The organism is Ruminococcus flavefaciens MA2007, from assembly GCF_000621845.1.
Classification (GTDB): domain Bacteria; phylum Bacillota; class Clostridia; order Oscillospirales; family Ruminococcaceae; genus Ruminococcus; species Ruminococcus flavefaciens_E.
On the sequence record NZ_JHXF01000014.1, the window covers coordinates 1 to 109826 of the forward strand.

The following is a 109826-nucleotide window of genomic DNA, read 5'->3' on the forward strand; positions in this document are numbered from 1 at the left end:
TCAAATGGTTCCCGTCAACGGAATGCACCCTTGTGGCAAACGGTATGCTCGACAGCGACCTGATAATAAAGGCGCTCATCGGCTTTGTCATCGAAGCGGCGCTGATGTACTGGCTCGCCTATACATCATATAAGAAAAAGTGGTACGTAAGGACTACCATCGGCGGTCACGTATAATAATATGAACTAAAAAGGAGGTACACGCTATGAAAATTCTGCTCGGAACAATCTGTGTGTGCCTTCTTGTCATTTTGTGTGTCCTGTTATGGAAATATATCTCGCTGAAACGCAATATCCGTCACTTTTCGCAGGAACTTGACAAGCTGAAAAGCACCGATTACAGACAGCCTATGAAAGTAACTGATTTTGATAAGGATTTAGATGAACTTGCAGTCAAGGTCAACGAGCATACCGACATACAGCGGCAGCTCGGCGTGGAATATGAGCAGCGTAAACAACAGCTCGGCACGGTCATTTCGGGCATCTCCCACGATTTCCGCACTCCGCTGACGGCTTCGCTTGGATACTTGCAAATGATAGAAAAGAGCGGCGAACTGTCGGAGAAAAATGCGGAATACCTCACTGTTGCCATGCAGAAAAACAAGTACCTTAAAGAGCTCTCAGACGAGTTTTTTGAGGTCACTAAGACCGAAAACAGTAATGAAAATCTCAGCCTTGAAGATATCAATCTCAGCAATGTTCTCACAGAAGCATTGCTTGAACAGCATGGCTGGATATCCGAAAGGAACATCACCGCGAACTTTGATGTTCCCGACGGTATCATAGTGCAGGCTGACATGCACTGCCTGTCGAGGATACTCAGCAATCTCATGTCCAATGCGCAAAAGTACACCGCGGACAGCTTCGGAGTTTCGCTGAAGCGCGATGATAAACGAATTACATTATCCGTATCCAACACTCTTGCAGATAGCTCAAATGTAGATATCAGCAGAGTTTTCGAGCCATTCTACCGCATGGATTCAAGAACAGCATGCGGCTCGGGACTTGGGCTCTACGTTGTGAAGCTCCTCTGCGACAGGCTCGGTTGGTCGGTCAAGGCTGATTTGAATGATAATGTCTTTACTGTTTCGATATTTACATGATAAAACCCAAACTAATGAAAAATGATGCAGAAAGTCCCCGCGAGGGGACTTCTTCGTTCAGATATGTTTTCTTGACTTTTAGCGACAGTGCAGTGTATAATATGGATAGTAAGCAGGTTACTAGGATAAATCGGAATTTACCGGAGGTATGATGTTATGCACAGACTTATAATAGTGGAAGGCTTGCCCTGCTCAGGCAAAAGCACAACTTCAAAATATATTGCAGACAGTATCGGGGCAAAATTCTATGATGAAGGTAGTGGAAATCACCCTGCTGATTATGAATTTCATTCGTTTATAAAAATCAAGGAATTATGCAGCTTTTCACCGGAAGAACAAGTACTTATAAAACAGAATGCTGTTTCCAAAGCTGATGGATATATTATTTCTCTGAGCTTATTCAGCGGAGAATTGTTTGACAAACTTTTACAGCATAAGATCTATGATTTTCTGCGGTGGGAAACTGAGAGTCCCATAATGCTTGACAAATGGAAAGAATTTATTAGTGCGGTTAAACCGAATGAACGATATGTGTTTAACTGCGTATTATTGCAAAACCCAATGTGTGAAACCATGATGCGTTTCGGATTTGATATTCAAAAGTCGTCAGAGTATATCAACAGCATCTGTGAAATCATAAGACCACTGGATCCGTTTATTGTCTATCTTCATAATGACAATATAAGAGATTCAATAGAAAATACTGTTTCTGAACGTGGAACGGATTGGCTGAACAGTGTGATAGACTATCATTGCAATGGGGCTTACGGCAAAGCTGAAAAACTGATCGGTCTTGATGGCTATATAAAAGCACTGGAAGAACGTCAGCGCAGAGAAACAGAAATACTGCGTGGCTTGAATGTACAATATATGATTATCAATAATCCCAATGAAAACTGGAACAAAACATACTCAAGAATTATTCAGGAACTAAACACAACAACGTAAATTATGATTTGTCTTAGTACCTGATAGAGCAACAACTTATGAAATAATTATGCAGAAAGTCCCCGCAAGGGGACTTCTTCGTTCATATATGCATTCTTGACTTTGGGCTATATTGCGGTGTATAATATGGATAGTAAGTAGGTTACTATGATAAATCGGAATTTACAGAGGAGAATGCTTGTATGTACCATAAATCAATCATCGTGTTAGCTGGCTTGCTGACGGCTGCTATTTTGTTAAGCAGCTGCGGAGAGCCAAATGTGAATACAAGTGATACTGTTGTAGAAACATACACAACTGATTCAACTACATCTTCCATTAACGCAGAAGTGTCAGTTTCGGTTATAGAAATTGGTGTTTCAGGCGAATTTCTGACATTCCCGTTCAAATATGAAGAACTTGAGAAACTGCTTGATCTATCTGATTGTCAGAATGTATATTTTGAAGAAAAAGGGTTCTCAGTATGTAACGTCTATCAGGGAATGAATCGTATCTGCACTCTTTTTGTTACCGGAAATGTTTCTGAACATACAGCGGAAACCCTTGTAACGCAAATCACCATTGACGATCCGTCGAACGAAATATTCACTCTGAACGGTTTAAAAGATGACAATCCTGAAGATTTCAAATCAATATTCGGGGAATCTGAAACAAAATCGGAGTATCTTTATGATCACACCTGGGGAAATATCGTACTGAGTGTTCTGTTTGATAATGAAACGGGGAAAGCAGATAGCATCCAGTTGTTGGACATGGATTATCCCTACTCCCTATAAATTCTGATTTAGCTTAGTTCCGTGATAGATTCAAAATTTATGAAAAATGATACAGAGAGTCCAAGCGAGGGGACTTCTTCGTTCATATGATGGTGCAAAGCTATGAAAGATGACGATCAATTATGAACTATACAGTCAGTACGATTGACTTTTTCTCCTATCTGTGGTATAATTGCAACTAACATAAATCGGAATTTATAAAGGTGATAATATGTTTGAGTATAGGAATATAGACGGCATAGACATTCTTAAGGAGAAGATTCCGTCAGAGCTTCAATATTGGTGGCAATTCGGAACTATATTGGAGCTAAATTATAACTCAAAAGCAATTGATGAATATTATTGTGATTATACCAATATGATTACTTTACTGCTTACAGATTATGACCAGCAGTACAAAATTGAGCTCTCATTATACAACATAAGAGGAAATTTGAATATTGATATGGCGAACGGATTTTTCAGCGGTTTTACAATAGATGAATATTTAGATTCAGGAAGCGATAATAATTTCCATCTCTATTCTATTGAACAAGATATTGAGTTCGATTTATACTGCGAAAAAATAAGAGCTGTTCTTGTGCAATGAGTAACCATATAAATTCTGATTTATCTTAGTAACATAATAAACATAATGCCCCTGAGCTCTTTGTAACACTCAGGGGCAAAAATTCTATATGGGGATATGTCTTTGTGGAGAAGGAGCTTCTTGTTACTTTGCCTCTTCCTTGCCATTGTCATGATGAAAGGGATTGAGTTTTCCGTCTATCACATCTGAGGCTACTTCATCAGCTGACTGTATTGCATGGACATATATCTTGCTCGTTGTAGTTATAGAAGAATGTCCAAGACGTCTTGAAACAGTGGGTATAGATACTCCTTCAGCAATGAGAAGAGTAGCGTGTGTGTGTCTGAGCGAATGAGGAGTAAAATGGGGCAGCTTATTACGTTTTACAAAATTACTTGTCCAGTCAGTCAGACTGTCGGGGTTCATAGGTGTAGTATCATCCTTTATGAATAGTCTGTCGTTTCTGACTGTCTGTGTACTTCCGTCTGCAAGAGTAATTGTGATGAAGTGCTCCCAGCGATCGAGCATATCGTTACGCAATTTATTCCAGTAGGCCTGATACTCACGAAGAAGATCAAATACAAACTCCGGAAGCTTAACGGTGCGATATGAAGTGGCGTTCTTGGGGGATTTTGTAATAATGCCCATGTGCTGAACGTACTGACTGGTTCTCTTGATATGTATAATTCGTTTATCGAAGTCAATATCTTGCCACTCAAGTCCGAGAAGCTCACCACGACGCACACCGCTGAACATCAGCAGGTACATAGCTGTTTTCCATTTGAGCGGTTCGTCATTGAGCAGTTCTAAAACGTGTCTTGCCTGCTCTTCATCAAGAAAAGCAGCTTCTGATTGTTCCAGCTTAGGTGCTTTCATATAGTTGTGATCTGCTATATTGAACGGAACGAGCCTGTCCCGTGTAGCTTGTGCAAGAATTGAACTTATGAGCCTATGATAATGAAGAATAGTTTTGGCTGAGAGTCCCGTTGTCTCTGAGTGGATTTCAAAGAGCTTTTCAACCTGCCTATCAAACGCAGTTGCTATCTTCTTTGCTGATTCTATGCTAATGTGCTCTGATCTACAGGCAGCAGAGACAGTTGCAGCAGAAAGCCCTGATTTTTGGGCTGCCGCCTTTATTGTAAGTCCCTTTTCTGAGATCAGCGGTCTAAGTTTGTCAGAAAAGGCATATGCACCAGTCTGCTTGGTTCCGTTCTCTCTTAGATTGTTATAGAACTCTTGTAAGTGATGTGACTGGAGCTTTGTCAGTGGCATATCACCGATCGCTATATTTATATCATTCAATAGCGCTCTGTATCGCTCAATCGTCTTGGGTGCGAACATATACTTGTTGTTTTCAAGCAGGTTTTCAGAATACTCCCTGAAGCTGGTCTTACTATCAAAGCAAGTCCCATTCTTCACGGTCTCCTCAAACTTTATAGCTTGCCGTAATGCTTCACGGTCAGCTGCCCTCTCAGACATTGTATCAGGTGGTCTCCAAGTTGTGGAGTGCTCGATCTGCTTGCCGTTACGGTCATACCCGGCATAGACACGGAATTGATAAGATATTTTTCCATTCTTGGAAACACGCTTCTTCGGTTTAGGCATATTTTAGACTCCTTTCTATGAGTATGGGGCGTTCTGTAAAACGCCCCATGGTTGACTCTTAAGCAGTGATTTTTCTGATTCTTGTCACAGGCTCGTCCTGAGTAAGCGTATGCGTATCAAGATACTTCATAAGTGCTTCCCAGTTAACAAGTATTGAACGTCCAGCTTTAACAGATGGAATCTCTCCGCTGTTTACGAGAGTCAGCAATAATCTGCGACTGATACCGATATTGTGCTCGTTACAGAGCTTAAAGGTCTCGTTGATGCTGTTCATTTTTTTCATAATTTTTCCTCCTTTCTGGGCAAAAGTTTGTTCAGCTCTGTTAATGTCATAGGTAATTAATGCGGACTCCTAATTTTGAGTATCAACATTTAATTTAATCTTGTTTTAAGTGAGTACCAAAACTAGCTTTGAGTTCAACTATCTCGTCAAAGCTCAATTCCTCAATAGTGTTAAATGCACACTTAATCTCATAATCAAATATTTTGTTAAAATCGTTGTCACTGCAACGAGGATAACGTTCGATATTTCTGCAGTATTTGTGATACCTGCAATTCAAGAAGTCGTTAAACGGCATAACAGCAACATATGTTTCGCCACCGTATACGGTATAAACCAGCTTGACAATTTCCAGAATTTCATTTGGATCAATATAGCGAATAACTTTCTTAACCCAAAACTCTTTCGTTAACTTCCTAATTATTTTTTCCCCACTCTTCAAGTAGAAACCAGTATCAAGTGTTATTGTGCCATCCTGTATTAAATAACGACTAATCTCTACTGGTGGATTCAACTTAATCATATTGCCTTTTTCATATTTGTTGATTTTCTTACATTTTAATTCTGACATTTTTTTCTCCTTCCGCTTGACCTGACAGGTCATTTAGCCTATAATTATTTTATAGGGAGCCCCCCGAAGGGGGGGCACCTCATTTTGAATATTAATCATCGTGCATACAGGTCCAGCCTATGATAACAAAGTGCTTGTTTTTTTCAGCTTTTTTACTATAAAGCAAGCCAGAGACAATGCACTGTCCCTGCTGAAGGCTAGCAAGTGTTGACGCATCCACACCTATATGCTTCGCAATATCCTTTATATTTGCTTCTTTCGGACGAAAGATTACATGGGTAGCACAGTTTCCGATAAGCTTTCCGAGCTTATCTTTTTCAACAGAGTATTCCTGTGTAGCAAGCATCATTGAAAGATGATGCTTTGCGCCCTTCCTCAGTATAGTACTGATAGGGCCATCTTTCTCGAGACAAAGGTCTTCAATCTCGTCAAGTACAATGGTATATCTCGGGCTTCTATCATGCTGCTTGTACTCATATAAGCTAGCCAGAAGCATGTCAACAAGAGGGCTACTCTTGCGGATACCGTCAGCTGATGTTGATATAACAACTATTCCGTTCTGAGAATCAATGAATTGTCCCCAGTTCTGCTTATATGTATTCAAGCCTTCAAGTTCACAGAAGACCTCTTCAAGTCTCTCCTTGATTATTGCTTCTTCAGGAGCGTCCTCATCGAAAAACCTTAACGTCTCAGGCAAGGAATGGATTGTTCCTGCATCTATTGCTCTCGCTATAGCTGGAAGTATTTTCTTTAAAGTTTTTCCCTGTATCTCTCCGGTAACACTTGCGGCTACCGAGAAGATACTGAACAACTTATTCTTTTTTTCAGGGAGTGTAGAGCAATTTTCAAGCGATAATAAATCAACCGGAAGCCCATACTTCCCGATATCCCAATGAACAAACATGTTTTTGTCTACCCCGTGCTTTTCAAGCTCTTCGGGAGAGAACGATCCTGTCTGGTCGAAGATCACAACTTTTTTGCCTGAGTTGTACCTTATAACCGCCTGCTCCACAAGGAAGCGAGTCTTTCCGCTACGTGATATCCCCGACACATCCAAGCTTTCGTCCTCGTCAGTAGATTCATTAATTACACAGCCACACATTTTGTCGCTGCCATTAAGTTTTATTATGGGTATGAAGCCTGAAGGTTCCTGTCCTTTAGCAAACAAAAACTCATCATACGCAAGTGTATCTATTTTTAATCTACTCTCAACATCGAGGATATCCTTCGTAAAGGAATAAACACTAAATGATTCAGATATTCCAGACGAGGTTTCAATATCAATGTTGCGTTTGAAGTGGTTGTTGGAATAAAGCTTCCCACAGACTTTTAAAGCCGAAAGCAGCTTATTTCTCCTCTTTGTTGTTTTCATAACGGGCAAGACCTTTTCATTGAGAGTTTTTGCCAAAATATTGATATACGCATCATCAACATAGACCATATTCTTATTAAGATTAAAGAATATTGAGCTCTCTGCAGTAGCAACTTCAATATCACCATTTCCTATTTTTTTCGAAAGGATTCTTCTGAACTCATTTGCTATAGTTTGTTCAGTGCCAGGCATTTCGTTGCTGTGGTCTCTGAGATATAAGAGGAGTTTACTCATGTCATCACCTGAAATTACTTTATAATCACAAAGAAGCTCAGATGTTGCCCATAACATCCTTAAGGTAGTATAGTAATCCTCATTATCAGCATTTTTCTTCAAAAACTCTGTAGTTTTCAGCTTGTGCGTTATAAGATTATCCGTAACATCAGAATTGCTGAGAAGCTTTACCAATGCAGATATAAATTCGCCGATATTCTCTGATATTTCTTCGTTATTCTTGACATCTGGGCAATCATCCAAACTAATGAAATACGCCGGTATCTCAGAAGATATATTATTGAGATTATCCTCAATAACAACAGAAAGATTTCTATTTACAGCATTGCTCCTCGACTGTTCAAGAAGAGAGTTTAACAAGGTATCCAGTCCCACATCGCGGCGTTTTTTCTCCTCAGAGTAAGATGAATCACGATATAAAGCTATACCATCGTTCATAAGAGCAAGCTCATGCTGAATAGCAGTTTTACAATCAGTCAAGCGGCATATTGGTCTTTGGGAGTTATTGAGAATAGCCGAAGCGGTGTGTGCATTTGATTCGCTCTTAGGTTCAATTACAAACATCTGATCAGGTATCAATCCCGTCAGTCTGTATAAGTACAAGAGTACTGAGGTAACACGCAATGCTACCAACAGCTTATATTTCCAATGTGCTGGCAACGCCTTAGCCAATGCCTCACCGGCTTCTGTAAGCGTTTTTTCTGTGTGGAGCATCTTACGTTCAAGGATGTCGTCTGAGTAATACATCCTGAGCTTAGGTATGACTATCTCTGCGGATGCAAAGGTTGTTTTGCCGTCCTGTGCCTTCTGCCAGCCGGAATGCTGTGGAAGCTGAAGGAATTTTATATCATCGCCGTTCAATATCTCGTGATAGAAAGCCATAACAATGTACTTATCAGGACAATCCGCATTACGCCTAAAGAACGGAATGTGCGACAGAATATTACGCTTTACGAAATCCTTATAAGGAATAGAGATATCTATAACCTCATTATCTTCGCATTCAACCGCGCAGTAGAATGCATCGAATGTACCGTCTGAATGCTGGTTAACAATGAACTTGTCTTTCACTTTCAACCTTCCGACTTTAACCTCGCGTCCGTTGCGTTCAGTCATATAGTACGTACCGTCATTCTTACGCAATTTTTTCGCCTCAAATGTCTTCTCTGTCTCAGCATAGATGTTATAAATAACATTACTAGGACGATACAAGCAACTGTTCATCCAAAGCTGATCATATGTGTAAGACTGATAAAGCGGATTCAGTGAATAACCGTATCCTGTACTCGGCATACAGCCGTTGCTGTATGCACCATTATAATTCAGCAAATTATCCATTTTTAAAAACCTCCTTGAATTAGTATAAGGCATTTGCTGAGTACATTTTATCAGTTTTACGATTTGAGCGAAATTGCTTGTTTTAGGTAGAGAAAACAGCATTCAAGGACATAATTTCATGAAAAACAACAGTATTTTTTAAAAGCCTATAAAATTTGGGTAAGGGAGTATAACGATGAGAAGAATTGACACTTTCAAGGAATTCCTCATAACTATTTTCGGTTCAACAACAGTGAAAGCAACAGGTGGAAAGATATATAGAAGCGGTAATTTATTCAGCACATGTGACTATGGAGATAAAGCACTTGAAGAATATGTAAACTTGCTTAAAATCGCCTATTCAAATAGAGACTCCAAAATTCAACGTCCTAATTATCCACCTGAAGCCTTTCATAGAACTGAAAGCATTCAACGCTTTTTTGCTTATTTGAAAGCATATAACAGTACACTAACTCTTCCTGATGTAAATGATTCATATGCAAACATATTTGCATTCAAAGCAGCTATCACGATTCTTGATGCTATATTTTCAAAGTCAGATAGTACGAACAAATTCAAAGTTGAAAATGAAGATATAAGTGGAATATTCAGAAAAGCATTAGATTATATAAAGGCTAACTCGGTTGCAAGAGATATCAAGGCTGTTTCTAATGCGGTTGACGTAGCTAAGTCTAAGAATTACTTTTACGATACAGATTACTCAAATGACAATAGTCAGTATAATTATAGCATTCATGTTGTGGAATTTAGTGTTATTCCCAAAGTATCAAGGATTATATATCCGATATCATTAGGAATATACATAGATCCAAGCAAAAGATATGATGATAATAGTCAATACTTTTTTAATCTTACAACATCCTCATTTGCTCCTTTTAACAAGGGTAATGCACAAATGGTGACTACCGACGAATTCTTGTTAAGCAAGCCTTTGTCGTTAGTGGGTATTAGATACTTTCCGCTATTATTCGATTATGTAACCCATCTTGATGATGCTACAATTTTAAACAATTATAAGTGTGCAAATAAATATGTTCTGAATCAGTTTGTCATTGAAAAAGCTGTAAAACAGTATACCGATTATATGGCACCTTCAATAGCTGAATATGAAAAAAGCCTTGTGGATTACATGGAAGACTTGATAAGGCGAGTATTGAGCTTAGACCTGAAGTGGCTGTATAATAATTCTGAAAAGAAGATTGAGAAGTGCAGAGAAGAGATAGAGATAGTACTCATAGGCTATCCGGAAGTGTATTCATATATTGACGGCTGCTCTGACAAAATTATACGGAAACAACTACTGACCATTCTCCATCATGCTATAGTAGAAATAACCCAGTTTATTAACAATAATGGCAAGGATATTTCCAAGTATGCTATTACTCACAATTGCGAAAACCACATAAAATATGTAAAAGGCAGAGTATACGGAAAGAGTTTCAAAGAGTTAAATGAGTTATCTGAAAAGCTAAAAGAGACTCCTACAGAAGGCCCTCACAGTCTCTACGAATGTTATTACTATACTTCAAGTAATGAACTTGCTGATCTGCTGAGCAGCATAAGTAACTACAAAAATCTATTTAAAAAATCCAAAAAATCTTCGTGATTACGTTTTTTGAAAATGATGGGCACTAAAAAGATGCTTATAAAGTCATTTTTACTCATTTTAGAGAGAGATGTTTTTTTGAAAAACGTAATTGAAAAATATTTTTTGTTTTTTTGTAATACTTAGTCTAGAGCATGGCATTAACAAGTCTTTAGTTGAAATTAAAATTTGTTATACAGCTGGTAGTAACTAAGCGGACTATTCCAAGCTCCTGAAAAGCTTCTATAGTAATTAACTTCCGTATTGAGCTTCTTACAGTATATAATTCCATTTCTATTGAAAAATTGAGTAAGGTTGGTAAAATACTATTTCATTTGACTGTAGCCTATTGACACATCGAAAAACTGTGTCATATAAGTCGTTTTGGGGCTTTTGAAATATTGCAAACAAAAACAACACCTTATTGAAATATGATTGGAGCCGGGGAACCGGCTCCGTCTCATTTATATATACTTCTCTTCGTACTCTCTGATGCGGCGATAGAATGTGTTGGCCCTGAGTCCCATTTCTTTCTGAAACCATACTGCCGTAATATTCCCAGACTGCCATTGTTCATACAGCTGCCCGAACTTTACCCAGTCTATATCGATAGGCTGCCGACCTTTGTATTTTCCCTGCGTCTTGGCAATAGCGATACCCTCGCGTTGACGCTGCAATGTCTGCTCACGCTCCAGTTCAGACAGCGCTGCGAATATTGACAGAACGAAGCGCCCCTGGGGAGTATTGGTGTCGATATTCTCCTTGTTGCTGACAAGGGTAACGCCTTTCTTTTGGAGTACGTCTATTATATTGAGCAGGTCTCTGGTGGATCTTCCGAGTCTGCTTATACTCTCAATGTATAGTGTATCGCCCTCACGAACATATTCAAGCATAGCTTTCAGTTCGGGACGGTTAGCGTTCTTACCTGACATCTTCTCAGCAAATACCCGCTCAACCTGATACTGCTGCATGATTGCTTCCTGACGAGCAGTCTCCTGATGCTCTGTCGATACACGGATATATCCTATCTTGCCCATCAGAATGCACCTCCGTAGCACCCTTCATAAATGTCCGCGCCGTACATATACTTCACATCACGTAGTGCATCACGGAGCAGGCTATGGTCTACAAGCATCTCTTCAACCTCATCGCAGGTATAACCATAGTCTAGTAAAAGCTCCACATCAGACGAGTCCACTCCATAGCAGCCGCAATATGCGAGAAGAATTTCTTCTTGAGCGCTATAGTATGGAAAGTCATCGGTATACCAACTACTGTATTTCGAACGATATATCTTAGGCTCAAACTGAGAACGTGTGATTTTACCGTTCCTGTCAATACGCAGAATATCACCCTCCTCAGTATCTACACGTTTACTCTCGAACTTATGAAGTCCCAGCTGTTTCAGTGCCTTTCGCATAATAGTTTCTGTTGAAGCGTAGACATATAAGCCTATGGTCTCAAAGTGGAGCAGGTACATGGGATTACTTCCTTTTATAATATATAAGCTGTTATATTGATCCAGTATGGTGAAGCAGAAGTTACCCTCAACAGTCTCGGCCATGTATTGTAAGCTTTCAAAGTCTAGCTTTCCCTGTTTCTCAATAAGCTGTACGCCTATGTAGCTGTCAGTATCAATATAGGTAGCCGGAATAGTTCCATCCTTCCGTAACTCTCTATCGTTCCAAAGAACTCCGTTATGTGCGAAAGCGAATTCCTTATCAGCATGACCTGCAAAGGGATGGTTGTTGTAATTCTGCTTTCTGTCACCCTGTGTAGCCAGTCGCGTATGTCCCATAATCGCCTTTGTACCGTCAGGAGCATTGAAGTGTATCTTGTGAGCAGGCTTAGGACGTTTGAAGATAGTAACTTTGCCATCTTTTACGTAGCTGATACCTGCTGCATCCGTGCCTCTTTCTTCAGCAGCATTAGCCAAAGCCTGGGTAAGCTTCTTAAGTACCCTATATGGCACTATACCTTTATAATCTAACCAACCGAATAAAGCGCACATGATTATTCCTCCTTCTTGTCATCATCACAGCCAATAACCCCGCCTGCAATCAGGATTGTTGCAATCGTTCCAACCGTCTTAAGAACATCTTTTATGTCCTGCTCTGTGTCAGGTTCAATATCAAATATATCTGCTAAAATTCCCATATTACATATCCTCCTCAGTGTTGATATTCTCGTTGATATACAATCTTCGTTCCTTCAGATACTGTATCAGCTCTGGTTCGGTTATTGTATCTACGAACTCCGACCAAGACATCTTCGATATTCCCTCATCTGATAGATTGATAGCAAGATCACATATAGCATCAACAAGCTCCAGAGCTGCGATGAAAGTATTGTACTTGAGCGTACCTCTGAACAGTCTGAACTCGATGGTCATATAGTTCATGAGATTAACTGCTGCATATCTGCCCAAGTTGCCTTTCTTAGCCTTGTCCAATATCTCACGTCCGGTCTTCTCAAAGCCATAACGAGCTGCCCACCGGTTCATTGCATACTCTGAACGACGAGAGAATTTCAGCATCTCGTTCCAATGATGCTCCACAAAGTAGAGGATCCTGCCAATAACATCGTCCTGAGTATCTCTGTCTTCACCAAAACAGTTTCTATTGACATGAATGTGTAAACCGCAGGTGCTTGTCTGATGACTTCTGTATCCTAGGTATATAGCCTTTTTCATGATATCATCCCAACAATAGTTCTTGTGATATTCAAGGGACATTGGATGAGTTACGATTTCCATACCATCGTCTAAGCTGCCGTCGCCTTTGATGTATACATGTTCTTCATCCTTATTGGCGACAGCAAGTATCTCGTCTGCGTTATCACTGTCTTTACCTGCTCCGTCTATCTCCAATTCAACACCGAAATATCGGGAACTATCACCATAGAAGATAGGCTCGGGTTTATAGCCGTAGTCATGGATACTTCGGTTCTTGTCTACCTCGTCATGGTAGCAGTCTGAGCAGTAATCATATCCGTCGATGTGGTATGCATCGTCCTCGTGGAGTAGGGTGTCGCAGCATGAACAACGAGTGTAGTGATTATGATAGCAGCTACTGCAAAGCGTAGTGTAATCATCACCATAGGACTCACTGGTCCAGATTATCCGTCCACACCTGTCACAGGTAGTAGTATGATTCTCAATACAGTCAGTGCAGACTATATCTCCATCAACAGTTTCGTAGTCTTCGTCTTCATCAATGATTGCTCCACAGTGGGAGCAATAGAGCACATTATCCTTGTTTTCTTCCATTGTTTATAACCTCCGTAAAATGAGAAGAGCCAGCCCCGAAGGGCTGGCATTAATTTTAATATTCACTTGAAAGCAGCATGGTGCTGTGATCACCATCGTCGATGATATACAGCTTTTCAGTAATAGGTGCATCTGACGGTATCATGTATACCTGTCGATATTCGGGTTCTTCTGAGCTATGGACAATCGACTGCATAGAACCCGATGGACTCAGCTCAAAAACCTGTAAGTAGTCCTTCGGAGCAGGCATATGCTCTACGCATTCCCATAGAAACAGCTGCAGTTCCAATGGGATAGTGCTGTCTACACCACAAGTGAGATATCGGCTGTTGTCGAACACGGCTTCAGTTCCTCCTTCCCTTGAAAATATAGTGATTGTAACGTCATCTCAGTTACTTTCACCCTAATAATATACATTTGAAATTCAAGAAAAATAGAAAAAACGAGTCTCAATGTACCATGTATGCTTTACTTGCTACAGCATAAAGTCATAGTCTTGACACCAGCATGGATTTATGATAAACTGATAATGTTGAAATAGCGAAATCGTATTGGCTTTTCCACTAATGCTGCAATCAGTCATGTTAAGAAGACAGAAATCTTAGAAGATTATAGATACCATAACCGGATATTGTATAAAAGCTATTGATTCTGTGAATTGATTTCAGCTTCTGCCAACTTAAGCAGAGTAGTTATTTAGTGGAAAGAAGAGATTACGTTGTTCTATTTGGTATTATTGGTCCTTTTGATAGTTGCTGCTGTCATTGGTCTTGTCATGTATCTTGATAATTCCGGTAGCAATAACAGGCACGACTATTCAGAAGATCACAAATCTCCGGGATTATTTGAATGGATGATGACTCCGGAGTATAAACGAGTTGGTATTCGTGGTGAAATAAAAGCTTCGAACGCTATTTCATCTGTTATGCGTCCTGATGATCGCTTATTTACGAATGTAAGTATCAATTACGACGGAAGACCAGCAGAGCTTGATAATGTGATCGTAAATAAATACGGAGTTTTTGTTATCGAGGTCAAAAATTACGCTGGAGCTATTTACGGTAATGAAGATGATTTTGAGTGGCAGAAATACAAAACCACTGATGCTGGGAATACGTACGTTAAAACTGTAAAAAATCCCATAAAACAGGTAAAAAGACAATGCTATCTACTTGCCCGTTATCTAGAATACTATGGAACAAAAGTCTGGGTTAACGGGTATGCAATACTTATTCAGGGAAACAGTCCGGTTGTAAGTGATTATATACTAAATAACATCTATGATATTGAGCATGTTATCCATACTCCAGGGAGGAAAATGCTTTCGCCCCAAACAATTGATGATATTTCTAGGCTTCTTTCAAGATGATAGAAGCTACAGGATGTGAATATAAGCTCAATGATGCAAAAAATAAGCCAGTTCTTCGGAACTGGCTTTTGTAATGTCGATATTGGGTATTGGTTCAGCGGGAGTGTTAGTTGTTACGGAGAAAAAGTAACAACAATTATTGTTACACAATAATTATATATATTTACAAAATCAAAATAATAGGAATTTTGGTATCATGAAGGGATTGTTGTGAGAGCTAATTTGCCTATAGTACCTAGTGTTATTCCAAAGATGCTTGAAAACACTTGCTTCCTTGACTTTGGGCTACTGTGCAGTGTATAATATGGATAGTAAGCAGGTTAATATGATAAACATGGGATTTATCAGCTATCTGCTAAAGGAAGGATGCGGTAGTGACTATGATCGAGATTTCCTATCTACAGATGTTTATTTTTATAACTCTCATTTGGATACTTGTGCGATTCATAATTGCGATCAGATTCAAGAAGTTTTCAGTAAAACGCGAACTTCAGATGCTTCTTGTATACATATGCCTTGTAGTTATTGCAAGATTTGTATACTTCCCGTTACATTTTGTTGACGGGAAAATAGGTACTCTAACGATTGAATTTTCAACTACATTGTCTGACATGATAAGTTTAATCCCGTTCTTTTTTCTCTTTGACAGATATGATGGATGGCTTATCAATATTATAGGGAACATAGCAATGTTTATACCAGTAGGAATAGTATGGCCTATCTGTTTTAGAAAGCTCGATAGTATCAAAAAAACTGTGTTTGCCGGTATTTTTTTTATTATCTTTATTGAGCTTTCCCAGTTGTTATGTACAGAAAGGCATACAGATATTGATGACGTGATACTAAATACAAGCGGTGTTTTGATCGGAGCGTGTATTCTATTTGCTATACGAAAAAGTCGTAATGATGTGCCTTAGTGTAAAATATCTGAATGCCGCCCTGATGAAGGGCGGCCCTCTATTTACCTTACATTGTAATGAACTCCATCGGAGATCGGCTCTACGGCAACGATTATTTACATAGACGAAATGTACAATGTTTTCATATCATGGTCGGACGGGAAGCTGTCCTCGTTCTCGGATAAACAGGTCTTGAAAGGCTTTGAAAAAACAGGAGCATAAAAAAGCGCAGATGGCTAAAATTGGTCATCTGCGCTTCTGTTATATGATCTCAAAATGGTTCTTCCTGCATCGTATCAGTCCGTCCCTCTGCATCTTGCTCAATTCATTTGATAGCACAGAGCGTTCCACATTGAGGTAGTCCGCAAGCTGCTGACGGTCAAAGGGTATATCAAACGCACGGGAATGCTTTTGAACCGATACGGTATTAAGATACGCCATAATACGTCCACGCACCTGTCTTGGAGCAGTATGAAAGCTCCGGCTCGATAGATGCAGATTTTTTCTTGTGGTGATAGTGAGAAGATTTGCAAGAAGTCTCGCCCTTATCGTATCGTTGAGGTCAGCGAGCGACTTCATGCTCAGAAAAACAACAGTGCAATCCTCAGCGGCGCAGACATCGACCAGCATAGGCACATCAGGCAGGAGTGCATAGCTCTCCGCAAAGAACTGCCCTTCGCCCACAAGGTTGAGAATCGTGCGGTTTCCCCACATATCGTTGCTCTCCACGGTAACGCTACCTGCCGTGACAAAGCAGAGCTTATCGGTGATCTCTCCCGATGAAAATATCATCTCACCTTTATTGTATTTCTTTTCGGCTACATTAAGGGCTTTCAGAAGCTCAGATATTTCGGTATCATCAAAGCCCTTGAACAGTATCGAATTATGCAAAACTGAAATATCCATATTTTTCTCCCAAAATGTTGTAATTACAACATACTTTCTTCTCTGATTATACTATAATGGATACAGAAAGTCAAGGAGGTATGGCTATGATACGGAAAATAATTGAGATAAACGAAGAAAAATGCAACGGCTGCGGTCTGTGTGCAAAGGCTTGTCATGAGGGTGCGATCGCTATCGTGAACGGCAAGGCAAAGCTCATGCGTGACGATTTCTGTGACGGCTTCGGGGACTGTCTCCCAGCCTGTCCTATGGACGCTATTCACTTTACCGAGCGTGAAGCGGCGGCTTATGATGAAAAGGCGGTGAAAGAAAACAAGCAGAAAAAGTCTGCGTGCAGCGGTTTCACCTGTCCGGGCTCGGCTTTGCAGAGCTTCACACCGAAAGAAACTGACAGCAATGTTAGTGTTTCAAGCTGTCTGAGACAATTCCCGATACAGATAAAGCTCCTGCCTACAAATGCACCATACTTCAACGGTGCTGATCTGCTTATCGCTGCCGATTGCACAGCTTACGCCTACGGGAACTTCCACCATGATTTTATCCGTGGGAAGATTACGCTCATCGGCTGTCCGAAGCTCGATGCTGTTGATTACTCCGAAAAGCTGACGGAGATATTCAGAAATAACGATATAAAGAGTATTACCCTCACAAGAATGACCGTACCATGCTGTGGAGGTATGGAGTATGCGATAAAACGTGCGATAGAAGCAAGCGGTAAGGATATTCCGCTTGAAGTTGCAGTCATTTCGCCGGACGGCAGTATCGTTGAGATAAGAAAATAATGGAGGAATATATCATGGAACAGAAAATGTTTTGCTATCAGTGTCAGGAAACAGCAGGCTGTAAGGGTTGTACCGCTTGCGGTGTCTGCGGTAAACAGCCTGAAGTCGCAGCAATGCAGGACTTGCTTGTGTACGTTACAAAGGGGCTGTCTGCGTTGACAACTCAGCTCCGTGCAGAGGGAAAGACTGTCGATAAGACTGTTAATCATCTTATCAGCGTGAACCTGTTTATCACGATCACCAATGCCAATTTCGATCTTGACAGCATTACCACTAAGGTTACTGAAACACTTGCAGTCAAAGAAGAATTGCTCGGACAGGTGCAGAATAAAGAATCCCTTCCCGAAGCAGCTCTTTGGAACGGTTCGGACCATGCCGAGAAAGCAAAGACTGTCGGCGTACTTGCAACAGAGAATGAGGATATACGCTCTCTGCGTGAGTTGATAACCTACGGTCTGAAAGGTCTTGCGGCATATACAAAACACGCAAACGCTCTGCTGAATGATGATGAGGAGCTTGATGCTTTCTTACAGTCGGCTCTTGCTAAAACACTTGATGACAGTCTGTCGGTCGATGACCTTGTGGCTCTCACGCTGGAAGTCGGCAAGTACGGCGTTCAGGGTATGGCTGACCTTGATGCTGCAAATACTACAGCATACGGCAATCCTGAGATCACGACAGTTGATATCGGTGTCCGCAAAAATCCTGCAATACTGATCTCAGGTCACGACCTGAAAGACCTTGAAATGCTCCTTGAGCAGACAAAGGATACGGGAGTTGATGTTTATACGCACTCGGAAATGCTACCTGCGCATTATTATCCGTTCTTCAAAAAGTATCCGCATTTCGCAGGAAACTACGGCAATGCGTGGTGGAAGCAGAAAGAGGAATTTGAGAGCTTTAACGGTCCGGTGCTGATGACCACAAACTGCATCGTTCCGCCGAAGGACAGCTACAAGGACAGGCTTTGGACAACAGGTGCCGCCGGCTATCCGGGCTGTAAGCATATTGACGTACCCTACGGCGAAGTAAAGGATTTCTCGCCGATCATCGAACAGGCTAAGAAATGTCCTCCGCCTACCGAGATCGAAACAGGCTCTGTTATCGGCGGCTTTGCCCATGAACAGGTATTTTCACTTGCCGATACAGTTGTAGAAGCTGTAAAATCGGGGGCTATCCGCAAATTCGTAGTCATGGCAGGCTGTGACGGCAGAGCGAAGTCCAGAAGCTACTATCAGGAATTTGCTGAGAAGCTGCCAAAAGATACAGTTATTCTCACCGCAGGCTGTGCGAAGTACAAGTATAACAAGCTCGACTTAGGCGACATCGGCGGTATTCCGAGAGTTCTCGATGCAGGACAGTGTAATGATTCTTATTCTCTGGCGTTGATTGCTCTGAAGCTGAAAGAGGTATTCGGGCTTGATGATGTAAATGATCTGCCTATTGTTTATAATATCGCTTGGTATGAGCAGAAAGCAGTCATCGTTCTCCTTGCGCTGCTGTATCTCGGAGTGAAGAATATTCACCTCGGACCGACACTGCCTGCGTTCCTGTCTCCGAATGTGGCAAAGGTTCTTGTAGACAGCTTCGGCATTGCAGGAATTACAACCGTTGACGAGGATATGAGGATTTTCGGCTTATGAGAAGAAAAGACCGTGAAGTGACCGATCTCAGCGAGATCATAGAGATCATGAAAAACTGCGATGGATGCAGACTGGCTCTGAATGATGACGGCTTTCCGTACATTCTGCCGCTGAATTTCGGTATGGCGGTGAACGGAGATAAGATCACTCTCTATTTTCATAGTGCTTTGGAGGGCTACAAGGTCGGGCTTATCCGGAAGGATAATAGAGCATCATTTGAAATGGACTGCAAGCATGAGCTGCAATACTTTGAGGATAAGGGCTACTGCACGATGGCATACGAAAGTGTGATCGGCAGAGGGCATATCCGTATCCTGTCGGAAGAAGAAAAACTGCCTGCGCTGAAACTGCTCATGGCACATTATCATGACGGAAAAGATATGCCGTTCAGCACGGCGGCGATACCGAGAACGCTTGTATATGCCCTTGAGGTCGAAAGCATAACAGGTAAAAGAAAGCCTGTAAAATAATTCTGACTTTGAATCCAATGGGTTCAAAGTAGATGATAGAAAAGCTCTCAGCAATGAGGGCTTTTCTTTTCCTGCCGATTGACCTTTCGCCCGTGGTATGGTATAATTATCCTGAGAGCCACTGCAAGAGGAGTAATGTGAAATGGCAGTCTATATCGTGTTTGACGTTGAAACACCTAATCATGTGAACGACCGTATGAGTGCGATAGGAATAACAGCGATAAAGGATAACAAGATCGTTGCGAACTACTTTTCGCTTGTTGATCCCGAAACGCATTTCGATAGCTTCAATACACAGCTCACGGGTATAGATGCTGATAAGGTCAAAGGTGCTCCGAACTTTGCGGAGCTTTGGAAGAAGATAGAGCCAATTATGAGCAAGGGTATCCTCGTTGCCCATAACGCTGTCTTTGATATGAGTGTCCTGCGCTCCTGCCTGCGGAACTACGGTATTACATGGAAACCGAGTGCGGAATACCTTTGTACAGTCCAGATCGGCAGGCGCATCCTTCCCGATATAAAGCATAACCTCAATGTGATGTGCGATCACTACGGCATCGCCCTCGACCATCACAAGGCGGACAGCGATGCTCACGCTTGTGCGGAGATTCTGCTCAGGTACATGGAAAGCGGTGTCGATGTGAGTGGGTATGTAAAGAAGTTCGTTCTGTCACCATAAACAAGTATACAGAGCTGTTGCTGACATAGCAATGGCTCTTTTTCTTTTTGAAACGATGCAGAAATGAATTTTTGAATATCTGTTATGAAATAATAAAATTTTGGTTTTCTGAGCAGAAGTGAAAGTTTGGCGTTCTGATTTGATATAATAATAGTTTAGGTGGGGGCAAACGCCCCACCATTATCTATAATCAGTTCTCACGCTACTGTTGATATCCAACCATACCCCTGAACAGCCATATCAACAAAATGAAAACCGCCCGTGAAGGGCGGCAATGAATTGAAGTTTTAAGACATAGTATTTTTGCTGTCAGCTTGGAAGCACTTTGGTATTTCTATTGACAAATCCTTAAGCTGAATGTTATAATACCTACAACGATAAATCGAAATTTGTGAGGATGGTTATGAGAATTATGTTATGCGAGAATGCAAATTGGCTGCGGTCAGAAGAAGCGTTCGCGATCTATGCTTCCTGTATGTATCGTCCGAAATACGAGGACTATAAAGCACAGATGGAAGACTATTTGCTCGATTCATCAGTGAAAGTATTTGTATGTGAGAATCGCGGCATGAAAATGGGCATGATGGTCCTAATGCTTTTAGAAGATACTGCTGAAATCATCGGAATAGCCGTATCCGATAACGCACGCCGTAAAGGAATTGGAAAACAACTGATACAATGTGTAATGAAATCGGAGAATCTGGAAAGCGTCAAAGCTCAAACGGATGACGATTCAATCGGTTTCTACCGAAAATGCGGCTTTTCAGATGAGAGAATCGTCGTTGAATACCCCGATGGGGCAGCTGTTCGATATAACTGCGTTCTGCATAAATAGATATATTCTGATTTACAGGAGATGACAATGAAAAAACTGGGCGAAGAAAAAAGATATAAGCATAAATTGAATATGCTGGAGCCGGGTACAAAGATGCTTAAATGCATTGGCATCCTGAGCCTTATAGGCATACTGTTATACGTCTTTCAGTTTAGGATAATAGCTTTTTGCGTATGGGCGGTATCAGGAATTATTTTTGCCATCCTACTGATTTTATTAGCCATAGAAGCACATCAGGACAATGTAATGAATGAAATCACTATGAAAGAAAATAAGAAAAACGGAGAAAACTGATTCGAGTATTCTTAAACGGACGGTCTCCAAGTCTGATAATTCAGCTGTTGCGCCTTTTGATGATATATCGCTTAATACTTGTAATGATCAGTAATATGAACAATACATCGAGAAACAGTCCCATAACGACAGCCGACTGACCGCCCCATGCCCAGACCTTTTGATATCCAAACCCAGGATATCCCATCACGGCACCAAGGATATATGGCAGTGATACTGAAAGGGAAAGCAGAGGTATCAATAATACAAGCCTTGCACAAAGCAGGGCTTTTTCCTTTTTCGGAGAACTTGTTTTCTTCATTAGCCGCTTTTTCTGCGTAAGAAGCATTATCAGCACAAAGAGTATTATTAAGGAAACTGCGATTGAGATAACAGAGGCAATGATGTCGATTATCAACATATCGCACTTCACTATTTCGGTATATTCGTTGTGACCGGTAAGCTTTCCAAAGCAGCTTCTCATTGCATACCATTGAGTATTTGCCGTAGAATTGCAATCTGTAAAAACGGCTGTTTCTTTGGCTGGATCTATTATTACCTGAGCCTTATAAGTCGGATTCCAGCCTCCGTGTTCAATTATCCCGTCATCTGAGATATACCAGCCGTTGAAATAACTGCTGTCAGATGAGTCACTTCTTATTCCGTCACTTGGATAATGCGCTTCGATTATTTCGTGAGATGCAGCAATAGCGTTTGCCAGCTTATCGGGAAGATCAAGCTTTCCCATCTGCGCCTTCAGCCATAAAGCCATGTCTGAAGCAGTTGTTACTGCATACCCTTCGCCTTCAATACCTTTTGCATGAGGATCATTGTAAGGTTTAAGTGTATTCCAGAAGTATAAATATCCCTGTGCTACGGGCAGATCATAACCGCTGTGTGTCATACCTATAGGCTGCATTATCTCTTTTACAACATATTCGTCAAATGAAATGCCGCTTACAGTTTCAACAAGATACGCAAGGATGCAATAACCAAGATTACAATATTCAAAAGTTTCCCCGGGAGCATACTTCAGTTCAAGGTTTTCAGCAATATGAGCTATTTCTTCTTCATCTGCATCAGTCCTGATAGGATATTCAGCCATTGTCGCTGCATTAGGTATGCCTGAACAATGATTCAAAAGGTGCCATATCTTTATATCCGCATCTTTTCCCTTATATGTAACGTGCCACCAGGGGATATACTCAGAAACACTATCATCTATAGAGAGTTTTCCTTCTTCTTGTAATAGCAGTACAGCCAATGCCGTAAACGCTTTTGAACATGAGCCGATATGTACGAGAGTATCTTCGGTCATGGGAGTTTTATCCTTAATATTGGCATATCCCCAGGTCTTGAATCCTACATCTGATCCTTTGACTGCTACAACGGAGAGTCCGGGAGTTTTATCTATTTCAATGGAACGCTCAACGTAAGAAGTCCATTCGGCGTCATTCAGAACTGAGTCTACATCTGCTGCATATGCAGTGACCGATGTGCCTATGGTAAGCGACAGTACTGTTACTACAATGACTGCCTTTTGCAACATTTTCAATATTAGCTTCATATTTTCCTCTATTCAACATCCAAAAATTTCTCGACAACAGTCATTATCTTCTCAAGGCGCTTACCACCGATACCTTTGATCTTACTGAGTTCAGCCTCAAGAGCCGGGAGATCAATGGTTTTGCCTTGTTCTCCGAGAAGCTCGTCTCCATACTGAAGAATGAATTTTGTAAGCTCCTCTCGGTTCATTTTCTTGATTTTCTTATACGTGTCTCTGTCAATAATCTCTTGATTTGCCATATGTAACTCCTTTATCATTTCTCTTATCACCAATTATAGCACATCGCAGGTAATATGTAAATACATATAGCAGAACCGCAACAATGGGCAGCATACCTTGCTTGTTTAAATGATTACTTAATTCAGCGGATATCTATTGCCTTTTCTGTTGAAATAAGCTATAATATACATATATGATATCTTCCGAAAGGTGGTATAGTTATGCTCCCAGAAGAGAAAGCTCGTGTTAAAATAGACGATAAGCTCAACAGAGCCGGCTGGTATGTTGTTGACAGGGACGAGTATGTCCCACAGACTACTTCTGCTATCAGAGAAGCATTGACTCAGGGCAATAAAGAGAGCGACTATCTGCTTTTCGTAGATAATAAGGCAATTGCCGTTCTGGAGGCAAAAAGAGCTGATAATCCTCTCGGAGAAGATGTTGAATCACAGGCAGAGAACTACGCCCGTACTCCACTCTCATGGTATGGCTTATGGGAGAATGGTTTTATTCCGCTTGTATATATGTCAAACGGTGAGAAGATACTGTTCAAGAACCTGCTATCTGAGGATGAGGACTACGTTGAAATTGATACGATGCATACTCCCAAGGAGATGCTACGCCTGATTAAGCGTTCTTCTGAGTATGGAGCTTTGCCAAAACTTGAGAAGCAATCTCTCAGAGATTGCCAGTATAACGCAGAACTTAACTTTGAGAAGTCCATTAAGAACGGAAAGAAAAAGAACCTGGCAGTATTAGCTACAGGTAGTGGCAAGACCTACCTTGCCTGTCTCGCAAGCTATCGTCTGCTGAACTATACTTCCACAAAGCGTATACTGTTCCTTGTTGATAGAAATAACCTCGCAAGGCAGACCGAGAGTGAGTTCAGTCAGTTCAATATGACTGAGAATAAAAAGGAAATGAACGTCCTTTATGATATAAAGCGCCTTAAACGCGAAGGGGATCTAAAGGGCGATATTGTCATATCTACAATTCAAAAGCTCTTTGCTATTATGACAGGACAAGCTGTCAGCGACGACAGTGAGGATGCTGAGGATGAGCGTATCACCGAGAGTGAGGAAAAGAACGACGATACTGTTATCCAGCTCGGAGACGACCTTACTATTCCTCCAGACTATTTCCAGTTCATAATAGTCGACGAGTGCCATCGCTCAATATATGGAAAGTGGAAGGCTGTGCTTGATTACTTCAAGGGAGCCAATATACTTGGTCTTACAGCTACTCCTACGTCGGAAGCATACGCTTATTTCAATAATAATATCATTGAAAACTACACCTATGAACACTCGGTAGTTGACGGCGTAAACGTACCCGCTCGTGTATACCGTATCATGACGGAGGTTACCGAGTACGGTGGTTCTCTTGATAAAGGCACATCAGTAACTGAAAAAGCCAGAAGAACAGGCGCTGATACAACCTATATCATTGATAAGGATAAAGAATATGAAAACAACCTGCTGGACAGGTCCATTGTAAACCGCCAGCAGATACGCGAAGTACTGGAAGTTTTCAAGAAGTCTATATATGAAGATCTTTACCCTGAGCGTGAAAAGTCATGGGAATATATCCCCAAGACTCTTATCTTCGCCAAGAACGATAATCATGCAACGGAGATAGTAGAGGCTGTCAAGGACGTATTCAAGCGTGAATTCCCTGACAATGAAGTACCTGAGCATTTTGTTCAGAAGATCACTTATTCATCCGATGATTCAAACGGACTTATCCGTGATCTGCGTAATGAGAAGGACTTCCGTATTGCAGTAACAGTAACTCTTGTAGCTACAGGTACTGACGTAAAACCTCTTGAGATAGTACTCTTCATGAAGGACGTTATGTCTGAGGTACTTTATACACAGATGAAAGGCCGCGGCTGCCGTGTTATCAATGAAGATAAACTACGTGAAGTAACGCCCAATGCTGATGTCAAAGAATGCTACTACATTGTCGATGCTATCGGCGTAACAGAACATGAAAAGGATATGCCGGGGCCAGGCCCCGGTCCAGGTCCTGTTATACGAAGATTAACGCTTGAACAGCTGCTTGAGCGTCTGTCACATAATGAACTAAGTGACGATAACCTGTTCCTGCTCCGTGACTATTGTGCTATGATAAACAGGCGTTATGAGGATAACCGCTTCTTCGGACATCATTTGCAATACTTCATTGACAACTATGGCTACTCCCCGAAAGACCTTGCAGCTTCTATACAGGAAGCTTTTGACGACGGACAGCTTCCGCCTTATGTAAGTCCTTCGGATGACAACCATATCCGTATGACTCTAATCGACAGGCTCATCAGCAATATACCTGCAAGGAAGAAGCTCCTTGAAATGAGACAGGGATATATCCTCACAACTGACGAGGATCCCGATACGCTTATAAGCGCAGGATTCTCCAAGGAGACTGCCAAGACATATACCGAGAACTTTGAGAAATACATAAACGACAACAAGGACAGTATCGAGGCTCTGCGTATCATATACAACTCGGAAGATACGCTGATAACACACTCTATGCTTATAGACCTAAGAGACAGGCTTCTGTCTGAGAGCAGTCATTTCAGTGCTCCGCAGCTGTGGAAGTACTATAAGACACTCGATCCGGGCAGCGTTGACGACCTTGATACAAGAGCTAATGTAAAGGCACTCACTAACCTGATACAGCTTGTCAGGTACGCATATAACAAGAACCTCAAGCTGACAAGCCTTATGAACGGCTTTGTTCAGCGTTTCAACCTGTACTGCGGTCAGACGCAGCGTGATCTTACTCCTGACCAGATCGATGTTATGAAGCAGATAGCTGAATTCATCGTCAATGACGGAGCTATCACCGTTACTGACCTCAACGAGATCAACACTGACCTATGGAGACAGGGTATCCGTACATTCGGACAGGTTCCGAAGTTCAGTGAAGAGATCACTGCATTATCAAGAATATTACTAAAGGCGGCTTAATTTATGGCAAATCAGAAAACCGAATCTGCACTTCTGAAAAAAGTATGGGATATAGCAAATGTACTGTCAGCGGCAGGCGTTGGCTTTACGGACTATATCACCCAGCTCACATATATCCTGTTCCTGAAAATGGACGATGAAAAGGAAGAATTCGGTCTCGGCAGTTCTATTCCCGAGGACTGCAAGTGGAAGGCTCTTATCAAGGAGAACGGCGACGATCTCGTTAAGAAGTATGAGGAGATACTGAAAATTCTCTCCGATGAGAAAGGTCTTATCGGTACTATCTTCACAAGAGCTACAAACAAGATAGACCGTCCCGTTATGCTCAAAAAGGTGCTTGATATGGTATCTGAGGAGAACTGGTACCTTATGGACGGCGACTTCAAGGGAGCTATCTATGAGGGCATACTTGAAAAGAACGGACAGGACAAGAAGAGCGGAGCAGGTCAGTACTTCACGCCAAGAGCGCTTATCTCCGCTATTGTGGACGTTGTTGATCCGAAGATAACCGAGACTGTTGCCGATCCGTGCTGTGGTACGGGCGGATTCCTGCTGGCAGCTTATGACCATATGAAGAAGCAGAGCAAGGACTCCGAAAAGCAGAAGTTCCTCAAGAATGACGCTCTTTTCGGTGCGGATAATACCTCTCTCGTTGTGACGTTAGCTTCGATGAACCTGTATCTGCACGATATAGGCACAAAGAAAAGTCCGATAGTATATCAGGACTCCCTGCTTGATACCTCGGACAAGCTTTATGACGTTATCATCACTAATCCGCCTTTCGGAACCCGTCCTCAGGGCAGTGTTGCCATTGACTTCGACGGACGTGGATTCATAGAGACTTCCGATAATCAGGTAAACTTCTTACAGCACATCATGTCTATCGTAAAGACAGGCGGACGTGTTGGCGTTGTTCTGCCTGACAGCGTTCTCACGGACGGTGGCGCTACGAAGAAGGTCCGTGACAAGCTGATGAAGAATTACAACCTGCATACTATCCTGAGACTTCCCACAGGCATATTCTACGCAAACGGCGTAAAGACAAACGTGCTGTTCTTTGAAAAAGGCAAGCCTACGCAGGATATATGGGTATACGACTACCGCACAGATGTCAAGCACACTATGGCTACAAAGCCTATGACAAGGGCTCACCTTGATGAATTTGTAGAGTGCTACTGTGCAGGTCATATGCAGGACAGAAAGCCTACCTGCTCCGAGGAGAATCCCAACGGCAGGTGGAGACGTTTCAGCGCTGAGGAAGTAAGTCAGCGTGAGGACCTGAACTTCAAGTGGATAGACTTTACCGAGGAGGACGAGCGCTCTGTTGACGAGATAATCGGCGATATGCAGGCGCAGGCTGATGTTATCAATGACGCTCTGGCTTCTCTGAGGGAGATACTTGGAGGGATAAGCCTGTGATAGATACAAAAGCACTGAGAAGCCGTATCCTTGACCTCGCCATTCAGGGCAAGCTGACAGAGCAGCTTCCGAGTGACGGCACTGCGGAGGAATTATATCAGCAGATACAGGCTGAAAAGCAGGCTCTTATCAATGAGGGCAAGATAAAAAAGGAAAAGCCTTTGCCAGAAATATCGGCGGATGAAATACCTTTTGAGATTCCGAGCAATTGGAAATTGGTTAATTTTGGCGATATTATGTGGAATCGTGATTCAGAACGTATTCCTGTATCAGTTGCAGATAGAAAGAAACTTAAAAAAGTCTATGATTACTATGGAGCATCGGGAATAATTGATAAAGTTGAAGATTATCTTTTTGACAAAAGATTGTTGCTTATTGGTGAGGACGGAGCCAACTTATTAAGTAGGAGCACTCCTATAGCTTTTATGGCTGAAGGCAAATATTGGGTAAATAATCATGCTCATGTTTTAGACTGTTATATTGAGAACTATTTGGATTTTGTATTGTATTACATAAATGCAATTAGCCTTGTTCCCTATGTAACTGGGTCTGCACAGCCTAAGCTAAATCAAGATAGAATGAACAAAATCCCTGTCCCACTCCCGCCCCTCGCCGAACAAAAGCGTATAGTTGAGCGGGTTGAGGAGATATTCCGTTTACTCGATACCATTGACAAGGCACAGGAGAAATACTCCGCAGATTCGCAGATACTCAAAGCCAAACTCATTACCGCAGGCATTCAGGGCAAGCTCACAAAACAGCTCCCCTCCGACGGAACTGCCGAGGAACTCTATCAGCAGATACAGGCGGAGAAACAAAAGCTCATCAAGGAAGGCAAGCTCAAAAAGGAAAAGCCCCTGCCGCCTGTCTCACCTGAGGAAGTGCCTTTCGAGATTCCGGAGAATTGGATGTGGGTTCGTTGGGGCAATTTATCAGAGTCTATACAGTATGGCTATAACGCCCCCGCAAAACAAAGTGGAAGAATTAAAATGGTGAGAATAACCGATATTCAAGACAATAAGGTGCAGTGGAATAGTGTACCATATTGCGATATTGATGAAGAGAGTATCAATAATTACATTCTTAAAAACAATGATATTCTGTTTGCAAGAACAGGAGGAACAGTAGGAAAATCGTTCATAGTTGATAATATCTCTGAAGAAGCAGTATATGCAGGATACTTGATTAGAACGAGATACAGTTCTAATCTATGCGGAAAATACTTAAAACTATTTATGGAAAGCGATTTTTATTGGAAGCAGTTGCGTCAAGGAACAACTGCAACCGCACAGCCTAACTGTAACGGTCAAACACTCTCTAAAATGATAATCCCACTCCCACCACTCGCCGAGCAGAAACGTATTGCTGATGTGCTGGAGAGGGCGTTGGGGGCGCTGGATTAAAGGAGGCATTATGACTGATATTGAAAAGCTCAAGGAAATAATCGATGAGATTGATGTGCTTATTGAGCATAAAGTAAAAGACAGTACTCCTGAGTTTAAAGCTTGGCATAACAAAGCTAAAAGCTTTATGTATCATCATTTCGGTTCTGATAGCCCTGAATATGATGATTTTTGTAGCATTCGTTTTTCATTTCGCGGAAATCTAATGAAGCATACTCCGGATAGTATATATATTGAGAGTTGCAAGAAAGGTCTTGATACGGCAAAACTAGGCCTGCAAAACTACCTTACTGAGTTATCTGATAGTGAATCAGATACATTTGATTCTGAAAAGGAAATAGAGCGTATCTTTACACGTTTTAAGGAAGTTGCTTTGCAACTGACAAGAAGACATGCCAAACGTGAGACTTTAATAATTAATGATGAATACGATGTACAGGATTTGTTACATAGCCTTTTGAAGATGTATTTTGATGATGTGCGTGATGAAGAACCTGTACCTTCATATGCAGGCGGTTCATCCCGTACAGACTTCTATATTCCCGATATAAAAACATTTATCGAAGTGAAAAAGACACGTTCGGGATTGAAGGATAAAGAGTTAAGGGATCAGCTTATTATTGATATTGAACAGTATCAGAAGCATCAAGGCTGTGAGAAAATATACTGCTTTGTGTATGATCCTGATAGAAAACTAAGAAATCCTGCTGGAATAAAGAAAGACCTTGAGGAAAAACATCAAGGTCTTGTAAGGGTGTTTATTGAGTCATAGGTATATGATATGAATAAGCAGGAAAGAGAAAAGAAGGAACGAGAATCAAAATGCTTAAACACAGCAATCAATAATCTCCTGTCTCAAAAGGGTGATAGTAAGCGTATTGGCAAACTGATGTCAGGTATTGATGTTGAACGCGACTCAGGAGAAAGACCTGACTTTATACGTTATTTAGTTCCTAAAAGCCCAAATGAAAGAGGTATTGTAGTTGGTATTGAGCAGTTCAGAGTTGATCATATCTCGAACTTGACAAAGAATGACAGGTATCAATCCCTGGGAATAATACATCAAAAACGCACGGAAGCTTACTATAATAAGTGGCGTGAAACAATTCTCAATTCCGAAGGAATTCCCGAAGAATCAATATCTGAAATGTGCGATGTATTAAGCCATCATTCTAACAATGCTGCTTATGCAACGATACATACCTTCATTTCGAGCTTCAAACAGGATATAGATACGCACATGGAAAGTATTGATGAATATGAAAGTGCTATTAGATTTGAAGCAGATAAAAGGAATGCTGACCACATGCTTATCATTCTCATTGAAGTGCATTCTGCGTTTCAGAACCTTTTCTTTCATCACAATAGAAAGATACATTATGAGAATACGCCTGTAATGCTTGTACTTGACGAGTTCATTCAGCTCCTTGAAAAAGCTGACAAGAGAGTAGACTATTATGTTTTAAGCTTCAGCGATACTCTTAATATCAATACAAAAACCATAACTGTCAACGCAAGAGATATACGCGGTTCACTAAAAAAGCAGCATATACCTATCTATCATTACTGCGGTGCTGATTTGTTTCTGTCTGAAAACGAGGCTTTTATAAAAGACTATCACATGGATATGAAGCACGAAGAGCAGGGAGAAAAAATTACTTTTAACGCATCACCATCTATGAGAATGATGCGACCTGAATACAAGCTAAAGTATACATATAATGCTTTAATGATGGTTTACTACTACTACGCTAAAAAAGAGCCAGTTGTATTGGACTTTGATGTTGAAGCAATGTGTGAAGTGTTATTCCCATATATCGTGAACTGGCGAAAAAGTCCAGATGATGACGGAGGTTATGAGCCTGTATTTTGGATAGCACCTACGGAGGAATATGTAAAAAGCGCTTACAAAGAATTTTACAAGCGTTGGAATCTTGATGAGATTCTTAATCAGGATATTTCAACAATATTGGATTCATTAGAATAATACATAGCAAACGCCTTCGTGTACAGAGGGCGTTTTTCATGTTCACGTATAGTTGGTCACAGCAGCAGTTCATTTCAGGATATTGACATTTCCATTGACCGTAAACAGCATCAAACAGCGATCTCCCCTTGCGGGGAGACCATAATATACATAAGTACAGCTGTTTGATAATGTGCATGTTTGGATTTTCTGTCTTAAGCATAATTGAGGGGATTATAAGCGTTTAATACAATGCTTTGTTATCGAATTCAAAAGTACACTTCTGACCAGTAACTTCAGAAACATATTCATTGAAGAAATACATTTCTTCATATCCGGTTGTTATCATCTTACCGTTGAGGTAGCTGACGGAGTTAATGACTAAATGAGCATGCATACTACCACAATGAGTGTCTTTCATGTGAGTACAGTATAAGACTTGATACATTGAGGAAAAATAAGACGCACACTTTTGGGTATATTCCGCAGCAGTTTCAAGGTCTTTCACTTCATCGTTAAAAGCAATCACTATATGCACAAGTGGATTGCCGCTGGTTTTTCCAAAGTATTCTCTAACTATAAGCATCTGGTCATATGCCTGTTTGTAGTTATAAGGGTTAACACCGAAACCACGACGGTAGAGAGCGCGTGCGTCAGATACATATTCCAGAGCATTAAGCAAGTATTCGGTTCCACCGTATGTGTTACGAATTATGATAATTTTTGCCATATTTCATTCATTCCTTCCTGCATAGTCACAACTTCGTCAATAGCAGTTAATTCAACCAGAGAGCATACAAAGTTAGTATGATTCTGAAGGAAAACTAACAACGCCGGTGTAAGAGCGTTTCTACGGTTAACACCCATCATTACCAGATAGCTGTTTACAGACATTCCAGCCTCTTTTGCATTCTCCTTGATCTTTTTACCTTCAGCATCCGAATAGCGTATAGCGGAGACATTATCTCTGCGCTCGGATTCATCGCGGGTATGTGCTTTCTTCTTGTGTTTGTAATAGCTCATATTACTAACTCCTTTGTAATAGTTTATAAGAACGAAGCAACTTGTGTATGATAGTGGGAATATCATCAGACTCAGTATCGTCAGTATGACTCAAGTGGTATTGACGGGGAATAGTAGTGTAATAGATTGAATGATACTAGATGGTCAGATCCTTGATAGTACCGTATACCTTTACTACCTAACCATGTAACATTATCAGTGATTCCACATTGTCGGTATACCAGATTACTTTCTAAATTAGCAAGCCGCTGCGCTCCCATTATACTGTAGTACAAAATTTAACAAAATATACTCCCACAGATGTGGGGGTAACATAGTTGCTTCTTCATTACAAGACAAATACATGACATATACAGAAAACCGCCCCATGTGGGCGGTTCTTAATCCATATTGACTTTTCAGATCATCTGTGTTATAATCATAACAGAACATATATTCTGCTGTTGTGTTGATGGGAGGTGGTCTTCATGTGTATGTCCTTACGAATCGAGCCGAGAGAAATGGCTGAAGTACTCATAAAGCTAAGGAAAATGGCTTTAGCCCAAGATATGTCCATTAAGCTCGGTAAGAGCCTTATCATGTCCGGTGACTTATATCCAGCAGATATAGCTCCTGTTCTTGCACCGAACAAGTATGGGAATATGGCAATATTCCCTATGGCATGGGGATTTACACATCAAGCTACTACCAAGCCTCTTGCAAATTGCCGTATAGAGACTGCTGACAGCAAGCCTCTGTGGAAAGATTCATGGTACAGGAGAAGGTGTGTTATTCCTGCATCATGGTATTATGAATGGGGATATCCAGTATATGAGGACGATAACCGTAGCATGATTGAGCACCGCAATACTAAGAAGATTAAGTTTGCCATACAGACGGAAGGCTCGGATATCACATATATCGCAGGAATTTATCGATATGAGGAGCATGATGGCATGCAGATACCTATGTTTTCAATACTGACGCGAGAAGCAGCAGGCACTGTTAGAGATATTCATGACAGAATGCCGCTAATACTGGATAAAGATAACATAATTGTCTCAATGTGGAGTACGCCGTGAAGCGTGAGCCTGTTGCAGGTACTTCTAAAACTAGATGGGTTCTATCTGAACCGAAAACGGCTGCATCAAAGGCGCTTGTGCCTATACCTGAATCTTTATATCGGGAGATACAGGTCTCTATGAAGGCTCAGACAGAGCAGGCTAAGAAATGCCCGGTGTACATAAATGACCCTTTCATCTGCGGAGATCCGGATACAGGTGATATGATCAGTCCCGACAGGTATCGTGCCTTCTGGGCAAAGCTCAGGGAGCAAGCAGGTTTACCGAAGGATGTAGTCCTGCACTGTTTGAGACACTATGCGGCAAGTTCGCTAATAAGAAGCGGAGCATCTCCAGTAGCAACAGCTCGTATACTCCGGCACGCTCAGAATTCTACGACATTGAATATGTATGCTCATGAGAATCTCTCTGGGGCGTATGAAGCTGTGAAGCTTCTCGATAATACAATTAATTGATACAGTACCCGTAGGCGGCTTTGTGCCGCCTAACGAAAAAAACTTACTGGGCTCTTGAAAATGAGGTACAAAAGCGGTATCTCGGAAGAGGATATGCCCCACATCTGGGAGCGCTACTACAAGGGCAAGCAATCCGAAACAGGCACGGGACTAGGCTTGTTTATCTGCAAGTTCATAATCGAGTCCCACGGTGGAAAAATATGGGCTGAAAGCGAAGTGGGCAAGGGAACATCGTTTATGTTCACGCTGCCTGTTGAATAACAGAAACATAATGCCTACGTACTATGTTTTAAAATGGCATGGAAAATCTGCCAGAGGAATGCATAGTATGTGGGCATCATTTTTGTAAAGATAATGCAAAAACAGAAAAATTGATGTGTTATACTGAAAGAATAGTCGACAAACGCCAAAAAATCTGGTAGAATATAAAAGATAAAACCAGACCAGACCTGCAAATGAGGCAGTTAAAACTTCTTTTACTCTCACCCGACAGTTGGATAGGACATGGTTTGTTTAGAAATAATATTGATCAATGTTTTTATGAGCAATGAAGTGATATAAAGGTGGTTTAACAGCAAAAATAATTAAAATTTTTGCAAAGGTGGTCTGAGGTTGAACATCTTGAATTGCCTTTTTTACAACTTTGGTAATCTGCGATAAAAAGGAATTGATATTTTGGTGGGAGTATGTTACAAAAAAATGTAACGCTTTTCATTTTCAGGGTACTAATATACAGAAGCTTCTGAAATCAATGAAAGGAGGACGGCGGATGAATAAAGAGATTGAAGACTATTATCAGAAATACGGGCAGAAGGTGTATGCATATCTTATAAGTATATGCCGTGAACCTGATACAGCACAGGACTTGACGCAAGAAACATTTCTTCAGGCTTTGCGCTCCCTTAACAAGTTCGACAACAAATGTTCGGTCTGTACTTGGCTTTGCCAGATTGCAAAGTTTCTCTGGCTCAAGGAGCTGAAAAGACGAAAATATCATCCGTCTGTATCAAAGGAACCTGATATTGAGGAACTAGATATCAGCATAATACCACCTGACGACCAGACAGAGAGTACTGATACCAAGATGTACATACTCAGGCAGATACACGAACTGCCCGAACGTGAAAAAGAAATACTGCTTCTCAGAGCAACAGGGGCTATGTCATTTGAGGAGATAGGTCAGCTTTTCGGAAAGAATGCAAGCTGGGCAAGAGTAACGTACTATCGTGCCAAGCAAAAACTCAGAAAGGAGTAATATTATGAGATGTGAAATTATAAGAGATCTGCTTCCTCTATACTGTGACGATGCACTATCTGAAGTCAGCAAGGAAGAAGTTGAAAAACACATTGCTGAATGCAGTGAATGCAGAAAGGAGTATGAGGATATGGAAAAAGGTGATATAAAAATAAATCCGGATCAAAAAAATATCGAGCCAATGAAAAAGGTTAAGAAAAAAATGCGGCTTACAAAAATACTGTTCGGGATAATACTTGCTTTCGCAATACTTCTCGGAACAGCCTATGAGCTTCTTTGCGTACATCCGAGACTTGCAAAGTCCGACCAGATATCATTTATACCTGAAGTAACGAATAAAGGTGTACAATATCAATATCCCAATCCCGATGAAGATGAAAAGCACCCATTTATTGTTCCGATAAGCAACAAGGAAGAAAAAGATATCAAAATAGATAAAGAAAACAACTGTGTATACGTAGACGATGAAAAACTGCTTGACGAAAACGGCAAGCCTGTTCCCGCAAACGGAAAAGTTGTCCCATGGGGTAAAATACGTGTCGGAGTTCATGTTGATACTCCATTCAACGCTGTAAAGGCAAAAATAACAAGTGAAAGCGCTTATTCATTAAATTATGAAGTTGAATTTCGTCCTTGTCTGCCGTTCAGACAGGATATACAACAGGTGATACAGCGTGAGGACAAAACTATGGACTTTGATTATCCGCTTGAAGATATTACTATGGATACAACGCTTATAATACACTGCCGGGATAGAGATGTAGTATTCAGACCATATGAGTTTAGTGGACTCATAATTGAAGAATAATGGTAAGCGTCAAATAAGATATAAAAATATCCTCGCCTATGGCGAGGATAAACTTTATCAATTATTCCACGGTAGAAGTATCGTACCTGACGTGGTTGAAAACAGGTCAGTCAGATACTTTTCAACGTCCATACCGTTAGCCTGTGCTGTTGAAATTATCGAATACAAAAGTGCACTGCATTTTGCACCGCGCTCTGTATTATTGAACAGCCAGTTCTTACGACCTACTGTGAAAGGTCTGATAGCATTTTCTGCTCTGTTGTTGTCGATAGGAACATCGCCGTCTTCAATGAACGTATACAGATATTTCTTTTCATTGAGAGTATATCTGACTGCGTCAACAAGCTTGTTCTTACCACTGAGCTGAAGCTCTTCAGCCCATGCAAAAAAAGCATCAAGTAAAGGCTTGATCTTTACAAGACGCTGCTCATATCTTTCTTCAGCAGTAAGTTCTGTCAGCAGTTTTTCCTCATGATAGATCCTGTTGCAGAACTCTACACCTTTGGCTGCCGCAGATGTTTCGTATGCTGAATTTTCCTTTGGCAGTGCGTTTACCCAGTATCTTCTGACATGGGTAAGACAGCCGCATTATGGACTTCATCAGCCCAACAGCTACCTATTGCAGCTTATCTTCAAATGGCTTTGTTTCACTTATTGCTATGACAGGTGTACTTGCTCTTATCTTGAAAAAAGAGCGTGAAGCAAAACAAAAATAAACTTCAAAACTGACAGCTGTTTATACCGTTCAATGCCACGGCTGCACGAAGTATTTTACCACTTATACCACTTTTTTCACGCAAAAGTATTTTTCTAGAACAATAAAAGCTCTCACAGCCAAAAACTGTGAGAGCCAGATGCTATCGATGAAAATGTGTAGGTAACGAGTAAGTTTAGAAATTCTGAATGATAAATCGTTTCCGTTATTTTTCCGTTATTGTATGAAAAATAGGTATGTATTTAATACAAATCATGGATCGGTTGATATTTGAAAATGGCTAAATATCGGCAATTATGAACGGTAGGTGCAAGTCACATCTTCTAATGTTCAACACTCATAACCCGAAGGTCGTTGGTTCAAATCCAGCCGCCGCAACCAAGTATGATTGACGAAAAAGATGACACGTCAGAAAAAGCCCGATTTATCGGGCTTTTTTGCTGCTCAGATGTCTGGGTAAAACTTGAAAAAATGAATGTTGACATTGGGGCATTTTAGGCTCTTGGCTGGATTTGAACCCTCACAAGAGCAAGTTTTCGACTCAATAAAGGTCAAAATACAGGCAAATCTTGAGGTTATCATCCCAAAATAGTATACAAAGTTTCAGGCTCGGTTTTGGTGCTTATCACGAATTGTGAAAGCATCGAAACCGAGCCTTTCTTTTTGTTTTCAAAACATGTGTAGAAGCGATATCAGCGATTTGTGAGTCTCCTGTGGCAGATACATAGAAAGCAGATCACGCCTGCTGTCTATGAATAAACTGTCAGGAGGAAAACAGATGAAAAAATTCTTCATGAACGGAAAGCTGACGCACAAGGCTTCTGATCATAACACCAAACGCTGTGAGGTTGAGAAATGGGTATTCCTTCCTCATTCCGACTTTGAAAAGCTGAAAGCAAACCCATATCAAGAGCATGAGGCGATCACTGCCGCCAGGGACCTTATGTACGAGGACAAGAATGCCTACCACTGCATAATGTTGCTTGACGAGTACGGTGACGACGGACTGCTCATCGAGGCGGAAGGATTTGATTATCCTCGCCTTTCCATGTTCGTACCTGATGCTAAGTCAATCTACGACAGATACCAGACTTCAGAACCTGAGATAAAACTTCACGACATGATCAAGGATACAGTCGAAAAGATCGCTGAGCTTGCTCACACAGACAAGACAGACTTCACATCGGCTGATATGATCAATATGGACGAGGTCGAGAGCCTTGTCAAAAATGCTATCGTACAGCAGCTCGCTCAGAGAGATGACATCAAAATTGCTGAGAATACCGATATCGGAGTTGAATTTCAGTCGGATATCCATGTTGAGGCAAAGGAACTCACTGAACTGAAATTCTATTGTCCACTGAATATCCAGCGAGAGATCAGACCTTCATTCGATGAGGACGAGGACGAATTCCTTGATGATACCGAGGAACTTTCCGATTATGAGTCTCTTGAATATGAGAGTGAGATCAGCAGTGCTATCGAGGCGTATCAGTGCGATGAAGAAGAAAACTGTGGTATTATGGCGTATCTCGGAGATAGAAAACGCTTCGCCGATAAGGTCTACTCCATATTCCCCTCTGTTGAAAAGGTCGGAGACAGACTCTTAGGCGTGTTTATATGCCAGATCTGTGGCGAACTTGACAGCTACGAGTATGACGAGCTTCTTCAGGAGCTCTCTGGACAGGCATCAGACGGCTGGGGTGAGGGTTTTGAGCAGCATGAGATTCATACTCCCGAGGGAGATATCCACGTCAGTTTCTATGATACTAACGGTGCATGGGAGCTTATGACAGAGAAAGAAGTAAAGGCGGCTCCTGTGTTGCCGTCAGAAGATGTCGAATTAAGAATGTAAGGTGAGATACTCTATGATAAATGTTAATATCCGATATAAGGGAAAGGAACTGTCAACGATTATTCCCAAAAGAAGACAGGAGTTGGCAGAAGACATAAAAAAATCAGGAATTAATCTGCCAGCTGAAAAACTAAAGCTCAGAAACAATGCAAATGATCAGTATCTTGTTGGCCTTTATACTAATAACCCACTTGATGATCTCATTATAGATAGGTTGTGCAAAAATGATAACCTATTCGAACTAAATAATTTGTGCGAGATTCTCGATAACGTTGCAGATCATGATGTTATCTTTAAAACCATCTTATATAGTGATGCTAGATGTATAAACGGCATCAAAAAGCTGTTTGCTGATCACTTTATGGAGTTTTCTGATAAGCTGGTATTGAACACAAATCTTGAGGAGAAACCTGTCAGTTTTGATGTAAAAAAATGTGTAATCGAAAAGGCGATTGCCGTAACTCATAAAAACTTTGAGCATATCTCACGGTTTCCTTTTATGAATGTGGCTTTTATAGAAAGAAACAAGGATTTCATGTACTATGACAACAAGGAGAATATGTATCACTGTATTCTCCTCTATGATATTGATTTTGGTGATGGTATAGTTATAGAGTCTGAAGGTAGCAGTTATACACGATACGCTCAGTATGTACCACAGGCCAAAAACATTTATGAACAATTTCTAGATTCTCACTTGAACGAGATACGCCTTTGTTGCCCAATAGCGATATATCGGCATATCAAGGACTATTCGAAGGATAACTGTATCCTTGTTTTTCACGATTCTGAAAGATATTTTTTGTGTGAGAAGAAAAGCGGAAAAATGAAGCAATATGAATTACACTTTTTCGTTAATGCTGATGGAGGACTTAGTGATGGAGACGCGGATGTTTATGTATCTATTCATTTTATAAATTGAAATGGGATAGATACCGTCCATTCAGTTACAGTTCAGTTACATTTTTCAAATATACTTGACATCTGAATTGTACACGGCTATAATAAAGCCATATTCTAAGAAAGGACGGTGAGCTCTATGACATATTCAGACTCATACAAAAGTTTTAAGAAAATAAAATATTATATGCATGGAGTTTGCCTGCACAGCCGCATAATGCACTGAGATAGGTGTATTGTTTTCGGTATACATTTCTGCGCTCCTGCGTCAAACAGGGGCGCTTTTTTGTTGCAGGCGGAAAGGAAAAACTATGATTGAATTAACAGGAAAATACAACACAGCTAAAGTTTTTACCGATGTTATCGAGAAGACTGCAATGTCTCAGATAACCGAGATCTGCAACCAGCCAATGAGCGAAGGACTCGCTATCCGTATAATGCCAGATGTTCACGCAGGTGCAGGCTGTACTATTGGTACTACTATGACTGTCAAGGACAAACTCGTTCCCAATTTCGTAGGCGTTGACATTGGCTGCGGAATGGAGACAATCCGCATCAAGGAGAAGCATATTGAGCTCCAGAAGCTCGACAAGCTTATCCGTGAAAAAATTCCTTCGGGCTTCAACATACGCAAGGAAGCACACCGTTATAGTGAGCAGATTGATCTCTCGGAGCTGTACTGCTACGAAAAGATAAAGTCTGTCCGTGCAGAGCTTAGTATCGGAACTCTTGGAGGCGGTAATCACTTTATAGAAGCAGACAAAGGAGAAGACGGTAGCATTTACATCGTGATACATTCAGGTTCGCGTCATCTCGGCGTTGAGACTGCTACATACTATCAGGAAAAAGCTTTTGCCAATCTTGCAAGGAACAGAGAAGATGTTAAGAAGCTGATAGAGATGTATAAGGAAATGGGCAAGGAAAAGAAAATTGAAGAAGCTATCAAGCGTCTCAAAAACACTGGAAGGATAGGCATTCCAAAGAATCTTTCCTACTGTGAGGGCGAACTGTTCGATCAGTATATTCACGATATGAAGATTGTTCAGCAGTTTGCAATGATAAACCGTCAGGCAATGATGGACGAGATAATCAAGGGTATGCACCTCCACGTTGAGGAGCAGTTCACTACCATTCATAATTACATCGACACTGATACCATGATTCTTCGCAAGGGCGCTGTTTCAGCTCAGGCAGGTGAAAAACTGCTCATACCGATAAATATGAGAGATGGCAGCCTTATCTGTACGGGAAAGGGTAATCCCGACTGGAACTTCTCTGCTCCCCACGGTGCGGGTCGTCTCATGTCCCGTTCTGAAGCCAAGCAGAGCTTCACAGTTTCAGAATTCAAGAAGCAGATGGATGGCATCTACACAACTTCTGTCAACGCAGGAACGCTTGATGAATGTCCGATGGCGTATAAGTCAATTGACGATATCGTTGACAATATTGGCGATACTGTTGAGATAAACGAAGTTATAAAGCCTATCTACAACTTCAAGGCGGGTGAAGAATGATGACAGATTTTATACCTTATCACAAGCTTAGCAAAAAGGAGAAAAAGAAGCTCGATTCTGCAAAACGCCGCGACTGGAACGGCATGAATCCTGTCACGCGCGTTGCAGATGAGAATAAAAAAGCTTACAGGCGCAAATCTAAGCATCCTGTAAGCTTTGATGAATAATAATTGGAGGTAAAATGAATCTATCTTTTACAGTTACACAAAATGAATTATCTGATATTCTACTTAATATCTCCCCGTCAAGACCAGTTTTTATATGGGGAGCTCCTGGAATCGGCAAATCTGCTTTAGTTCAGAAATTCGCCGATGATGTTGGTTTACCGTGTGTTTCACTTCTCGGAAGCCAGCTTGCACCCGAGGATATAATCGGAATACCTCAGATAAAAGGCGATACCTCGCAGTTTATGCCACCTAAAATGATAGCAAGGAAAGAGCCGTATGTCCTGTTCCTTGACGAGCTGAACGCCTGCACACAGGAGGTGCAGAAGGCTTTCTACAGCCTTATTCATGAGAAACGCATAGGCGAATATCATCTTCCTAAAGGAAGTGTAGTCATCGGAGCTGGCAACCGTTCTCAGGACGGTGCGATAGTAAAAACTATGTCCACTGCTCTTATAAACCGTATGTTTCATGTTCAGCTTGTGGCAGATCCACAGCAGTGGCTCAACTGGGCATACGAGAATGAGCTTCACCAATGGGTGATCGATTATATAACACAGCGCCCCGACCATCTTTTCTCAGAACCTCCTAAAACGGAAGAACCGTATTCTACACCGCGTTCATGGCATATGCTCAGTGACGCATTAAAAGAGTACGGGGCAGGGGAAAAAGAAGTTCCCGAAAGCATTCTCCGTGTGCTTGCATACGGTTCTGTTTCTGCAAGTCACGCTGGTCTGTTCTTAGCATTCGTGAAGAATCTGAGCAATAAAAACCTTCTTAGTCAGATAATCAAGGGAGATGCAAGATTTCCGTCTGATCCCAAGGACAGAGATGTTCTGTATTTTGTATCTCAGAGCTTCCGTGCCAAACTGCTCATGGAGCTTCCTGAAGAAAAGCAGAAAATGGACAAGAATACCCAGTACCTTACTCACAGGGCAAAAGCACTAATAAAAGACCTTGCCCACATTAACCTTGAACTTGCGCAGATGATAGTTTCTTCCGATGACGGAAAGGTACTTCCTGAATGGTTTATGGTCGAGATTGTCCGCGATCTGCCGAGACTTATAAAAAACGATAAATAATCATGAAAAAGAAAAAAGAGGAAAAGATAACCCCAAATGAGCAACAGCTCCTTGACGGTATTGATATTACACAGAAACACCCACTATTCGGACTCCTTCGAATAAACCCGGAGATCGTTCCTAAAAGCAGATTAGGCAAAAATGTTCCTGCCAAAGTATCATCGTCAGGACGCATATATCTTAATAAGGACTGTGATAGGACTCCGAAAGAATGGGCATATATAATAGCTCACTGCCTGCTCCACTTGTGCTTCGGACATTTTGACTCCGAACGTATGCCTGGCTACTGGCAGCAGATAACCGAAAAGCAGCAGAAATGGGTTAACAAATATGATCCTGAGCTGTGGAATATGGCTTGTGATATTTATATATCACGTTTTCTTGCTGACATAAAATTTGGCTCTACTGACATCGATACTGCTCAACTAACCAACTATGGTACTGCATCAAGCGAACTAAAGATATATGATAAGCTTGTTGAACTTAATATTAGCACAGACAGGAACGTTTTCGGAACTGCTGGTGAGTTCCCTGATATGATAGGAACAGAATCTCCGCTCGAATACCGTTACGGCAAGAATGAATATATAAGCCGCTTTGCCTATGCTCTTGCTAGTTCAGTGCGTTCGGTCATAGATAAGGCAAATGATAGTCAGGTAATGACCAGAAAGCGAAAGAGCACTATGGAGAAGGCAGCAGAGTGGTTCATCAACCATTATCCGCTATTGGGAGGTATCGCTACAGGCTTTAAGATAGTTGAAACTCTCAATAGAAATGACTTGAATGATGTTGAAATCGCTGCTGTAGATGTCATGAATGGAGAAATATATGTCAATCCTACAACTGGGCTTACACTTGAAGAGTGGAAATTTGTTCTTGCGCATGAATATCTTCATGCTGGTCTTCAGCATCATGCAAGGCGGAACGGCAGAGATCACTATTTGTGGAATGTTGCATGTGATTTTATTATCAACGGCTGGCTGAACGAAATGCAGATAGGAGCAATGCCTCAGAAAGGGCTCCTGTACGATGAAACACTGAATAATTTGTCTGCCGAAGAAATATATGACAAGCTTATCGAGAATATCCGCAAAAACTCCAAGTATGAAACATTCAGAGGCTACGGTAAAGGAGATATTATCGACAAAGGATGGTCAGAGAGCAATAACAGTGCTACCACACTGGATGATTTCTGCAAAAGCGCATTGCGTGGCGGTCTGGAATACCACACCTCGACTGGCAGAGGATATATCCCTGCTGGTCTCATTGAGGAGATAAAGGCACTTTCTATGCCGCCCGTTCCTTGGGATGTTGAACTCGCCAAGTGGTTCGACACATGGTTTCAGCCGCTTGAAAAGCACAGGACATATGCCAGACCCAGCCGGCGTCAGAGCAGCACCCCCGATATCCCACGCCCAAACTGGATAAAGCCTGAAATACCGGAATTCAGCCGGACATACGGAGTTATTATCGATACATCTGGTTCAATGACTCCGGAGCTGATAGGTAAAGCTCTTGGTGCTGCAGCAAGCTACTCTGTATCAAAAGATGTTCCATTAGTCCGTGTAGTATTTTGCGATGCGAATGCTTACGACATAGGATATATTGCTCCCGAGGACATCGCGGGACGTGTTATGGTAAAGGGACGAGGAGGTACGATACTACAGCCTGCTGTTGATCTTCTTGAACAGGCCAAGGATTTTCCGAAAGATGGACCAATCCTTATCATTACCGATGCACAAATTGAAGATAATCTTAAGATACATCATGAACACGCTTTTCTTATTCCTGAGGGCAGAAGGCTACCTTTCAGACCAAGAGGTAAAGTGTTCTATTTCACATAATGATCTCTTTGTGGGCGCGGTATTTTGCATAATGTGATTTATACTATAAATTAACAAGAAATCTCTAACACTATTTCCGAATACATACAAAAAGGCTATGACTTAAGCATAGCCTTTTTTGTACGTCATAAACAAACTCCCTTACTATTCTCGTTTATACTAAGTTTTTCTGTTGTTATGGTATAGGTGGAATCTCTACACCACCACAATCAATTTGATATTGTCCTATTTCTTTACCTGTACCATTCATAACAAATTCTGGCATTTTTGTAACTTTACCTGTCTCTTTAAGAATAACAACTGTTGTATGACCATATCCACCTTCATATCCAGTATCTTCTGAGCTACCAAACGCAAATCCTTTTTCATATTCAATACAGATGTTTATGTTTTTCTTGTACTTTTGAGCAATTTCTAAGGCTTCGTCGTAATTAATCATATAAATGCACCTCAACCATTAAAGCAATGAAAAATCATCACTGTATTATTCACTTCTATATAATTATAAATCATATATGTATCTGCATTTTTTAAAGTTATGATAGTCTATACTTTAAGATTAACATCAAATTCTTTTACTTCATCGTCAGAATAGTTTGCATAGTTCTCATAATATTCTGTAGTTCCTATTGCTTTTCCGTTCTCTTTAAGAATGCAACATATCCCTTCTCCACCTATAGAATATTCATCATCTACATTCTTAAAAAGATATGCATTAGGTGTTTCTACGCATTTATCTATTCTGCTTTTAAGCTGAAGAGCTATCTTTAATGCTTCATTATAACTGATCATAGTCAAATCTCCTTACGTATGTGTTCATAAAAATTCCTTAAAACAGCTCGCAAATCACTGCTCAAGCGATGTAAACCTTCGTCGGCTATCTCTTTAGGTATTTCATAGAATGCTTCTGCAATACTTCCAGAAATACAAGTAAGCGTGTCACAGTCACCACCGAGAGAAACTGCCGTGCGTATTACATCTTCAAAGCTCTGTCCTTCCAAAAAAGTAGTAATTGCTTCTGGTACCGTTTCCTGACAAGTCTCCACATGGTGGTATTTAGGTCTAATTTCGTCACAGGTTCTGGAAAGGTCATAATTGAACTCTTTTATTATATAATCTTTGATTTCAGTTTTGCTTTTGCCGTTTCTGGAAAGAAAAATAGCACTTGCCGTTGCTTCTGCACCTTTTATACCTTCTGGATGATTATGAGTTACTTCCGATGTAAGTGCAGCAATATGCCTTGTGGTCTCAATATCATCAAACAACCAACCGGCAGCTGCCACTCTCATAGCAGAGCCATTACCGAAACTGCCATAAGGTTTAGGATCAGGAGTTCCAAGCCATTGACTAAACATACATCCATATCCAGCGTGAGGATACTTTTTGCCCCATTTCTGCATGGAATCGACCAGTGCTGTCTTTATTTCATCATCTGACTTGCCAATAGTAGCAAGCAACGCTTCTGCTACGGCAATAGTCATAACAGAATCATCTGTAAACTCGGATTTTTCGCTAAACAATGGAAAATCCTTTGTTTTGTCACCTCTGTCAAATTCATATGGTGCGCCAATCATATCACCTAATATTGCTCCGAGCATAAGAAAAGCCTCCTTATTTTAATTGATAAAGTATACCCTCGCCAAACTGACCTGGCAAGGGTAATTATTGTATCTTATTTGACGCGGTATATTTGACGATCACTTATATTGAGTGTTATTTCTTCTGTTTTTATTGACCATTCACTATCATTTTTGTCGATAACTTTCATTTTAAAATCAAATTCATACGGACCATCCTCATCGATTTTTAGGTCCCTAAGATCAGAGTTAAAAATAAATATTTCTAAATAGGTTTTTTTCCCTGATAAAACAGATTCAGAATCAGAGCTATTAAGCATATAATCATTTGCAGTATAACTATCTGTTATTACAGTAATATCCCTTTCTGATTTATTATCAATTAGAAATTCTAAAGCAATACCCGTTCCTCTAAACTGCTTCTCATCAAACGATATTTTAATATTATCTTGATCAACAAAAATCTCATCGCCAAAAGTATTGGTTTCTTCTGATTTGTTTTGTGGTATATTTGAGGCTGTATTTGATTCATCTTTATTCTTACCACATCCACATAGAGATACTAATAAGCATATTAACGTAAATATTGAAATAATCTTTTTCATAAACTCACCTCTTAAATAAAAACAAGCACTCAAATTAAAGTTTACCATGATATGTTTACACTTATATTTTAACATATATTTACAATCAGTCAATATGCTTGCAGTAAAATTAACAAAATAATTACATTTATAATTATATTATTGTGCTGTATTACATTTGGTAAAGGTTATGGATAAACATATTATATATGAACTTTACTAAATTGGGGTAATACCATTATCATGCTCAAAAAGTTATAGATAATTTTGTTCAACGTGTAAATAAAACCAACTTCACTTGATGTTTTTACTTTAATAACACCATTCACGTAATTATTAATCATCTTCATTATCATTCAAATGTCTGAATCTATCTTAACGATATCCACTGTCGCCTAAATTATATACATATTCATTTCGTCCAAATCATATATGAAGTCAAAAAATATTGTTTAAAACGAAATAATATTGATAAAGAACAATTGTTTATAGACACTGTTTTTTTTACTTGATATAATCGAACATCAATACAGCAATATGCTATTTAGTATAGAATACAGTTTCTTCTCCGTTTTGTATATTATGCACTAATAAAATTAAACAATATTAAATAAACATGAGCAAATCGCTTGACAAATTTGATGTTTATATGATATACTTAATGTAAATACTATTGACTGATATTATTTTAATATAGTGTAGTTATTAATGGTAAGTAGTATTTGTTAGCACAAAATATAAAGCATGTTGTTATACGGGACAATAATCTGATTTACAGTTTCGGAAGCATTTAGGTGGGATAAGGGAGTGATTCTATTAGCAATTATGTGTTTTCAGGAGCAGAATGGATTTGTACATTTGGCGGCAAAGGTGTTATTAGAAATAATTCTGATGTTAAATCAAGGGTTGATGGTATGTTAACGACTTCCGATAAACCTATCGCTGATGGTGCTAGTGTCTGTTCAGCGCATGAAGGTGCTCTGTGTTCACCCGCTCCTTCAATATGGATAGGAGCAGCTTCAACTGTATTGGTATCAGGTCAGCCTGCCCTTTTATCTTCATCTACTATTCCATGTTTAGCAGGAGGAGGCATAATAAAGATACGGCATCAAAACAATCAGGTTTTTCAAGGAATTTTTGCTCCTAATATAGATAATTCATCAAATAGTTCTGCTTCATCTAGTATCGTTGCACCTACCATAATCGCAGGCATGGCTGAAGAAAACAAGATTTCAACATACTCGGAGTCTAATTCGGATAAATATGAGAGTGATCAAAGTGAAAAATCCGAACAGAACACCATCAATTCAACACAGTGCCGAACCAATTGTTGGTGTTCCGGTAAATGTCCAGAAGAATTCAAAGGGAAATGTGAATTTTGTGAATCGCCAGACAGTAAAATGTTGATTGCAAGTGATGCCGCTAAATTGAAAGCGAACCTTGAAAAGGCGTTTCCAGATATATACCCACATTTTGCTTCAGCCTTATCAGGTGTTCAATATAAGATGGAAGATGCATATAGGGTTGATACTTCAGTAGCACATCATCATTTAATCCCAGGAAATGAGTGCTATGGAAGTAAAAAGAAAGACGGAGGGATGCGTTATCCGCTTTTAATCAAATTAGGAAACTTATTTAAATACGATATCAACTGTGCTGAAAACGGTATACTCCTTCCTTCATTTACAAATGTACAGTTAAGTAGAATAATGGCACAAGAGAAGCCACGATTATTCTACTATGTTATGGACAAGGATATAGCGAATTCTGAGCAAATAGTACTATTAGATAGCTCAAAACGTGGTTTCATAGGATCGCAATTACATGTAGGACAACATAGTTATGAAGGAAGATTAAAGTTATTGCGTGCTAAGCATCCAGAATTAACATCGTATCGGTGCTATGAAGATATTGTATTAGAATATCTCGACACTTTTGAAGAGTATTATCTTGAAACGTATGAAAAAACATGTTTTATGCGTGATTATGATCAACAAAAGAAAAACTATTTTCAACGGATGAATGCCATAAGCGATGCACTTCGGCAGAAAATCTGTGCTTTCCCACATCATGGAATGAAACTCAGCTGGCTCAACAAGCGCGTCCTTGTTTCTTTTCCGGCTTTGCTATATGATGTGGATATATCCATAGAAGAATATATCGAAAGGTACATGGTTGAGTGAAAATGAAGTATTATTTTTTGATAGCCGCTGATACCCTTGGATCAGATTATATTTATCTAGACATAGATGAAATCCCCATGGGGGTTAAAAGGGCCGCAAAGCAAAGTGCTTTTCAGTTTGTAGAACGTGATTTACATGAACTCTTGCTAGACGATAGAAGTGGACAACGATTACCTGATTTTATCTGCGATTTACACAGTAACGTTCCCATTATATCGGATAAACTGAAGCGTGTATTTGATGATTTTGATATCCGTTATTTATTTTATCAACGCATTAAACTTGTCAGAAAGAAAGATGGCCTTTCTGAAAGATACTGGTTAGCTATTCCTCCGCGAATCGATTGCTTACAAATGGAGGAAAGTTGCATTGATTCGCTATGGAACAAGGCAACAAAGATTACGATAGATTCAAAAAAAACAGGAAACTATGATATTTTCAAAATATCAGGAGTATCAAATCAAGAAATTATTATAACAGAACAATTGAAAAACGCCATTGAAAAGGCTAAAGCGGATTCAGGGCTTTTCTTTGTTGATGATCCAAATCTAACTTGAGGAGGTTTATTATGCCACAATACATTAAACAAACCAGCAGAACTATCCTTTTTGAGGAATTCAGTAGAGCGGAGAGAATCGATGATAATGGTCTGTCTGTTCCTGTTGATCGAATGGATTTCTTACTGGATCGCAAAGCACAGAAGACTTTTTTGGAAGTAAAGGATAAACTAATTGTTCATAGTTTTAAAGAGTTCATGGAGAAGTTTGAACCTAAATACTATGAGTATGTTACTGTTGAAATTGATCCTCAAACAAGAGAAGAGGTACCGATATTTACTTATAGCTTGAAAAAACCGTTACGTGGCAACGCAACTGAATGCAAATTGATTGATCAACCATTTTATAAGGCTATGGTAGATATATACCGAAATAAGGGCATAGCAGGTGAATCTGATGCAACATTTGAGTTTTCTACATTGATTGATCGTGTATTTGCACCAAGTCATGCTATGGATGAAGCTCGTGATATTCGTGGACGGTTAACTTATAATTTTAGTGAATACTTACGCATGGAGCAACGCGGTGCTGCACCAGATGAGTTATCAGAAATCGCCATTGAGATAAAACGGCTTCGTCGACGTATTAGGGATGAATACATGTCCAGAAGTCAGTTCAATCTGATACCACTTATTATTCAGGATACGCGTGAACGCTTAGAGTATCGCGGCGACTCAGATCAAAATCTGGCAAATGGTGATACTGTTCAGAGACATGTAGAAATTACCTTTGACGAAAAAGGCAGACTTCAGTATCATGATAAGCCTGTAACTGGCAATTCTGATACGCTTATGATTGGGACTTCATCGGTTGAGTCGGCTACGAAACGGCTTTGCACGACAATTTCGAATGATTTTGACCGTGCAGCTGAAACAGGAAAGAATCAGCTCCGCATAGTAGATGATCCTCAAAGCACTGGATTTATGAAGAAAATGCTCCTTTCGGTATTCGGTGGACAGGCATTTGAAGATGATGATGCCAGCGTTGATGAACTGCGTACAAATCTTGCGCTTTATGAGACTATGTATAAGAAGTCGCAAGAAAGTTTTGCGCAAAATGTGGTATCACTGGTAGAAAAAATCATCAATGTTATGGCATTTTTCGATCATGCTGGTACTAATGCAGAACTGATAGTTACAAACTGCAGCATTTCTGAATTAATTAAGGAGTCTAATCGTGCTAACTTCATTCAATTCGTCGAAGCACTGGGAAATGAGAAAACAGACGAAAAAATCTGGTTTGCTATTATACCAGCTGTAGACCATAAAGACTTCGTTACAATTGAAGGCGCACCTATAATTGTTTCCCCGGATGATCCAGATGATGATTTAGATAATGAGACGGCTCCTACAGTTAGCAGTTATAGCTTAACACCATTTACTCATCTTCTTACAGCGTTAGAACTACTCGGTAAAAATAATATAATCACGTTCTTTAACTTTAAGGGCTGTTCAAGGACAAGTTCTTCTGAATTAACAAGCGAGACCGTTGTGGCGTATAAGAATGCTCTTGAAAATGTAAAATATCGCGACTATGCAGTGTTCTGTTATCCGAACTTCACTATTCTTCCTCGAAGAGAAAGCAGTGTTAAGATTGGAAAGGAATATATCAAACTGCCACCTGTGTTTGTAGATGCCTCATATATTGCTGCTTCTTTGTGTGTATCAACGCAGCATCTTGATACTCTTAGCTCTAAGGATTTCCCAGTTTCTGATGCTCTTGGTCAGCCTGTCAGATTTGACTTTGAGGGCAGTTTCGACACTAATACTGGGGATAAAAAGGTCTTACTCTCACAAGTATTTGCAACAAAAATGAATAGAGAATTAATTCTTTCATGGAATAGTGGACTGATTGACGAAATATCAAAATCAGGAGGATTTGGCTTCTGCTTCTGTGGTGATGAAAAATGGTTCACTTATAGAGGTCAGACAACAAAGCAATCAAACGCTTATGTATTCCGTGCAAGAACGCTTGCGAAAGATCGAATTATAGATAAAGACGGTAATACTACAAATGAAGAAAGATTCCGTCCAATTTTTAAGACTATGGTTGAGACGTATTTAAGAGCGATTGCTAAGAAAACAGATGCGGATCAAATCAAGCGAATCTGTGATGAATATACTGGTGGAAAGAGTAAAATGAACATTAATAATGCGGTTTATTCGCCTAATTCCAGTGGAGTTCAGTCTGAAGAAACAATTACTTTTAATGAAAACAGAATCAATATTACATATGACCGTGATAGTGATGGATTTAATCTGGAATTCAGGGAGTCATCGAACTAATAGAAAGGGGTTATAACGTATGTTTTATTACATTAAGATCACTTCTGATACAGGCAAGACTATTGAAATCGATGGTCGGGATAAAGAAAAGCTTCAGAATGCTTTAGAGTCACTTGAAATTTTTATTGATACAGTGGATGAAAATGTTAATGACCGTGCATCGAATATTGTGAACAGAATCAATTTAAAGCTCAAACTAACTGAAGCAACAAATAGTATCTGCAAAGACTTCATGGATTGGGCATTGGCATCATCAGGTGACGATGTTTACCGCCTTGTTCATATTGATGTTTACGATACAAAGCCACAGGTTATTCGATCTTTTGACATTCAGAAGGTGTTTGTCGAAGATTATAAGGAGTCATTCATTGGGAAAGAAGTTACTACAGCGGAACTGAAACTGATTCAGCAAGCTAATAATTCAAAAGACTTCTTACATGATGTAGCAAGACTGTAAAAAGGAGTTTAATATGATCTGTATTTCTGAATTTGAGGACCAAAATATCATTTCTTTTAGACTTGTAAAAGAAGTTAATGCACACTCTATATGCACTTTTGATGTTATTATCGGAAATACAGATCATTCACGCTTTATTGATTTGGTGGATAAGAGTATTTCTATCAATAATGGGCGGGATTATTTATTCTTTGGTTTTATTCGATCAATAACTGCGGAAATTATGCATTCTAAAACTATCCTTCATGTATGTGCAAGTTCGCATTCGGCTCGAATAGATAATGAACCAAAGAACCGTGTCTATCAAGATCCTAATAAGAAATTATCAGATATTCTTAAATATGTTAAAAATGAGGCGCACATTCAGATTTCATGCAAAGATGATTCTGTATTACTTGAGCCTATAGTACAGTCCAACGAAACGGATTTCAACTTCCTGTTACGTATGGCTGCGTATACTAAACAGCAATTAATCATCAATGACAGCGAATCGCCAGATACAATAATACTGAAAATTACTGATTCATATGACAACAATACTGCAAGCATTGATTGCATTCCGGATAAACTTTCCATTCAAAATATCATCCCTGAACACACAACCTCAAAACAAACTATCGCAGAATTCGTTCTTCATGATCAGTATTTTGAGATTGGAAAACGAATCAATCTTAAGCAGGCTTGTCTTACCGGATATATATCAAAATGCGAAATTATTCTTGAACGTAATGTTATTCAGTACAAATATACATCATATGAATTGGGGCAAATGCCTTCTTCTCCAGAATTAAAGGTGCTTCCTTATATTGAAATGGAGGCAGTCGTAGAAGATAGTCAGAATCCTGATGGAAAATGCTTCATTAAAGCTAAAGTTACAGGTGATTATATTGATGCGATGCCTGACAACTTAATGTGGATGCCATATCAGGTGCCATATCTTTCTGATCAGGCAGGAGCTGTGTTTTTGCCAAACACAAATGATCATGTTACCTTGATATTTAGTGAGAATAAGCTGACCGCCAAAGCGTGTTGTGATGAATACACACTCAATAATGATTTTCGTGAAAAACAAAATCATTATATTTCATCAATATTCGGAAAACAATTAGTGTTCCACGAAAATTCTATAGAGATTCATGCTGACAAAAGTAGGATTGTTATTAGCGATGATGATATTTCGCTTTTGGTTGGAGAAAATTCTATTAACATCTCGGAAAGCGCAATAAATTTAAAGATAAAAGGAACTCAAATTCAAATTGACCGTGACTTCGCATTACAAACAGATTCGTTTAGTATTCAAGGTAGCGATGCCACCATCAAGACCTCTGGAGATGTTAAAATAAGAGGATCTAAAATTTTTCTGAAATGAGGAGTACTATGTCACAGAATTCGGGAAGCTCAAATGAGCTTGCAAATCAGATAATGAGCATTGTCGATGATTCTGATATGTCAAGAGAGCAAAAGCAGTTGCTTAGAGAATTGTTTCAAAATTTGGCACTTCACCAAAACAAAAAACTTGACGACTTGTTTAGTATGGTTCAATCCTCAATATACGAGGCAGAACATACTTCTGAATCTATTGGTCACATAGTTGTAGCCTTGCTGCCTATAAAGCATAACCTTCGTGGCTTTTTTCCAATGTTTGATTTTTCACAAGTATCTTTTCCTGATGATGATTTGGACGATTTAATCTCATACAATGAATTTATAGGTGCATACTTTAAGTGTAGCTATGATCGCTTTTTAGAAATTACCGACTCAGGCATTCCGCATGATTATGATACCACTGTAGAACTTATAAATGGTAGTATAATTAAATGTAAGTGTTCTTTTCGATTGAATTACTCATATGTATATCAAGAAAAGCTGTTGCAAGTAGCTGCTTCTCAATATGGGTTAGAGACACCTTTGATATATTCTCCGTATTCAAGAAAATTTGCTAAAATTGTTTTTTCTGAGGATATCTCTATATCACAAATACAGGCAATACATATTCCTTGTCTTTCTCAAGATCTTGCCGCCACAACAATTGACCACAAGTTAATGTGGAATATTGAAGTAACTAATCGTCGTTCACCTGAGTTGCCCGTATCGCAAGCGTTTTCTCCTGAAATGCTGAAACAAAAAGCATTATCATCAGATACATTTACAGCAAATGAGTATGTTGTGGCAGGTTCAACTCCCAGCTACAAATCCAAATACGCTTGTTATCCTAATGAGTATATAATATTTGACGGAGTTGGAACAAGACGGCTTGCTATTGCACGTGATATTAAAGAGTCCTGTCTATATATTATGTATGATGGGCAGATTAAAATCGAACCTATAAAGCGTATAAAAGTAAATCCTGTTCATGATATAATGTATGATATTGATGTATTAGTTAAGCAGAATGCTGCTCATATCAATTCATTTAAAGCAACAACATTTATTAAAAGACGGTTGCGCTCCAATGCAGATATAATTTATTCACTAAGTGCTTTTCAACAGAATGAGTACAATATCTCTATAGCTGATGAGTTCAATATTTTTGAAGAATGCCCGTCTGAATGCATTTCAGAATATCAGAATGCACATCGATATTATAAATATCAGGCAGAACAATATTGCTACGGAGAAATAGAACGAAGTATCCTAAATACAAGGGCATTATTTTGTTGTTTGACATTTAAAGGAAATAATCCCTTTAAAGAAGATTTTGCACGATATGTCCTGTCTTTTATGAATGAATATTATCCTGAATTTCACTGGGTAGGAAGGTGTGAGTAATGAGTTATATTTGGGAGAACAACAATACTCAGCGCCAATTTATTATAGATTCACGAAGCATGGGTGGTGCTATTGAGGCGCAGATGGCAGCAGACGATAATCTACCAGTATATGTTAATCCATTTCTGCGCTTTTCTGATGTCTTTAGTGATGTTTTCTTCTCAGGTGTGCATTTAGATAATGAAACACTCAATGCCGTTACTCATTATCTTGCACTTTCAGAAAGACTTTATGGTGATATTTTGAAAAATACAAGGGTATGTTGCATTGAAAAAGATATCGTAAATAATCATTTTGGAGAGACGATAAGAATGGATTATTTGTCACTAACAATTCAACATCAAAAAATGATAGTTCATTATCTTTTGGAATACCAACAGAATGGAGAACGTACAGAATTATTCAATGAAGCATTCATGTCATTTTTCGGAAGATTGTATCAAACAATCTCTGGTGATGAACATTTTGATGATAAATACACAAGTCATAGTGCGGAGATTATTTACAACAGATCAAGGAATGCATATTACTATTATTGCGCAGCCCCCGAAAGCGCATATAATACAACACTATTCCGGTTAATCAAGAATCTCTTCGCAGACTGCACTCGATTAATCGTGCCTGTATGGGGAAAATATGATTTTGGCATTGTAGGAAATGAGGATTTAACACACTCAACAGTTCCAATCGTAGGGCAGACGCAACTTATATAAATATGGAGGCATCAAATGACAATTAAAGATGTAACTAAAGCTTTAAAAATAGCGGGTATTAATCCTCCCAGTGAAGTTAGCAGCAAGGAAGTTATCAAGCTATTTCATGAACTGAAGGGCGAAATCTACACGGTTTCAACTGCTAAAATGGTGAAGTTTCTTTTATCCCTTGGCTTTTCATACAGTAAATTTTTGGACTGTGACCGTACAGAATTGAATAAGATGCTTGAGAATAATCTCAAGATAGACGATGAACCGGAAAAATCTAAATTTAGAAAGGCTTTAGATGGTATTTCTGATCTTTTTGCCGGAAAAGGCAAGTCTGGTATCCCTTTCAAAGTTATCATACCAGATTCATTTGAGTCCGCACAAAACCTTTATAATAAGCTCTTTGAAAATGATTGCATTGAAATCATTCCACAGGATGAAGTAGTTTTTAATCCAAGTTCTGATAATAAAGTTTATTATACTGATTCTAATGGAATTTCAAAAGGCGTTGATATAACGCAGGCGGATGATATTTGGCTTCAGTTTACAGGAAAGATTAATTCTAATTTCTACATGATAGTTCCTGCTGAGAATAATATAGTTAGCAAGGAACTCGCTATATATGGTACTTTTTTGCCTGACAATCATGGAACATATTATTTGGAAGCCGCCTCTGCTAATATTAGAGTAGACTTTAAATCAACAAACTATGCCTATTATCTTGTATTCGCAAACGAAACACTTACGCGCTTCTATGCTATTAGAATGGATTTTTTCTCTAAAGTTCTTCCTACAGACTACCATTGGTTGTGTATAGATTTTGGAACGAGTAATACAACCGTAGGCACATGGAAAGAGGATCAAACACATGAAATCGTTGCTTTCGATGATGTTACCTCAGCTGATAAAAATCCTAATTGTTTAATGCCCACGATTGCATATATTTTAAATGCCCCAAATGCAGAATCAGCCCAACTGCTGTTCGGATTTGAGGCTAAGAAACGTTTAATTGATACTGATTATCAACCGAAGGGGAGCATTTTTTACAATATAAAGCAATGGATTTCAGCGGATCCAAATTATACGGTCTCCTGTAATGATGAGAACAACCATAATATCGATCTCAAGGTTCATGATATTATTTCTATGTTCTTGAAATACGTAGTTGAGCAAGCTGAAATAAAGCTCAAGCGGCACTTTGTGAATTTCCATTTTTCAGCACCAATCAAGCTTAAAGACAGGCTTTATGCTATCACCTCAAATACATTTAATGAAGCTGGATATACTGTTGCAGATGTGCAAAGCTCCTTAGATGAAGGTATCGCAATCATGTATGAACGAATCTCTGAACTAAGAGAAGAGTTCAGAAAGAATCCGCAGAAGAATCGTGGCGATGTCATGATAATCGACTGCGGTGGTGGCACAACTGATGTAGCAAGGTGTAGGTATGCTTTTTCTTCCTCTGATGTGGGAGTGAAGACACAGATTAGAGTTCGTTCAGTAAATGGGCAATATTTTGGTGGTAACGAGCTTACCTATAGAATTTTCCAATTGTTAAAAATCAAGCTGAGCGATTACTATAAATCTGGCATGCATAGTTCAAAGATTCAGATAATGAGCATAGATGATCTTATCAGTACGGCTACAGATGACTATTTAAATGCAGTGGATCAGTATATCACGCAGATTATTGAGAGAAAAGACACACCATTTACATATTATGACCAATTAGACAAAGCAAGTCAGGAGGCTGAGTGGGTACTCCCTACCGATTATGCTAATAAGGCTATAGTCAACGGTGCAGCAATGATTGCTCAAGCTAAGCGCAACTTCAACTATCTTTGGAACTGGGCAGAAAGAATTAAGATAGAGTTCTTCTCTGGCGAAAGTCGTGCTACATTTAGCTTTTCAACTGATATCCAAACCGATAAAGCACTATATTTCTACGCTGATCCCTCAGGAGAACACATAGTTCCAAAGATGAGCTTAAAGAAACAAGATTCTGTTCCGGATGTTGCGATTAACATTAAAGAGCTAACTGCATTACTCAGTCCTCAAATATACTATATTTTGTCAATTATGTTGCTTAAAGCAGACGGCTCTGAGCTTATATTTGATGATAAAGAGATGCAAAAAACGAGGATGCTTCTTTCAGGACAATCTTGTAAAATCAGTTTGTTCAGAGATCTTATGAAGGAATATATTCCTGGAAGAAGGACACGAAGCGGGAAAAATGTTAAGAGAACAGCTACGGAAATGAAGTTGTCTTGTGTGAAAGGTTGTATTCAGTATCTGATGGAAAAAGAAGTACTAAATGGTGAAACACAGATAATAACTGATGCTCCAAGCGTAATCTACCGTGTTGCAGTTAAAAGCGAATCCCTTGAGGCTGAAAAAGTCCTGCTTGATGGTCGTTCTATCAGACAAACAGATAAAGTAAAAAGCATGAACCGCATTGAGATAGTTCAGCGCTCAGTAGCTGCCGGAGAAATTCTCTATTCTGTTTATAACAATGTCGTAAGTAGTAATGATACTGTGAGCACTGGAGCTGTCCGTATAGAACCTAGCAATACAAACACTCCATATGATAAATTGGCTGATCTTATCGCTGAAATTGCTAATCACTCGATCGCGGATCTTTCAAGTTATCAATTTGAGCATGAGGGGAAGAGCGAATCTGTTCTTTCTCGTTTGGAAACTGATCTTCAAGCTATTGAATCCGGAGGAAATGGAAAGTTATTATACTTCATTCTCCCAAATAATGATGGCTGTGGTTTTATTCTTTGGCAGATTATCAAGCGTTCTGTTGACGGAAAGAGGATGTATTATTTATTTGAGCCTACCCAGTTTGACTATTTAAAGGACACTGTGATATCAAGATTTGACGGTAAAAACTGTGTCATGAGGGCGTAACTATGTTGCATAATTACAATGTTTCTTTTCCGAAAGGATCTATAATTACTGGTCAGCAGCTTCAATTATTGCATGATCAGCCTATAAAGTATCTAAACTATCAATATATTGATAATTCTGATGGTGTTATTTCAGGCATGGAAATGGAAGAATTCAATGGAAAACTCATAATCACACCTGGAATGTATAAATACAATGGCATATTATATCTTCTAGAGGAGGCATTCGTGGTTCAAATAGAGAATCAACCATTTGAAAGCGGTCAGAACTACTCTATCATTCTATCTGCTTGTGAGCAAAGTATAGCACCTGATATCATAGATAATCAGTTACAAATGCTTGTAGCCATAAGCAATAGTATCTCAACCACGTCTTCGAATCTGATTTGTTCCTTCTATGGTACTCCACAATTGCCAAAATACTGTAAAGATATCTTTTCAGAGAATTTTGATTTTCTACCGTACCAACAGTCTTGTTATGGAAAGAAGCCAACCTATTCTAAATACCTGTTCCGGTTGGTTTATCAATATTTGACTGCAGAAAAAAGCAGACCTCATACACTTGATTATGTTCTTATTAGTGAGATTTCCAGATGTGGTTATATTTCTCCATTAACAATGCTGAACTATATTATTGCATCTGGTCAATCCGCACCTACATTTGAGGATAGACGAGCTTTTTTCAAAGTGTTTATTGATTCGCTTGATCTATTAATAGATGATATGCCTGTTAGCAACACAGAAGAAATAAATACCGAAACATCGGAGGGCTTTTTCTTTTAGTTATGCTTAAATCTACAGTAAAAACAGCAATCAATGGGTGCTGGGTGCTATTGGTGAGCTTTATGTTGTGCCGAATTTTCCCGCCGAATAAAGCATATGGATATTTTTTATTCGCTGTTTATATTTGTGTATTATTGGTGTTTAAGCCAATGAAGCCATTTTATCATGCGATTTGCAAACCAGATATAAACATACCTGTTGAGAGGCAAGTCCCTAATAAGATTTATTCAATTGCATTACTCTCTATCAAAATTCTCATATTGATAGCTTGTATAGGAATAGGTGTTTCTGGAGCTATTCTTTATAAGTTTTTATTCCTAAAGTCATTTGCAATTAAACTTCATTTGTTATTTTCATATTGGGCTTTCATATTATCTATGATTCAGTTGGGCATAAGTATTGGAATTACCGTACTGCCAAGATTTAAAGAAAAGATTCAAAAAATTGTGTTTTATGCATCATATATTGTTAGTGTAGCAGGAATCATATTCTTAATTAAATCAGAATTGGCTGTTAGTCTCATACAGTTGAATAAAAATCTAATTTTACTATCAACAGTGCAAATGTTTTTTATATTATTAGGTTTTGTTTCTTTAGGGATTGCTTTTAATCATTTTATAAAACGGATCACAAAATTGAAAGGTTGAGAATTCAAGGGGGGATAAATATGGAAAACGAAATAATCAAAACTAAAAGTGAAATAATAGTAGCGTTAAATGCAGCAAACATTAAAAAGCCCAAAAACATAACAAACACTTCACTTGAAAATCTATTTAAAGAAAAAAAAGAAAATGGAACCTATGTTATTATGCTGTCTCAAATCCGTAAGTTCACGGAACAATTAAATGTTGAACTTAAGTATGATGAATTCAAGGGAGGAGGTATTTGGGCAGGGGCTGTAGCTAGCATTTTGTTTCAAAATGCCAATCAAGCAGCAAGGATACGAAATGAGTGTTTATCGTTTATCAAGAATCGATTAAAAATCGTTGACAACATAGAAGAGGACATGGCAGAGGATATAGAAGATGCTGCAGATATTTGTTATGATGATAACGTAACAATAGAGACGACAGAGGAGATTTATGATATGAAAGAGAAAACAAAATCGCAAATAATCGATGCTTTAAGGTATGCATACATTACTCCTCCAGATTCGATTGATAAAGAATCAATTGAATCACTTATTTCTAACCATTATATTTCACATAAACAAATTGGATTATTATTTTACCGTCTTGGCCTAATTTCAAGTTCAAGTATAGCAGATAATAGTACTCGAGAATCATGGGTAAAAAAATTCGAAAATGAAATAGTAATAATAGATGACAATAATGAGGAAGATATTATTCATGTTGAATCAAATAAGTCTAATATAGACATAACTTTTGACAGAATACAAGAGATTTATCAGCAGTTGATACTTGAGGGGACTATCGAGATGCTTGATCCTGATGAAACCCCGTATGATCTAAGTGAACCAAATACAGTGTACCATACTTCGCAAAATAAAGGTGTGGATGTAACAAAGGCCGATAATATATGGCTTCGTTTTTCTGAGGAAATAAGCACTGACATATATATGTTGGTAGCTTCTGATAACGAATTACATGGAACTGTAATTATGTTTGGTTCTTTTCTCAGCGAAAATGGCATGTATTATCTTGAGGCTAAAGCTCAAAACATTCGTTTGGATTTCTCTTCGAACAATCTTGCTTATTATCTGATATTTGATAATAAAAATCATACTAAGCATTATGCCGTAGAGATATCTATTCAGACTGAAGAACTTGCAACTGACGATTACTACCTTTGTATAGATTTTGGAACCAGTAATACTACTGCTGGTACATGGCTAAAAGAAACACAAGAGGCAGAACTTGTAACATTTGAGGATGTTTCAGATGCAAGTAAGCCGAGTAGTTTTCTTTTGCCTACGATAGCCTATGTAGAAAGTGCTGAATCGGAAAGGGAGGTTCACTTCTTATTCGGATATGAAGCAAAAAAACGCCTTATGGAGACGGATTATCAGCCTAAAGGAAGTATTTTCTACAATATCAAGCAGTGGGTATCTTTGGATTCAGATTATACTATTGACTGTCATGACGAAAAGAACCATTCAATCAGATTACACGTACATGATATCATTTCTGAATATCTAAGGTATGTTGTGTCTCAGGCTGAGATAAAATTAAAGAAGCGTTTTGTAAAATTTCACTTTTCATCTCCTGTTAAGCTGAAAGCGCGACTCTTTGAAATTGTATCAAAAACGTTTAAAGCGGATGACGGATTCACAATTGTACCTCCTAATGAATCCTTGGATGAGGCAATCGCAATCATTTATGAGAGATTGTCTGAATTGAGAGAAGAGTACTTAAACAACACACTCAAATCCACCGGTGAGGTTATGATCATTGACTGCGGAGGTGGGACAACAGATGTAGCTCGTTGTAAATACTCATTTTCTCAGGCCGACACAGGCGTTAAGTCGCTTATTAGGGTACAATCTGTCAACGGGCAGAATTTCGGAGGAAATGAGTTAACATATCGTATATTCCAACTCTTGAAAATCAAGCTGAGTGACTATTATAAATCAGAGGGACAGCAAGGCACAATTCAGGTTACTAGTATTGATGATCTGGTTAGTACTTCCGCAAATGAGTATTTGAGTACAGTTGATAGGTATATACAACAGGTTATTGCTGGAGAAAAACCAGTATTCACTTATTATGATAAGCTTGACGATGCAAGTCGCGCGGCTGAATGGGTCCTTCCAACTGATTTTGCAAATCATGAGATAGTACAAGGAAAGAATCTTAAAGCGCAGGCTCAGAGAAATTTCAATTATCTCTGGAGTTGGGCAGAACGCATTAAAATTGAATTTTATACAGGAGAGAGTCGTGCTTATTTCAAATTTGCCGAAGAAAAGCTAATCTGTACTGATAAAGCATTGTATTTCTATGCCGATCCAACCGGAGAAGAAACACCTTCTAAGCTTCCACTGAAGAAACAAACCTCTGTACCAGATATTGCCATTAATATTAAGGAACTAACTGCATTACTTAGTCCACAGATTTATTTTATCCTTTCAATTATGCTGTTAAAATCCAATGGCACAGAGCTTTTTTTCGATTCAACAGATATTCAGAATGCTAGAATGCGTCTTTCCGGTCAATCTTGTAAAATTGAATTGTTCCGTGATTTGTTGAAAGAATACATTCCTGGAAGAATTACACGAGATAGCTCTGGTGAGCAAACATCATCAATAAAGATGAAGCTTGCTTGTGTCAAGGGATGCATTCAGTATCTCCTTGAACGTCAGCTCGGATTTGTATCCACCCAAATTCAAATTGATCCACCAAATATTAATTACAGGGTAACTGTTAAGCAGGATTCTATCAATAGCGAAACAGAATTGTTAAATGGTCGTATGATACACCAGAAAAATGATGTAAAGATTATGGACAGAATTCGGCTTGTAACGCGACCTTTTAAAGAGGGAGACATATATTATAACGTTTATAACAATATTGTAAGTAGTAATACTCCCGAAAAGAAAGATGTAATCAAGATTAAAACAGATCTTTCATCTAATCATTATACACATTATACTAATATTGATGATCTACTTGAGAGAGTTAAACAATCGGCGCTATCTGGAATTGATGAATATTGTTATGATCATGAAGGAAAGCAAGAGTCTGTTATAAATCGCCTAAAAGAAGATATTGAATCAGTAAAAACTGAGTCAGTTCCTAAATTAATCTATTTTATCGTTCCAAACAATGACGGCTGTGGCTTTGTCCTATGGCAAATTGTTAAAAAGGAAGATTGCGGTAAACGTATATTTTTCTTATCAAATCCCTCGCATATAGATTATTTGCCAGATAAAGCTATCTCGCGTTTCGATGGTAGAAATTGTAAATGACTATTAGAAAAAAATACAATATTCATTTAGATTTAAGCATAATTCGTTTAATATTTTAAAAGGCGAACAGGTCGTGTATTTGAAACACGACCTGTTATTTATTGACTTTCAAATCTACTATAAACATTATATCATAATATAATTTTTACCAGTAATACTTATGGAGTAAATATCTTCAAAAGGAATAGAAGTTTTATTCACTTTTAATCTATGGTATGCCAAATTAACCTCGCAAATCGCGCCTTCAATCGTTGTATAGGAGTCAATATCGTAATACCTGATTTTTACTAAGGCACCGACATTCAGATTATTTAATGTATTGGATATTGCTTCGGCATCTTCTTCTCCGAGTTCTATTTTAGGCTGAGTTATGCGTTCCTGTTTTCTGACAGATTCATAGTAACCTTTAAGAGCAGCAAAAGGTGCAAATTGCATTGCTCTGTCCGGAACTTTGTGATTTGATACATTAACCATTATGCCCACCTACCATCATATTACGTTTAATACCTGTCGCTTTGTTAAGGAAATTGAAGCCCTTGAGTAATGCGTTTTTACCGTATCTGTTGCGAATTCCAATCATAGCGACTTCGATTTGTTGTTCCTTTTCAGCGTCATCAACGTCCTCAAAGAAGCTTAACTGTAAATCAGGTTCATATGTTAAATCTGTCAATTGAATACCAATTTGGCGGATTCCGTAACCTATCTTAACTTTATCCATAAACAGGTTGTCAAACGCAGCCTGTATTTTTTTTATTGAGTTAGTCGTCTGCTCAAGTTTCACAGTTCCTCCGGTTGAAGGAATACAATCTTTAGAATAGCGCATAAATAAGGATATTCCTTTGGCATACAAATTATTTTCTACTAATTCAAGAACTAGATTTTCAACCATTTCTTTCATGACAATATGAGCTCCGTCAACGTCATAGTCTTCAAATAATATCTGACTATTAGATAAAGAACGGCTTTTCCCCTTATAATTATGAATTTGCTCCATAGTACATGTTTCCCTACCCCAGGCATGGTCAATAAGAAAGACAGCTTTAACGCCAAATTCCTTATATAGCAGTTCCTCAGGAAGCTCTGTGATACCCTCCATATCATACACGCCATACTTAGCCAATCTTGTAGCAGTTCCTCGACCTACATTCCAGAAATCAGTCAAAGGTTGATGTTTCCATAGATATTTACGATACATAGCTTCATTCAGTACTCCGATATGTTCTGAAACGTGTTTTGCAACTATATCCATTGCAATTTTTGCCAAGTAAAGATTTGTTCCTATGCCAGCAGTTGCACATATTCCGGTTTTATCCATAACAGCTTGCATAAGCTTCTTTGCAAATTCCTTAGCAGAACAGTTATATGTTTTCAAATAAGGCGTAGCATCGATAAAAACCTCATCAATTGAATATACGTGGATGTCATCAGGCGAGATAAATTGCAGATATATGCCATAGATCTGGGCGGAGACCTCTATGTACTTCTTCATTCTCGGCATAGCAATCTCATATTGAATGTGTTTTGGAATTTCAAAGATTCGGCATCGATTCTTTACGCCTAGTTCTTTTAGTGCAGGAGAGATAGCCAATGTAATTGCACCTTCTCCTCTGGTCGGATCAGCTACAACTAATGGCACTTCGAAAGGATCATAGCCTCGCGCAACACATTCAACGCTTGCATAGAATGATTTTAAGTCGATACACATATAGACTCGTCCCATAGCGCTGCCTCCTTATATTAAAACATTTTTATATTACCGCTATAATTCTCGTATTTATATCCTCTTCGTACCATATCTGCTATCTTTATATTTAACAACTCTTCCGGAAAACACAGTATCTGAGCAGCTTCAGAAACACTGTGTCCTTCACGGAAAAGTCCGTCCAGTTCGTCATCATCAATATTAAGATTAGCAAGGAATCGATTGGCTTCAGCCTCAGTCTTGTCACGCATATTAAAAAAGGTGAACTCGCGTAATGCTCCTTGCATAGCGATATTAGAGTGAAGGACATGATGACCGAGCTCATGACCACAGACCAGAAGCTGAGGTATGCGTTTAATTGTAGAAGATATTAGAATGACAGGTACATCATCGATATAAGTATATAAGCCCTTTAGTGAGCCTAAAGCAGAAATTGATACCTTTACCCCAAGGTATTCACATAGTACAAAAGGATCCGTCGTGCCATATTTTTCTTTTAGTTCTTCAACTATTTCAAATATAGTCATACGAACACCTCCATGTTATTCGTTTCCGTTCTTAGCCTTCTCCATCTTAATTTCCCAATATACTTTTTGAAGTGCATTGAATACGGCTTCTTTGTCCTCTTCTGACAGAGCTCCACCGGCAAATAATCCTGCTGCATCAGATAGGAGCTTCTGAGCCTGTTGCTTTCCATCGGCACCATATGCTATTGTTGCAGTCGTTTCAAAATCTGATTTATTATCGATTTTCCAGAAATCAACTGATGTTTTAAAATTCTGTGCCAGATTCTCATATACTTTTTCCTGTTTTGGAGTCCTTTCACCTGCTTCATAAAGAATAATAGTTTTTCTGGTTACTCCGATAAGTTCTGCAACTTGTTCCTGTGTTAAATGGCATCCTATTCGGACCTGCCTCAATTTTTCGGCAAATGTCATAGTAATCTCCTCTTTTCATAGTTTATTTTAACTTGTATTGTTCACATCTTAATGTAACCATAATATATCACAGAACATCTGTTTTGTCAATGGCTTTTTATCGAATTTTCTTAATTTCATCATTGACGACAATCAAAGTACACATTTTTCGACAACATAAACAAATCGAAAATGTTCTCTTGACAAGGTGTGCTTTTGATGTTAGAATATAGCAAAGAAAAACTGTGTAGATGAGAAAGGTGATATTTATTGACATAATGATTGGGGGATTTTTATGATCAGATATTTAAATAATGGTCCTGTAGTTACTATTCAGGATCCATTGCATCCGGGGCAATACAAACAGTACAAAAATGAAAACTGGCATGGAATGCCGGAAATAATATCGTTCACTGATTATTTACGATGGAATTATACACTAAACTATGGAATGTACATAAGGAGATTACACGCGGAACAAAAACTGCCAATACCATTTAATATTAAACTTAATACGGAAATACTAAACGTCACAATCGTTACTGGGAAATATGATCGAGTAGATAGCTCATCATTTCTTTTATACGTTATTTGTGACGTTTTTTTCAATTGTGATGGACATCTAATACATCAGGAATACTGTGTTAATGGGTATTTCAGGACATATGGCAGCTCATGTTTTTTCGATAGCATTGAGCTGTACAAAGGAGAGCGTATACGTTATTATTCGCCGTTGGATGAATACCTTGTCCCTGTTATATCGAAAAAAGGATTTGACCGTATTGCTGCTGAAATCCTGGAAAAGTATTATCCAAAAGAAATAGGATATGTGTATAGGATTGACGGCAAAACACTAGCAAAAGCAATGGGGTTCGATGTACAGTATTTACGACTGTCTATCAATGGGAATATTAAATCCAAGCTCATTTTTGATAAAAAAGACGTTGTTGTATATGATAAAAATGGTACGGCTATAACGATGCATATACCTGCGAATACCATTTTAGTCGATAAATCTCTTCGAGATGCCAATAATCTCAATAATGTAATAATACATGAATGCGTTCATAGCTATCTGCATTATACTTTTTATTATGTTCAAAGTCTTTATCGAAACGTAATTGGCAAAGATAACCCTGAATTCCTTGATTACTTTTACTCCGCTAAGCAAAGCTATTAAAGAGGATGGGACATATTTGTTGAAGGGAGAAAAGGATAAACAGCTGTCAGCCGCGTATTTCTCTCTTGATAATGCGGAAAAAGTAATTGAGTCGACTGATTGAGGTAACTGAAATGAATGATTTATTACATACAGATCCTGAAATAATGCGGTTATCAATACCGATTTCTCAGGAACAATCGAAAAGACTGGAGTCAAGTATAATCGAGAATGGCTGTCTTGAGCCTATAGTAGTGTGGAATGGTATAATATTGGACGGTCATAAAAGATATAAGATGTGCAGTGATGAGGGAATCAATTTCGATATTCGTGAAAAGAAGTTTAAAAATCTTTATGAAGCAGCAATATGGGTATGCTATCAAAGAATCAAACAGTATGATAAATTCTCAATTCAGTATTGCTATCTTGTTGGAAAACTATATTCATACTTGAAAGTCGTTACATTAGAGCAAAGAAAAGAAAGCGGATACCATGAGAACCATAAAAACGGAGAGGAAAGAAAGCCTGCATATGAAGACTATACTTCATTTCATCTAGGGAATATCATTGGACTACATCGGACAACTGTTCAACGGTATCGACGTATTTCTGAGGCAATGGACAAAATCGACCAGGTAGAGCCGATGCTTTTTAAGTCAATAATGGAAGGACGTTTGAATTATAAGAATACTGAGATCATTGAAATAGCTCAAATGGATAATAAGAGAATAGAACGGATTCGGCAGAAAAAAGTTGAATCCAGCGATATTAAGATGCGAAGCCGAGAATGCAAAAAACGTATCAATAAGGAAGAAAAGCAGATGAAAGAAAACAATGCAATATCCATTTCAACGGGAATTAAAAAAATGCCGGTCTATGATCCGGATATGGCAATTAGAGGCTTAACACTAACTATTCCAATGTGGATCTCCGCTATTGAAAGAGCGGAGCAGCAAACGGATATGACCAAAGCAACAGATAGCGCGAAGATGCAGCTTGGAGAGATGCTGATAAAACTTGATGATCAAATACAAAAAGCATTGGAGGTTTTATAATGCCTGATGAAAGCATATTAACAGAGCAACAGCAAAGATGTATTCCGGAAGTATCCTTTGAATTGATTCCTATACGGAATCTTGTATCAAATCAGGATTACCAACGTGCTCTCTCTGAAAAGCATATCCGAGATGCGCTTGAAGAGTTTGATGTTTATCAACTAAATCCTGTAAAGGTAAGTCGACGCGATGGTATTAATTATGTGTTTGACGGACAACATACAATTGAAATAGTTGCTGCAGCCTCAGGAAGTCGTGATACTCCTGTGTGGTGTATGATATATGACGATTTAAAGTATAAAGAAGAAGCGCATATATTTGCCGATCAGCAAAAGCATGTCAAAACACTATTGCCATTTGAAACCTTTTCTGCCCACATTGAAGCAGGTGATGATAAACAAATGATAATTGATACTACCGTCAAGTCTTATGGGCTGAAAATAGCCGGGAAAAGAGAACCAAATGCGATATGTGCAATCGGTACGTTAGAGAGGATATATGATAAGTATGGTATAAATGTACTGGATACTGTCCTGAGACTTGCCGTAGGAGCTTGGGAAGGCGAAACTAATTCTTTATCAGGTTCGGTTCTTATGGGAATTGCTAAAATAATAGTGTCCTATGGTGATGATCTTAAGGAGGATATGTTTGTAGACCACGTGGGGAAAGTCTCAGTGAAATCTATAGTCAGAACAGCGAAGGAAAGAAGCCCTGGTGCTTTAGGATACGCTGAGGCTATGATATTAGCATATAACAATAAAAATAAACAGAGATTGTCACTCAGAGCTCTTCATGGTGGTAAATTCGTTGCCAACGATCCTAATGATTATGGTGATTGATATGACGAATGAAAAACATAAATATCGTATTGACAAGCAGAAATGCTTGTGATATCATTATCTAAAATAAGGCGAATTATGCAATTTAAGGCAGGTGAAAAGTATGGTATATATAACAGGAGATATTCACGGTTCGTTGGAGCCTATATATGATTTATTCACACGACATAGTCCAACAAAGGACGATATAATAGTTATTCTCGGCGATGTCGGTGTCAACTACACTGGAACTCTCCAGGACATCAGGATAAAAAGGGCTATGAATAAGCTTGAATCTATATTCTTCTGTATTCATGGAAACCATGAGAATCGTCCTCAGAATATTGCATCTTATCAGGAGAAGGAATGGCACGGCGGCAGAGTGATGTATGAAGAGGATTTTCAAAACATTCTCTTCCCTGTGGATGGCGACATATTCGATATTGATGGGAAAAAGTGCATAGTTATAGGCGGTGCGTACAGTGTTGATAAGTTCTATCGACTACGTAACGGTTATAAGTGGTGGCCTGATGAGCAGCCTTCTGCCTCAATAAAGGAATATGTTGAAAAACAGATATCCGAAAACAAGGTTGACATTGTATTCTCACATACCTGTCCTGCCAAGTATATACCTACCGAATGCTTTCTTTCAGGTATAGATCAGTCGAGAGTCGATAACAGTACAGAAGAATGGCTGGATAACATCGAAGATAAACTTGAATATGAAGCGTGGTATCTTGGACACTGGCATACAGATAAGCGTATAGATAAGATGCACTTCTTGTTCCACGGCGTAGAAGTGCTTTAGAAAGGTGGATTGTTATGAGTAAAATAGAGCTATTGAACGCTTCTTGCGCGGATCAGACCGTAGATGCAGTTGTAAATGCTGCAAACAGCGGATTATGGGCTGGAGGTGGAATCTGCGGTGTTATATTCCAGAAAGCAGGTTTGAAGGAGCTTTCTGCGGCTTGTTCTGCGTACAAGACTCCTTTAAATGATGGAGATGCAGTCATAACTCCTGCGTTCAAAATGACTAACGCTAAGCATATAATCCATGCAGTAGGGCCTGATTTTACATACACTCCTAAGGCATTTGAGGAATTATTCAATGCGTATTATAATTCTCTGTGTGTTTTAAAGGAAAATGGCCTTCATAGTATATCATTTCCGCTTATAAGCTCCGGTATCTTTGGCGGAAATCTCTCAGATCCTGCAGGTGAATCCACAAAGCAATGCTGCAGAGCGTATAACAAGTTCACTTCCGACTATCCTGAGTATGAGATAGAGGTTAAGCTTTGCGCTTATACGTCCAGAGAAATGGTTTCAGCTCAGAATTCTTTTAACAAGTTTATTAAATAACAACACTCCCTGTGTGAATAGCACGGGGAGTAACTTATAATATGAGATTTCTATTGATTTTAAGTCGTTTTTATGATATACTTAGTATATAATAAATAAAATAACAGACTACGTGGTGATAAAATGAACGAATTGTCTAAATATTTGTGCTTACTCCTTAGACATCAACCAGAGAAAGCTGAGCTTGACATGGATTCGCATGGCTGGGTATCAGTAGAACAGCTTATAAACGGAGTTAATAAGTATAGCAGCTACAAGCTGGATCGTGAATTACTTGAAAAGATTGTCTTTGAAGATAATAAGGGACGCTATAGGTTCGATGATAAACATGACAAAATTAAATGTTGTCAGGGGCATTCTGTGTCTTGGGTAGAACCTGAACTGAACTATTGCGAGCCACCTGAGTTTCTGTATCATGGAACGACTACTAAGGCTCTTGAAGCTATTGAAGAGAGCGGAGCTATAAAGAAGATGAAGCGTCACGCTGTACATATGCAGGCTGATATTAATAAATCATGGCAATCAGCCGAACGATGGCATAAGACTCCTGTTGTGCTTGAAATAGCAGCTTCAGAGATGTACAAGGAAGGATATAAGTTCGGAGTTACTGAGAATGAAGTCTGGTGTACCGAAGAAGTGCCTGTGAAGTATATTTGTGACAGAATCTATGAGAAATAACAAGGAGCTGATTAGATGAAGCTTGCAAATACAAAAAGAATAAAAGAGAAGATAATGGAGATAGCTCAAACAAAGCAGGCATTAGATATGATAAATGCTATAGCTACAAATGAAGTTTCCAACTCAACTATTGATCCTGAAATGCTTCAAGTTATGTGGAAACACTCAGAAGAGTATTATAGCAAAATGGATGATAGTTTCAGAGAAAAACATACTGTTGAACAAGTAATGGTTCGTTTATACATGGAATCTTTGATAGAATCGCTTTTACCAGGACAATCGAAGCTAATATCTTTTTTTGGGGACCTTTTATATCCTGAATGCAAAATATTTGATATAGATGAGTTTAAGAATAATCCCTATATTAAAAATATTGATTTCCATAACAAAAAACAAGGCAATTACGAATTATGCTATCAGACTTATCAGCCATTTGAATTCAGCATATATGATATTCCTAAACATATCGACAAATTACATATCGATATTCCAAGAATGGGTTGCTTTAAAGAAGAATTTGAATATCCAGGAATTCGTCAAATTGACAACGAGCGTACCTGGATGTCAGTTACTCCAAATGAGGTATATACTGTTCAACCTGCGATAGACAATGCAAAAGGTAAAGTCCTTACATTAGGTTGTGGAATGGGCTATTTTGCATATATGGCTTCGTTGAAAGATGAGGTTGAATCAATCACCATAATTGAATTAGAGCAGGATGTTATTGATCTTTTTGAGAATAGTATTTTACCTCAGTTTGAGAATAAGGATAAGATAACTGTTATAAAAGCTGATGCTATCGAATTTATGAAAGATATCAACGACGGTGATTATGATTATAACTTTGCTGATATCTGGATAGGGATAGATCATATTGAACCATATTTCGCTGTGAAAGAGGTTTGTCGTCGCTTTAGGAAAACTAAGATAGATTACTGGATGGAAGAAGCATTTGCAACTCTGCTTACTTATAATGTATGGAATGAAATCATAAAGTCCTTCAGTAAAATGAATAATTATGAAGTAACTAATCCGAATCCTGATCCTTCGGAGGATGACTTAAGGAAAGAAAACTATATTCATCGTTTGTTGAAGAATGCTGAGATTAATAAGCCTGAAGATATAGATTACTATCTCACGCCTAAAAACATAATAAAGCTTATTAATAAGACGAAATTAGTGTTTTGATGCTTTAACGTAGTAATTTTACTTAAAAAGATATTTCAATGAGTTTATTTGATTTCTTATAATAATATCAGGGGGGGAGCAGAGATGTATATAGCATTAAACAGTAATTTTAAACGCACTCATATTGATGATGCACCAGCAAATGATGATTATTTCTGTCCTTTTTGTAAAGCACCTCTTGACATACGTCGGGGCGATATCCGAAGACATCATTTTGCTCATGCGAGGTATCATTTATGTACTGACACTTGGTCAAGAGATAGGAATGAGAATGATTCAACATGGCATAAGCAATGGCAGGAACGTTTCCCGATTGATAATCAAGAAATACCCTTGCAGCTTGGTGAAATAAAACATAGAGCCGATGTTATGGTAGACAGGACTGTTCTGGAATTTCAGCATAGTCAACTATCACCAGAGAAGTTTTCTGACAGAAATGCATTCTATGCAGGACTTGGACATAAAGTAATATGGATATTCGACTGTATGGGTGTGACGTTTTCACAGAGAGAAGACTTCTATTATTGGACAAGACCAAAGCGAACGTTTCGTAACTACAGTGACATAGCAGTTGCTAATCAGACTGAACTATATTTCCAGACTGATGAAAATACACTTATTCATGTTACGGATGTATCTCCAGATGGTTTTGAATGTTTTCAAGGATATAAAGTTTCTGTTTCTGATTTTATTAACAGTATGAAACTTCAGAATGGTTGTTTCCCTGAACCAAAGCCAGAAGATCTTATTGATAATCTTGATTATTTAGATTTCAAGAAAAGATACGACATAAATCTTAATAAGCAACAGGAGCGTGCTGTACAGTCGATTTCAGGAGCAAATTTATTGCTTGCTGTTCCTGGAAGCGGAAAAACCACTGTTTTGATTGCACGTATAGGATATATGGTTCATTGTAAGCATATTGCTCCGGATTCGATATTAGCACTTACATATACCACAAAAGCAGCTGAAGAAATGGATAACCGATACAAAGAAAAATTCGGTAATGACGGTATTGCCTTTAAGACTATAAATGCAATTGCGGAATCAATTATCAGGTTTTACTGTCATAGAGAGAAAAGAAAACGGTTTGAGCTATTTGTAGATGGTGAGCAACAACAGTATTTGCGTAGGGCATATAAGGATGTAACTAATGAGTATCCGACAGAAGCAGAAATAAAACAACTCAGTACGGAGATAACCAGAGTTAAGAATAACTCCGACTTACAAGATATGGATGCATTTACTCCAGATTTCGAAAAGATAAAAGCAAGGTATGATGCTCTATTAAAAGAAAATGAGAAAATGGATTTTGATGATCAGATTCTCTATTCGATAATTTTTCTAAAAAAGTTTCCATATATTAAAGAACACTATAAGGAAAAATACAAATATATCTGTGTTGATGAAGCACAAGATACTTCACAGAAGCAACATGAACTAATACAGCTACTTGCTGGCGATAATATATTTATGGTTGGAGATGAAGATCAAAGCATTTACAGTTTTAGAGGTGCATTTCCACGTGCTTTAACGAATTTTGAACGAAACTATCCTAATCCTTATATCCTGCGAATGGAAACGAATTATCGATCATATAAGGAAATAACTGATCTTGCTAATAAGTTCATTGCAAGGAACTTTAACAGGCATCCAAAGCAAATGCTTGCGAGTCGAAATAAAGGTGGGATTACTGAAGTTGTTTCGTACAAGAACTGCGCTGAGGAATATGATAAGATTACAGAAATATGTAGTAATATTCAAGAAGAAACGGCTGTATTGTATCGAGATAGCGATTGTGCTATAAACCTTATTGCAAAACTAATAAAGAATAATATACCTTTCAATCTGTTGCAGAACTCAACAACATTTTTCTCTAACAGGAAAGTTAAAAATGTTCTTGCACTTATCGAGTTTTATCTTGATCAGACAAATTATCAAGCATTTCTACAAAATTGTTATCTATTCGGTTTTAAAAAAGATGCTGCTGAGCGACTTGTAAAGTATTGTATGTATAATCATAAGTCTATAGTCGAAGCAACGTCAAGCAATCAAATGCAATTTATTCTTAATTCTTTGAAACACGATACAGTAAATGATATTGTTAAACAGGCAGCAACATTTGTTATAAAAAAAGATAAAAATCAGATAACACGGCGGTATTCCGACGTTCTAGCACTATTAGGTGAAAATGTTGGAAATATAAATGAATATGTGCCTTATATATGTCACCTTAGGGATTTAATAGCGTCATATGAAAATAAAAATAACGCATTACTTACCCTATCTACTATCCATTCTGCCAAAGGAATGGAATTTAAAAATGTAATAATAATGGATGCATATGAAGGAGTAATGCCTAAAACATCAATAGATGCAATAGAAGAAAATGAGGATAAAAAAGACCTTTATCAAGAAGAACGTCGTCTTTTCTATGTTGCAATGACTAGAGCCAAAGATAAGCTATCAATTGTTAGGTTAACTAATGAAAGATGTTCGTTTGTAGATGAGCTTTTCGGAACTAAACATAAAGAACATTGTCCCTTACGATATAATAGTGAAATAAGGAGTAATGGAGTACCACTTCAATTCCCGTTTCATAGTGCTATTCACTCTACTCCTGTTATGACAGATACTAATATTGATGATGATAAACCTGAAAGCTACTTGATTGAAGCTGTTATTGGTGGAATTACTTTTAAAACTGGAGAAAGAGTAATGCATTGTTATATGGGTGAAGGAACAATCATTGCATTTACATATATTGAGGATACTGAAGTTATACTTGTTCATCTTCAATTCCGGAATAAAAAAGATAAATTTCCATTAGAAGACTGCGTAAGGAAAGGGATAATCACGAAAAAGTAACATTTCGTTTTAAATAATTTTGATATTATTTTGGTGTTCCGATTTCCACACCATGTAGTATCGACATGGAAGAGACAAGCATATAATATGCATTTACTATATTTAGGGTGAGATATGAAGTAAAAAGGAGATTATTATGCTTCCAACTATCAACAATAAATCTTTTCTTGAATGTAACGAGGAAGACTTGAAAGTTTTAATCGAGAATCCAGACTATCGTGAGAATGAATATATAGACTACAAAAAGAACTTTTCATTCTTGGAGATCCCTAAGGATAAAAAAGATATAATAATACAAAAAAAGAGTGAATTTAAAAGTGATATATGCGCATTTGCAAACGCTGAAGGTGGATATCTTATCTTTGGTATAAGCGATGAAAATGGTTGTGCTTCTGAGATATGCGGTATAGATATTCCTAATGATAATACAGATATATTTGAACTTGATAGGCGCAATGATCTTGTTGGCATTCAGCCTAAATTACCTTCGCTTAGTTTTCATTTTATCAAGCTTGAAAACAAAAGGTATGTTGTAATTGTGTGTATAAAGCATGATAATTTTGCTCCTTATCTTCACATTGAAAACGAGAAGAATTTTCAAGCTTTTAGGCGTACTGGGAATAAAAAGGCTTCAATGACATATACGGAGTTGAGAAATATGTTCAATCACTCTATGTCTCTGGATAAAGAAATATTTAATTATCGTAAGGAACGAATACAATATTACTCCGAACAATCTGAAGAAAAAAGCGATAGATACTCGAAGTTCCTGTTATTACATATCATTCCAGAAACATTTACAGATTCAAGCTTTAATAAAAATATGTTTGTATTATCCAAACAAAATCGTAACGATTTTCCATATATATTTCATGAGTTTACTCATAGTACAAGAATGAATCCATGTGTTGATGGACTGAGGTTTTTACCAGATAATGATTTTATTTCGAAATCTGAATGCTATATTAATAATAATGGTATAATTGAATGCTTTGAACCTTTATCAGAAAGAATCTATAATAATAAAGCTCAGTTTCCTAATGGATTTTTTGCACATGCGAGTTATTGGAGAGATATAAGTTATACAATAAGTCGATATAGATCGATTTTTATAGACATTATAAATGATGAGCGTTTGTTTATGTGTATTTCTATTATTGGTTGTAAAGGATTACCTACTCAGACAAATGAAGATGGATATTATAGTGATTCTTTAGGGTCAATAGATAGAAATAAGCTATTATGTAATCCTGTAGTATTAAATAACATTCATGATGTAAATGAGTATAATGAAGTCATGAAAATTTTGAAAATAGAGTACCTTCAATCACTTGGAATTCAAAATGATAAGAATTTGAATTTATTGATTAAAGAAGTTTATTACAAATGATATTGGAATTATATCGTTACAAGGAGGAAATAACATGTATAGAAAAGCTGATGAAGAAATATATAAATTGTATGATGAATTTATAACAAAACTATTCATAGAAAAGAAAGATTTCTTTGATGAGAATGTTAGTAATATTTTGACAAAAACTAACCTTAAAGATTGTATAGATAATTTTATAATAAATCCCAACGAAGACAAGGATTGCGATTTTACAGACAAAGCAATTAAGCAATTCGAGAAGGCCTCTGAAAACGCTAAGAGATTGTTTTCACATGCTATCTGGTTTTGGGGGTTCTCCGTAAACGAAAGTAAAAACTGCGATTTAGTTTTTATAGAAAATATAAAAAAGCCCAAATATGGCTTCGCAAACGCAGGTTTGTATCATTCCACTAATAAATTTGGAGAAGTAAGTTTTTGCCTTCGTCTATTTGATTATATTCTTTCAAGTGGAGAAAACGATTCCGATAAAATAAAAAAACTAATCGAAAATATCTGCCTTTGTTGTGCATATGGTGAACAGATACATGATTATGAACAGTACAAAGAACTAGAAGTTGTTAAGACATATTCAAAATCGGTATCAATGATAAATATTCTCTTGTATTTGTCAGATCCGGAGCATTATGAAAGAATGGTATCTAACGGGCACAAACAGAAAATCGTCAATTGTTTCAAGTCTTTATTGGATGAGAAAGATAAGGATACATATCTTGATGATCAAATATATAAAATTCGCGAAAAGCTTTCGAAAGAAATAGGAGACAAATCATTTGATTTTTATAATCATTCCAAAATACATTCTCTTTGGAATTTAAGTGTGGGCAATGAAGATGATGACGAATTTGTCGGTTTGAAGTATAAGAAGAATATTGTATTCTATGGTCCTCCTGGAACAAGCAAGACATATTCGGCAAAGGAACTTGCCAAAACCTTTATCGCTCGTGAACTCTTATCGAGTGGTAAACTTACTATGAAAGAATATTTGAGTGATAATTTCAATATTGAAAAATACATTTACCGACTTCAGCTTCATGCAAATTATGGCTATGAGAATTTTATCGTTGGACAAACATTGGTCGATGGAAAAATCAAATTGGAAAAAGGCTATTTTTTAAATATGTGTGAAAAGGCAGCAGCTGATATAGATCATCCGTATATTCTCATTCTTGATGAAATCAATCGCGTTGATTTAGCACGTTTGTTTGGAGAAGCTTTTTCATGTATTGAAAATAGAAATGATCCTGTTGATTTGCCATATAAGATAGATGGTGAAACTTTGCGTTTGTGCGTTCCAGAAAACATCTATATTATTGGCACAATGAATGAAATAGATTTTTCATTGGAAAGGCTTGATTTTGCTCTTAGGAGAAGGTTCCTATGGTTCAAACATGGATATAATAAAGATACCCTTTTTGAAATGCTAACTGATATTAATAATGAAAGTGATAAAAACTATTATATTGATAGAGCAACCGCTTTAAATGAGAGAATATGTTCAACTCGTGAATTAGGCGAACAATATGAAATCGGGCACGTATTTTTTGCTGAAATACAGAGCATTCTTAAATGTCAGTCAAGCAAAAGACTATATTGGGGCAATACAAAATCTCCAAAAGATCCAGTTAATATCCTTTGGAGGATTTCCATTCAACCCATGCTTGCAGCTTATTTAGACAATATTGATGTTGACATTAAGAATGATATAATTAAAGAATTAGAGAGAACTTTTTATGGCAAATGAAATAGAATATACTGCGCAAGATTGTTTGGCAGTATCAAGAAACGGGAAACCAGTTGAAAAAGTTGACGATGTTTTTTTGTCATATATGCGAGACTCAACGAAGAGTCTTTATTGTTTTAATATGTCAAAAAGTGAACGGGATAAAGAGCCTGAACCAATTGTAGTATATGATTATAAGGATAAACAATGGAGAGCAGGGAGATATATTGGCGATATTCATTACTCTGATGGTCGTAAACATTATTCCCTTACAATTCTGCCGCGTTTTGGTGAGAAAATTTTAATGGAAATGTTTGGAGAGATATTTAAAATAAATCTTACCGGAGGTAGATCGCGTTTCAATTATGACACAAAAAACATTTATATAAAACTGTTGGTTTCACTTATTTGGTCCCAAAAATTGGCGGAAGCTAGTAGACATGGCCTTCCGCGAAAACGTGTGACAAATGATAATAAAGGGTATATAATAAAAGGTAAGTTGTTGATAAAGCCATCTATTTTTTCTTACTGTAAAGACCAAACCGTTATTTCAAGAAGTTATGAAATGGCATATGATGAGAAAGTGATTGCGATAATCAGTTCTGCTTATAGGGTTCTTAAGGCTGAATATGATTTTGAACAGCTATCAGTTTCACCTAATATTATGAATACAATAACTGATATAGAGTCGCTCGGACACGCACTTAAATATCAATGTATGACAGAGAGTGATTACCATTCTATTTCTTATCATCCCATATATCAATCGTTCAAAGACCTTGTAGATTTCTCATGGCAAATTATCAAATCGTCAACGAGAATTGATAATCAAAGCAAAGGTTTGAATGTTTCTGGATATTTGATTGATATGGCTGAAGTGTGGGAGTGTTATGTGCGTAGTCTTGTTCAAAAACAATTGAAAGAGTTTGGCTGGAATCTAATTGACTCAACATTTACTGTTTACGAAAATAGTTTCTTTCAGAGAAAAATAATTCCAGATATTGTTCTTTTCAAAGACGGTGAATACTGTGTGTTCGATGCAAAATATAAAAAAATGGAATATAGAAATGATGATGTAGATAGAGAAGACTTTTTTCAAATTCATACGTATATTTCCTATATGCAACAATTGGGAAATGTTAAATTAGCTGGTCTTTTATATCCTATAAAAAAAGAAATTACAACGGCAACTGCATGTTCACATTTATTTGGTTTAAATAACAAGTGTCAATTTATTATTGATGGTCCTAATATCGGTTCAGAAACCGTTATTAAAGATCGATTTTTTAGTGTGTTGATGGAGCGTACAAAATGAATTTCAAAAAACTGGTGTAAATTTAGTAATATCATAATCATCAATATAAGTGTGAAGACAATGATGGTTTTTGGATACTTACTCATTGATAAGTTAAAAACGTAGAAAGTGAGGGCTTTAATTGCAATTTCAATACTATGATTTAAAGAATCTTGAAAGAGGACAAAGTGTGTTGGTCTATTTACAGGGCACAGAAGCAAATGTGAGATTAATGGATAGCAATAATTTTAATCTTTATAAGAATGGACGTAGTCATCATTATATTGGTGGGCATACAAAAAAATCTCCCGTCCGCCTAACTACAACACATTCAGGACACTGGTATGTTGCTATTGATTTAGGTGGATATGCTGGGCAAGTAAGAAGCAGAATAGAAGTGCTCCCTCCGTTGCTGCCTGAAATCAAGCAAGCACCATTGTCAACAATGCCGTCGCTGATACATAATAGAGGTTTTGGTATTGATGTTGACATTGATAATGATCCTGATTATGATGTTTTTATTTCTCATGCATCAGAAGATAAAGATGAAATTGTACGTCCTCTTGCCAAAGCTCTTGTGGAGAAGGGTGTTAAGGTCTGGTACGATGAATTCGAGATGAAGATTGGCGATAGTCTCCGTCGTAAAATTGATAAAGGGCTTGCCAATAGCCGTTTTGGAATTGTGGTCATTTCAAAAGACTTCATCAGAAAAGGCTGGACTAATTATGAGCTTGATGGAATAATTACTAAAGCAGTATCAGGTGAGCAAATCATTCTTCCAATCTGGCACAACATCACAAAAAAGGAAGTGATAGACTTCAGTCCCTCTTTAGCTGATAAACTTGCAAGAAGTACTGCTATCAATACTGTGGATGAAATTGCCACAGAAATTTCAGAGCTAATTCTTCAGAAACCAGCAACACTATAAATGAAAAATGGGTGGGCGGAACATCAGTCTTATGCAGACAATACATGACATATTTCTTGTAAGCATGGATCTTCCTTGGATAGCCTCGGGGGATATTTCAAAGCATAGCGTCTGCAATCTAATTATTTGGAGGTAACAACAATGTTTTTTTTCTTTAATAATAACTCAGCTTTAGATGAAGCATCTAAACTGTTAGAATAGGGATAGTGTTTGGCATCATAAAAGCGAAATATATTTTGACAGGCATTTGTTTGTTCGTAATGGTATTATCCGTTGTGTATCTTATAAAATATGAGAAGAACGAGAAAAGGCTCAAGAAGGAAATGGGCGATTTAGGCATGGATGTATCCAGAGAGTCTTTGCTGAAGATAAGAGAAGAAATGAAAAAGCTTAGAAACGGAAGATAATGTAAATATTCATAAAGGAAGATATAAGTGCTGTAAGTTTAATATAATACATAAGTATTGACCGAGGTGAAAGATATGTTCAGCTTCTTTAAGGGTAAAAAAGAAAAGGCTTCTCATGCATCGCAGCTGATAGTCCATACGGATAAAGTTTATGAGAAAAAGCTCCCTACAATAAGCGAGGAGCGTATAACACTTTCAGTGAATGAGCTTCTGGACGGCAAATATACCTATGCGCAGGTTCTGCTTGAAAACTTCTTCTATGTAAATGCTAAACTTCAGAAGACAATAGCTCGGTCTCTACTTGAAATGCTGAACAGCCTTTCGGCTAAGAAGTGGTATGCTTTTTCCGATTTATGCCGAGGTTATTCTTGCTCAAACTATCTTATGCCCAGAAACATATCGCAGGTTGACATTTCAAGAGCTAAATATCCGCATTTGTCGGACGATGAGTACGCAGCTCTGCTTTGTGTCGGAACATTTCACTACAACGGATATTTTCGTGAGGAATGCCTGCGTAAGCTTGCTGATTATAACGGTCATCTTTGCTATTTCTATATCCGCATGAACGACTGGGTTAAGGAAATACGTGATGCTTCCGCGGAGCTACTGAATAAGCTTTTGCCGAAATGTCCGCTTTATGATATAATAAAGGATACTCCCATACTTGAAAAGCTTCATTTTACACGCAGACGATCCGAAAAGCATTTCGGGGATATACTCTCAATAATATGCGGGAGAATAAAAAACGAGCTCAACGCTGAACACATAAGCCATTTACTGGGAGAAGAGCCTTATGTAAGGAATTCTTTCTACAGGTTTGGCTGTCAGAACGAGCTTTTCGGGAAGGAAATACTTGATTTCATCATTGAACATGAGCCATTCGGAAACAGCAAGGAGCGTGTTCTCATGCACAAGCTCAGCAGATTTGACTGCTCCGAGAGCGATTATGAAAAGTATATCCGTCACAAATGTCCTAATGTCAGGTATACTGCCCTGCTGAAAAATTATGAGGAGCTCGGCAGTGCATGGGACGGGCTTGAAGAACTCCTTACGGACAAGTCATCAAAGGTAAGAACGTTGGCAGCTTTTATATTAAAAAAGTATAAAGGCTTTGACGCACGTGAATACTACCGCGGACTTCTCGGCACAGAAAACACATTGATAGCTCTTACTGACCTTGGAACATACGGCACAAAGGCTGATGCAGAAGCCGTAAAGAGCTTTATTTCTTCGGATAATACTGCCATAGCGAGGAAAGCTCTCCATACCTACGGAAAGCTGATGGGCGCTGAGGGAGAAGATACCTACTGGGAGCAGCTCTGCTCCGAGGATAACCGAGTGAGCAAGGAAGCCTACCGTATTATTACCGAGAACCGCATAATTTACAGTCCCGAAAGCCTATGGAATGAATATCAGCGCCATGTCAATCAAGCTCACAGGGCACGTTTTGTTCATCTGCTGTGCAGTCAGACAGACTGGGAAAGAATAAAGTATCTTGTGAAGCTTTACGTTGATGATAGTCTTGATAAAATTCTGAAAGAAAAAGTCGCTGACTCGTTATGTTCTCAGAATGTTTATAAAAGACTTTCTGCCGAGACCGCCGACGAACTGATATCAGTCATTAACGAGCATAAGTACAAGCTTGGAAAGCTTGCATATGGTCTTCTTTTTGATATCGAAAAAGCAAGAGATTAATATGCGTCTGGAAAGCAATGATAACGTCGAGATGTTATCGCCATTCCATGAAGAAAAAGGAGCAATATATGTTGAAATACAATTTAATAGAAGCAAATAGTAAAGGATTTACGATAAAGAATTTTATATTATTCATCAAAAGTTCTTTACTATACTTTTTTCCTTTATTTACGTATATGATAGTTTTACATTGTTTCAGTAGTATCATTAATAAGTACAATGATGTAAACACAATTATGATATTAAACTTCGCTTGTAAATTGGTAACAATACTTCTGTTCTTGTTGATTTGGTTTATTTATACAAAAATATTTAGGATGGATAGCGGTATTAATTCTAATAAAAATAGAATCAGCTTACTAATATTACTAGAATTAGTTTTGTTTAAACTTGTTGTTTATCTATTCGGAAACTGGCTTCTTTTTACGGTCATATTCAAGCAATCTGTAAAAAATGAAAATTCACTCACGTTGAATGTAGGAGGTAAAGTTATATCCTTTATTTCAGTGGTTATTTTAGCTCCTTTGCTTGAAGAATTATTATTCAGAGCTCACATTTTAGGAGTACCAAAAAAAACATCTGAAAGTGGATATCACGATATCTTTAAAATATTAAATATGATTTTAGGCTTTATATTTTCAATATTTGGCTTCGCCTTGATTCATTTTGCATATGATGATTTTAATGTTGCTCGTTTTATTTCGTTGTTAATATCTGGTGTTTTATATGCATTAGTATATTATAAAACAAATTGTCTGCAATATCCGCTTTTTATGCATATAGCTACAAATTTTGTTAATACAGTTTTTCATAATTTTCTATTTGTAAATATGTTGAAATACCTGCCGATAATAGCAACAATTATGTTTCTGATTATACTATCAATTGAACGGCTGAGAGTAAATAAATTAAAGGGGAAATGAAGATGCAGAAAACAATTGAAAAAATCATGAATACTGTTGACAGGAAAAAAGTCCAGAGCTGCTGTAAAAAGGCACTGAAAAAGTGCAGCTTTAAATCAGCAAATGATCTCGCGAATATTACTGATTTGGCAACATGGCTATATATTTATGGTTATTATGAAGAGGCAGCATCGGTATGTGATCTTTTAAGTGAAGTTGAGTTTAACGGTAACTATAATATATGGTGGCAAATAGAGTATTCATATTGTCTGAAGTCAAGAATACTTAGGGAGCAGTGTAAAGACGAAGAAAGTAAAATGCTCTCAGAGATTATCAATCGACATAGAGATCCCAAGTTATACGGAAATCTCATCAATTGGTACAGAGTGACACTCAATAAAAATATCAGCAGTGAGGAAAAAGATTCGCCTAAAAACTTTGGGTATGTTTGGCGAATTATAAAAATCAAGCATGCTATAAGTAATAGGGAAGCTGGTGGGCACCCAATTCCTGATGAAGAGTTTGATCAGGATATAAAAGAGATCGTTGATATATTAAAACAGCTGAAATAATGATTTAAATTAGAATAATAATTGATAGTTAAATGCTTAGGAGTTAACCGCCTATGGCTTCTATAACTGTAGAGGAGATGATAATGTGAACTTTTTATGCTTTTGCTGTAAAAGTCGTATCACGAATGATAATCAGAAACGTCATCTGATCGAAGGTGCAGGTATACATAATATAGGATATCATCTGGCATGGATGGAATGCTCAAAGGAAGAATTGTCTCTGCCGATCGATAAAAGACAATGGCTTCACACGAATCAGGTTCCAATCACTGGAGAAAAGTGTATACTCAAGGTAACAGCGCCTTTTGACGAGGAAATAGGCGATACATTCACTACGGTTTTCGAGCCGTGGCAAATGTTCCTGAACGGTTGGGAAAGTACTGAAAGTCCGAACGATATCGGCAAAGCCTGTACTGTACTTTGCCGCTTTGATGAGGTCCTCTGTTCGGACGATTTTTCTGCTATTACGTTGAGTTAGGCGATATATTTAACTGGATATATAAGGACGACGACAGTGGTGAATATTTTATTGACCCGAAAATTACCGACGCACTCCCGAACGCAGGATATAAACCGCTTCCGGACATCAGAGAAACAGCTATCGAAGAATACTACGACAGAAACAAATAATCGAATAACGACGAGACTATAAATGAAAGCTTCGACGAATAATGTACCAAGCCCTTTATTTGGCTTGATACATATAGGAATATGTGCTATAATATTTATATATTTTCATTGCTATTTAAGTAGGAGAAAGAAAAATGCCTTATTCAAATGAATTAATGAGTATTAGAAAAAATACAGCTTCAGAACTAAAAAAAATACTTGGTTTTGATAGGAATTTGACGTATGACAAGTATAAAGATTCAGCATTTGAGTCGGAAAATATATATGCTCAGATTAATAAAATAGTATATCACTCAAAAAATTTCTATATTTCAGGGGATTTATTTACTGATTCTTTAATAGAATATGATGAATACTACTTCAATGAGCAACAAAGACTACCAAGACCAGTTGTGTGCTTTTTTGAAACAAGAATTCCGTTAAAAGCCATAATTGAACCCAAAGATTATTTATCAGAGACTTTAAAAAAAGAATTACAAGATCAAATTAATATAGTATCTACTGAAGGTTCTGATAAACATGATATTAAAATTGAAACAAATATTGAACAAAAATTAGATCAGATGACTGATGAATTGTATAACAATCTATTGTTGATTTCTCTTTCAGATCGTAGAGATGGATATAGATCGAGAATCTATTTCTCGGCAAGCCCATTTAGACAAAATATCACCTACATTAAGTTTGTTTGTCAAACAGACAATCATGTGCCTTTAACATTACCTACACTGTCTGAACTAAATTCGAATGATGTTACTAGTATTTTGAATAGTATTGAACCTCAAATTTTGAATGTTTATAATGTTGGACAAGGTAACTTTACGGAATTAATAGATAATAAAGGATTTCAAAGAAAGATAGTCTTTGATCCGGGAATAACATGTACCAAAAGTCATAACCCATATGATTTAGCAATAAAAGAATATGGGCAATTGAATGCTGACTGCTTTTTTATTTCTCATTTCGATACTGATCATTTTCTAGGTATAATTTATTTAAAAGATGACCAATTTCAAAGCAACAAATTGTGGATTGCACCTGATCCAACAAGTATAAAAAAATTATCAACAAGTGCGCGCCGTATTATATGGTTTTTACATAATAATGCAAAATTTAGGATAATCAAAGATTCAACAAGTTATTATACGTTCAATAAAAAAATAAAAGTATTCAGAGGCACTGCTGATCCTAAATCAGTAACTGATAATGGAAAATACATAAATGGTTCAGGAATAATGATTTCTGTAGAAGGGAAAAGAAAAACTGCATTATTAACAGGTGATTGCCTGTATGAATATTGGAATAAAGATGTTCCTGAGGAATGTGATTACTTAGTTGTACCTCATCATGGATGTAAAGTGGATGCGGTTAAGATTGAAGGAAAACAAACAGACAGATCTGAAGCAATAATATCTGTAGGTAATGGTAATTCTTATGGCCATCCTAATTCACAACATATAAAAAAGTTGTTAGATAAGGGGTTTAATTCTGTCTTACTTACAAAAAATATTACATTAAAGGTATATGATCTGGATTGATTATTCTAGTTTAACACAATAAGAAACCATGAATAGCATCAAATTAGAAATACATAGAGTAGAAAATATAATTTCTGTTTCCCTATTGACAAATTAATCGAAATATGTTACAATATTAAAGTAATAGACAGGTTTATACGCATTTAGACGAAATGATTTTTACGCAAGTTGCGAAAAATAGCGATTTAACGTATGTCATCATTTCCGTCAATGATTCACATATGTGCATGACTAAAAGTATGATATGCAGGAAAAAGCCCGATGTTTCGGGCTTTTTTGCTACCCAAATTTCGGATGATTTCTTAAAAAATGAAGTATGACATTGGGGCTTTATAGGCCTCTGGCTGGATTTGAACTCTCACAAGAACAGATTTTGGAGTAGAAATAGGTCGATATACAAGCAAATAGCAGCTTTTTCAAACAAAAATAGTACACAAAGTTTCAGACTCGATTTTAGTGGTTTTCACGAAATGTGAAAACACTGGAATCGAGTCCTTTTTTGTTTTCCAGAAAACCGATTGATAGTAAATCTATCAGCGATTTGTGAGCCTTTTTTGACGGCATCGGTGGCAGGTCGGGAAACTACACAACCAAGAGCAACTAAAGCCGCTGTGAACGATTTATGAGCCCACGAAAAAGCGACAGGAAAAACTGTCGCTTTTTTATAAATTGTTATATTTGACTTTCTTTTGTTTTGTTAGTTCCATGCGCATGGATTAAGCTCGCCTCTGTCTCTCAGTGACTTGAGTATACTGAGCGTTTCAGATGTAAGATTAGCTTAGGTCTGCCGCACAGAGCAGTAACGGTATACTGCTACTTATGCGACAGGTCGAATAAACAAGGAGAATGCTTCCCGTCAGCCAAGACCATAGCTATGGATCTGAGCATAAGCCGAAGGACCGTATTCAGAGCTCTCAATGAACTACTTGATAAAGGACTAATAGAGAAACAGCCACGACTGCGTGATAACGGAGGCTCGAGCTCGAATCTGTATAGGCTGACGGATGTTCAAAAGGAGGTGGATGAGAATGTTTGATTGGATCGGTGATGCCATTGACTGGATAGGTGATGGAATATCGTCGCTGTGGGATAACACGGTGGGAGTAGTAACAAGTGAAGCAGCCAGAGCTATATTTGATGTAATGTTCGATTGGCTGTTTATGCTTGTATATGATGGCATAGCGGATATTTTTAACTTCATCAACGAGTCAACAACAGACCTGTTTCAGCTTGGCTGGATACAGGCGTTTATTTCGTTGTTCCATAATATAGGCTGGATATTGTTTATCACAGGCATGGTGGTAGCGGTATTCGATACGGCAATAGCCTATGAATCAGGTCATGGGAATATTAAGGATACCTGCCTTAATATACTGAAAGGATTCTTCGCCTGCAGCCTGATAACGGTAGTACCGCAGAGACTATACTCATTCTGTGTGTCACTGCAGCACACGTTTTCAAATGATCTTGTAGGAGCTTTGATACAAGGTAGAACAGCTACGCTGACGAGTGCAGGATTAGATGCTTTAGAAACTCTCAGAGCAGATATGTCTCTGTCAAGCCTGTTTTTCATAATACTATTTGGATACTGCACTATCAAGATAGTATTTGCAAATATAAAGAGAGGCGGTATCCTGCTGTGTCAGATAGCGGTAGGCAGCCTGTATATGTTCAGCGTACCGAGAGGATATACCGACGGCTTTGTATCATGGTGCAAGCAGGTCATAGCGACCTGCCTCACGGCATTCCTGCAGACAACAATACTCTTCCTCGGACTGCTGACCTGTCCCGATCACCCGATACTGGCGGCTGGTATATGCTTATCTGCAAACGAGGTGCCTCGTATAGCTCAGATGTACGGCTTGGATACCAGCACAAAGGTAAATGTTATGGCAGTAAGTCATGCCGTTAATATGGGCTCCAGAGCAGTAGGACTCATTAAGAACGCTTCAAAGGTAGCAACGTAAGGAGGTGGCCGCATGAAAACATATATATACCCTGATAACCTCAGAGCAAGCATAAAGCTGTGGTTCTGGTCGGTCAGAGACTTCATAATCATATGTGCAGGCATCATTGTTTCTGTTGCAGTACTCCACTGCTTTATAAATCTATAGCTTGTCAGAGAAGAATCGTTAATAAGTTCTTCAATACGTCCAAGAAAGAGATTTTGATTGTCAAAATTGAAATTTTTTTCATGATTTTTTCTCCTTTACGGTTGTGAATTTTTTGTAGATTCTAATCCCAAAGAGAGATTAGACTTGTCCTACGGAGTTTTATCCTACGGATATATATTCATTTGTATACAATATGTAGAATTTTTCTCTTCTTATACTTACTTTTAACCTATATATCAAAAGACTTAACTTAAAATTATACTTAGAATATTTCTTCACTTGTAAACAGTTTGAAGCTATATACCGTCGAACTGCGATTAATAAAATATTTTGTACGTGTTGTATAATACTCCACGCTCATTATAGCTAACATCTACATTGATTAGACCTGCTTCATGTAGCCCTTTTATGTATCCACCAATATCACTGACTTGTTTACCAAGATTATCCGCTATTTCTTCATAAGTGACTTTTGTATTCTTTTGCAAGTTTCTAACTAAGCAAAGATATACAAGGTATTCACATGGATTGATAATCCTATAAAAACGACAACAGCCATTAAAACCACCACAAAAACAACAACTGCAAAAATCGTAGTCACTACCGCATATGTCAAACCTTCAACGCAATATGTTGCGAATACAAATTCTCATGTTTTTCATTACGCTTCTTGTGCTTCAGTAAAGAAAATGAAAGAAAGTAACAAATGGTATTTTAATGGTTCTCGAGAAGAATTGATAAGGCAAGGATATACGCCTTGTCAGAAATGTAATCCTTAAATAAAAAGAGCAGTCTACGGACTGCTCTTTTGTTATAGCAGACACCTCAACATCAAGAAGTTTGTGTTGTCTGCGTTTTATAGATGTGATATACAAATCTCAGATTAAGATTTGCAAATGTATGTCATAAACAGATCACATGTTCAAGTATCTTAACCAGAAATCATTATATGCAATGGTTTTACGTTCTTCAACTAAAGCTCCATCTGGATCATCAGGTCTTTCAAAGTCGTTACAGAATATAGCAGCTGCTTGTTTAACACGATCTTCATCAGTGCTATAATTATTAATAACAGCTTTTAATTCATCATCTATATCAGTAGTATCAGCAAAAACTTTATATGAATCGTCACTATCTTGAAGTTCGTACTTTAAAAACTGTAATTGTGAATCGAGATCTGTTGGAGTTAAGTTTCTTTGCTGACAAAAATCATTAATGAAATATACTTTTCTGTCGTAGCTCCACTGGCATATACCTTGTCCCTCTTGTGAGCCTATTTCAATCGTGCTTGGATCAAATTCTCTGTTTGATTCAATAAAAATATTACCAAGTATACCACATGCTACAGTACTATCATAATTCATTTCATCAATAAGAAATCTATATATTCTTCTTTCATATTCACTATATTGAATCCAGATCCATTCAGCCGAATCCCCATCTTCCGATATTCTGCCCCAATAATCTCCATTTGTGTCAGTTTGCCTCTCATATATTGTAACTGTGTTTCCCGATGACAAAGTCCTTAATATATTATCGTCATTAATAGCATTTGGGGTACTTCTTACTTTAACTGTAATTATTAGTTTTAAATCATATGGTACTGTAATATCATCATCAGTACCAGTATTTGTATCAGTACCATTTCCAGTGCCAGTACCAGTACCATTTCCGGTGCTGGTACCATTTCCTGTGCTATTGCCATTACCGTTACCATTTCCGTTTCCATTAGTTGGAAGAGAAGGTGGAGTACCAGTTCCATTATAGACTAGTGGCTGCGTATCAGTGTCATCGTTGATGCCATCGCCATCGGTATCTTTAATTGTTGGATTTGATATCATTTTCACATATACTTTTCCTGTAAAAATATGCTGTTCAACACTGATTTCGTCTCCATCTTTTACATGATCGTCATCACTATCATCGTTCAGATAATCTATATTTGTAAGTTTTTCTGCATCATATATAGTAGTTCCGTTCCCTAAACGAAGCTCGCCTCTGGCCATAGCTTTTTCATGATAGTCAGTCAGACCGTCATTATCACTGTCTTTCATAGAATCAGTCAATTCAAAAATACTGTCAAATATATGATAAAGGTTATCAGCGTCATCGGCATGGAAGTATTCTCCACCTGTACTGTTCGCAATTTGTCTTAACAGGTTTGCCTGAACGCTTGAACCAAGTCCAACAGTATAGATCGTTACACCGCTATTTATTGCATTTGTCGTATATGTAGAATTATACGAACCACTTCCGTCAGTTAAAAAAACGATACTTTTCAACTTTTCATCGTTATCAGTTTGATTATTAAACAGATCTAAAGCAGTTGAAATGCCAAGAGTAAGATTTGTACCGCCACTGCTGCCTAAACTCAAAACTGCATTTTTCAAAACATCTTTATCACTTGTAAACCCGCTGAGTGTATTCGAGAAACTATTAAAACTGATTATTGCTGCTCTATCATTATAGGTTAACTTGTCGATAAAGTTATTCGTTACCTCTTTACGTTTTCCGTTCGGATCATTCTGTGACATGCTTCCTGATACATCAATAACAAAAGCTACATCAAGGCTGCTCAATCTTGTAAACTCAGGGTGAAATTCAAATTCGTATTCCCACACTGAATTATACAGAGGTTCATTTACTAAGACATACCTTGAAAAATGCTCAAGTTCCAATGAGACTTTGTTATTAGATATTATAGCTTTTTCTTGCTTTTCGAGGAACTGATCTTCTTCATTAAAATAGTATATTGCAGGTACGAAATCAGCGTCTGATATCAGTTCGTCACTGAGTGTATAGGTCAAAACAGCCTTTGTGAATTTTCCGTCAAGTGAGAAATCATATGCACTTCCTTCGCCCATATATCCTGGGATCTTATCGGAAATAAATATGTCATTGGAAGGTATCTTATCCATTTTAAAGCTTCTAAGCTGTTCAGGAAGCATAGAGATATCTATTGTTGCCTGTAATTTTGAATTATCCGAAGAAGGGCTGTAGGCTATGCTTATAGTGCCATCCTCAGCCTTCTTTTCAGGGATAAGAGGATTCAACCCAAATCTTACTTCAGTATGATCGTCTATGCCATCATCATCGGTGTCGTACTTTTGTGGATCGGTTTGATAATTAGTCGTTTCCTCATTATCATTCAGGCCGTCTCCGTCGGTGTCTTCTAAATTAGCAGGAGTGCTGCCTGCTGTATCAAACTCAAAAGAAACTGTAAGTTCAATTGTATAAGATGAACCGCCTATCTTGATAGTTTTATCGACCTTAGAAGTTTTTGCACCGTTCTCAGCTGCAAAGGCATTTAACGACGCCGACGATGCAGCAAACGTAAACAGAGCAAAGAATGTAAAGAGTTTAAAGAAACGCTTGTCCCTTTTTCTTGTGCTCATTGCAACTATAAAGGCAATTGCGATTATTGTAAGTGGAATAAATACATTGAAAGTGTCACCAGTTTTTGCGCTGTCCACATTGTTCTGTTTTGCCTTTGTAGTGGTTGTGGTAGTCGTTGTAGTCTGTGCAGTTGTAGTGCCTTCCAGAGCTGCACTTCCGTTAAATGTCTCTCCTGCGTTTATCTTAATGTCTTTACCTGACGAGTTGCCGTTTTTCAACTTGACTCCAGTTGGAAGATTCAGCTCCCAATTAACATCAGCAAGAGCGTTTTCCGTTTTATTATTTATCGAAAACTCTATTTTTACATCTTCTCCTGCTGAGTATTCATCTTTGTCAGAAGAAATAGAAATCTCTACTCCTGAAACTTCTTCTTTTACTGCTGCGTTTACATTTAATCCTGATAAATTACCTATAAAAAAACAACAAGTAATAATCAAGAAAAATGAGTGTATTATTTTTTTCATAGAAATTCTCCTTTACTAATATTTGTTGATAATTGATTATTTTATTACTATACCTCCTCCTTTTTGCAATTTACAAATATTCCTTAATAAATAAAGAAGTATTTGTTATTCTGCAATTGATGAAACATAAATTTTGAATAGTGCTAAGATGTCAGATGATTTAAATAATTATAATAGTATTCTGTTTTGAGCACTCATTCCTTTCTGTAATATTTATGGTGTTTTATACAACCTTGAATATCATAATATCACATACATTTGATTGTGTCAAGGATAAAAATAATACATAGTATTCAAAAATTGCTATAATTCGATATTTATATTCTTTGCTGTGATTTTTAATAAGCACACTATCAATTTGAAAATCTGAGCAAGCGGCGAACGTCAGAGGGAATGCTAAGCCAATACTTTTAAATCATTCTGCAGGTAACAGCACTGATGAAGCAAGACGTGTATATAACACGCTGATTTATCGTATCCAAGTAAGGGAAGTAATGAAAATGTATACAGATGTGATGTTTCCAATCAGAAAAGCGGATTTCGTTATCAGTTCGATGGAACAGGTGATGAACCTGAAGGAATAACATGGTGGGATCTCGATAAGGATAAGAGAGCTCCCGGCAAAGATGGTAAACCTATGGAAGGCAATCTTCATGTAATAATGCTGGATAACTTTGGCACAGGTGCTGACGACTTCTACTTTAAGCATTACCGCAATACAAAATCGTGGAATGCAACGCCAATAAGACCGGGAAGAAAGATAGCTTCAAAAAAATAAAAATGCAAAGAGAGTCTGCTGTTCTTAGCGGACTCTTTTTGTCGTATTCTCAAAAGAAACTACTACTAATGGGAATGATAATAATTCACTTAAAAATTATGTCTTAGGGAACTCTATTGTAATAAGAGATTTTGTAATTAATAAGCTTCTTGCAGAATGAAACTGGAATATTAATCAATTAAAGATATTTGTTATTGTCTGAGACGCTCCAGAATGCGCTATAAACGCTTTGACGGCACTGAGACATATTCTGATATTGATTGGAACAGAAACGCTAAAAACACGTTCTACCGCGCTCTAACTTTTGCGGCGACCCTTATATTGGCAGTTATATATAACTGCTTTATATTTAAATTACACAAAATACACTAACAGAATGTAGCACGTTGCACAAAATCGGTTTTTTTTTAAAAATAATTCAAAAAAAGTGCGTAGTTATTTATTCTGATGTCGTCTAATAATTGAAAGCTCAGGAAATAGCTTTTGGAAGGAGAATAAATCTATAGACAACGGTGAAAGTAATTACCACCGTTTCTGAGATGATGGCGATGTGCATGGATTAGATTATAGAAAATGTACACTGCCGTATAGCTAAATATGAGGAGGTGAAAAATTAAATATTATAAATGTAATATAATTATTTCTGCTGTAAATACAAAAATTAGAAAGGAGTAAGTCAAAATCGATATAAGATAGTGCACAGGAATCAACTATATTTCAATTATTTACAGAATGTAGAATTTATGTGAGTTTAATGACAATAAACGAGATGACATAAGCATTATACGACAGTATAATATAACATTAAGAGTGTGTAAAAACATTATTAAATATTACAAAAAGGATTGATGAAAATGAAAAACGTAATAAAAAAGATAGCAAGTATTGCTATGGCATTTACTCTACTTGGAACAGGAACAGCTGTAACAAAGACAATTTCACCTAAGTCTGATAATACTCTTGTAGCTCAAGCGTATATTCCTTCTCAAAATTGTAATCATAAATACTGTACAAGGCATGCACATTACACAGAAGGTAGATGGCATAAACAATCTATATGGCCTTTTTGGGACCCAAAATATGTAAGAAAGTATAATGTTTTCTGTGACCGTTGTGGTGCTCCATTGTCAAAAAAGGATTTTGAAGATGTAGCTGATACTCCCAAAGGGAATAAATATAAAAAAAATACATTATATGATAATGGTACATTCATATTTTACTGGGATTGATAATATGATTAATTAATAAAGCCCTTATAATAGAAGCAGTTAGATATGAATTAACTCATTAAAAACATTAGAGCTCCTTGATTCCGTTATGCTCTTATTAACACTAATATTAACTACAGCAGACGATTTCCTAATATTTTCCTAATAAAGTTACTGATTAAAAATTTATCGAATTACAGGCTTTTCTTATGCAATTGGCTATTTTTAGCGGATTAAACAGCATTATATAATACTACATAATTCCTAATAATAATCAACACATTGCACTCATAACCCGAAGGTCGTTGGTTCAAATCCAGCCGCCGCAACCAACTATGACTGACGAAAATGATGAATCGTCAGAAAAAGCCCGAATTTTCGGGCTTTTTTTATGCCTGTTTTTGGGATAAAAATATGAAAAACGAATGATGACATTGGTCTATTTCGGTGGTGTGACTGGATTTGAACCCACACAGGAGCGCTTTCTCACCCACAGTGTGGTCGATTTTATGCCAAGTATCGGTTAAATTCGCAAAAAATAGTATACAAAGATTCAAGCTCGATTTTAGTGCTTTTCACGGTTTTTTGAAAACGCTGAGAATGAGCCTGTTTTGTTTTCACCGTATGAAAATAGGGACGGTTATGTTATAAAACCGTCCCTATTTTCTTTCATCTTAAACGTTTTATCACGTTTTTATGATGCTTAATTGAGTCTTATAGTTTTCATATCTCTTTTCTGTTTACTTATGCTTCGTCTCCGAGTTCTTCATCCTCGAGTTCATCAATCTGAGCTTCGATTCGTTCCCTCAAATTATCCATATATTGTTCTAAGCCTTCACGCACATATTCGGAATATAAGTATTCGTCAAGCCAGTCTTTGATATCTTTAGGACAATTCTCCTCATAATATCTTTGAATATCATTTTCGGTCACAACAGATGGGTCACATTCTTCTGAAAGTGCTATTTCTTCCTTGAGAGCATTGAGCTCATCATAGCCTAATAACATATTCATAGATGGCAATATATTCCAGAAATCCTTCTTGTATCCACCACTGTACGCAAGCAAAATACTATCATTTCTGATAACATCTTTGCCTTCATAACCTTCCTTGCTTTCAAAAGTTATAACTCCTGAGGCATCAACTCTCATGGATAATTCATGACGCTGTTCACTAAGTGCATACTTTTTCTCATGAGCAAGGATGCAGGCAGCGCTGACTCCAGCTGTTACGAGCGAGCTGACCTGATCCTTCATAAGAGATATAAGAGGTGAGATTACTATGGTGACACCGTCAAGCATTAAAGCAGGAACCTGATAGCACAGAGATTTTCCGGCTCCCGTCGGCATAATACCAAGTACGTCACAGTTACTCATGATATGTTCTATAAGCTCAGCCTGTCCGCTGCGGAACTCTTTATGACCGAAGTATTCTTTTAATACCGTGAGTTTATCCGTTTAGATCGCCTCCTTTTTTATTAACGGGGAATAAGATACAGTCTTACTATTTTTGCTTTTACATTAACATTATACAACAACAATCGGCGTAAAACAAGCTGTGATTAGTTAAATTTGCGCCACCAATAATTTGATACCGGTGGAGCATCAAGACTGAACGTTTCGCAGATATATGGCGTTATAACGCACATTTTTTGCTTTTCAGCTTCAATAACAAAACGTTCAGGAGAGTCATCCCAGCCGTGACTTGAAAGTACGAACGCTCCCCAGTGTATCGGCATAACCTTTTTTGAGCCGATCATTTCTGCTGCCATTACTGCTTCTTCTGGATAGAGATGACTATAATGCCAGCTTTTGTTATATTGTCCGCACTCCATAAGAGCAAGGTCAAAGTCTCCATATTTGCCGTGTATTGATTTGAAGTGTCTGCCGATACTTCCGTCACAGCTATTGAATATACTATGAAATTCGTCTTTAAGCACCCATGAACACCACTGTGTACGGTTTTGTCGAATAAGACCTCTTCCTGAGAAATGGCGCGATGGAGTGCATATTATTTCGAGACCGTTTATATTGACCTGTTCCCACCATGCTAGAGTAGTTATTTTACTTGATGGGATATTCCAATGTTCAAGGTGTTTTTCAAGCCCCAGTGAAACGATAAATCGGTCGGTTTTGTTTGCAAGCTGCTGAATGGTGCATCGGTCAAGGTGATCGTAATGGTCATGGGACAGCATGACTATGTCAAGATGCGGTAATTCTTTAATATTTACAGAGGGACGTGTGAAACGCTTCGGTCCTATCCACTGAAAAGGCGATGAACGCTCTGAGAACATAGGATCAAACAAAATATTCATGCCGTGCATCTGCATTAATACAGTAGAGTGTCCGATCCAGGTGACGTTGATTTTGTCGATTCCGATAGAAGAAAAGTCGGGAGTGTATATAGGCAGTTCATCTTTGGGAGTTGATCCTTTTTCAGATAATCTGAGATCTTCGTTAAGCCCTCTTTCTGCCCATTCAGTTGGATATTTAAAACGTCTGCCATTATATTCAGAACAGCGCTTTTTGTACTCTCTGCGATCGGAAGCAGTTGGAAGTACTCCAAAATCACTCTTCCTGAAAATAAGAGCAATTGCTGAAATAATAGCTCCAACAGCAAATATTGCTTTTTTCATAATATCGCTCCATGTATTGATTTAATGATATTTTATCATATTTTCTCGATGTATGCAATATCTGACAGCTTGAAATATACAGCGTCCTATGGTATAATTGTAAAAAACATAATGAGGAAAGACATGGAATTATTTCAAAGCCTTTCGGCAAGAAATATCAGTTTATACCTCAACCGAATGAAGAAATGCAGCAGATCTGTTTTAAATAGGGGATATATTTATGAATAGCATGATAAAAGAGTTTAATAATGATTTTTCAATAAAAATCGATACATCAGCTTGCAAATCATTAATTGCTGGTCATGATATAAACTTAAATGACACTTGGCACTATAGCGATCAAGTATTTGATAGCGGAAAAATATATGGAATAGTAAGTGAATATGGTCAAGGTTGTGAGTATCTATCATATTTACTTGGTGGCAGAGTCCAGTTTGAGAATGTTAAGGTTTACTGTAATGGCGACTTGATTTCCCAGAATGATCTTAATGATGTTGCATTTAATTTAGAACCCTCTTGTGAACCGTATGGAAAAAAGCAAGTGAAAAAGTCGATAGAAAGTGCTCTTATAACAAGCCCGGATAAAGGTGATTTTTCATTAATCGCTGATAAATTTCTTTTGACACCCGAAAGATATGATAGGAAGTTCAGCAATCTAAGTGGTGAACGCTGGAGGGCAGCTGCTGCATTTGGCTATGCTCAGAATAAAAGGATCTATTTTGCTCCGTATAAAACAAGCAGCTTTTACTATAAGATGTGTCAGTCCTGCTTATTGAAGGCATTTAGGGAGCTTACAAATAGCGGTGCACTGGTTATTCTTCCTGTCGGAAGCGATGAATTTATAAAGCATATTGCAGATGAATTAATATACCTGAACCGTAATTATGACATAGATGATCTGCGACAGTTTTATGATAAGCAGTTCGGTGAAAATTGGATTCATTAAAGCTGCTTTTCTATTTATTTGAAAGCACGGAGGTGTGATCAATGAGCTTTGATTTCGATATAAGTGTACGCATTAAAGATAAACTGACCGGTGATATTATCTCCGGTCCGAAAGTTATTCTAGCTCCAGCAAGTGATTATGCGGGCTATGAAGAAGTCTGCTGGTGGAACAGCAGTATGTTCATGGATATTCCGTTTGCTCTTTTCAAGATATGCAGTAAGTATACCAGAAAGGAGTATCCGATCGAAGAGGGCGCTGAAGGAAATTCCATTGTCTTTGCGCCGAGAGCTGCCATGCGTGAAATCTGTTCCTATATATACAGCAGATGCTGTGTGCCAGATTCAGAGCTGACTGAGGAAAGAAGCTGTTCGTGGTGGGAAGGTTACGAGGTTACAAACCAAGCCAAAGCAGAAGAACTGAAAGATTTCTTGTGGTCTCTTGAATATATTGAAAATCGAAATGAAGATGCCGGAATTGCAGAGAAGTTTATTACCGATCTCAATAAAAGAGAAGAATTCAAAAGTAATCTGCAGGGGTATGAGTTTGAGTTTAGAGTGCTGTTCTATTTCTACTCATTAATTCTCATTATTCCGGTTAAAAAGCAATTCGATTTAAGCTTTATTTCCCAAGATAGTTTCTTCGTTATAATATTCACTTTCGCGCTTTAGATATTATAATAAGAAAAACTTTATTCCGCATATATTGTCATTTTGCGACTGTTATGATATAATTTAGAAAACACTGAACGTTATATCATACAGAGGAGGGATAAAATGAGAAAGCTCACATCTTTTCTGACAGCCCTGATAGTGGGAGCTTTTATTCTGCCCCATGTGCCGACCGCTGTCGCTGCGGAAGAGTACATGATACGTGATAAGTGGGGCTACTGCAAGACTGCAAATTACGCAGAATCGGAGCACTTTGTCATCTTCTACGGCAACAGTGACACTACAGGACAGGTCAACGATGCATTTCTTAAGCGCAATCTTGCCAATTATGAGCAGCTCTGGAAGTGCTACGGCGAATATCTTGGCATGGAGAACATGAATGTTGATATCTATGGCAAGAGCTCTCAGAAGTACAAGACCAACGTTTATCTGACAAACACAGGACTTGACAAATACCCTGAGGGCTGGGCATTTATGAGTTCTGAGGACGGATACGGCATTGAGATAATTAGTCCTGACGCAATGCTGGACGAGCTGACTATCGCCCATGAATTCGGCCATGTTGTGACAATGCAGCAGAAAGCCTGGGTCGACCAGGAGATAACAGGAGCATGGTGGGAATCCCTTGCCAACTGGTTCCGCGAAATGTACATCGGCAGTGAATACTACAGCGGCGATGTAAAAACATGCTGGTTCGAGCCATATCTTCGCAATCTCAGCCTTGCTTTTCCACACGGCAGGAACTACTATGAGGTCTGGCCGTTTCTGGTCTATCTGTCCTATAATCCCGATAATATCGAAGGACTGGGGGTAAAGGCTGTAAAGCGCATTATCTCCGAGGCCAAAATCAATGAGTACCCGTTCGATACTATCACGCGGCTTTTCGGCGCAAACGCACAAACCATATTCGGAAACTATGCAAAGCGCATGGCGACATTTGATTTCGGCGCCAAAGAGGCTTATCAGGACGAATTCCGCAAGAAACTGGTGCAGTCGCCATTCTTCTGGAATCTATATTACACCATTTTGCAGGATAACGGCAGCGGTTGGCTGCAAGTGCCACAGGAGGAAGCTCCCATGCAGGGCGGTATCAATATCGTGCCGTTGACTGTTACGGGAGACACTGTTTCTGCGGAGCTTCGCGGTATATCTGATGACGGCAATGCAGGCTGGCAGGCTTGTATCGTTACTGTTGACGCAAACGGAAAGGAGAGCTATTCGGAGCTCTTCGGCAGCGGACAAAAAGTGAGCGTATCTGCAAAGGACACTGTATCAGCGTATCTTACGGTTACTGCAATGCCTGAAAAGCTGGTAAGGGTAAACGCTTTCCATAAGGGAAACGACTCGTCCTACAGGGAAGGAGCAGAGCGTAGGCGCTATCCTTATGAAGTGAAGCTTGACGGTGCTGAAGTCCAGCAGTCGGGCGGCTATTCCAAGGGCAAGGGGCATATCCACTCCAACGGCGGAGGCTGGGTAGCTGACAGCGCAAAGGTTGCTGATTCGGTATATGTTGGACCTGATGCAAAGGTGCTTGGAGGCGCGAAGCTTTCGGGAAATGTTCGTGTTGAGGATTACGCAGTTGTGGCAAACAGCGTAACTGCGCAGGACAATGCAATTATCAGCGGTCACGCGGTAGTTGACGGGGGAGGCTGGTACTATGATAACGGCTGGAAGCAGGGAAGTATCGCTCTCAGCGGAAATGCTGTCATCAGCGACAGATCGGTCGTGACAGGTGCCTGCTCAGTTTCGGGCAATGCAAAGGTGCTCCAAAAGGCTTATGCTGCCGATGCAGTGAAGCTTTCTGATAATGCTGTTGCTAAAGGCATGGCTTATCTTTACGGCGGCGCGGCTTACACGGGAAGTGCTGTTCTTGACGGAGACTACAGCAATGAAAAGGCAGTCAGCGATGGTGTGAATTTCGGCTGGCTGGACGACTTCGGACATCATTCTGCTCCCAAAAGCTATATCGCAGGCTATGATTTCGATAGTACTTCTAAGTATTGGGCTATGGACGGCTATACAGCTACAAATGCCCGTCAGCTCGGTGTAGAATGGGCTTCTGAGCGTACCTCTGCCAAGGGAGTTATGAACTTCAGCGGCGGGGAGGACTGCCTTCTCCTTGATGCTTCGTTGTTACAGACAAGGGATATTCAGCTGAGTATGGGAGTTCTCTGGAAGGGTGGAAGCCAAAATCAGGAGATACTTCACTTCGGCGATGATAACGCATATATTTCACTTACTCCAAGTAATGAAAACGGCGTGGCTGAGCTTATAGTCACTGACGGCAAGACTACGGAAAAGATGACGGCTGCGTCATCACTTGCGAAGGGGGAGTGGAGCAAGATAACTGTTCGTATCATTAATGGCAAGGGAAGTCTGCTCATAAACGGCAAACAAGCAGACAGCAAGTCAGTTGCCATTGATATGCAGTCTGTTATGAGTGCTTCTGCCGATGATCGCGCAGTGGTTGGAAAGGGCTTCAAGGGCGCTTTAGACTATATCCATATAAGTAGCAGTGCTGTCGATGAGCCTGCGGTCAGCTATAGCGGCATAGAAGAGCCTGATGATCACAGCCTACGCGGCGACGTAAATGCAGACAAGGAGTTCAATGTCGCGGATCTAGTGGCCATGCAGAGCTGGCTTCTCGCAAAGTCCGATGCTCAGCTTGCAGACTGGCAGGCAGGCGACCTATGCACAGACGGCAGGATAGATGTATTTGATATGGTCATGATGAGACAGCTTTTGCTGTCTGAATAAAGGAAAAAAGCGAATCCCCTTAGAGTAGAAACACAAAAAGTATGAAAACTCTAAGGGGATATTTTAGGTCATGAAGTAAAACAACTTTTGCTGGTGGTAAGTTCATTTTCAGTCAATTACATTATCTTCTGGCTTGATCCAGTCGAGGTTGTCTTCAACTTCAAATTCTTCTCCAAGTTCCTGACGTACAAGTTCAAGGAGCTTTTTGCCTGTTTCGTAGTATGCTATCTGTTCGTCAAGCGGACGAACATCACCTTTCCCAAGATCGTCCCAATCAAGTATTCCAATACAACCATCGTCAAATTCTTCCAGTTTTTTGACAAGTTCTTCTGAAAGAGGCAGTATATCGTACTGAATACCGCAACCAAATACGTTCATCGTTTCTTTATTGCTGCTCCATAGACTTGTTGTGAAGTAATCAGGAGAAAAAGAAAGAACATATTTTGCCATGGGTACTCCTCCTTATGTTTAGATACTTTTATTTTATCATATTTTAGTATTTATGGCAATATCCAATATCTTGAAAAATACGGAATCCTGTGATATAATTGTAAAAAACAAGGAGTACGGATATGGGGCTATTTTCAAAGCTTTTAAAATATGACTGAATAAAAGAACTCAGGCAGCCCGTTAAGGGCTGCTGTTCATTCATATAGAATAGTATGTGTAAAGGGGAAATAAACAATGTGGGACGACCGCAGCTATGATACACACATAAACAGAAGATTTCCTGAGGCGAGCCATATTGATGTTCCTGAAGGTATAACTGATATTGGCTATCTGGAATTATCAAATTACAAGAAACTTGAAACTGTTTCCCTGCCACAAAGTCTGAAAACCATTGGCTACTGTGCATTTCTTGACTGTGAGAATTTAAAGGAAATACGTATTCCCGATGGTGTCACGACTATATATGAAGGTGCATTCCGCGATTGCAAGTCACTTCGTGCAATAGAACTTCCCGACAGCGTGCAGGATATACGTCGTATGATATTTGCAGGGTGTACATCGCTGGAATCGGTCAAGCTTTCGTCAGTATTAACGAGTATTGGTGAATATACATTTTCAGACTGTAAATCACTTCATACAGTGGAGCTTCCGTCTGCTTTGAAGAAAATAATACATAATGCATTTCAAGGCTGTTCATCGCTAACTGAGATCAATGTTCCTGAGAGTGCTGAGGAGATATGGTTCCAGGCATTTCTGAACTGTTCATCGCTGAAAAAACTACGTATGCCCGTCAGTCTGAGATCATTTGGAAGAGATGCACTGCAAGGTTGCGATGCAATTGAGAAAATTGAAATATACGGTGAATTATCAAAAGATAAGCCTATCCCTGAATGGCTTGAAGCATTGGTATCTGATAAGTGCAGCACCTGCGAGATCATGCTAGAAGGCAAGCGAATAACGATGGTTTGAAATAAGAAAGGAACATTACTATGAAACGATTTGTTGAAGTTCATTATTATATCAAGGAAGGAAAACGTGACGAATTCTATAATGCTATACTGGAAAGAGGAATAGCTGATGCTTCACGTGCTGAGGAAGGCAACGAGAAGTACGAATACTATTTCAGCCCTGAGAACAAAAATGAGTTGCTGCTCATTGAGTTGTGGAGTTCTGCTGAAGCAGTGGAGCTTCATATGAGTTCGAAGCACTATAAGGAACTTGGAGAACTGAAAAAGGAATATGTGACAGATACAGTTTTTACACGATATGAGATCCCGGAAGACTAAAAGATTTGAATAGCGACAGAACGACATTATTACAGGACGTTGAATGAATTACAGAAATCCACATTTATTTTATTGGAGGTATTATCATGAAACAGTATACACTTGCGAATGGCGTTCTAATCCCTGCAATCGGACTCGGCACATGGCAGACACCTGATGACGAAATCGGCTATCAGGCTGTGCTTTCTGCGTTACAGTCAGGCTATCGGCATATTGACACAGCACAGGGATATCGGAACGAAGATATCGTTGGCAGAGCAGTCAATGACAGCGGAATTAACCGTGAAGAAATCTTCATCACTTCAAAGCTGGATAATCCAAATCACGGCTATGACAATACAATGCGTTCCTTTGAAGGAACACTTGAACAACTGGGAACGAATTATGTTGATCTCTTTCTTATTCACTGGCCAAATCCTCTGCAATACCGTAAAACATGGCAGCAGACAAACGCCGAAACATGGAAGGCGTTTGAAGAGCTCTATAATGCAGGAAAGATCAGAGCGATCGGTGTGAGCAACTTCAGGCAACATCATATAGACGAACTGATGAAAACGGCTAAGATTCCGCCAATGGTCAATCAGATACGTCTTTGCCCAGGTGAGCCACAGGACGAGCTTGTTTCATATTGCAAAGAAAGGAATATCCTGCTGGAAGCATACAGTCCGCTTGGCACAGGACAGATATTCAAAGTTCCGGAGATGCAAGTACTTGCAGAAAAATATCAGAAAACCATCGCACAGATCTGTATCCGCTGGAGTTTACAAAAAGGATTTCTGCCGCTTCCGAAGTCTGTTACAGCAGGGAGAATTCGCGAAAACATGGATGTATTCGATTTTGAACTCTCTGATGATGATGTCAGACTGATCGCTGATCTGACAGGATGTGTCGGACTTTCCAAAGATCCTGATACGATCAACTGGTAAGGCTGTTACGAAGGAGAACTTATGCCTCAGATTTAAAATTATAAAGGATTACAATGATGAAAACTGTTATCTTCAGATACATCTTCGGCTACTACAATACCCAGAGGATCAACAGCTTCAATGCAGGCGGTCTCCCACCTGTGACATTAAGAACTTCAACCAAGTCGGCTCATCATGCCGCCTGACTCCTGCCTATCTAAGATTTTGGGTATTCTCTGACTGCACATTTCTTGACAATTCCATAAGTACACCATGGTCATGGTTGCAAGCAGAATTTGCCGTTGATTTTACAGCGGAATTGCATAGCGTGAGAAAAGAAAAAGAGCAGATTTTTATCTGCTCTTTTATTCAAATCCTTTTGCTAAGTCTGGGTAGTTCTTTTCTATATACCGATAAAGCTTCATTAGCTCCACTTGATTGAATCTGTGACGGATGCACTCCTCTGCAATGTGTGGCTTAAGCTCCTCTTTCAGCACTTTGAAATTGTTTGCATCAACATAAAAAATCATATGAAGAGTGTAGTGTGTTCCGCCGCCTCTGGTTCGATTCGATTTAAGTGTATAGGTCACTGCATTGACTTTATTCAAATCGATTTTCCAAAACAGAAAAAACCACTGACATTTTACTGTACTGCCATTTCCAAATTTAACCCTTGTCTTTACAAATCCCATCGAAATGAACACAACAAAGAATAATAAATAGATTATCAATCCATATATCAAATTAGACTTTGTAGTTTCCTCTGCCGTTTTAAGGGAGTAATTTACGCCTAGTCCCATAATCATGAGGATAATCATAGTTATAAAAATGCACTTTGGTGTGTGGTCGATTTTTATTTTTTCCATTCTTATTTCTGTACCCCTTTCACAACGACGTATATCGTTTTATTATATAATTATACTTCAATACAATAAGTTTGTCAATATAACATATGAAAGCTCTAAAATCAGAGTTGTCTCGTTTAAAAGAAAGCATAAAATGAGCCTCAATAGAAAAGCATATTTGCCGCGTATTCAGTGCTTCGATGAAGAAAAATCTGCGCGAGAGAATTTTTGGTCACCTATATGGTATTTTACTTGATACAAGCATCAGCAAGGATAACCTTGACGGACGTTTCATAGCTGACTTAGTATTGCAGATATTAAGCTATACAGCGGAAAAAGAAAGAGAGAACACAAGAAAACGTCAAGCCCAAGGAATCGCAGTTATGCCAGTAGTGAACGGAAAGAAGGTCAGCTCCAAGACAGGAAATCCAATAGGCAGACCAAACGCCATATATCCTGAGTCATGGGAAACGGTCTATAATACATGGAAATCGGGAGATATAACAGCTATGGAAGCCATGAAGCAGCTCTCACTGACCAAGACAACGTTCTATAAGCTTGTAAAGCTCTATGAGAAGAAAGCTCAATAAATCGACAATAGCGCTCCCCTGTAATCGGGGAGTGTTATTTTTTTGCCCCGAAAAAGGCTATTTATAGGCATTTACCGTTTGTAATCAAAAAAACAACGTAAAATAGCCATTTAGCGCTTGCATTATATGTTATTTATATACACGCAATATGAGTGTATATGTGGCTATTTGACGAAATATAGCGGATTTTTCTTGTATTGAGTAATCGGTTCGTTATTTTCTGACAATAACAGACTGTCAGACCAAAACAAAAAGAGCCTGCCGAAGCAAGCTCTCTTTGTTTTAAAATTCTTTCGTCCAATATTGTGTATAGTAAACATGGGGATACGCAACAACAGCATTACTGCCAATTCTCGTATATTTCCAATACCAGTATTCCCTTTTATAACTATACCAAATTGTTCTGCGACATCTTGCGCACTTAACAGGCTTTTTGAAAACACTAACGTGATAGCTGGTGTGATTCTCTGAATCTATCTTTTCCCAGTCGTCTTTACTTTTTGCCGATGAATCTACTACATGATTACAAGCCGCATAAGCCGACAAAGTTGTCACTGACTTTGGATTTACAGTTTTTGCAATAGTAGTACCAGTACCAAGCAAAGTGAAAGCCATTGCAACTGCTGCAACTTTTTTGATTATGTTCTTCATTTTTCTTACATCCTTTACATAAAACTAAGGCTATTTACCGCCTTGTACAAACATAATACATTATTTGAGCAGTTTTGTCAAATCATTTATTGCTATAAACAAAAAGAGCCTGCCGAAGCAAGCTGAATTTGCGTTAGGATGTGATTTTAAATCACACACACATTATACCGCGTTTGTATTCCTTTGTCAAGCGCCATAGGTATGAGCGAAGCAATGGCACCAGTGCGCGGCTTCTACTGTACTACATACCACACACACGCAGCTGATATTGCAATGATTTGCGGTATAGCTGTATCAAGAATACTGTAATGAAAGAAAAGCTCGGGTATTAATTTACTCGGGCTTTTTCTTACGCGTATCAGCTTAGAGATACTGTTATTTTCACCGATAGTCCGTGAGGCATCTCTGACTAATTACTTGTCCGCAACATGCACACTTTTTAACTTCATAAACGTATTTTTTGTTGCCTTTTATTGATGATTGAGACTCAATACGTATATTTTCGGGGTGTTGTGTGTAGTGGTATTGACATTCAGCATGAGCTCCCAACGTAGTGATTGAATTAGGATTTACTTTTTTTGTTACGGCTGTACCAGTACCAAGCAGAGTAAATGCCATTGCAACTGCTACAACTTTTTTGATTGCGTTCTTCATTTGTTTTACATCCTTTACATAAAATTCAAGGCTATTTACCGCCTTGTACAAACATAATACACTATTTGAGCAGTTTTGTCAAATCATTTATTGCTATAAACAAAAAGAGCCTGCCGAAGCAAGCTCCTTTTGCGACGATAAAAACAAATAACCGTCCATTAAGCAACTATTTCATAACAATATTATACCGCACTTGTACTTGATTGTCAATAATTCTCAGAGCTTACTGTCATTATAGATAATCGGAGTAAGCTTCTTTTGTGCTATTTTACGTTTATTATTAAGAGTTTGTAACGTTTAGATATATGTGTTGAATGTGTTGTAAATATAGTTTATAATTAACATATAGAGTTAAATATTGTATAAATGTGCCATTGAATGTTTTGCCTTTATTACTTTATAAAAGGATGAACAATGCAACAGGCACATTATTGATGAAAATTGTTGTTGTAATAGGAATTATTATCTTTATTTCGAATGAAAGGGGGACTATTCTAATGGCTGTTCCAAAATTTTATGAGTTTTTGAAGCCATTTCTTATAACTCTAAAAGATGGGGAGATTCATAAATCAAAAGAAGTTCAATCAATCCTTGCGAAAAAAATGAAATTAACAGATATTGATTTACAGGAAATGCTCCCGAGTGGAAAGCAAAGCGTATTTAATAATAGGGTAGCGTGGGCACGTACTTATCTGGATAAAGCTGGTCTTGTAGAGACTCCTTCACGCGGGCAATATCGTATTACCGATAATGGTAAAAAAGCCTTAACTTCAGGTGATGTGATTGATATATCATATCTGGAACAATTTGATAGTTTTAAAAAATTTCATAAGGTTCAGGGGAAAAATAACAATTCTGTAGCGTATGATGGCAATGATACATCTGATGCTATATCACCAATGGAATCACTTGATGGCGCGTTTAAACAAGTCATGGATGCACTTGCAGATGATTTGATGAAAGAGGTTATGAAGCTTTCTTCGGTAGAATTTGAACATCTTGTAGTTCAATTGCTCCTAAAAATGGGATATGGAGATGGAATTGACGATGCTGGAAAAGTTACCCATCCTACAAGTGATGGTGGAATTGATGGTATTATTAAAGAAGACCAACTTGGATTTAGTTATATCTATATTCAGGCAAAACAATGGTCTCCAGACCGCACTGTGAGCAGACCAGAATTGCAAAAGTTTGCAGGAGCTTTGCAAGGGGAGAAGGCGACTAAAGGACTGTTCATCACAACTGCCAGTTTCAGTTCGGGGGCTAAGAATTATGCAGATAGTTTACATGGTTTAACTATTGTTTTGGTTGATGGTAAACAAATGACACGTTTGATGATAAAATATAACTTGGGTGTCTCTGTTGAACATACATATGAAGTTAAGAGAATAGATTCAGATTTTTTTACTGAATCGCTGTAAATATAATGATGATGTGTTTTAAAAGTGCTTGATTTATACTGCAAAGGGGGAATATTTATGAAACTGAAAAAATGTTATCAATGCTTCTTTCTGCATTTATTTGTATTACAGCTATTCCGATTAATGCATCGTCAGTTGATGATGAAAATAGTCCGCTTGAATGGGACGGCACAGCAGATACAACATGGTATGATGGAGAAGAAACAGAACAGCATATCAGTACACCTTCTCAGTTGGCAGGACTTGCAGTTTTAGTCAATGGAGGAAGGAAAATGGAAGGGCAAACCATTATACTTGATAATGATATATCACTCAAAGATTATCAATGGAATCCTATTGGTCTAGGAGGAAATCCGTTTTCGGGTACATTTGATGGAAACAACCATACTATTTATGAAATGAATATGTCACAAATATCAGAGGAAAAGTCGGAATTAGATAGCTTTGCACTATTTGCAGGTATGAGTGATAATGCGGTGATTCAAGATTTGAAATTGGAAGACATATCTATCAAACTAGAGAAAGATGATGGCGGTTTTTCAATTGGCGGAATTGCTGCAAGTGGTGGTATAATTAAGGACTGTTTTGTATCTGGCTCTATTGAATGTGTTAATACTATAGGTCAAGGGTATAGTATTGGCGGAATAGCTTCACACGCTAAAAGTATTATTCGCTGTAAATCAGCAGTAAATATAGCTACTAAAGCCGATTACAGTAATAACGGTAATTATGTTTGTATTGGTGGAATTTGTGGCTCTATGAGTGAAGGCGAGATAAGTGAATGTTGTAACTATGGGGCAATATCTTACGATGGAAACAATAAGTATGTAGAAATAGCAGGAATAATCGGTTTGGTTTGGGCAAATTCTAAGCCAATAACTATTAAAAACTCATATAATAGAGCGGATATTGAATCATCCACAGATTCTTACGGTATTGCTGGAGGCTTTGTGATTTATGATACAAAAAAATACGACTATGAAATAACTAATGTTTATAATACAGGTAAATGCACTTATGGAGTATATAGAACGTCTCAATATGTAGGAAAAATGAGCAATATGTACTATTCTTCAACTTTCGCTACAAAAGGGACGGATGGTACAAAAGATTTAGCTACCCCTAAACCTATTTCCAATATGATGAAAGACAGCTTTGCATCATCATTGGGTGGCGCATTTGCATATCGAGAGAATGATTTACCTGTTTTAAAATGGGAAATAAAAGACGAGCCTGTAATTACAACTACAACGACAACAACTTCTACTACGACTACCACAGCCACTACAACGACAACTACTACATCTACCACTACTACAAAGCCAACGACTACCACAACGACCACAACCACTATTGCAACTACAACAAGCACATCAACAACTACTACAATGATACCAATAACAACAACTACACAGGTAACATACAATCTTGGAGATATTAATAACGATAATGTAATTAATGCGGTTGATGCTTCTGAAATCCTTTCAGAATATGCACGTATATCCACAAATAGTGATTCACAGTTTTCAGCTTGGCAGAAAAAAGCTGCTGATGTTGATAAAGATGGAAATATAAACGCTGTTGATGCTTCACAGGTACTTTCTTATTATGCATACAAAGCAACAAGTGGTAAAATGGAGTTTGAGGAGTATCTTGTTAATCCACCTGTGACAACTACTAAGGCGACAACTACTACAACGACTACAACAACAACTACTACTAAGAGAACTACTACTAAAAAAATAACAACAACTACTACTACAACTACTACAACAAAGACTACAACGACTATTTACACTACAGTGTCTTTCGTTATTCCTCAGATTTATGTTTCAAATTTACAAACTGTTGATTCATCTCATCCTAATGCAAAGAAAATTTCGGATTTAACAGAAAAAATCATTAACGATACAAAATATAATGAGAGTTTGTTGAGTTCACTTAATAGTAATATAACGGGCTATAATGATATAATTAATGACATAGATGATATTCTTATTGATATTAAAAATGCCAATGTTGCATTGCAGAATGCACAAAACACAAAAATACGAATAATGGATGCGACTCGCGGATGGCGATATGAAGCTGATGCAGAGAAAGTTCAAGAGACTAAAGACGAAATAGCATACTGCGAGAAACGATTAGAAACATATAAAGGATTTGCAGATTCTTATATTGAAAGAATAAAATGGTATATAGATACAATCAACAGTTATAATGAAAAAATAAAGGGCTATTATAATCAAATAAATGCTTTATTATAAAAACAAGGCGGTAGGTCAAATCGACTTACCGCCCTTAGTTATACATCAGTCCCAGTCTAACATTGAAGAATACCAATAGGACATTTCTTTGCTTGTAGACGTCGCCTGAGACGCTGGAATTGTCAAGAAATGTGCAGTCAGAGAATACTCAAAATCTTAGATAGGCAGGAGTCAGGCAGCATGATGAGCCGACTTGGTTGAAGTTCTTAATGTCACAGGTGGGAGACCGCCTTCGTTGAAGCTGTTGATCCTTTGTGTGTTGTAATAGCCGAAGATATATCTGAAGATGACAGTTTTGACCTCTTCACGCTTCATTCTGTAGGTCGGTATCTGATACAGCTTTTCTTTTTTCAGTGTGGCAAAGAAGCTCTCCATACGAGCGTTGTCATAGCAATGAGCAGTGCCGCTGAGGCTTTGAATGAGCCCATTTGTTACAAGTTCCCTGCGGAAGGCGTAGCTTGTGTACTGGCAGCCACGGTCACTGTGGAGAACACTTCCTTCCAGTC

Annotated in this window: 101 protein-coding genes and 2 pseudogenes; 72 read left to right on the forward strand and 31 right to left on the reverse strand. The window is 38.3% G+C overall.

Going from position 1 to position 109826, the window contains the following annotated elements:
* Positions 1-205 precede the first annotated feature (205 nt).
* From T497_RS0107675 to T497_RS0107690, 4 genes are all read left to right on the forward strand, one after another.
* Positions 206-1102, forward strand: coding sequence for a sensor histidine kinase (locus T497_RS0107675; RefSeq protein WP_028515117.1), 897 nt, complete (start codon positions 206-208; stop codon positions 1100-1102).
* A gap of 156 nt (positions 1103-1258) precedes the next feature.
* Positions 1259-2050 (forward strand): hypothetical protein, encoded by a 792-nt coding sequence (locus T497_RS0107680; protein ID WP_028515118.1) that lies wholly within the window; start codon positions 1259-1261, stop codon positions 2048-2050.
* Positions 2051-2232: 182 nt separating this feature from the next.
* Positions 2233-2826: a hypothetical protein gene (locus tag T497_RS0107685; protein WP_028515119.1), complete on the forward strand. Its 594-nt coding sequence runs from the start codon at positions 2233-2235 to the stop codon at positions 2824-2826.
* Between the two features lie 211 nt (positions 2827-3037).
* Complete coding sequence (locus tag T497_RS0107690) at positions 3038-3415, forward strand: hypothetical protein (protein ID WP_028515120.1); 378 nt, start codon at positions 3038-3040, stop codon at positions 3413-3415.
* A gap of 123 nt (positions 3416-3538) precedes the next feature.
* Here T497_RS0107690 and T497_RS17445 read toward each other — a convergent pair whose 3' ends face one another.
* From T497_RS17445 to T497_RS0107710, 4 genes are all read right to left on the reverse strand, one after another.
* Positions 3539-4999: a tyrosine-type recombinase/integrase gene (locus T497_RS17445; RefSeq protein ID WP_028515121.1), complete on the reverse strand. Its 1461-nt coding sequence runs from the start codon at positions 4997-4999 to the stop codon at positions 3539-3541.
* Positions 5000-5057: 58 nt separating this feature from the next.
* A complete protein-coding gene (locus tag T497_RS0107700; protein ID WP_028515122.1) occupies positions 5058-5282 on the reverse strand; it encodes a helix-turn-helix domain-containing protein in 225 nt (74 codons plus the stop codon).
* 94 nt (positions 5283-5376) lie between these two features.
* Positions 5377-5850 (reverse strand): hypothetical protein, encoded by a 474-nt coding sequence (locus T497_RS0107705; RefSeq protein WP_028515123.1) that lies wholly within the window; start codon positions 5848-5850, stop codon positions 5377-5379.
* A gap of 91 nt (positions 5851-5941) precedes the next feature.
* Positions 5942-8794 carry a hypothetical protein gene (locus tag T497_RS0107710; protein ID WP_028515124.1) on the reverse strand — a complete coding sequence of 951 codons (2853 nt, stop codon included), beginning with the start codon at positions 8792-8794 and terminating at the stop codon, positions 5942-5944.
* A gap of 175 nt (positions 8795-8969) precedes the next feature.
* On the opposite strand from T497_RS0107710, the gene T497_RS0107715 reads away from it, so the two are divergent.
* Positions 8970-10400: a hypothetical protein gene (locus tag T497_RS0107715; protein WP_028515125.1), complete on the forward strand. Its 1431-nt coding sequence runs from the start codon at positions 8970-8972 to the stop codon at positions 10398-10400.
* 443 nt (positions 10401-10843) lie between these two features.
* Here the strand turns inward: T497_RS0107715 and T497_RS0107720 are convergent, their stop codons facing one another.
* Genes T497_RS0107720 through T497_RS0107740 form a run of 5 tightly spaced genes read right to left on the reverse strand, consistent with a single transcriptional unit; the run spans position 10844 to position 13987 of the window.
* Positions 10844-11416, reverse strand: a complete 573-nt coding sequence (locus T497_RS0107720) for a recombinase family protein (RefSeq protein ID WP_028515126.1) — start codon at positions 11414-11416, stop codon at positions 10844-10846.
* Positions 11416-12390 (reverse strand): class II glutamine amidotransferase, encoded by a 975-nt coding sequence (locus T497_RS0107725; RefSeq protein ID WP_028515127.1) that lies wholly within the window; start codon positions 12388-12390, stop codon positions 11416-11418. Before T497_RS0107725 ends, T497_RS0107720 begins: the two co-directional genes overlap by 1 nt.
* Positions 12391-12392: 2 nt before the next feature.
* Positions 12393-12536, reverse strand: a complete 144-nt coding sequence (locus tag T497_RS18245; protein ID WP_155266862.1) for a hypothetical protein — start codon at positions 12534-12536, stop codon at positions 12393-12395.
* A 1-nt stretch (position 12537) separates the two neighbouring features.
* Positions 12538-13647: an amidoligase family protein gene (locus T497_RS0107735; RefSeq protein ID WP_028515128.1), complete on the reverse strand. Its 1110-nt coding sequence runs from the start codon at positions 13645-13647 to the stop codon at positions 12538-12540.
* A 55-nt stretch (positions 13648-13702) separates the two neighbouring features.
* Positions 13703-13987, reverse strand: coding sequence for a DUF960 domain-containing protein (locus T497_RS0107740; protein ID WP_028515129.1), 285 nt, complete (start codon positions 13985-13987; stop codon positions 13703-13705).
* Between the two features lie 378 nt (positions 13988-14365).
* Here T497_RS0107740 and T497_RS0107745 point away from each other — a divergent pair, with 378 nt between their 5' ends.
* Both T497_RS0107745 and T497_RS0107750 read left to right on the forward strand, forming a co-directional pair.
* Entirely contained in the window at positions 14366-15016 is a 651-nt protein-coding gene (locus T497_RS0107745) for a nuclease-related domain-containing protein (RefSeq protein WP_028515130.1), read from the forward strand.
* A 494-nt stretch (positions 15017-15510) separates the two neighbouring features.
* The gene (locus T497_RS0107750; RefSeq protein ID WP_242839992.1) at positions 15511-15933 is read left to right on the forward strand and encodes a VanZ family protein; all 423 of its coding nucleotides are present in this window, start codon (positions 15511-15513) and stop codon (positions 15931-15933) included.
* Positions 15934-16176: 243 nt separating this feature from the next.
* Here the strand turns inward: T497_RS0107750 and T497_RS0107755 are convergent, their stop codons facing one another.
* A complete protein-coding gene (locus T497_RS0107755) occupies positions 16177-16821 on the reverse strand; it encodes a Crp/Fnr family transcriptional regulator (RefSeq protein WP_028515132.1) in 645 nt (214 codons plus the stop codon).
* Between the two features lie 86 nt (positions 16822-16907).
* Between T497_RS0107755 and T497_RS0107760 the strand changes: the two genes are divergently transcribed.
* From T497_RS0107760 to T497_RS0107785, 6 genes are all read left to right on the forward strand, one after another.
* The gene (locus tag T497_RS0107760; RefSeq protein ID WP_028515133.1) at positions 16908-17603 is read left to right on the forward strand and encodes an ATP-binding protein; all 696 of its coding nucleotides are present in this window, start codon (positions 16908-16910) and stop codon (positions 17601-17603) included.
* A 14-nt stretch (positions 17604-17617) separates the two neighbouring features.
* Positions 17618-19246: a hydroxylamine reductase gene (hcp, locus tag T497_RS0107765; protein WP_028515134.1), complete on the forward strand. Its 1629-nt coding sequence runs from the start codon at positions 17618-17620 to the stop codon at positions 19244-19246.
* Positions 19243-19716: a pyridoxamine 5'-phosphate oxidase family protein gene (locus T497_RS0107770; protein WP_028515135.1), complete on the forward strand. Its 474-nt coding sequence runs from the start codon at positions 19243-19245 to the stop codon at positions 19714-19716. Before hcp ends, T497_RS0107770 begins: the two co-directional genes overlap by 4 nt.
* A 142-nt stretch (positions 19717-19858) precedes the next feature.
* Positions 19859-20395, forward strand: a complete 537-nt coding sequence (locus T497_RS0107775; protein ID WP_028515136.1) for a 3'-5' exonuclease — start codon at positions 19859-19861, stop codon at positions 20393-20395.
* 403 nt (positions 20396-20798) lie between these two features.
* A complete protein-coding gene (locus T497_RS0107780; RefSeq protein ID WP_028515137.1) occupies positions 20799-21230 on the forward strand; it encodes a GNAT family N-acetyltransferase in 432 nt (143 codons plus the stop codon).
* A 27-nt stretch (positions 21231-21257) separates the two neighbouring features.
* The gene (locus T497_RS0107785; protein WP_028515138.1) at positions 21258-21524 is read left to right on the forward strand and encodes a hypothetical protein; all 267 of its coding nucleotides are present in this window, start codon (positions 21258-21260) and stop codon (positions 21522-21524) included.
* A gap of 40 nt (positions 21525-21564) precedes the next feature.
* On the opposite strand, the gene T497_RS0107790 is transcribed toward T497_RS0107785, so the two are convergent.
* On the reverse strand, positions 21565-23070 hold the full coding sequence (locus T497_RS0107790; RefSeq protein ID WP_080693329.1) for a serine hydrolase domain-containing protein: 1506 nt from the start codon (positions 23068-23070) through the stop codon (positions 21565-21567).
* Between the two features lie 8 nt (positions 23071-23078).
* Positions 23079-23309, reverse strand: a complete 231-nt coding sequence (locus tag T497_RS0107795; protein ID WP_028515140.1) for a hypothetical protein — start codon at positions 23307-23309, stop codon at positions 23079-23081.
* A gap of 201 nt (positions 23310-23510) precedes the next feature.
* On the opposite strand from T497_RS0107795, the gene T497_RS0107800 reads away from it, so the two are divergent.
* From T497_RS0107800 to T497_RS0107820, 5 genes are read left to right on the forward strand one after another with little or no spacing between them, the layout of a single operon-like run.
* Positions 23511-26264, forward strand: a complete 2754-nt coding sequence (locus T497_RS0107800) for a type I restriction endonuclease subunit R (protein ID WP_028515141.1) — start codon at positions 23511-23513, stop codon at positions 26262-26264.
* 3 nt (positions 26265-26267) lie between these two features.
* A complete protein-coding gene (locus tag T497_RS0107805) occupies positions 26268-27683 on the forward strand; it encodes a type I restriction-modification system subunit M (protein WP_028515142.1) in 1416 nt (471 codons plus the stop codon).
* Positions 27680-29086: a restriction endonuclease subunit S gene (locus T497_RS17450; RefSeq protein ID WP_051530573.1), complete on the forward strand. Its 1407-nt coding sequence runs from the start codon at positions 27680-27682 to the stop codon at positions 29084-29086. Before T497_RS0107805 ends, T497_RS17450 begins: the two co-directional genes overlap by 4 nt.
* Positions 29087-29096: 10 nt before the next feature.
* The gene (locus tag T497_RS0107815) at positions 29097-29858 is read left to right on the forward strand and encodes a hypothetical protein (protein ID WP_028515143.1); all 762 of its coding nucleotides are present in this window, start codon (positions 29097-29099) and stop codon (positions 29856-29858) included.
* Between the two features lie 9 nt (positions 29859-29867).
* Positions 29868-31073: a hypothetical protein gene (locus tag T497_RS0107820; protein ID WP_028515144.1), complete on the forward strand. Its 1206-nt coding sequence runs from the start codon at positions 29868-29870 to the stop codon at positions 31071-31073.
* Positions 31074-31296: 223 nt separating this feature from the next.
* On the opposite strand, the gene T497_RS0107825 is transcribed toward T497_RS0107820, so the two are convergent.
* Together T497_RS0107825 and T497_RS0107830 are read right to left on the reverse strand one after the other, a co-directional pair.
* Entirely contained in the window at positions 31297-31782 is a 486-nt protein-coding gene (locus tag T497_RS0107825) for a relaxase/mobilization nuclease domain-containing protein (RefSeq protein WP_028515145.1), read from the reverse strand.
* Positions 31764-32075, reverse strand: coding sequence for a plasmid mobilization protein (locus T497_RS0107830; protein ID WP_028515146.1), 312 nt, complete (start codon positions 32073-32075; stop codon positions 31764-31766). Before T497_RS0107830 ends, T497_RS0107825 begins: the two co-directional genes overlap by 19 nt.
* 500 nt (positions 32076-32575) lie before the next feature.
* On the opposite strand from T497_RS0107830, the gene T497_RS16195 reads away from it, so the two are divergent.
* The 5 genes from T497_RS16195 (at position 32576) to T497_RS17455 (ending at position 35654) form a co-directional block, all read left to right on the forward strand.
* Complete coding sequence (locus T497_RS16195) at positions 32576-33136, forward strand: SOS response-associated peptidase family protein (protein ID WP_080693334.1); 561 nt, start codon at positions 32576-32578, stop codon at positions 33134-33136.
* Complete coding sequence (locus T497_RS0107840; RefSeq protein WP_028515147.1) at positions 33133-33591, forward strand: tyrosine-type recombinase/integrase; 459 nt, start codon at positions 33133-33135, stop codon at positions 33589-33591. Before T497_RS16195 ends, T497_RS0107840 begins: the two co-directional genes overlap by 4 nt.
* Positions 33592-33651: 60 nt before the next feature.
* On the forward strand, positions 33652-33852 hold the full coding sequence (locus T497_RS0107845) for an ATP-binding protein (RefSeq protein WP_028515148.1): 201 nt from the start codon (positions 33652-33654) through the stop codon (positions 33850-33852).
* A 508-nt stretch (positions 33853-34360) separates the two neighbouring features.
* Positions 34361-34846, forward strand: a complete 486-nt coding sequence (locus tag T497_RS0107850) for an RNA polymerase sigma factor (RefSeq protein WP_028515149.1) — start codon at positions 34361-34363, stop codon at positions 34844-34846.
* A 4-nt stretch (positions 34847-34850) separates the two neighbouring features.
* On the forward strand, positions 34851-35654 hold the full coding sequence (locus T497_RS17455; protein ID WP_051530574.1) for a zf-HC2 domain-containing protein: 804 nt from the start codon (positions 34851-34853) through the stop codon (positions 35652-35654).
* A 192-nt stretch (positions 35655-35846) separates the two neighbouring features.
* Here the strand turns inward: T497_RS17455 and T497_RS18795 are convergent.
* Positions 35847-36230 (reverse strand): annotated as a pseudogene (locus T497_RS18795) (IS66 family transposase); the annotation flags it as partial.
* Positions 36231-37147: 917 nt separating this feature from the next.
* Here T497_RS18795 and T497_RS17460 point away from each other — a divergent pair.
* The 6 genes from T497_RS17460 (at position 37148) to T497_RS0107890 (ending at position 43728) form a co-directional block, all read left to right on the forward strand.
* Positions 37148-38224 carry a DUF6329 domain-containing protein gene (locus T497_RS17460; RefSeq protein WP_051530575.1) on the forward strand — a complete coding sequence of 359 codons (1077 nt, stop codon included), beginning with the start codon at positions 37148-37150 and terminating at the stop codon, positions 38222-38224.
* Positions 38225-38237: 13 nt separating this feature from the next.
* A complete protein-coding gene (locus tag T497_RS0107865; RefSeq protein WP_028515150.1) occupies positions 38238-39146 on the forward strand; it encodes a DUF6329 domain-containing protein in 909 nt (302 codons plus the stop codon).
* A 289-nt stretch (positions 39147-39435) separates the two neighbouring features.
* Positions 39436-40638 carry an RNA-splicing ligase RtcB gene (locus tag T497_RS0107875; protein ID WP_028515151.1) on the forward strand — a complete coding sequence of 401 codons (1203 nt, stop codon included), beginning with the start codon at positions 39436-39438 and terminating at the stop codon, positions 40636-40638.
* On the forward strand, positions 40635-40805 hold the full coding sequence (locus T497_RS18250) for a hypothetical protein (protein WP_155266865.1): 171 nt from the start codon (positions 40635-40637) through the stop codon (positions 40803-40805). Before T497_RS0107875 ends, T497_RS18250 begins: the two co-directional genes overlap by 4 nt.
* A gap of 14 nt (positions 40806-40819) precedes the next feature.
* On the forward strand, positions 40820-41884 hold the full coding sequence (locus tag T497_RS0107885; protein ID WP_028515152.1) for an AAA family ATPase: 1065 nt from the start codon (positions 40820-40822) through the stop codon (positions 41882-41884).
* A 2-nt stretch (positions 41885-41886) separates the two neighbouring features.
* Positions 41887-43728 carry a vWA domain-containing protein gene (locus T497_RS0107890; protein ID WP_037324657.1) on the forward strand — a complete coding sequence of 614 codons (1842 nt, stop codon included), beginning with the start codon at positions 41887-41889 and terminating at the stop codon, positions 43726-43728.
* 175 nt (positions 43729-43903) lie between these two features.
* Here the strand turns inward: T497_RS0107890 and T497_RS0107895 are convergent, their stop codons facing one another.
* The 4 genes from T497_RS0107895 to T497_RS0107910 form a co-directional block, all read right to left on the reverse strand.
* The gene (locus tag T497_RS0107895; RefSeq protein WP_028515154.1) at positions 43904-44167 is read right to left on the reverse strand and encodes a hypothetical protein; all 264 of its coding nucleotides are present in this window, start codon (positions 44165-44167) and stop codon (positions 43904-43906) included.
* A gap of 107 nt (positions 44168-44274) precedes the next feature.
* Positions 44275-44520, reverse strand: coding sequence for a hypothetical protein (locus T497_RS0107900; protein ID WP_028515155.1), 246 nt, complete (start codon positions 44518-44520; stop codon positions 44275-44277).
* A 2-nt stretch (positions 44521-44522) separates the two neighbouring features.
* On the reverse strand, positions 44523-45326 hold the full coding sequence (locus T497_RS16210) for an ADP-ribosylglycohydrolase family protein (RefSeq protein WP_037324658.1): 804 nt from the start codon (positions 45324-45326) through the stop codon (positions 44523-44525).
* A gap of 74 nt (positions 45327-45400) precedes the next feature.
* Positions 45401-45910: an LptM family lipoprotein gene (locus T497_RS0107910; protein ID WP_028515156.1), complete on the reverse strand. Its 510-nt coding sequence runs from the start codon at positions 45908-45910 to the stop codon at positions 45401-45403.
* Between the two features lie 806 nt (positions 45911-46716).
* On the opposite strand from T497_RS0107910, the gene T497_RS0107915 reads away from it, so the two are divergent.
* From T497_RS0107915 to T497_RS0107965, 11 genes are all read left to right on the forward strand, one after another.
* Entirely contained in the window at positions 46717-48072 is a 1356-nt protein-coding gene (locus T497_RS0107915; protein WP_028515157.1) for a PAAR-like protein, read from the forward strand.
* Between the two features lie 2 nt (positions 48073-48074).
* Positions 48075-48629, forward strand: a complete 555-nt coding sequence (locus T497_RS0107920; protein WP_037324660.1) for an imm11 family protein — start codon at positions 48075-48077, stop codon at positions 48627-48629.
* 11 nt (positions 48630-48640) lie between these two features.
* The gene (locus T497_RS0107925; RefSeq protein ID WP_028515159.1) at positions 48641-50914 is read left to right on the forward strand and encodes a hypothetical protein; all 2274 of its coding nucleotides are present in this window, start codon (positions 48641-48643) and stop codon (positions 50912-50914) included.
* A gap of 19 nt (positions 50915-50933) precedes the next feature.
* A complete protein-coding gene (locus T497_RS0107930; RefSeq protein ID WP_028515160.1) occupies positions 50934-51371 on the forward strand; it encodes a hypothetical protein in 438 nt (145 codons plus the stop codon).
* Positions 51372-51384: 13 nt separating this feature from the next.
* Positions 51385-52740: a hypothetical protein gene (locus tag T497_RS0107935; RefSeq protein WP_028515161.1), complete on the forward strand. Its 1356-nt coding sequence runs from the start codon at positions 51385-51387 to the stop codon at positions 52738-52740.
* 8 nt (positions 52741-52748) lie between these two features.
* A complete protein-coding gene (locus T497_RS0107940; RefSeq protein ID WP_028515162.1) occupies positions 52749-54140 on the forward strand; it encodes a hypothetical protein in 1392 nt (463 codons plus the stop codon).
* On the forward strand, positions 54140-54853 hold the full coding sequence (locus T497_RS0107945) for a hypothetical protein (RefSeq protein ID WP_028515163.1): 714 nt from the start codon (positions 54140-54142) through the stop codon (positions 54851-54853). The genes T497_RS0107940 and T497_RS0107945 overlap by 1 nt, the downstream gene beginning before the upstream one ends.
* Before the next feature lie 15 nt (positions 54854-54868).
* Positions 54869-57754, forward strand: coding sequence for a hypothetical protein (locus T497_RS0107950; protein ID WP_028515164.1), 2886 nt, complete (start codon positions 54869-54871; stop codon positions 57752-57754).
* A gap of 2 nt (positions 57755-57756) precedes the next feature.
* A complete protein-coding gene (locus tag T497_RS0107955) occupies positions 57757-58536 on the forward strand; it encodes a hypothetical protein (RefSeq protein ID WP_028515165.1) in 780 nt (259 codons plus the stop codon).
* Positions 58537-58685: 149 nt separating this feature from the next.
* Entirely contained in the window at positions 58686-59183 is a 498-nt protein-coding gene (locus T497_RS0107960; protein ID WP_196243026.1) for a hypothetical protein, read from the forward strand.
* Positions 59184-59203: 20 nt separating this feature from the next.
* Positions 59204-62461 (forward strand): hypothetical protein, encoded by a 3258-nt coding sequence (locus T497_RS0107965; RefSeq protein WP_028515167.1) that lies wholly within the window; start codon positions 59204-59206, stop codon positions 62459-62461.
* A 126-nt stretch (positions 62462-62587) separates the two neighbouring features.
* On the opposite strand, the gene T497_RS16215 is transcribed toward T497_RS0107965, so the two are convergent.
* From T497_RS16215 to T497_RS0107985, 4 genes are read right to left on the reverse strand one after another with little or no spacing between them, the layout of a single operon-like run.
* Positions 62588-62935: a YolD-like family protein gene (locus T497_RS16215; RefSeq protein WP_037324663.1), complete on the reverse strand. Its 348-nt coding sequence runs from the start codon at positions 62933-62935 to the stop codon at positions 62588-62590.
* Positions 62928-64181 carry a DNA repair protein gene (locus T497_RS0107975; protein ID WP_028515168.1) on the reverse strand — a complete coding sequence of 418 codons (1254 nt, stop codon included), beginning with the start codon at positions 64179-64181 and terminating at the stop codon, positions 62928-62930. The genes T497_RS16215 and T497_RS0107975 overlap by 8 nt, the downstream gene beginning before the upstream one ends.
* A gap of 17 nt (positions 64182-64198) precedes the next feature.
* Positions 64199-64690 carry an ImmA/IrrE family metallo-endopeptidase gene (locus T497_RS0107980; RefSeq protein ID WP_028515169.1) on the reverse strand — a complete coding sequence of 164 codons (492 nt, stop codon included), beginning with the start codon at positions 64688-64690 and terminating at the stop codon, positions 64199-64201.
* Between the two features lie 15 nt (positions 64691-64705).
* Entirely contained in the window at positions 64706-65101 is a 396-nt protein-coding gene (locus T497_RS0107985; RefSeq protein ID WP_028515170.1) for a helix-turn-helix transcriptional regulator, read from the reverse strand.
* Positions 65102-65375: 274 nt separating this feature from the next.
* Between T497_RS0107985 and T497_RS0107990 the strand changes: the two genes are divergently transcribed.
* The 20 genes from T497_RS0107990 (at position 65376) to T497_RS18920 (ending at position 87398) form a co-directional block, all read left to right on the forward strand.
* The gene (locus T497_RS0107990; protein ID WP_028515171.1) at positions 65376-66260 is read left to right on the forward strand and encodes a hypothetical protein; all 885 of its coding nucleotides are present in this window, start codon (positions 65376-65378) and stop codon (positions 66258-66260) included.
* Positions 66261-66373: 113 nt separating this feature from the next.
* A complete protein-coding gene (locus tag T497_RS0107995; protein WP_028515172.1) occupies positions 66374-67294 on the forward strand; it encodes a hypothetical protein in 921 nt (306 codons plus the stop codon).
* Positions 67294-68133 carry a DUF6551 family protein gene (locus T497_RS16220; RefSeq protein ID WP_051530576.1) on the forward strand — a complete coding sequence of 280 codons (840 nt, stop codon included), beginning with the start codon at positions 67294-67296 and terminating at the stop codon, positions 68131-68133. The genes T497_RS0107995 and T497_RS16220 overlap by 1 nt, the downstream gene beginning before the upstream one ends.
* A 103-nt stretch (positions 68134-68236) precedes the next feature.
* The gene (locus tag T497_RS0108005; RefSeq protein WP_028515173.1) at positions 68237-68920 is read left to right on the forward strand and encodes a metallophosphoesterase; all 684 of its coding nucleotides are present in this window, start codon (positions 68237-68239) and stop codon (positions 68918-68920) included.
* Between the two features lie 14 nt (positions 68921-68934).
* A complete protein-coding gene (locus T497_RS16225; RefSeq protein ID WP_051530577.1) occupies positions 68935-69471 on the forward strand; it encodes a macro domain-containing protein in 537 nt (178 codons plus the stop codon).
* Between the two features lie 123 nt (positions 69472-69594).
* On the forward strand, positions 69595-70149 hold the full coding sequence (locus T497_RS0108015) for an RNA 2'-phosphotransferase (RefSeq protein ID WP_028515174.1): 555 nt from the start codon (positions 69595-69597) through the stop codon (positions 70147-70149).
* Between the two features lie 15 nt (positions 70150-70164).
* Positions 70165-71337: a hypothetical protein gene (locus tag T497_RS17465; protein ID WP_051530578.1), complete on the forward strand. Its 1173-nt coding sequence runs from the start codon at positions 70165-70167 to the stop codon at positions 71335-71337.
* Positions 71338-71421: 84 nt separating this feature from the next.
* Positions 71422-74205, forward strand: coding sequence for a competence protein CoiA family protein (locus tag T497_RS0108025; protein ID WP_028515175.1), 2784 nt, complete (start codon positions 71422-71424; stop codon positions 74203-74205).
* 136 nt (positions 74206-74341) lie between these two features.
* Complete coding sequence (locus tag T497_RS0108030; RefSeq protein ID WP_028515176.1) at positions 74342-75595, forward strand: AlbA family DNA-binding domain-containing protein; 1254 nt, start codon at positions 74342-74344, stop codon at positions 75593-75595.
* Between the two features lie 34 nt (positions 75596-75629).
* Positions 75630-77339, forward strand: a complete 1710-nt coding sequence (locus T497_RS0108035; protein ID WP_028515177.1) for an McrB family protein — start codon at positions 75630-75632, stop codon at positions 77337-77339.
* A complete protein-coding gene (locus T497_RS17470; protein ID WP_028515178.1) occupies positions 77329-78633 on the forward strand; it encodes a 5-methylcytosine restriction system specificity protein McrC in 1305 nt (434 codons plus the stop codon). The genes T497_RS0108035 and T497_RS17470 overlap by 11 nt, the downstream gene beginning before the upstream one ends.
* Positions 78634-78754: 121 nt before the next feature.
* Entirely contained in the window at positions 78755-79540 is a 786-nt protein-coding gene (locus T497_RS0108045; protein WP_028515179.1) for a DUF1883 domain-containing protein, read from the forward strand.
* Between the two features lie 236 nt (positions 79541-79776).
* Positions 79777-79947, forward strand: a complete 171-nt coding sequence (locus T497_RS18255; RefSeq protein WP_196243027.1) for a hypothetical protein — start codon at positions 79777-79779, stop codon at positions 79945-79947.
* A gap of 75 nt (positions 79948-80022) precedes the next feature.
* Entirely contained in the window at positions 80023-81642 is a 1620-nt protein-coding gene (locus T497_RS0108055) for a HEAT repeat domain-containing protein (protein WP_028515180.1), read from the forward strand.
* 68 nt (positions 81643-81710) lie between these two features.
* Entirely contained in the window at positions 81711-82565 is an 855-nt protein-coding gene (locus T497_RS0108060; RefSeq protein WP_028515181.1) for a CPBP family intramembrane glutamic endopeptidase, read from the forward strand.
* 2 nt (positions 82566-82567) lie between these two features.
* Positions 82568-83116 carry a DUF6707 family protein gene (locus T497_RS17475; protein ID WP_051530579.1) on the forward strand — a complete coding sequence of 183 codons (549 nt, stop codon included), beginning with the start codon at positions 82568-82570 and terminating at the stop codon, positions 83114-83116.
* Positions 83117-83880: 764 nt separating this feature from the next.
* Complete coding sequence (locus T497_RS0108075; RefSeq protein ID WP_028515183.1) at positions 83881-85284, forward strand: hypothetical protein; 1404 nt, start codon at positions 83881-83883, stop codon at positions 85282-85284.
* A 784-nt stretch (positions 85285-86068) separates the two neighbouring features.
* Positions 86069-86320 (forward strand): helix-turn-helix domain-containing protein, encoded by a 252-nt coding sequence (locus T497_RS0108080; protein ID WP_431602424.1) that lies wholly within the window; start codon positions 86069-86071, stop codon positions 86318-86320.
* The gene (locus T497_RS0108085) at positions 86313-87251 is read left to right on the forward strand and encodes a conjugal transfer protein TrbL family protein (protein ID WP_051530580.1); all 939 of its coding nucleotides are present in this window, start codon (positions 86313-86315) and stop codon (positions 87249-87251) included. The genes T497_RS0108080 and T497_RS0108085 overlap by 8 nt, the downstream gene beginning before the upstream one ends.
* 12 nt (positions 87252-87263) lie before the next feature.
* Positions 87264-87398: a hypothetical protein gene (locus T497_RS18920; protein WP_278244732.1), complete on the forward strand. Its 135-nt coding sequence runs from the start codon at positions 87264-87266 to the stop codon at positions 87396-87398.
* Positions 87399-88312: 914 nt separating this feature from the next.
* Here the strand turns inward: T497_RS18920 and T497_RS17480 are convergent.
* Positions 88313-91258 (reverse strand): phage tail tip lysozyme, encoded by a 2946-nt coding sequence (locus T497_RS17480; protein WP_051530581.1) that lies wholly within the window; start codon positions 91256-91258, stop codon positions 88313-88315.
* A 637-nt stretch (positions 91259-91895) separates the two neighbouring features.
* On the opposite strand from T497_RS17480, the gene T497_RS18260 reads away from it, so the two are divergent.
* Both T497_RS18260 and T497_RS0108110 read left to right on the forward strand, forming a co-directional pair.
* Positions 91896-92036 (forward strand): hypothetical protein, encoded by a 141-nt coding sequence (locus T497_RS18260; RefSeq protein ID WP_155266867.1) that lies wholly within the window; start codon positions 91896-91898, stop codon positions 92034-92036.
* Between the two features lie 854 nt (positions 92037-92890).
* Positions 92891-93265: a hypothetical protein gene (locus T497_RS0108110; RefSeq protein WP_028515186.1), complete on the forward strand. Its 375-nt coding sequence runs from the start codon at positions 92891-92893 to the stop codon at positions 93263-93265.
* A 1188-nt stretch (positions 93266-94453) separates the two neighbouring features.
* Here the strand turns inward: T497_RS0108110 and T497_RS18800 are convergent.
* Positions 94454-94696: pseudogene (locus tag T497_RS18800) on the reverse strand (DEAD/DEAH box helicase); the annotation flags it as partial.
* Between the two features lie 110 nt (positions 94697-94806).
* A complete protein-coding gene (locus T497_RS0108120; RefSeq protein WP_028515188.1) occupies positions 94807-95880 on the reverse strand; it encodes an MBL fold metallo-hydrolase in 1074 nt (357 codons plus the stop codon).
* Between the two features lie 220 nt (positions 95881-96100).
* Between T497_RS0108120 and T497_RS0108125 the strand changes: the two genes are divergently transcribed.
* The 3 genes from T497_RS0108125 (at position 96101) to T497_RS0108135 (ending at position 100251) form a co-directional block, all read left to right on the forward strand.
* Positions 96101-96826, forward strand: a complete 726-nt coding sequence (locus tag T497_RS0108125; RefSeq protein WP_242839989.1) for a hypothetical protein — start codon at positions 96101-96103, stop codon at positions 96824-96826.
* Positions 96827-96867: 41 nt separating this feature from the next.
* The gene (locus T497_RS16250; RefSeq protein ID WP_242839990.1) at positions 96868-97494 is read left to right on the forward strand and encodes a hypothetical protein; all 627 of its coding nucleotides are present in this window, start codon (positions 96868-96870) and stop codon (positions 97492-97494) included.
* 105 nt (positions 97495-97599) lie between these two features.
* On the forward strand, positions 97600-100251 hold the full coding sequence (locus tag T497_RS0108135; RefSeq protein ID WP_037324665.1) for a DUF6055 domain-containing protein: 2652 nt from the start codon (positions 97600-97602) through the stop codon (positions 100249-100251).
* 108 nt (positions 100252-100359) lie between these two features.
* Here the strand turns inward: T497_RS0108135 and T497_RS0108140 are convergent, their stop codons facing one another.
* Positions 100360-100701 carry a hypothetical protein gene (locus tag T497_RS0108140; RefSeq protein ID WP_028515191.1) on the reverse strand — a complete coding sequence of 114 codons (342 nt, stop codon included), beginning with the start codon at positions 100699-100701 and terminating at the stop codon, positions 100360-100362.
* Between the two features lie 234 nt (positions 100702-100935).
* Here T497_RS0108140 and T497_RS0108145 point away from each other — a divergent pair, with 234 nt between their 5' ends.
* From T497_RS0108145 to T497_RS18925, 4 genes are all read left to right on the forward strand, one after another.
* Positions 100936-101670, forward strand: a complete 735-nt coding sequence (locus T497_RS0108145) for a leucine-rich repeat domain-containing protein (RefSeq protein ID WP_028515192.1) — start codon at positions 100936-100938, stop codon at positions 101668-101670.
* Between the two features lie 20 nt (positions 101671-101690).
* Positions 101691-101987 (forward strand): putative quinol monooxygenase, encoded by a 297-nt coding sequence (locus T497_RS16255; protein WP_051530582.1) that lies wholly within the window; start codon positions 101691-101693, stop codon positions 101985-101987.
* A gap of 86 nt (positions 101988-102073) precedes the next feature.
* Complete coding sequence (locus tag T497_RS0108155; protein ID WP_028515193.1) at positions 102074-102913, forward strand: aldo/keto reductase; 840 nt, start codon at positions 102074-102076, stop codon at positions 102911-102913.
* A gap of 56 nt (positions 102914-102969) precedes the next feature.
* On the forward strand, positions 102970-103098 hold the full coding sequence (locus T497_RS18925) for a hypothetical protein (protein WP_278244733.1): 129 nt from the start codon (positions 102970-102972) through the stop codon (positions 103096-103098).
* Positions 103099-103257: 159 nt separating this feature from the next.
* On the opposite strand, the gene T497_RS0108165 is transcribed toward T497_RS18925, so the two are convergent.
* Complete coding sequence (locus T497_RS0108165; protein WP_028515194.1) at positions 103258-103758, reverse strand: hypothetical protein; 501 nt, start codon at positions 103756-103758, stop codon at positions 103258-103260.
* A 362-nt stretch (positions 103759-104120) separates the two neighbouring features.
* Between T497_RS0108165 and T497_RS18485 the strand changes: the two genes are divergently transcribed.
* Positions 104121-104327: a hypothetical protein gene (locus T497_RS18485; protein WP_028515195.1), complete on the forward strand. Its 207-nt coding sequence runs from the start codon at positions 104121-104123 to the stop codon at positions 104325-104327.
* A 282-nt stretch (positions 104328-104609) separates the two neighbouring features.
* Here T497_RS18485 and T497_RS0108175 read toward each other — a convergent pair whose 3' ends face one another.
* The gene (locus tag T497_RS0108175) at positions 104610-104978 is read right to left on the reverse strand and encodes a hypothetical protein (protein WP_028515196.1); all 369 of its coding nucleotides are present in this window, start codon (positions 104976-104978) and stop codon (positions 104610-104612) included.
* A 381-nt stretch (positions 104979-105359) separates the two neighbouring features.
* On the reverse strand, positions 105360-105632 hold the full coding sequence (locus T497_RS0108180) for a hypothetical protein (RefSeq protein ID WP_028515197.1): 273 nt from the start codon (positions 105630-105632) through the stop codon (positions 105360-105362).
* A 497-nt stretch (positions 105633-106129) separates the two neighbouring features.
* Between T497_RS0108180 and T497_RS0108185 the strand changes: the two genes are divergently transcribed.
* Both T497_RS0108185 and T497_RS18655 read left to right on the forward strand, forming a co-directional pair.
* On the forward strand, positions 106130-107053 hold the full coding sequence (locus T497_RS0108185) for a restriction endonuclease (RefSeq protein ID WP_028515198.1): 924 nt from the start codon (positions 106130-106132) through the stop codon (positions 107051-107053).
* A gap of 71 nt (positions 107054-107124) precedes the next feature.
* The gene (locus tag T497_RS18655) at positions 107125-109320 is read left to right on the forward strand and encodes a dockerin type I domain-containing protein (RefSeq protein WP_242839991.1); all 2196 of its coding nucleotides are present in this window, start codon (positions 107125-107127) and stop codon (positions 109318-109320) included.
* Between the two features lie 171 nt (positions 109321-109491).
* On the opposite strand, the gene T497_RS18495 is transcribed toward T497_RS18655, so the two are convergent.
* The coding region (locus T497_RS18495) for an IS3 family transposase (RefSeq protein ID WP_037324667.1) at positions 109492-109826 on the reverse strand (335 nt) is incomplete at its 5' end.

Bases quoted from the DNA above. Each gene is read 5' to 3' on its own strand.
- T497_RS17445 (WP_028515121.1), bottom strand. From the start codon at position 4,999: ATGCCTAAACCGAAGAAGCGTGTTTCCAAGAATGGAAAAATATCTTAT.
- T497_RS0108135 (WP_037324665.1), top strand. From the start codon at position 97,600: ATGAGAAAGCTCACATCTTTTCTGACAGCCCTGATAGTGGGAGCTTTT.
- T497_RS0107910 (WP_028515156.1), bottom strand. From the start codon at position 45,910: ATGAAAAAGATTATTTCAATATTTACGTTAATATGCTTATTAGTATCT.
- T497_RS0107935 (WP_028515161.1), top strand. From the start codon at position 51,385: ATGATCTGTATTTCTGAATTTGAGGACCAAAATATCATTTCTTTTAGA.
- T497_RS0108015 (WP_028515174.1), top strand. From the start codon at position 69,595: ATGAACGAATTGTCTAAATATTTGTGCTTACTCCTTAGACATCAACCA.
- T497_RS18245 (WP_155266862.1), bottom strand. From the start codon at position 12,536: ATGGGAATTTTAGCAGATATATTTGATATTGAACCTGACACAGAGCAG.
- T497_RS0107780 (WP_028515137.1), top strand. From the start codon at position 20,799: ATGAGAATTATGTTATGCGAGAATGCAAATTGGCTGCGGTCAGAAGAA.
- T497_RS0107815 (WP_028515143.1), top strand. From the start codon at position 29,097: ATGACTGATATTGAAAAGCTCAAGGAAATAATCGATGAGATTGATGTG.
- T497_RS0107735 (WP_028515128.1), bottom strand. From the start codon at position 13,647: ATGGAAGAAAACAAGGATAATGTGCTCTATTGCTCCCACTGTGGAGCA.
- T497_RS17475 (WP_051530579.1), top strand. From the start codon at position 82,568: ATGCAGAAAACAATTGAAAAAATCATGAATACTGTTGACAGGAAAAAA.
- T497_RS0107680 (WP_028515118.1), top strand. From the start codon at position 1,259: ATGCACAGACTTATAATAGTGGAAGGCTTGCCCTGCTCAGGCAAAAGC.
- T497_RS17460 (WP_051530575.1), top strand. From the start codon at position 37,148: ATGAAAAAATTCTTCATGAACGGAAAGCTGACGCACAAGGCTTCTGAT.
- T497_RS0107825 (WP_028515145.1), bottom strand. From the start codon at position 31,782: ATGGCAAAAATTATCATAATTCGTAACACATACGGTGGAACCGAATAC.
- T497_RS0107920 (WP_037324660.1), top strand. From the start codon at position 48,075: ATGAAGTATTATTTTTTGATAGCCGCTGATACCCTTGGATCAGATTAT.
- T497_RS0108035 (WP_028515177.1), top strand. From the start codon at position 75,630: ATGTATAGAAAAGCTGATGAAGAAATATATAAATTGTATGATGAATTT.
- T497_RS0107830 (WP_028515146.1), bottom strand. From the start codon at position 32,075: ATGAGCTATTACAAACACAAGAAGAAAGCACATACCCGCGATGAATCC.
- T497_RS18250 (WP_155266865.1), top strand. From the start codon at position 40,635: ATGATGACAGATTTTATACCTTATCACAAGCTTAGCAAAAAGGAGAAA.
- T497_RS0107775 (WP_028515136.1), top strand. From the start codon at position 19,859: ATGGCAGTCTATATCGTGTTTGACGTTGAAACACCTAATCATGTGAAC.
- T497_RS0108165 (WP_028515194.1), bottom strand. From the start codon at position 103,758: ATGGAAAAAATAAAAATCGACCACACACCAAAGTGCATTTTTATAACT.
- T497_RS0107850 (WP_028515149.1), top strand. From the start codon at position 34,361: ATGAATAAAGAGATTGAAGACTATTATCAGAAATACGGGCAGAAGGTG.
- T497_RS0107995 (WP_028515172.1), top strand. From the start codon at position 66,374: ATGAATGATTTATTACATACAGATCCTGAAATAATGCGGTTATCAATA.
- T497_RS0107950 (WP_028515164.1), top strand. From the start codon at position 54,869: ATGACAATTAAAGATGTAACTAAAGCTTTAAAAATAGCGGGTATTAAT.
- T497_RS0107725 (WP_028515127.1), bottom strand. From the start codon at position 12,390: ATGTGCGCTTTATTCGGTTGGTTAGATTATAAAGGTATAGTGCCATAT.
- T497_RS0108005 (WP_028515173.1), top strand. From the start codon at position 68,237: ATGGTATATATAACAGGAGATATTCACGGTTCGTTGGAGCCTATATAT.
- T497_RS0108185 (WP_028515198.1), top strand. From the start codon at position 106,130: ATGGCTGTTCCAAAATTTTATGAGTTTTTGAAGCCATTTCTTATAACT.
- T497_RS0107965 (WP_028515167.1), top strand. From the start codon at position 59,204: ATGGAAAACGAAATAATCAAAACTAAAAGTGAAATAATAGTAGCGTTA.
- T497_RS0107895 (WP_028515154.1), bottom strand. From the start codon at position 44,167: ATGATTAATTACGACGAAGCCTTAGAAATTGCTCAAAAGTACAAGAAA.
- T497_RS0107990 (WP_028515171.1), top strand. From the start codon at position 65,376: ATGATCAGATATTTAAATAATGGTCCTGTAGTTACTATTCAGGATCCA.
- T497_RS0107865 (WP_028515150.1), top strand. From the start codon at position 38,238: ATGATAAATGTTAATATCCGATATAAGGGAAAGGAACTGTCAACGATT.
- T497_RS18260 (WP_155266867.1), top strand. From the start codon at position 91,896: ATGGAAGGCAATCTTCATGTAATAATGCTGGATAACTTTGGCACAGGT.
- T497_RS17470 (WP_028515178.1), top strand. From the start codon at position 77,329: ATGGCAAATGAAATAGAATATACTGCGCAAGATTGTTTGGCAGTATCA.
- T497_RS0107980 (WP_028515169.1), bottom strand. From the start codon at position 64,690: ATGACTATATTTGAAATAGTTGAAGAACTAAAAGAAAAATATGGCACG.
- T497_RS0107690 (WP_028515120.1), top strand. From the start codon at position 3,038: ATGTTTGAGTATAGGAATATAGACGGCATAGACATTCTTAAGGAGAAG.
- T497_RS16250 (WP_242839990.1), top strand. From the start codon at position 96,868: ATGAGCTTTGATTTCGATATAAGTGTACGCATTAAAGATAAACTGACC.
- T497_RS0107720 (WP_028515126.1), bottom strand. From the start codon at position 11,416: ATGGGCAAGATAGGATATATCCGTGTATCGACAGAGCATCAGGAGACT.
- T497_RS0107755 (WP_028515132.1), bottom strand. From the start codon at position 16,821: ATGGATATTTCAGTTTTGCATAATTCGATACTGTTCAAGGGCTTTGAT.
- T497_RS0108025 (WP_028515175.1), top strand. From the start codon at position 71,422: ATGTATATAGCATTAAACAGTAATTTTAAACGCACTCATATTGATGAT.
- T497_RS0107925 (WP_028515159.1), top strand. From the start codon at position 48,641: ATGCCACAATACATTAAACAAACCAGCAGAACTATCCTTTTTGAGGAA.
- T497_RS0107890 (WP_037324657.1), top strand. From the start codon at position 41,887: ATGAAAAAGAAAAAAGAGGAAAAGATAACCCCAAATGAGCAACAGCTC.
- T497_RS0107785 (WP_028515138.1), top strand. From the start codon at position 21,258: ATGAAAAAACTGGGCGAAGAAAAAAGATATAAGCATAAATTGAATATG.
- T497_RS16215 (WP_037324663.1), bottom strand. From the start codon at position 62,935: ATGGTTAATGTATCAAATCACAAAGTTCCGGACAGAGCAATGCAATTT.
- T497_RS0107985 (WP_028515170.1), bottom strand. From the start codon at position 65,101: ATGACATTTGCCGAAAAATTGAGGCAGGTCCGAATAGGATGCCATTTA.
- T497_RS0108180 (WP_028515197.1), bottom strand. From the start codon at position 105,632: ATGAAGAACGCAATCAAAAAAGTTGTAGCAGTTGCAATGGCATTTACT.
- T497_RS16210 (WP_037324658.1), bottom strand. From the start codon at position 45,326: ATGCTCGGAGCAATATTAGGTGATATGATTGGCGCACCATATGAATTT.
- T497_RS16255 (WP_051530582.1), top strand. From the start codon at position 101,691: ATGAAACGATTTGTTGAAGTTCATTATTATATCAAGGAAGGAAAACGT.
- T497_RS0107945 (WP_028515163.1), top strand. From the start codon at position 54,140: ATGAGTTATATTTGGGAGAACAACAATACTCAGCGCCAATTTATTATA.
- T497_RS0108140 (WP_028515191.1), bottom strand. From the start codon at position 100,701: ATGGCAAAATATGTTCTTTCTTTTTCTCCTGATTACTTCACAACAAGT.
- T497_RS0107975 (WP_028515168.1), bottom strand. From the start codon at position 64,181: ATGGGACGAGTCTATATGTGTATCGACTTAAAATCATTCTATGCAAGC.
- T497_RS0108030 (WP_028515176.1), top strand. From the start codon at position 74,342: ATGCTTCCAACTATCAACAATAAATCTTTTCTTGAATGTAACGAGGAA.
- T497_RS16195 (WP_080693334.1), top strand. From the start codon at position 32,576: ATGGCTGAAGTACTCATAAAGCTAAGGAAAATGGCTTTAGCCCAAGAT.
- T497_RS0107845 (WP_028515148.1), top strand. From the start codon at position 33,652: ATGAGGTACAAAAGCGGTATCTCGGAAGAGGATATGCCCCACATCTGG.
- T497_RS0107715 (WP_028515125.1), top strand. From the start codon at position 8,970: ATGAGAAGAATTGACACTTTCAAGGAATTCCTCATAACTATTTTCGGT.
- T497_RS0107795 (WP_028515140.1), bottom strand. From the start codon at position 23,309: ATGGCAAATCAAGAGATTATTGACAGAGACACGTATAAGAAAATCAAG.
- hcp (WP_028515134.1), top strand. From the start codon at position 17,618: ATGGAACAGAAAATGTTTTGCTATCAGTGTCAGGAAACAGCAGGCTGT.
- T497_RS0107875 (WP_028515151.1), top strand. From the start codon at position 39,436: ATGATTGAATTAACAGGAAAATACAACACAGCTAAAGTTTTTACCGAT.
- T497_RS0108175 (WP_028515196.1), bottom strand. From the start codon at position 104,978: ATGAAGAACATAATCAAAAAAGTTGCAGCAGTTGCAATGGCTTTCACT.
- T497_RS0107885 (WP_028515152.1), top strand. From the start codon at position 40,820: ATGAATCTATCTTTTACAGTTACACAAAATGAATTATCTGATATTCTA.
- T497_RS0107700 (WP_028515122.1), bottom strand. From the start codon at position 5,282: ATGAAAAAAATGAACAGCATCAACGAGACCTTTAAGCTCTGTAACGAG.
- T497_RS16225 (WP_051530577.1), top strand. From the start codon at position 68,935: ATGAGTAAAATAGAGCTATTGAACGCTTCTTGCGCGGATCAGACCGTA.
- T497_RS0107955 (WP_028515165.1), top strand. From the start codon at position 57,757: ATGTTGCATAATTACAATGTTTCTTTTCCGAAAGGATCTATAATTACT.
- T497_RS17480 (WP_051530581.1), bottom strand. From the start codon at position 91,258: ATGAAAAAAATAATACACTCATTTTTCTTGATTATTACTTGTTGTTTT.
- T497_RS0108120 (WP_028515188.1), bottom strand. From the start codon at position 95,880: ATGAAAAAAGCAATATTTGCTGTTGGAGCTATTATTTCAGCAATTGCT.
- T497_RS17455 (WP_051530574.1), top strand. From the start codon at position 34,851: ATGAGATGTGAAATTATAAGAGATCTGCTTCCTCTATACTGTGACGAT.
- T497_RS16220 (WP_051530576.1), top strand. From the start codon at position 67,294: ATGCCTGATGAAAGCATATTAACAGAGCAACAGCAAAGATGTATTCCG.
- T497_RS0108085 (WP_051530580.1), top strand. From the start codon at position 86,313: ATGTTTGATTGGATCGGTGATGCCATTGACTGGATAGGTGATGGAATA.
- T497_RS0107710 (WP_028515124.1), bottom strand. From the start codon at position 8,794: ATGGATAATTTGCTGAATTATAATGGTGCATACAGCAACGGCTGTATG.
- T497_RS0108110 (WP_028515186.1), top strand. From the start codon at position 92,891: ATGAAAAACGTAATAAAAAAGATAGCAAGTATTGCTATGGCATTTACT.
- T497_RS0107750 (WP_242839992.1), top strand. From the start codon at position 15,511: ATGCTTCTTGTATACATATGCCTTGTAGTTATTGCAAGATTTGTATAC.
- T497_RS0107790 (WP_080693329.1), bottom strand. From the start codon at position 23,070: ATGAAGCTAATATTGAAAATGTTGCAAAAGGCAGTCATTGTAGTAACA.
- T497_RS18655 (WP_242839991.1), top strand. From the start codon at position 107,125: ATGTTATCAATGCTTCTTTCTGCATTTATTTGTATTACAGCTATTCCG.
- T497_RS0108055 (WP_028515180.1), top strand. From the start codon at position 80,023: ATGTTCAGCTTCTTTAAGGGTAAAAAAGAAAAGGCTTCTCATGCATCG.
- T497_RS0107760 (WP_028515133.1), top strand. From the start codon at position 16,908: ATGATACGGAAAATAATTGAGATAAACGAAGAAAAATGCAACGGCTGC.
- T497_RS17465 (WP_051530578.1), top strand. From the start codon at position 70,165: ATGAAGCTTGCAAATACAAAAAGAATAAAAGAGAAGATAATGGAGATA.
- T497_RS0107900 (WP_028515155.1), bottom strand. From the start codon at position 44,520: ATGATCAGTTATAATGAAGCATTAAAGATAGCTCTTCAGCTTAAAAGC.
- T497_RS18920 (WP_278244732.1), top strand. From the start codon at position 87,264: ATGAAAACATATATATACCCTGATAACCTCAGAGCAAGCATAAAGCTG.
- T497_RS0108075 (WP_028515183.1), top strand. From the start codon at position 83,881: ATGCCTTATTCAAATGAATTAATGAGTATTAGAAAAAATACAGCTTCA.
- T497_RS0107820 (WP_028515144.1), top strand. From the start codon at position 29,868: ATGAATAAGCAGGAAAGAGAAAAGAAGGAACGAGAATCAAAATGCTTA.
- T497_RS0108125 (WP_242839989.1), top strand. From the start codon at position 96,101: ATGAATAGCATGATAAAAGAGTTTAATAATGATTTTTCAATAAAAATC.
- T497_RS0107960 (WP_196243026.1), top strand. From the start codon at position 58,686: ATGAAGCCATTTTATCATGCGATTTGCAAACCAGATATAAACATACCT.
- T497_RS0107930 (WP_028515160.1), top strand. From the start codon at position 50,934: ATGTTTTATTACATTAAGATCACTTCTGATACAGGCAAGACTATTGAA.
- T497_RS0107770 (WP_028515135.1), top strand. From the start codon at position 19,243: ATGAGAAGAAAAGACCGTGAAGTGACCGATCTCAGCGAGATCATAGAG.
- T497_RS0108145 (WP_028515192.1), top strand. From the start codon at position 100,936: ATGTGGGACGACCGCAGCTATGATACACACATAAACAGAAGATTTCCT.
- T497_RS0107800 (WP_028515141.1), top strand. From the start codon at position 23,511: ATGCTCCCAGAAGAGAAAGCTCGTGTTAAAATAGACGATAAGCTCAAC.
- T497_RS18485 (WP_028515195.1), top strand. From the start codon at position 104,121: ATGCCAGTAGTGAACGGAAAGAAGGTCAGCTCCAAGACAGGAAATCCA.
- T497_RS0107675 (WP_028515117.1), top strand. From the start codon at position 206: ATGAAAATTCTGCTCGGAACAATCTGTGTGTGCCTTCTTGTCATTTTG.
- T497_RS18925 (WP_278244733.1), top strand. From the start codon at position 102,970: ATGAAAACTGTTATCTTCAGATACATCTTCGGCTACTACAATACCCAG.
- T497_RS0107705 (WP_028515123.1), bottom strand. From the start codon at position 5,850: ATGTCAGAATTAAAATGTAAGAAAATCAACAAATATGAAAAAGGCAAT.
- T497_RS0108155 (WP_028515193.1), top strand. From the start codon at position 102,074: ATGAAACAGTATACACTTGCGAATGGCGTTCTAATCCCTGCAATCGGA.
- T497_RS0107685 (WP_028515119.1), top strand. From the start codon at position 2,233: ATGTACCATAAATCAATCATCGTGTTAGCTGGCTTGCTGACGGCTGCT.
- T497_RS0108060 (WP_028515181.1), top strand. From the start codon at position 81,711: ATGTTGAAATACAATTTAATAGAAGCAAATAGTAAAGGATTTACGATA.
- T497_RS0107805 (WP_028515142.1), top strand. From the start codon at position 26,268: ATGGCAAATCAGAAAACCGAATCTGCACTTCTGAAAAAAGTATGGGAT.
- T497_RS0107940 (WP_028515162.1), top strand. From the start codon at position 52,749: ATGTCACAGAATTCGGGAAGCTCAAATGAGCTTGCAAATCAGATAATG.